This window comes from Desulfobacca acetoxidans DSM 11109, from assembly GCF_000195295.1.
In the GTDB taxonomy this organism is placed as follows: Bacteria; Desulfobacterota; Desulfobaccia; order Desulfobaccales; family Desulfobaccaceae; genus Desulfobacca; species Desulfobacca acetoxidans.
In genome coordinates this window covers 1095607-1210949 of the sequence record NC_015388.1, presented here as the reverse complement: position 1 = coordinate 1210949, position 115343 = coordinate 1095607, and the positions used below count along the sequence as shown (strand labels likewise).

Here is a 115343-nt window from a genome sequence, read left to right as displayed (position 1 = left end):
AGAGCGCATCTCCGGACCTAGGAGCGGGTCCACACCTGGAAAGCGGCGGAAAGGGAAGACCGCCTCTTTTACCGCAAAGTACGGCGGTTTTGCCTGGCGGGTGAAGCCGAGTTCATCTAAAGTAGCTCCAAGCATCACCTTCGTGGCCAGTTTGGCCAGCGGTACGCCGGTGGCCTTGCTGACAAAAGGAATGGTCCGGGAGGCCCGGGGGTTGACCTCCAGGATATAGACCTGGCCGTCTTTGACGGCAAACTGGATGTTCATCAAACCCACCACACCCAACTCCGCCGCCAGGGCTTGGGTCTGGCGGGTAATTTCTTTCAGGATGGCCGGAGGCAGGGAATACGGCGGCAAGACGCAGGCCGAGTCCCCTGAATGGATGCCGGCCTCTTCAATATGCTCCATGATGCCGCCGATGATGGTGGTCTTCCCGTCGGCGATGGCGTCTACGTCCACTTCAATAGCGTCTTCTAAAAACTTGTCGATCAGAATGGGATGCTCCGGCGACGCCTCGAGGGCCCAACTCATGAAGTTGGCCAGAACCCGATCATCGGCGACAATCTGCATGGCCCGTCCCCCCAAGACATACGACGGCCGCACCACCACCGGATAGCCGATCTGCTTGGCGATCTTTAAGGCCTGGGCCGTGCTGGCGGCGGTGCCGTTGTCCGGCTGCCGCAGTTTTAAACCGGACAACAGGCGCTTAAAACGCTCCCGATCCTCGGCGCGGTCAATGGCGTCCGGAGAGGTTCCCAAAATCTTCGCTCCGGCCTGGGCAAGCGGAACTGCCAGATTCAAGGGCGTCTGGCCGCCGAACTGGACAATGAGGCCCAGGGGCTTCTCGCTGGCGATGATGTTGAGGACGTCCTCCCGGGTCAGGGGTTCGAAAAACAGTTTATCGGAAGTGTCGTAATCGGTGCTCACCGTCTCGGGATTGGAGTTGACCATAATCGACTCAATCCCCATTTCTTTTAAGGCAAAGGAGGCGTGGCAGCAGCAATAGTCGAATTCGATACCCTGGCCGATACGGTTGGGACCACCGCCCAAGATCACCACCTTGGACCGCTCGCTCCGGCGGCTTTCATCTTCCACCTCATAGGTGGAATAATAATAAGGCGTATAGGCCTCAAACTCCGCGGCGCAGGTGTCGACCAATTTGTAGACCGGTCTGATATCGTAGTCCAACCGGAGTCGGCGGATTTTTTCTTCCGTTAATCCCCAAAGGTGGGCTAACTGGACGTCGGAAAAGCCAAATTCCTTGGCTCGCCGCAGCATCTCCGCCAGGTGCGGTCCCTCCCGCCCCTGTTGCAGCAGGATTCCATAGGAGGCCAGTTCATCGCTGAATTGCACCATGTCCCTGATCTGAGATAAAAACCAGGAATCGATCTTGGTCAGTTCATAGACCTCGGGAATAGACATCCCCTGCCGGAAGGCCTGGCGTAGATAGAACAGGCGCTGCGAATTCGGGGTGCGCAGTCTGTCAAGCATGATTTCCCAGGGCTGTTCCTTGATATCCTTGCCGTCGGCGCCTAAACCGAAGCGGGAGATCTCCAGGGAGCGCAATCCTTTCTGCAAGGCCTCCTTGAAGGTGCGGCCGATTGCCATGACCTCGCCCACCGACTTCATGGAGGTAGTCAGTAAATCTTCGGCGCCGGGGAACTTCTCAAAGGTCCAGCGGGGGATTTTAACTACACAATAATCGATGCTGGGCTCGAAGGAAGCGTAGGTCTCTTTGGTGATATCGTTGGGGATCTCATCCAGGGTAAATCCGACCGCCAGTTTGGCGGCTATCTTGGCGATAGGAAAGCCGGTGGCCTTGGAGGCCAGGGCCGAGGAACGGGAAACCCTCGGGTTCATCTCGATGACTACCATCTCTCCGGTCTGCGGCTGGACGGCGAACTGGATATTGGAACCGCCGGTCTCTACCCCGATCTCGCGGATGATGGCCAGAGAGGCATCCCGCATTCTCTGATATTCCCGATCGCTCAAAGTCTGGGCCGGCGCCACGGTAATGGAATCGCCGGTGTGGACGCCCATCGGATCCAGGTTCTCAATGGAGCAGATGATGACAACGTTATCTTTGACGTCCCGCATCACCTCCAACTCAAACTCCTTCCAACCCAATACCGACTCTTCCAACATGACCTCTTGAATCATGCTGGCCTCCAACCCATAGGCCGACAGTTCTTTCAGATCCTCCAGATTATAGGCGATGCCGCCGCCAGTGCCGCCCAGGGTGAAACTGGGCCGGACAATGATGGGATAGCTAAGAACTTCGGGAGCCTCAAGGACCTCAGCCATGGAGCGGACGATAACGCTGGTGGGGACCCTGAGATTGATGTTGGCCATGGCGTCCCGGAAAAGCTGCCGGTCTTCCGCTTTTTTGATCACTTCCGGGCTGGCCCCGATCATCTCTACACCCAACCGCTTGAGGATGCCGGTGTCGGCCACGGCCACGGCACAGTTGAGCCCGGTCTGGCCACCTAAGGTCGGCAGGATGGCGTCAGGCCGCTCCCGTTCGATGATCTTACAGACCATCTCCGGCGTTATCGGCTCGATATACGTGCGGTCGGCAATCTCCGGGTCGGTCATGATCGTAGCCGGGTTGGAATTAATCAGTACTACTTCAAAACCCTCTTCCTTGAGGGCCTTGCAGGCCTGGACGCCGGAGTAGTCGAATTCACACGCCTGAGAAATAATAATCGGCCCGGAGCCGATGATAAGAATTTTTTTAATGTCGGTACGTTTGGGCATAATGGGTTAACTTATTCCCTGGTTCAGGTAACGGCTCCGAACTGAAACTGTAAGCCGTTGAAACAATTATGGTCAATTTGGTTCACCTCCGGAAATAAAAATCTTTTCGTAGGTGCTGATCTCAGACTTGCCCCCTACAGCCGGGGGATTTTCACGTTCAAATATGTGGTCTATTTTAATCTTTTCAGGCTCCGGTTAACTGCCTCCAGATCAAAAGCCTCGGGATCGAAATGTTCTCCTAGCCATTCCCGCAACTCTTCATAATCGGGGTGGTCCGGGGTGCTGGTTATGTCCAGTAAGTCCTTATAGCCCCAGACGCCACCGCAATCTTCGGGAGGACAGGCTCGCTCTCCTGCCAAACAACAAGGATAATGTCTGCCTGCATCCAGCGGAGTAATTTTTTCAACTAAAATCTCATGTTCCCAATTATCACCGAAATCATAGATATAATGGAATTTCGATCTGGCACGTTTGAGCACGTCGCGCAAGGAGACCGCTGCCAACCTGCAAAAAAAATAAACAGGGCCAAAATTATCCCCAGGCGCCGGTGATATTTCCGGAGTGAGGCTTCAGTCATGGTTTTGACTCCAGGATACTTATCTGTGACTCTATCCAGGAACGTAGTTTAACAATCAGCCTGCGAGCTTCTTGCCGATCTAATCTCATTTCTTCCGATTGAGGGAAAAGCTCATATCGAAACTCAATCGCATATGGCGTTAAGTAATCAATATCATTAAGATATTCAGGTATATCATAACCACTGTCAATTAAGAGATCGACAAGTTCCAGTAAATCATGGGTCTTACGGAAACGGAGGCCCCAACAAGACAAGAGAGCCTTCACGAGCTTCTCAGCCGCTTGCTGGCAATGAAAACCAATGACTGAATCACTAATCCGAGGGGAATCGAGCACCTCGTCCAGCAACGCTTCATCCTCCTTGGCTTTTTTCAGATAAAGCCTTGCTTGCTCAAGCTGCTTCATAAAGCACTTGTCCTTCCTGAGCAGCTTCAAAAAATACATTTCCAGGGGTTCCGGACCATTCGCGAAAAATCGCTTCACTTACCACCAGAACATCAACCGGTATTCGGAGAGGACGTAAAACCCGGCGCAGGCGCACCATCTCTTCCCTTCGATCTTTGACCTCCGGGAGAACTACCAGAAGATCCACATCGCTATCTTCACGGGGTGTCCCGCGGCCATAAGAGCCGAAAAGGATTATGAAGCTCGGTTGAGCTGCCTGTTTGAGGAGCTTTATAGCTTCCTGAATCTTTGATTTTGAAATCATCTCCGGGTTACTCTGATATGCCGGTAAAGACTTGATAATTGCGGCCGTTAAACATTAAACCGAATCTCTACAATATCCCCATCTTCAATATGATAGTCCCGGTCCACGAGGTGCACCAGTTTTTTCGCCCGGGCTTCCTGCATGTTGAAAACATTGACAAAATCATCATACTTGACAATGTCGGCCTTGATGAAGCCCCGAGCCAGATCGGTATGAATCTTGCCAGCGCAGGTGACGATATCGGCATGATAGTGCACGGGCCAGGCATGGACCTCTTTCTTCCCGACCGTGTAGAAGAAGACCATTTTGGCCTTGGCCAGGACGCGGGTGATAATCTCGTTGACCGCAAGCAGCTCACCCATTACCAGCGTCGGCTTCAGACTCAGCGGCGCCAGAGTCTTGATCAGAGCCAGCTCTTCCGGCGCCAAAGCCAGGTCGCACAGAGGCACCTCCATTTCCAGTCCCTCCAGGCATCGACTCAGCAGGGCTTTTTCACCGGCGTCTTCAGTGCGGTCCCGCCGACCTTCCAGTTTCTCCATGTCCAGGATCAGCAGGTCCAACACTTTCTCGGCCGAGACCACAAAGGCGTCGGCATGCACCAAGTCATCCCGGATAAATTCCACATAAAAGGGCGTCACCTTCAACGGATCGCACTTCTTGACCAATTCCATAAACTTGTCGTCGTGATACTTGACCTTGCCCTCGGGCAGATCAAGTCCTACGGTACATACTTTCATTGACTTTTACCTCACTTGTACATGGGATATTTTGATTTGTATATTCTAACGAGACTTCGGCGACTTTAAAGAAATTTCAAAAAATCAGCAACGGTCATATCGGCCTGCTTAATTATCTTGGCCAACGTCGATCGTTTTAAAGGCCGATGAGCTGGAACCGTCAGTTTTTGCACTCTTCCACCAGAAATTTTTTAAATGGATGTGGCTGCCCCTTTGCTGGCTTATTATCTACCCGGCCCGTATCAACGCTGAGATGACTGCGGTGAACGACAGGCTTGGAATAACCGTCATGCAACGATTTCCATAACCGAAGCTTTTTCAGGCACCTGCAAGAGCTCGTCCTCTTCAAGATATAAGGAGATTGCCTCCCGGATATTGGCCAAGGCCTCTTCCAGGGTATCCCCTGCAGAGATGCATCCGGGCAAAGACGGCACATATACCGTATAGCCCCCTTCGCCGCTTGGCTCGAATACCACTTTGAATTTCATAATTCTTCCCTCAATACCAAGGGGTCTGCAATTAAAGCCCGAATACCATCCTTGGGGCCAAGGATTGTCTCTGACTTATTGATCAAGCATACATGAGCCGCGGCCCTTAGGCTCCGGAACTGGCCTGCCTAATTCCACAGCAGTTTCAATCCAATCCTGAATGATCGTCTCAATATTGGCCACCGCCTCCTGATAGGTTTGGCCATCAGCGGCGCAACCAGCGAGCTCGGGGACTTCGGCTATGAAGGCCTGATCTTCATCGCTCCAGTAAATAATTACCTCATAGCGGTATTTACTCATCTTGGTCTCCCAAATGATATTTCAGGATAATTTGGCAGACCTGTTTGACCTGATATACTTTAGCGTTACCTTCCTTGGGCTGCAGGTTTAAAATTTCCACAGCCCCCTCTTTCGTAAAAATGTAATGGCTGCCTCGTACACGCTCTTGAAACCCTAATTTTCTGAGTAAATGACAAATGCCATCAAAAGGAATATTGTTATCAGATGCTCCCCGTAATATTCGAAAAAGAAGTTTATTGATTTCGGTCATACTTTTTTTATTCGACTAAATTCAAAAACTCATCAAACAAATAATCCGCATCATGGGGCCCGGGGCTCGCCTCAGGATGGTACTGCACCGAGAAAGCCTTAAGCTTCGGATGGCGCAGGCCCTCCAGAGTGTTGTCGTTTAAATTGACGTGGGTCAGTTCCACCGCCGGGTCATTAATGGAATTCAAATCCACAGCAAACCCATGGTTCTGGGAGGTTATCTCCACTTTGCCGTTCAGAAGATTCTTCACCGGCTGGTTGCCTCCCCGGTGGCCGAACTTGAGTTTAAAGGTACGCCCCCCCAGGGCCAAACCCATGAGCTGATGCCCCAGACAGATGCCGAACATCGGCTTCTGGCCCAGGCACTGGCGAATATTTTCCACCGCATAGGTCACCGCCGCCGGATCGCCCGGGCCGTTGGAAAGGACAATGCCATCGGGGTTGAGGGCCAAAACCGCCGCCGCCGGGGTGGCCGCGGGGACCACCAGGACCTCCAGCCCTCGCGCTTTGAGGCTGCGGATGATGTTGAACTTGACGCCATAGTCATACAATACCACCTTTTTACCGGCGCGCTGCTGCCACAAGACCTGGAGGTTTTCGGTTGGAGAATACGGACCGGCATCAGTCTCATCCCACCAATAGGGTTCGGTGCAGGTCACTAAGTCCACCAGATTGGCGCCCTCCATGCTGGGCAGCTCCCGGGCCCGGCGCACCAGTGAGGCCGGGTCCAGATCCAGAGTGGAGATTATCCCCCGCATGGCGCCAGCCTCCCGCAGCCGTTTGGTAACCGCCCGGGTGTCGATGCCTTCCACCCCCAACCGGCCGCTGGCCTCGAGGTAGTCGGCTAGAGTACCCCGAGCCCGCCAGTTTGAGGGATAGGCATAGTATTCCTTGATGATAAAACCTTCCGCCTGCACCCCCCGGGACTCGACATCCTCCAGATTAACTCCGTAGTTGCCGATCATGGGATAGGTCATGGTAACGATCTGGCCCTTATAGGAAGGATCGGTAAGGATCTCCTGATAGCCGGTCATCGAGGTGTTAAAGACCACTTCTCCGACCGCCTCCCCCGATCCGGTAAACGAACGACCCGAAAGCACCAGGCCGTCTTCCAATGCGAGCAATGCCTTCATACTATAACCCATTTGGCGCGAAATCTGATTTGCCTAAGTATATCCTAAAAAACCGGTTTGCAAAATTACCTTCGGTATCAAGTCCCGACGGTAATTATATTCACATCGTATGCCAACATGATACCTTGAATCCATTCCTTGATCTATCTCTCCGATAGCTGAAGTATTACTTTTCTGTTAGCTCCGCATAATGCTGCCGCGCCTCACCGGGGCATATCTGTCGGATGCCACCTGAGTCCAGCAGACTCGCGCCGGTCGCTTCTGCTTCGGGAGCGGCGTTATATTACAAATGAGTAATATATTATTGCCTTTGATTTACAATAATGTAATTATCATTGCCGCAAAAATCTCTTGAAACCATAAAAATGGTTGTAACTCTTGAGTTGTTTGAGGCGAATACCAGATTCGCCCATACGGATGGACCTGTCGGTGCCGTCATCCTGTCGGATGGGCACTGCCCATCATTGCTTGCTCTATTCTCTCAGATAGCCGAGGTATTACAAATGCTTTATTGATCGCAGAAGCCCCGAACCAGATTCACCCCCCCTGTTAGGGCGAATCTTCTAATCCCCCCTCTCCGCTCTTTAAGGGTTCATAAACCATAGGATGTTTGCCTCTTTTCTGTTATGCTAGGCGGAAGGTTGGTCTATGGGTCTTGCAGAAATGTAGGGAAATATTACAATTACAATAATGTAACGCGCCTGCCCGCTAAATAATATATAACTAATTATAAATACATATTATTTTTTGATTGGCACAGGTGTTGCTTATCTACGCCTGCAAATGCTTGGCTTTGATTTTCATGAACGAAAAACCTGTGAGGTGAAGTATGAATTGCCAGACAGTGGAAGATGTCTTTCAAGCGGTTAAAGACCGGCAGATCAGTTTTATCCAAATCTGGTTTACCGACATTTTGGGGGTTTTGAAAAGCTTTGCGATCCGCCCTTCGGAACTGGAAGAGGCTATGACCGAGGGAATGGGGTTCGACGGCTCCTCTATCGAAGGCTTCTCCCGTATCGAAGAGAGCGATATGATCGCCAAGCCGGACCCCGCGACTTTCCAAATTCTGCCCTGGCGACCGGATGACCAACCGGTGGCCCGGATGTTCTGCGATATCCTGCTACCGGATGGCTCGCCCTATCCCGGCGACCCCCGCTATGTCTTGAAGCGGATGTTGGCCAAGGCCGCTGAGAAGGGTTATACTTACTATACCGGACCGGAATTGGAATACTTTTATTTTGCCAATAACGAAAATCCCATTATCATCGATAAGGCCGGTTATTTCGATACTACTCCATTGGACCGGGGCAATGACTACCGCCGTGAGACTATTTTCGCCCTTGAAAAGATGGGCATCCGGGTGGAATACTCCCACCATGAGGTGGCGGATTCCCAGCATGAAATCGACCTGCGCTACGACGAAGGCCTGAGAATGGCCGACAAGACTATGACCTACCGGTTGGCGGTCAAAGAAATCGCCCGACAGCACGGGGTTTATGCCACCTTTATGCCCAAGCCCATCTTCGGCATCAACGGCAGCGGCATGCATACCCATCAATCTCTCTTTACCGGCAGTAAAAACGCCTTTTATGATCCTAAGGATCAGTATCATCTCTCGGCCTTGGCCAAAAACTACATCGCCGGTATTCTGGCGCATGCCCGGGAGATTACTGCCATCTGCAATCAATGGGTAAATTCCTACAAGCGGTTGGTACCCGGCTATGAGGCCCCGGTGTATATTGCCTGGGCCCGGCGCAATCGCTCGGCCCTGGTGCGGGTGCCGATGTACAAACCCGGCAAAGAAGCGGCAACCCGGATTGAATACCGGGCTCCCGACCCGGCCTGCAACCCTTACCTGGCCTTTGCCGTCATGCTCGCCGCCGGGTTGAAGGGGGTGGAGAAGAACTACCCCTTAGCCGATCCCGTCGAGACCGACATCTACCATATGACCGAAGCTCAGCGTCAGGACCTGGGGATCCGCTCTCTGCCGGGCAGTTTATATGAGGCCATCGAAGAAGTCGAGAAGAGCGAAGTAGTGCGGGATGCCTTGGGAGACCACATATTCAATAAATTCCTGGAGAACAAGAAGATTGAATGGGATCGCTATCGCATGCATGTCACTAATTATGAGATCGAACGCTATCTGCCCATTCTTTAGGGGTGGGCTTTTTTGAGCGTGAAAGCTCGTGCAGTTCTTGGAGGGGCGGGTTCGAAACCCGCCCCTCCAAGCGTCAAGACCAGAGTTTATTCCGGGCTTTGAAAATGGAATTATTATGATTATGATTAAAGTGTCTGGAGTTATAAGTTCCACGTTTAGAGATAAAAAGGAAGATCAATGAAACCGATAACGGACCTGGTGATTCTCGCCTGCACGCAAGCGGTTCCGGATCCCGCAGCCTTAAACCAGGCTTTGGAACAGAGAGGGCTAAGGGGCCGCATTATTCAGGAACCGTGCAGCAGCAAAGTTGAAGCCTTTCAATTATTGCGCCTGTTGGCCAGTGGAGCCGATATGGTCTGGGTGATCGGTTGCCCGGTGGAACACTGCCTCTTGGTGGAAGGCAGCACCCGTATGGGTTTCAGAGTGGCTCACGCCCAGAGTTATCTCACCGAACTTGGTATCGAGTCCGAGCGTTTGGGGTTTTCCCGAGTGTCGGCTGGCGATCCGGACGGCTTGGCGGCGGCGGCCGGTGAGATATACGAGCAGGCTCAGGCCTTGGGCCCGAGCCCTGTCCGTCCCCAGTCAAAAGTCTAGAAGGAGTTGGCATGATCGTCGGAACAAGAAAATCTCTGGCCGAAATCCAGGAGATGTTATCTGGTTTTCATACAATCCTGTTGTCCGGCTGCGATACCTGTGTGGCGGAATGCGCCAGCGGCGGGCGGCGGGAGGTAGCAGAATTGGCCGCAGCCCTCAAGATGGGTTTCCGGCTGGCCGGCCGGGCGGTGGAACTGAAAGAATCTAGTGTAGACCGTCAGTGCATCCATGAATTTCTGCTGGATGTGGTTGAGATGGCTCAAGGCTGCGATGCCGTCTTATCACTCGCCTGCGGCGCCGGGGTGCAGGCCCTGGCTGCCAGATTAGAACATATCCCGGTATTTCCCGCCCTGAACACCCAGTTTATCGGCGAAACTGCCGAGCGGGGGGTCTGGCTGGAGAATTGCCGGGGCTGCGGCGACTGTCTTTTGGGCTACACCGGCGGCATCTGCCCCATTTCCCGCTGTGCCAAGCGGCTGTTGAACGGCCCCTGCGGCGGGGCCCGCAACGGCCTGTGCGAAATCAATCTGGTGCGGGAATACGATCCACCGATCCCCTGCGCCTGGGAGCAGATCTATAACCGAATGAAAACCTTAGGCACATTAGATCGGTTTTTTGAGGTAGCTCCCAGCCGGGATTGGTCCAACGCCCACAGTTCCGGTCCCCGGCGGGTGGTGCGGCCTGATCAAAAGTTATAGGAGGGCGGCCGTATGGCGGAAAAATATCATATCCCGGTCAAAGCCGTTCCTCCCCGTTTCAAGCCCATCGGCAAAAGCACGGTGTTGGATTGGGGTGAAGGTTGTCTGCGCTGTAGCCGCTGCGTTAAAGAGACCTGTCCCTATCAGGCCTTTCGGCATCGCACCTTTGACAACAGCAGTATGACTGATACCATCGACAGCCTGTGCAAGAATTGCTTCCGCTGCGTTCAGGGTTGTCCTCGCGAATTGGTCACCAAGGCTGCCAACCCGGAATACAAGCTCCTGGGCGACCCATATTGGACTAAAGAGATCATCAGCGTCACCTGGCAGCAGGCCGAAACCGGCCGCATCCCCGTCTCCGGAGCCGGCTACGGCGGCCCTTTCAAGGGTCCCGGTTTCGATTCCATCTGGACCGACATGTCAGAAATTGTCCGGCCTACCCGCGACGGCATCCATGGGCGGGAGTATATCAGCACTACCGTCGACCTGGGCCGCAAACCCCTGTTTCTGTCATTCAATGACCGGGGCGAAATGACTATGCCGGTCTTCCCGTTGGTGGAAATACCTCTCCCGATTATTCTTACCGAGCCGAGCCTTGGAGTCGGCAAGAGTCAGGTGCGGTTGATCATGGCCATGGCGGCCAAAACGCTCAATACCTTTGCGGTCATCCCGGCGGAGCACCTGAACGACCGGTTAAGACCCTATATTAGGCATCTAATACCGCAATACGCCCCGGGAATGCTCAATTCGGATGACCCCTTACTCCAGGAGGCGCGAGCCGTGGAGCTATGGGATCACCCCAATGTTACCACCGAAATCGATCGTCTCAAAAGCCGCTATCCCGAACTGCTGATCTCTATTATCCTGCCGGCCACCGGACAGGGGGCCGATCGCTGCCAGGCCCTGGCCGGCGCCGGTGCTGAGATTATCCACCTCAATGCCGACAATCACGCCCAGGGATACCATGATGCCCAGGAAAAGCATCTCAAAGATCTAACCCGCCAGGTGCACCTGCGTCTGGTGGAGGCCGTCCTGAGGGATGCGGTTACCTTGATTGTCAGCGGTGGCATCGCTATGGCCGAACATGTGGCCAAAGCCATCATCTGCGGTGCCGACGCCGTGGCTATCGATCTGCCGCTCCTGATCGCCCTCGAATGTCGCTTGTGCTCTCACTGTCAGGAAGGGGATGACTGTCCGGTGGATTTGGGTAAAATCCATGAGCGCCGCGGGACCCAGCGGGTGGTCAATCTCCTGGGCGCCTGGAATAATCAGTTATTGGAAGTTCTGGGCGCCATGGGGCTGAGAGAGGTCAGACGGCTGCGGGGTGAAGTGGGACGGGCCATGTTCTTTGAGGATCTGGAAAAAGAAATCTTTGCGCCCCTTTTCGCCAAACCGGCGGGATCTGAAGTGATGGATCGTGATCCCAACTAGCCCAAAGGTGGGAGGCGCTTTGTTTTCCTGCTCTGCAGCGTTAGCATGACAAACAGTGAGCAGGAAAATTCTTGCGAAGCTTCTGATATAAGGAAATAAAGAGAGTCATGACGCAGTCAGCGGAAAAAATCGATACGGAAAACGGCCCCCAATATATTGAGCCGGTCATCACCGGCTGCCGGTTTAAAAATCCTCTGAGCAAATACCGTGTGGTGCGCGACGAAAAGCGCTGCACCAGGTGCGGCCGTTGTGTTGAACTCTGCCCCTATGGGGTGCATACCTGGGCGGGGGAGTACCTGCGCCGCCCTCTAAGCTATCGCTGTCTCGGTTTCAAATGTAAGACCCAGTCATTTTATTGCATCGATCAGTGTCCGGAGAAGGCCCTGCGCCTGGTGCAAAATCCCAATTATCAATCTTTCGGGGACAAACGCTGGAGCAGCGATCTGTTGTTGAGCACCTGGTGGATGGCGGAATTCGGCACACTGCCTTACACAGACATCGAGTACCGTACCGGCGATTCCGGGGGCGGCTTTGATAAGATGCGGTTTATCTTCCCCCGGGAATTCAAGGATTCCAAGCTCAGCCATGAGGAAATCTCGCTCGAACTCGTTCTCAACCGGCGCGCCGATGGCCGGCCCCAGGTAAAACTGTCGGTCCCCTGGTACGGCGGCGGCATGTCCTTCGGTTCCATCAGCCTACACACCATGCTGGCCCGGGCCCGGGCCGTCGTCAAATGGAATACCATGACCTGTACGGGCGAAGGCGGCTATCCCGATGCCTTGATGCCTTACGATGATCATATCATTACCCAGGTGGCTACCGGTCTCTTCGGTGTTCGCGAAGATACCATTCAAAGAGTCCGGATAGTGGAATTCAAATATGCCCAAGGCGCCAAACCGGGGCTGGGCGGACACCTGCTGGGCGATAAAGTCACCCCGGAGGTGGCCCGCATGCGGGAGGCGGTCACCGGCAGCGCCCTATTTTCACCCTTCCCCTTTCACAGCGTCTATTCCGTGGAAGACCACAAAAAACACGTGGATTGGATCAAGGAAGTCAATCCCCGCTGCCTGGTCTCGGTTAAAGTTTCCACTCCCACTGACGTCGACATGGTGGCCGTGGGGAGCTACGACGCCGGGGCTCATATCATTCATCTGGACGGCAGCTACGGCGGCACCGGCGCCGCGCCGGATATCGCCAAGAAGAATATCGCTATGCCTATTGAGTATGCTATCCCTAAAGTGCATCAGTTCCTGCGCAATGAAGGCATCCGGGACCGCATCACCCTCATAGCCTCCGGGGGACTGCGGACGGCCTTTGATGTAGCCAAGGCCATTGCCCTGGGGGCCGATGGTGTGGTCATCGGCACTGCCGAGATGGTGGCCTTGGAATGTACCCGCTGTTATAACTGTGAGTCAGGTCGAGGCTGCCCCCGCGGCATCGCCACCACCGATCCCGAAATGACTCAGCTCATGCAGGTGGACTGGGGTTTAAACCGCATCAGCAATATGTATCATGCCTGGGCTTGGCAATTGAAGGAAATCCTGCGGCGGTTGGGGCTCAGAAGCATTACTGAACTGGTGGGCCGCACCGACCTGTTGGTACATCTGGACTATTATGACCGCCCGGTGGAAGATGATCTCCGCCGGGGCGCGCCGCTTAAAGGGTAACGATGAAGTCTAACGGCTGTATGTTCGATCAAGGCAACCGGTTACTGGCTAGCCGCCGTGACCTTTCTCCGACTTTTTTCCCCGGTCAGACCCTGAAGCCCGAGGCTGAGGGGGGGTGCGGCGTCACCGGCTTTGCAGCCAGCATCCCGGTATCCGGCCGCCATATTTTCCAGCCCTCGGTCCAGATGCATAACCGGGGCAACGGCAAAGGCGGCGGCATCGCGGCGGTCGGGCTGGACCCGGACAGTCTGGGAGTTAGCCGGGAAATCTTGGATGATGACTACCTGGTTCAAATTGCCTACCTGGACCCGGAGGTGCGGTCGCTGGTAGAGGAACAATTCATCAAGCCATTCCTCCGGATTGACCACGCCGGCCGCCTGTCGGCCATGGCTGACTGGCGTGATCTGCCCGGCCTGACAGTAGCGCCGCCCGAGGTCTGGCGCTATTTTGTTCGAGTGAAAACCGAGGTGCTGCAGCATTTCATCCAACGGCATCACCTGCATGGCATCTCCTGGCGGCGGGTGGAAGACGAATTTATCTCCCAGAATTGCTACCGCCTGAATCAGACCTTTTACGCTTCCCTGGGAGAAAAAAAGGCTTTCGTGCTGTCCCAGGGCCGCAACGTTATGATCCTGAAGATCGTGGGTTACGCCGAGGAAGCCGCCTTGTATTATAATCTCCTGGATTTCAAGGCCCACATCTGGATCGCACATCAGCGCTATCCCACCCGGGGCCGGGTCTGGCACCCCGGTGGGGCTCACCCTTTTGCCGCCCTGAACATGGCCCTGGTGCACAACGGCGATTTTGCCAACTATCACTCGGTCAGCGAATACTTGAGCCAACGTCAGACCTATCCCCTGTTTCTCACCGACACCGAGGTCGCCGTGCTCATGTTCGATCTGCTCCACCGGGTCTACGGCTACCCCCTGGAATATGTCATTGAGGCCCTGGCCCCTACCACCGAGCGGGATTTTGATCTCCTGCCGGCCAAGCGGCGAGAGATCTACCGGCTCATTCAGGCCAGTCATATTCATGGTTCTCCCGATGGCCCCTGGTTTTTCATCATTGCCCGCAACGACCCGGAGCATCAGCGGTATGAGTTGATCGGCATCACCGACACCTCCATGCTCCGTCCCCAGGTCTTTGCCCTTCAGGATGGTGAGGTGCAGATAGGCCTCCTCTGCTCTGAAAAACAGGCCATCGACGCCACCCTAAGCAGCCTGGCCCAGGAGGACCGGCGCTTCTGCCCGGTAGCGGATATCTATTGGAACGCCCGCGGCGGCAGCCACACCGACGGCGGGGCTTATATCTTTTCCCTGGAGCCCAAGGACGGCCGCCGGGTGTTGACCTGCGTCGACAAGTTCGGGGTTCTCAAGGCCGCGCCCTGGTACCAGAAACCGTGGGGCGGGGATATACCGGAGATATCCGCCGAGCGGGGCGATGAGCTCGCCGCCGACTTAATGCCACTTCTCGAGGATGAATCCGGTCAGGCTATGTACCAATACCTGCGCCAGCGCCTCTTTAAGTGGTATTATGCCACCTACCTGGAACACCTGCAGGTTCTGACCCGCCTGTCCCAGCAGAGCGATCAGCTCAAGAGCGCCATCATCAATGCCCTGACCCTGGTTATCGACCGACGGTTCGATCCGGGTGACAAAAAACGCAGTAACATCATAATGTTGACTATAAAAGCATTGCACGATATCTTTCAGGCGATTCCCCCCATGGGCGAATTACACCCCAGCCGCTACCGCCGCCTGGATTGGCAGACCCGGGAACAGATCACGGCTCCGCCCCAACCGGATGCCATCCTGGTGCTGGATGCCTCCGGTTTTCCGCCCGAAGGCGATGACTGCGACGCCCGTTATCAGGTACAGGCCTACCATTTAGGCTGGAAACGCTTTATTTTGTACAGTTATCGTGGCCAGCGTTTTACCGGCTGCGGCTTTGGTCTTAAAACCGACGGCGTCCGCCTCGACGTCTATGACAGCTCCGGCGATTATCTGGCTTCGGGCATCGACGGCATGGAGATTCATGTCCACGGCAACGCCCAGGATCAGCTCGGGCAGATCATGAAACGGGGCAAACTGGTAGTACACGGGGATGTGGGCCAGACCTTTATGTACGGGGCCAAAGGCGGGGAGGTTTACGTCCTGGGCAACGCCGCCGGTCGGCCCCTGATCAACGCCGTAGGTCGACCCAAGGTAGTAATTAATGGCACCGCCCTGGACTTTCTGGCCGAATCGTTTATGGCGGGAGATGTCTTTAAAGACGGCGGTTTCGTCATCGTTAACGGCATGGAGTTTGATGAGCGGGGGCGTTTCCGGCGGCTGCCGAGTCCCTATCCCGGCTCCAATCTCTTCTCCTTGGCCTCCGGCGGGGCCGTTTATATCCGGGACCCCTACGGTATGGTGTCCACGGATCAGCTTAACGGAGGAGAACTGGTTCCCTTCACCGAGGCCGACTGGCGGCTTATCAGACCGTATTTAGAGGAAAACGAACGGCTCTTCGACATCGGTATTGAACGGGATCTGCTTACCGTGGATAGCCGCCGGTGTCCTCCCGAGGAGGTCTACCGCAAAATCCAGCCGGTAAAAAAGACGGTTCTCAGCAAGCTCGAGGAGGCCTGGGAATAACGACCACGCCGATTAAGGTCGGTTCATAAGAGATTGTTGCAATACTCCCTCTAAAAAGACAGACGCCTTTTCTCTTCGCAAAAAAAGCGTCTGTCTTTTTCTTTCCTACTTTTCGGGCACTTCCACCACGACATACATGGTCTTGCCCCGGCGCTTGATGAGGATACGCACCGCATCACCGGCTTTTAGCTGGGAAATGCTGGCATGATAATCCTTCAGGCTTTGGATGGCAACGCTGTTGATTTCTTCGATAAGGTCGCCAGGCCGGATGCCGCTGTCAGACGCCGGGCTGCCCTGTTCTACCTGAACGACGATGACCCCGCTGGTTTCTTTGATCTGAAAGCGTTGGGCCATCTGGGGAGTCAATTCCTGGACGAGCAGTCCCAGACTGGATTTTTCGGTTTCCGGCTCCACCATCCCTGACCGGGCCAGGTGTTCCGGTTTCATCTCGGCAATGGTGAGACCGAAGTTCTTTTCTTTGCCCTGGCGCAGGACCTTTAGGTTCACCTTGGTACCGGGAGCGGTGTGAGCCACCAGCCGCGGAAGTTCGTGCATTTCTTTAATGACGTGGCCGTTATATTCAATGATGACATCACCGCGTTGGATTCCGGCTTTGGCTGCCGGGGTATTGGGATTTACTTCTGCCACCAGGGCACCGACCGGCTCTTTTAAGCCGAAGGATTTGGCCAGCTCCGGAGTCACCGTCTGGATCTGCACTCCCAGGATACCACGGGTAACCGAACCCTTCTGTTTTAATTGGGCAATGATTCCTTTGGCCATACTGCTGGGAATGGCGAAGCCGATGCCCTGACCGCTGGCCACAATGGCGGTGTTAATACCGATGACCTCGCCCTTCAGGTTGACCAAGGGACCGCCGCTATTGCCGGGATTGATGGAGGCATCGGTCTGGAGGAAGTCATCATAGGGTCCGGCCCCGATAACCCTCCCTTTAGCGCTGATAATACCCTGGGTAACGGTGTGGGACAGACCGAAGGGATTGCCCACCGCCAGCACCCAGTCACCCACCTGGACGGGGTCGGAGTCGCCCATCACCAGAACCGGCAGATCATGGGTAGGGGACTCGATTTTTATCAGGGCCATATCGGTCATGGCATCCCGGCCTTTGATGTTGGCCTTGAACTCCCGGCCATCCACCAGTTTGACCTTGATCTTATCGGCGCCTTCTACCACGTGGTTATTGGTGATTATAAAGCCTTCGCGGTCCAGAATGAATCCTGTCCCCAGGCTGCGGCTTTTAAATTCCTTAGGCATATCGCCGAAGAATTTTTCGAAAAAGTCCTTGAAGGGGTCGTCCGGGCCGAAGGGAGAGGGACCGGGCATACCAGGCATGCGCCGGGTTGGCGTCGAGCGTTTCATGACCTTTTCGGTACTGATGTTCACCACTGCCGGGGAAATCTGCTTGGCCAGCACGGCAAAGGAATCGGGGGCCAGAGTCCCCTGGGCGGCGGCTGGAACCGCCAGCAGAGTCGGTGTGGCGATAAAACCGCCAAATGCCAAAATTAAGATCAGGATGGCATGCAGTTGTCTTGTTAACATTTACCTTATTCTCCTTTTGTGGAGGTAATTTCTCGCTGTTGCCATTGTTCGGGCAAAGACAATTGAATTTCTTGTTGTTTCCCTACCACCACCAAAAGATATCTGTCCGGCACAAGATATTTCTGAGCTACTTGAAGGATATCTTCCCTGGTTATTTTAGTAATAATTTCCGGATAACGCCAGGGATAATCCAGGCCCAAACCGTAGAGTTCAAGGTATCCCAAGAGCGCTGCCCGTTTGGTATTCGAATCCATTTTCATCGGCAGGCTGCCGATCAGGTAGGATCTGGCATCGGCTAATTCTTTTTCTGTGACTAAATCTGTTCGAATACGAGCCAGTTCCTTCAAGACCTCGGCGACGGCCTCTCCCCCCGAGGCGTTTTTGGTTTCTAAACTGATCTCGAAGGGACCCGGCTCTATTCCAGGAGAGAAATTACTGCTTACACTATAAGCCAACCCCCGGTTATCCCGGATATTATCCATCAATCGAGAGGCAAACCCACCTCCTCCGAGGATATAGTTCATCAACTGAAAGGCATAAAAATCCGGGTCGGCCCGTTTCAGCCCGATCTGACCTAAGATGATGTTCGCCTGGGTGATTTCCTTATTGATTTTGACTACTGTAGGTTTATCCTGAGGCGCTGATGGAGGGGAGGGCATGGGCGGCAGTTCAGCTTTTTGCCAATTGCCAAAAAACTCCTCGACAATCTTTTCGGCCTCCTCTACCGTCAGGTCTCCTACCAAAGTAAGGATGGCATTGTTGGGACGATAATATCTCTGGTGAAAGTTGACAAGATCCCTCCGGGTAATTCTGTTTAAACTCTCAGGGGTTCCCAATACTGGAAAGCCATAAGGATAATCGCCGTAAAGAATCCGACGGAAGGCCCGTCCCGCCACGACACCGGGTTCATCCTCTTCACTGATCAACGTCGCCTTGACCCTCTGAACCATGGCAGTGATTTCCCGTGGCGCAAAGGTGGGATGAAAAAGGAGATCACTCCCGATCTCGAGGGCCGTCCGCAAATCCTTTTTAAGGACGCTAAGCCTCAAGCTCGCCACATCCCGCCCCGCGGCGGTGGCGAGAGAGGCCCCCAAAAAGTCAATTTCTTCGGCAATCTGATTGGCATTGCGGCTCTTCGTGCCATAACGCAGCAAAGAGGCAGTCAGATTCGCCAGACCCTGTTTCCCCTGAGGTTCAAAGAGCGCACCGGCCTTAAAAGTCAACTCCATGGTGACCATGGGGAGATCGGATTGCGCCGAAAAAAGCCAGACCAATCCGTTGGGCAGTTCAAAGCGTTGCCCCAATACTCTGTCATCCGAGGCATGGGCGATGGCCACCAGGCAGAGGAACAATACTGCGAATGTAAAAAAGAGAGTTTTTCTACCTGATCTGCTCATGCGGCTGGAACCTTTCCATGGTTGGGCGGGATGGTTTTATGGGATAGAGAATACCGGTTGTGCAGTTGGCTTTTACCAGATATTTTTTCGCCACCCGTTGAACGTCCTCTGCGGTCACGGCCCGGATAGCGGGAACGATTTCGTTTAATTTCCGCCAACTGCCGGTGGTCTGGTAGCGTCCCAAGAGCATGCCCCGATAAAAAAGAGAGTCCTGATTCATGATAAAAGAAGATTCGGTCTGATTTTTGGCTTTGGCCAATTCCTTTTCACTCACCGGCTTGGTTTTGAGGCTCTCTATCTCTGCGTTCATGGCAGCTTCCACGGTCGAGATAGGTTTTTTCGGCAGCGGTTGGGCATAGAAAACAAAGAGCGACGGGCTGGCAGTAGCGAATTCATACTCCGCGCCGGCGTCCAAGGCCAGTTTCTTTTCATAAACCAACCGCCGATGCAAACGCGAACTGCGCCCCTGGGAGAGGATTAAAGAGAGCACCTCCAGGGCATAGGCATCTGCCTGTTCCAGATTGGGGGTGTGATAGCCCATAAAGATTGCCGGCAACTGCGCCTCCCGGTTCAGCTCTGTCCGCCGTTCACCCTGCTGTGGAGGTTCCAGCGGCAGGAAAGGAGGCGGATCCGGCCCTTTCGGAATTGCCCCGAAGGTTGCCTTAATTTCGTTTAAGGCGGCGCTGGGATCGATATCGCCGACTACGACCAGGGTAGCGTTATTGGGTTGGTAATACGTATCGTAAAAAGTCCGCATGTCTTGTAAGGTAAGATTTTCTATATCGTGCATCCAACCGATGATGGGCCATTGATAAGGGTGGGCCTTAAAGGCGGTAGCCACTGTTTCTTCATACAAGGAATGCACCGGATCATCATCGGTGCGCAGGCGGCGTTCTTCGATGACCACTTTGCGCTCGGTCTGAAACAACTCTTCGTCGATTTTAAGATGGCGCATGCGATCTGCTTCCAACTCCAGGAAGAGTTTCAGGTTGGTCTTGGGACCGGTGGCGAAATAGGCGGTGTAATCCTTGGAAGTAAAGGCATTGTTATTGCCGCCAGCCTGCTGAATGAGGCGAGAAAACACCTTGGGACCATACTTCTCGGTTCCGCGAAACATCAGGTGTTCAGCCAGGTGCGAGAGGCCGGTCTTCCCCAGGACCTCGTTGCGGGAACCCACCCGATACCAGATCTGAACCGTAATGATCGGGGCGCGCCGTTCCGGCAACAGCAGAACGGTCAGACCGTTGTCTAATTTGTGTTCCTGCACTCGGGAGAAAATATCCGCGGTCTCGGAAAAGGATGGAACCGCCAATCCCAAAAAGATAAACGCCAAGGCTAACACACAGGCAATTTGTTTTCTCATAATTGTCATTTCTTATACATCACCCACGAACCATGAAAATCATTACTGGTAGCATAGGCTTTCTAGCCTGTGCAAAAGTAACTTTCCATGTAGCTCATTCAAAATCCTATTGAAATGCACAAACCTCCAAGTCTGTGCTCATTATGTGCTTCTCATGAAGCAGACCTGGAGGTCTGCGCTACCGGCCTTCCGGTATAGCAGCCGCTGCATGGCAAAACGATATGAGTTTCAAGCCCGCACCGAAGTTATTTTCTTGGTAATCATCTAGTAAACCGAAAAAAGATTTTCAGGGAGAATTATTGATCAACAGTTCTTCCGGCCACAAACTGGAAACCGGCTTTCACAATTCACTCTTCGGCTGATCCCGGCGACCCCGCCGCAAAATAGGATACATTACACCTGCCGCTGCCAGGGCGCCGCTCATGTCCAGGGCCACATCATGGGGACAACCACTCCGGGAGCGATGCAACGCCTGGCGGGCCTCATCCGCCGCCGAGACGGCCAGGCAGATCATCAAGGCCAATACAATTGCTGGCAGAGGTTTCATCCGGATATGCCAGCGCCAGGCCCGGGCATAGCCGATCAAGAGAAGGCCGTAAACCAGAAAATGGGCTACTTTCCGCAATATATCACTAATCCACACGATTTTCGACATCGAAAGTGAGGGCAGCAGAAACTGGAGGATAATAACCGGCAGCCGAAATTTGCTGGTAGAGCCTAAATCCCCTGCCAAAATAAAAATACCGGCAGTTAAGAGCAAGGGGGGCAGCCAAAAAAAGCAGAAATTTACCAGCCAGGGGCATCGCCACACCGAAAGCACTCCTGAAGTCATGGACATATATTAACTTCCACCGATACGGATGAGGCGTCGTCATTACAAACGCCAAGTCAGACGCCCGATTTTACCTAACCCAGAATAGCTTCGAGATACGCTTCCGGCTCAAATGGCCGCAGATCATCCATCTGTTCTCCAACGCCAATAAATTGCAGGGGCAGGCCGGTCTCCTGTACCACTCCCAGGGCTACACCACCCTTGGCGGTACCATCCAGCTTGGTCATGATGATGCCGGTAACGCCGATGGCCTCGTGAAACAGACGCGCCTGATTAATAGCATTCTGGCCGGTGGTGGCGTCCAGCACCAACAGGACCTCGTGCGGCGCCCCTTCAATCTGTTTGGCGGCAGTACGGGCAACTTTCTTCAGTTCTTCCATGAGATTGACCTTGGTATGGAGACGGCCGGCCGTATCAATATACACTTTATCCACCCTTCGGGCCAGGGCAGCGGCCAACCCATCGAAGACCACCGCAGCCGGGTCAGAGCCGGTCTTCTGTTTGATCACCGCAGCGCCGGCCCTCTGACCCCAAATCTCCAACTGTTCGATGGCGGCAGCGCGGAAGGTATCCGCCGCCACGAGAAGTACTTTTTCCCCCTGCTCAAGATCATGATGGGCTAGTTTGGCAATGGTGGTGGTTTTGCCGACGCCATTCACTCCGATAACCATCACCACATGCGGCTTGCCCGGATGTAGAGGAGGGACAGCCACCCCGGTCAAGAGAGTTAGCATTTCGGCTTTGAGATGGGTCTTCAGGCGGGCCGGATCGGTAAGCTCCTTCCGCTTGACCTTGTCGCGGACGGCCTCGATGAGCCCCAAACTGGTCTCTACGCCCATATCTGCGGTGATCAGCAGTTCTTCCAATTCCTCCAGCAGTTCGGCGTCGATGATTTTCTTACCCAGGAAAAGCCGATCCAACTTCGAGGTCAGGGCCTCCCTGGTACGGCTCAACCTGGCCCGCAAACGGCGAAAAAGCCCCGGCTTCCCCGGATGGCTGACCGACTCGTCACCGGTCTCGGACAATTTCCCTGCTTCATCTTCCAATTCCGCGGGAAGGCCAATTTCATCAGCAACGGCGGCTGCTAGTTCAGATACCGCGCTTTCTTGAATTTCCGCTACGTGCAGAGTTGATACTTCAGGTTCCGGTTCGACGACTAATTCCGATACCTCTACAATCGGTTCGATTGCCGCCGGAATTTCTTCCGGGACAACATCCCCGTCGAACTGCTCCTGGACCTGGTCGGAATCAACCTCGGGCCTGCCCTTTTTTTTCTTAAACCACCTGATCATAGAATATTTTTCCAACCGTGCGCCGATGGTTTGGTATTAAATAATAACCCGGCAAGCAACATCTTTCGGCGGTCACGAGCCTCTTACATAAATAATAAGTTCCGAGATAAGAATCGGAAATTAAAAAAACCTTGAGGTTGAGCACCAAGGGCGGGTATAGAACCCGCCCTGGCAATGTTGTTTAAACACCGCTTTCGGATTAAAAAGCAATACGGGAAAAGTCTGCCACTTTTAAAAACGTCTGGCTTATCCGGACCAGCAGCGCCAGACGGTTGGCCCGGATGTTAAGATCATCGGTCATGACCAATACTTCGTCAAAGAATCTATCCACTGGCGTTTTCAGGGCCGCCAAAGCCTTAAAAACTTCGGCATAATCCCTGGCCGGCAAGGCCCGGGCAACAACCTCCTCCATGGCGATGGTGGCCTGAAACAGCTCCTGTTCAGCGGTATTATCGAATAGTTCCGGTTTGATAACCGCCGCGGGGGCTTGCCGCGAGATATTGATAACGCGTTTGAAGGCGACGGCCAGGGAGGGGAAATCAAGGCCGCGGCGGACTTCCTCCAAAGCGCGCACCTTCTCCATCGCTTCGACAATATCAGTAAAAGAGGTGGTTAATACCGCTTCCACCACCTCGACGCTGAAGTTTTCCCCGGTCAGGAGGTGGTGCAGGCGGGTGCGGAAAAATTCAATAATCTCGGCATGGGTCTGGTCAACCGGGAGGGTGAGTTTGTCTTGCAGCAGCGATAAACTGTAGCTGACGGCGCTGCTGAGATCAAGATAGAATTTCTTCTCCCCGAGGATGCTGATGATAGCCAGGGCCTGCCGCCGCAGACCATAAGGATCGGCAGCACCGGTAGGAATCAAACCGACCCCAAAACAACCGCAGATGCTATCCAGGCGGTCGGCCATACCTACGATGGCCCCCACGGGATTGTCAGGGAGTTGATCTCCGGCGTGGCGCGGCAGGTAGTGGGTCCAGATGGCATCGGCAACTTCCGGAGCCTCGCCGGCCAGGAGGGCGTATTCCCGCCCCATAATGCCTTGCAGACTGGGAAATTCTCCCACCATGCCGCTGACCAGATCGGCCTTGCAGAGGGTGGCGGCCCGATGGACCGGGGTAATGCTATCGGGCAGCAGACGTTCGGCCAGGTATCTTGCCAGTGAGCGGAAGCGGGCCATTTTATCGTAGGAGGTTCCCAACAGGGAATGATAGACCACACCCCGCAGTGCCTCCACCCAATCGTCCAGATTAACCTTGCGGTCTTCCTGGAAGAAGAACATGGCGTCGCTCAACCTGGCCCGCAGGACGCGTTCGTGGCCCTGCCGAACAACGTCGGGATTGCGGGCCAACGTATTATTAACTGCGATGAAATGGGGCATCAACTTGCCGCTGCCGTCCCGCAGGGAGAAATACCGTTGGTGCTCCCGCATCGAGGTGATGAGCACGTCATCCGGCAGAGCCAGGAACTTTTCCTCGAAATTCCCCAAAGTGAGGTTTGGGTATTCGACGAGAAAGGTATTCTCCTGCAGCAGCTCCGGGTTGGGCACGATCTGCCCCTGAACCGAGGCCGCGGCCTGCTGCAACTGCTCCAGTAGTTTGGCCCGCCGCTCCTCCGGCGCTACCAGGACCTGGGCCTGGCGCAATGAATTGATATACGCCTCGGCATCCGCAGTAGCCAAGGTGATGGCCTGGGGGGCTTGAAAGCGATGGCCGTAGGTGAGGCGCCCGCTGGTGATGTCGCCGACGGCGAAAGGAATGACTTCTTCCCCGAATAAGGCCACGATCCAGTGGAGGGGACGGGCGAAGGTGACCGTAAGAGACCCCCAACGCATGGATTTGGGGAACGAAAGCCCCAGAATCCACTCCGGCAGGATTTCGGATAACCGTTCATGGGCAGGGCGGCCGGCGGCATGTTTTTTGACTGCCAAATACGGCCCTCTATCGGTTTGAACTACAATCAGATCTTTGACTTCAACCCCCTGAGCCCGGGCAAACCCGAAAGCCGCCTGGGTGGGTTGGCCGTCGGCGCCGAAGGCTACCGCCTGGGGAGGACCGATTATTTCGGCGGTGCTTTCCGCCTGTTGGGTTGCGACTTTCTGGGCAATCAGGGTCAGGCGGCGGGGCGTCCCCATAGTTTTCACGACCTCGACGGCGAGGCGCTCCTGCTCCAGACGTTTGGCCAGGGAGACCTTCATCTCCTCTAAAACCGGCGGGATGAATCTGGCCGGAATTTCTTCCGTCCCGATTTCAATTAAGAGATCAGCAACCATGGTATCCTCAGCGAATAGATCTTTAGCAGGCAGATTTTTTCAGGAGCGGAAAACCCATTGCCTCCCGCTGTTTGAGATAACCTTCGGCACAGAGGCGGGCCATCTGGCGCACTCGCCCGATAAGGCGGCTGCGTTCCGCCACACTGATGGCGCCTCGGGCATCCAACAGATTAAAGGTATGGGAGCACTTCAAACAGTAGTCGTAGGCCGGCAATATCAATCCCAGTCCACTGAGACGGTGCGATTCCCGTTCATATTGTTCGAAAAGGTTAAAGAGCATCGCCACATCGGCCTGTTCAAAATTATAGGTGGAGTATTCCACTTCTCCCCGATGATGGATATCACCATACTTGATGCCATCGGTCCAGACCAGATCATAGACATTGTCGATCCCCTGGAGATACATGGAGATGCGCTCCGGACCATAGGTCAGTTCAACGCTGATCGGGTGCAGGTCGATGCCCCCGGCCTGTTGGAAATACGTGAACTGGGTGATTTCCATGCCGTCCAACCAGACTTCCCAGCCCAATCCCCAGGCGCCCAAGGTAGGCGATTCCCAGTCGTCCTCGACAAAGCGGATATCGTGGGACAGGGGGTCGATACCGAGGGCTTTGAGGCTGTCCAGATAAAGCTCTTGAATATTCAGCGGCGACGGTTTTAAGATCACCTGGTATTGGTAATAATGCTGCAAACGGTTGGGATTTTCGCCGTAACGTCCATCGGTGGGACGACGGGAGGGCTCAACATAGGCGACGTTCCAGGGCTCCGGCCCGAGGACCCGCAGCATGGTGGCGGGGTTGAAGGTGCCCGCACCCACCTCGAGATCATAGGGCTGTTGAATGATGCAGCCTCGGTCGGCCCAGAAACGTTCCAGGGTCATGAGCACGTCTTGGAAATGCATGCCGGCTCTCCTGTCAGATCATCTCTACTAATAATTATAAATATTTATGAAGGTTAACATCTGCACAAGGTTCTGTCAAGACGATTTGTCAGCCGTCGGCGCCAGTTTTTCGAAAGGCCTACAGGTATTGCCTGGCCTCGCCGATGGTAAAAAGCGAACCGGTAACCACGATCAGATCATCCTGGTCAGCCAACCTCCGCGCCTGGGCAATGGCGGCGGCCAGATCATCGATAACATAGGTCTCCCGAGGGGCGTTTGCGGCTAACGATTTGAGCTTTTCGGGAGTAGCAGCCCTCTCATAGCGGGGACGGGAAAAAATTACTACCTGGGCTAAGGGCAATAGACGGCGCAGAATGCCTCGGATGTCTTTGTCGGCCATGATCCCCAAAACCAAAATCAATCGGCGATAGATCAGGTCGTGTTTAAGGGCCTGCATCAAGGTGGTGGCTGCAGCCGGATTGTGCGCCCCGTCCAGGATAATCTGCGGCCGGGTCGAAACGACCTCCAACCGTCCCGGCCAACGAACCTGCTGCAACCCTTGCCGGATAGACTCCTCCGGAAGGTGGAAGCCCTGCTCCTGCAATAGTTCCACCGCGGCCAAGGCCACCGCGGCGTTGCGGTATTGATGCCTGCCGACCAGATTTGTTTGCAGACCGGATAAGGTGAGGTGCCGCCCTTGATAGCGAAACCGGCCATTCCCCTGCCCTTTCACCTGAAAATCGCTGCCGCCATAGTACAGGGGTGATTTCAGCACTCCCGAGGCCGCCTGAATGGGAAGGCGGGCACTGGCCTGACTGACGTAGGTAACTACCGGGACCCCCGGTTTGATAATACCGGCCTTTTCCGCGGCAATCGCCCGGAGATCATTTCCCAAAAATTCCCGGTGATCCATGGCGATATTGGTAATAATCGTCAGCAGCGGCTGGATGATATTGGTGGCGTCCAACCTGCCCCCCATGCCGGTTTCCAAGATGACCGGATCGGCGGCCTTCTGGGAATAATATAAGAAGGCCATAGCGGTGACAAACTCAAAAAACGTCGGCAACTCGATATCCTGAACTACCTGCCGTACCTGATTGATCAGTTCCAGCACTTCATCGTCGGTGATGTCCTGATCCTGCAAACGGAATCTCTCATGGAAGCTGATCAGGTGAGGGGAACTGTAAAATCCGATCCGATAACCCGCCTGGGTGAAGATGGCCGACAGCATGGCCGCCACCGAACCCTTGCCATTAGTACCGGCAATGTGAATATAGCGGCATTTCTCCTGTGGATTGTTCAGGCCTGTCAGGAGTCGGGTAGTAGAGGACAGTCCGAATTTGATGCCGAATTTTTGGAGATCGTACACCCATTTGAGAGCGGTGGAAAGGGAATCAAAAGATTGAGGAAGGGAAGCTGTTGGTTCTCGTGTCTTTGGCATAAGGCTCAATCAGTAAAACCTAATCGGATAAACCTTGATCTAAGCAGGTTAAGTTATGATACGTTTAAATTTTCCATGGTCAGGTCCCTGGTTCCACACCAGAGGAAACCGATTGCTAAAAACCGCTGGTCGACCAGTCCGTCGAAATTTGCGGTGGTGTTGGGTCATAGATTCAGGTGTAGGGGACATTGCTGTGTAGCGGTATTGCGGTCATGCCCTCCTCAACAAAGGCGTACAGGGCCGCCAGTTTTTCCGAACGGTGGTGGAGCGGCTCGCTGGCTTCGACCCAGGTTTCGAGGAGACAGAGGGCAAAGGTAAGCGAAGCGGCCGCCGAGTATTGAATTGCCGGCATCAAGGCCAGAAACCGCCGATAGCGGTCAATAATATTGGCCTGCTCGGTATGGACCAAACACCAGGCCAGGTATTTGTAACGCATATAGTTATAGGGCCGCGAAGCTACCTGCCAACCGACGATGCCCCAGCGGTCCGGCGGGCAGACCAGCAGATGTTTGGGCGTAAAGTTCGTATGAGCCAGGTTCGACCCTTGCGGTGGCAGATGAATCGAAGTCACCGCCTCCACCCTGGCCTGGAGGGCTGACCACAGGCCGGTCGGGCAGGTGTCTGCCGCCAGCCACCGAGAGGCGCACCAAGATGGCAACTGCCGCGCCCAGGAATAACTCAATGAGGCTTCCTGGCGGCGAATGGCCAGACTATCTGATTGCTGATCGAGACGAGAACCGAGGAAGGCCAACCGTTGCGCCGCCCCGGAAGGTGTGTTTTGCGGCAATTCCGAGCCTTCCACCAGACCCTGAAACATCGAGGCGAGATTAAGACTGCGAAAGAGCGCCGTCAGACGGCCGCTTAATTCAAAGGCCGCAGCCAATGATTCTTCCGTTTCAAAATCCCTGCTACTGAGGGGGGCGCCGTCGATGAAGGAGTAGATTAGGAAAAAACCCGGTTCGGCAGCAATTATGCGCGGGAAAGCAAACGGCGGATGTAATTTAGGTAAGGTATTTAACAGGTCATGAATAGAATATTCCGCCCGCGCTCCGGTGAGCAGCACCACCGCTGCCCCGGATGGTTTATGACCGCGCCAGGCATGGCGGCCCAATTGTTCCCTTAGAGTGATATTAAGGCGGCGGGCCAGGGCGGCAAGGTCAAGGTGCTCTGCCTGGCACCTCTCAGAGACTGGAAGGTTCATTGCCGGAGTTTATTCTGCTCCCCTAAGTTTGTCAAGGCGCCGCAATCTGATCCCGTTCAGACGGAGGCCACTATTAGCGCCGTAAAAAGCGGGCTAATTGCTGGCCATAGAATTCTCTGGCGTCTTCATCTTCCGGTCGGCTGAAGGTGGTAGGCTGTTTACCCACTTTGGCCTTCTTGACGATGACGCCCTTTTCGCCAAAGAGTTTGAGAGCATTGCGAAAATTGGCATCGGAGAGCGCCTCCGCCCGCTCCACCTCCCCCACTTTATGGAGTTTGGCGCCGATGGATTGAATGCGTTTCAGGAAGTCCCGCTCATTGCGGGGCCGCTTCTTGAGATATTTGATCGAACGGAAAGCGACCCAGTAGGATTCCAGGTAATTGTGCAGGAGATTGGCAAAATAGGACAGCTCTTTCAGGCCAGAAGCCGACAGTAGATAGGAGTCGGCTTCCCGGCTGATGACCCCGATCACGCCTCTGGTGCAGAAATAGTCGAGCATGCGGTCGACATTGGCCTCCGATCCCTGGTCATCGTAAACAAATTCATATTTGAAAAAGTCTTTTAAAAAGCGATAGTCGGCAACGACCTGTTCGCGGGTGAACTCGAACCCCTGGGTTGCCAGTATGGACATGGCCACCAGCGACGCCGGAATGAAAAAATGGATGATATTATCTTTATAGTACTCCAGCAGCAGGCGCTTGCTTTCATCGATGCTATAAGCCCCCAGGCCGAGTTCATCGGCCAGCTCTTCCTCTTTCTCGATGGGGGTTATCAATTTGCGAGCCTCGCAGAGCGTCAGGGCCTCTTCGATAGCTTGAGTGAGGTGGCTTAAGGTCTCGGCCAGGTGAGCTTTGCGTTCCACCAGGTAATCGTAGAAGACGTTGATGATATTCAGCAGTTCGCGCCGGTAAACGCCTTTGCGGGGATAGGTCAAGAGCGCCGCACAGACCAGGGAGAAGGGGGTTACCACCGAGACTTCGTTGATATTCTGGATAATTGAAAAGGCCAGATCCCGGCCGATCGTCCGGCGCCGCTCCTCGGTCAGTTGATCGCTGTTTAACTGATAGCGATCCAAATATTCCGAGAAAAAGATGGGTTCGCTAAACCGGAGATAAACCCGGCCGTAGCGCTTTTTCAGGAGCTTACGAATTTTGAAAAGCTGCAACCAGGATTCGGTTTTTTTCTGCGAACCGGTGAGTTCCGTTAAGTAGGCTTTTTCCTCCATGACCTGATCGTAGCCGATGAAACAGGGGACAAAAATGAGATCCCGGGCCACGCCTTCATGATAAGCCCGTACTATCATGTTCAACAGGCCCAACTGGGGCAGAACCAGTTTACCCGTACGGCTGCGCCCCCCCTCAATAAAAAATTCAATATTGTAGCCTTCCTTAATCAGGGTCTTCAGGTAGCTGGCAAAGACTTCGGCATAGAGCTTGGCCCCGTGGAAACGGCGGCGGATGAAGAAGGCCCCGGCCTTGCGGAAAAGGGCGCCTACCGGCCAAAAAGCCAGATTCTTGCCGGCGGCAATCCGCGGTGGATGGATATTATTCTGGTAAATCATGTAGTTGAGAATTAAATAGTCAATGTGGCTCTTGTGGCAGGGGACATAAATCAACGTTCCCTGGGGTGAGACCTGGCGGATCCGCTCCATTCCCGCTTCATCCAGCGAGATACCTTCAAAAATATTCTGCCAGACCCAGGTGAGCGCCTTGTCCCAAAGGTGAACCAGCATGGCATTATAATCCGAAGCAATCTCCAGGAAATAACTCTGGGCTTTTTTCTTGATCCTGGAGATTTTCTGGTTCTCCACCTCCGCCATATGTTCCATAAAATCGGTGAGATTCGGATCGGTAAGGGTCAATTCCATGCACTCTTCCATAGACTTGATCACCGGTCCGGTAATCACCCGACGGGTGAGGTCGATGCGGTTGATCAGTTCCCGGCGGATGTTCTGGGCCACCTCTTCCAGCAGGTATTTTTCATTTCTGGGATCGGCCAGCAACTCTTGCAGATTGATCGGTTCGGCCAACTCCACCACGGCCTTTTTGCTCCGAAAGAAGAAAAGGGCCAATTTTCTGAGACGGCCTGGATTTTCACTGTCTCCGAAAAAGAGTTGGATAATACCTTTATCCTCCCGGGTAGGGTCTCGATCCATCACCATCTGCGGGACCAGAAAAATGGGGAACGACAATTCCTGCTGGATTTCCAGCAGGTGTCGCAGAGGATCTTCTTTCGGTTGGTAAAAGCGTTGTCGGAAGCCGACCTGATCTACCAGAAACAGCAACCCGGATTTCCGTTGCTCCAGCACCCAGCGGAAATAACCGTCCTGAAAGGGGTTGGGCCAGTGGTGTTTCCGGGTGAAGTAATGAATGGCGGCCGAGATGATCTGGATGAGATGGGAAAACGGCTGCCACATCCAGAGATTGAGGTCGAAGGCGAATTCCGGCTGTGGCGCCCCCGAACTGAGATAGCGGCGGTTAAAAAAGAGAAAATCCAGATGGCTGCGATACTTCAAGGCATAGACCACTACACCTTTTTCTCCCATCTGGCGCAATCGCTCCAAATGTCTGGGAGGGACATTGACCCGGGCGAAAAAGCGGTCCAGTGTGTAGCGCAGCAGAAAATTGGGTCGACTCGGGAGATAACCGTAATAATGATAATCCCGGCCGCTAAAGATCTTGAGGAACCAGTTTTTCCAGCGATTCCATAAGCCCCCCGGTTGCGGAGGCAGAGTCTTGGAAGCGTGCATGGAACGCATCCTTGTTCAGATAAGAAAGATATTCCAGTAAGGCGGCGATGCCTTGCAACCGAGATGAAGACAGCCGCCGAAAAAGGGACCCGCAACTAACAACATTTATATTGTAGTGCAACAAAAAGAGAATATCGATACCTCTGAGGGTTGTCAATCAGTTTAACTTTCAGCAACCGAGTAATTTGCGATAATCGGCGACAGGGGCTAATGGGCCGGGATACGCCCTCGCCCGCCATTTTTCCTTCGGAAAGCAAGGTAAAACCAACCGGTGAAGAACAGATTAATCAACGCCGCCAGAAAAAAGCTCGGTTCGAAACCGATCAGGTGAATCACCGGTCCCATACCGGCCGATCCCGTCATCATGCCTAAATAAATCGCCGTGTTATAGCCGCCCATGGCCAGCCCGCGGGCCTCCACCGGCACCACCTCCGGAATCAGAGCGCCCAGCGGGGTAAACCCCACCCCCTGCACGGCTCCCGAGGCCATAGCAAGAACGATAAAGGCGGTCAGGCTATGGCTAAAGCTGAAAGCTGCCAGAACAAGGCTCAGACCTAAGAAACCCCAGATCGCCAATCTGGTCTTATCCGTCTGGTCGCTCAAACGTCCCAAAGGGATACGGGAGAGGGCGTTGATAACGGCCTGGGCGGCGAACACCACCCCGATCTGACCGGCGTTCAAACCGTGGCGCAGGGCATACAGTGGAAAAAAAGTAAAGAAGACCCCCAGGGCAATGCAGGAACCCAGGGTCAGGGCCCAACAGCCGTGCAGCAGGTGATTGGACCAACCCAAGGAGATCACCTGCGACAGGTCTGGTAGCTGATGATCATCGGCTCTCGGGTTGCTGCGGGGTAAAAACCACGCTACCGGAATCAGGAGCAGAAACATGGCACCGGCCACGAACAGAAAGACCTGGCGGTACCCCAGGGCCTCTGCCAATAGACCTCCCGCGGCCGGCCCCAGACTCATGGCCGAATAAATGGAAGTGGTATACCAACCATAGGCCCGGCCGAGATGGGTGGCCGGTGAGATGTCGGCCACGATGGCCATCAGGCTCGGTCCGATCATGGCCAGACCCACGCCAAAGGCCAGATAAATCCAGATGATTTGAAGCGGCGTGCGGCTCCAGTAGAGCAGCAGAGATGAGCTGGAGGCGATCAACAGACCGAGAAGAATGATGCGTTTCCGCCCCCACCGGTCGCCTAATAATCCCAAGGGCAGCGCCAACAGACCGCACATCAGGAGAAAGCTGGAGTTAATAAACCCCACCTCGGAGGTGGAGGCACCCAGAGATACGGCAAACAACGGCACTACCGGCAGTCGCAGGCTGGTGGCAAAATAGCTCGCAAAGGCAATGCCGCAGACCACAGTCAGCAGGATTTTATATGAAGCGGGAGGGTTGGGATTCTTGGTTGCAGTCGGCAACTACCCGAAGTACCTTTCTCGTCAAATTTTGGGCCAACGGGAGAAAAAATCTCATCAATTTATTCGATAACAAGTATCGACTGATAATATAATTTATTTATTTGGGATAAATTAAGAAATTCCAGACCCTTGGTTGATTTTAGGTTATTAGATCAAGTGCAGCACTCCGGTTAACCGAAACTAAGCCGTGATTTATTAAGAATTTGAAGTTCTTTAATGTAGGGTGGACACCTCCCGCCATTCCTTGATCTATTCTCTCAGAAAGCTGAAGTATTACGATCAAGTATAGCCTATCTTGGTCCTCATATCAAAATCTTTAAATGAACCGGCTAAAGACGTAATTATTTGCGAGTTGCCTAAAGAAAACGAATATCCTGTTATCAAAGTTAAATTTCCAGGTATCCTGATATTGTTGTAACATTTGCATCGAGGCGTAGGTTCAAAATCTTTCCTGCCAGAGCAAACAAGCCAATCGGTTATTTTGCCAAAGGTTCTCAGGTATCGGAACCCGATAAGGTTCTTTGGTATTTTTGCAGGATATCATACAGGGACCTTTCAAAACCGGCAAAAAAGTGGCTGCAACCCGGCAGTACCCTGATCTTGGGTCGGCTGTCCAGGGGAGAGGTCTGGAACAGATATTCCAACTGAGACAGCGGGCAAAAGTCATCCCGGTCACCGACGATGATGAGGCGGAGTCGGGGCGTTTCGGGCAAATAATTGATCTCCATCAGGGCGATGGGCGGGGCAATCAGAATGAGGTCGTCAGCCGGCGTCCCCTGGATGAGCGCCCGGCTGGCCACGGCGGCGCCGAAGGAATAGCCGACTATGACCTGCGGTCTCGCAACGCGGGTGGCCAAAAAATGCATCGCGGCCTGAATATCAGCCACTTCCGCCTGCCCCCCGCCGTAGTCTCCGGTGCTCAACCCCACCCCCCGGAAATTAAACCGGAGTGTGGTCCAGTGGCGGTTCTGAAAGGCGCGGGCCGCCGTCCAGACCACGTTGTTATCCATATCGCCGCCGTACAAGGGATGAGGGGAAGTGAGCACCACCCCGCCCGATTCTCCGGCAGGGGCCAGGCGTCCTTCCAACGTAACGTCAGCCGCGGCAAAAATTACTTTTTCTTCTTGAATCTCCGGGTTCCCCTGAGCTATGGTCATGTTTTGCATCCTCTGATATAAAATGATAACTGAAGCGGGGCGAATACGAGATTTGCCCCTACACTGGATGGAATTAGGTTGCGGGCGAATACGAGATTCGGTCCTACGCTGAAGATAAGAGCTTTGCCCATCAATAAATGATTCTCATGGCTTGCGGGTGCTTTCGAAAAAATGACAATTAGTTCTGCAAGAGTCTCCATTATCTCATAAAAATAATGGCGGCGGCATTAGCAAACGAATTTGCCATTAAATTACGGCATTCTGGGCCATCGTGGTTTCGGAAATGAGTAACACTTCAGTTGTTTGGGGCGAATACGAGATTTGCCCCTACAGACGGGTCTGTCGATGCTGTGGTGCTGTAGGGTGGGCACCGCCAACCATGTTCCTGATCTATTATCCCAGATAGCTGAAGTATTACGGAAATGAATATGTCCAATTCTCTGATCGGCAATAGTCCCAGATGAACCTGATTGCGGCTCTATTTGCTAGCCTTTGCTTTTGCGCCCTGGTCTATCAGTTCAGTGCCATCATTGCCCTGATCTGTTTCCGACGGCGGCCTCTTCCTTCCTGTCAGAGTGGGGTCTGGCCGGGAATTTCTCTGTTGAAGCCGGTCAGAGGGCTGGAGCAGGACTCTTACGATTGTCTGGCCAGCTTCATCCGGCAGGATTACCCGGCCCGGCAGATTCTCTTTGGCGTTGCCGACCCTACCGATCCTATCCTGCCACTTTTAAGAGACTTGCAGGCCACCTTCGGTGAAGTTGACATTCGCGTCGTCATCTGTCCGCAGGAGCTCGGAATGAATCCCAAGGTCAGCACCCTGCGCCAGTTGCTACCCTTGGCGGTCTACGATTATATTCTCATTTCCGACAGCGACGTCCGGGTCAGGCCTGATGCCCTGCGCGTTCTGGCCGGAGCTCTCCAGGATCCGAAGGCGGGACTGGCCACCTGTTTGTATCGCCCGGGGCCGGTGGATACCAATGGCGCCGCCTTGGAGGCGATGACCATCAGCACCGATTTTATCCCCTCAGTGGCCATGGCGTATTACGTGGAAGACATCCGGTTTGCCCTGGGGGCGGTGATGGCTTTATCCCAGGAAACATTGGAACGCATCGGCGGTTTCGAGGGGATCGCGGACCATCTGGCCGACGACTACCAGTTGGGGCTTCGCGTATCTGAAGCCGGCTTGCAGGTGCAGCTTTTGCCTTATGTAGAAGATAGGGTGATAATTTCAAAGATTTATTGAATTCTGCAATGGCGGAGATTAATTTGCCTTGTTTTATGCCTTCGAGGCCTCGCCGGTTATGCTCGCCGGCCTTGCTCTTGTCTTGCTGGCTAATTGGATAGTTGGGTGGCAAGAGCTTGGAGTTGGTTCTCAATCCCATGGATTTCAGAAATCTTCTTCTATGCAAAAGCTCCTTATTGCTACTAGCGATTGCGTAGGCTTCTCCATAGTCCGATATGGCTTGATCCTGTAAGCCTATTATGGCCGCAGCGTCACCCCGACGAATCCAGGCTTGAACATTTTTCGGATTCAATTCCAAAACCCTGTTAAAGTCAGAAATGGCACGGAAAGGTCTTCCCGCGTCCAAATGTGTCCGGCCTCTCAAGAGAATAACACTCTCATCATTAGGATACATTTCAATCGCCACTTCCAAGTCGGCAAGTGCTTCCTTAAACATCTCCTTTCGCCGGTAGGCAATGCTCCGGTTAATCAGGGCAGTGCAGTACTTTGGAAAAATATTAAGGGATTTGGAATAGTCTTTTATTGCATCATCATATTTTCCCATTGCCCGGTAGGTAATGGCTCGACTGTTATAAGCCTGATAATATCTTGAATTTATGGAGATCGCTGTTGTGTAATCAGAAACTGCCGCTTGGTACATGCGTAGTTCAAAATAGACCCTGGCGCGGTAGAAATAGGCTGGCGCAAATTTAGGACATAATTTAATGGCCTGAGTCAAGCTTAGCAGTGATTCGTTATATGATTTCTCGTCAAATTGCCTTATTCCTTTTGAATAAATATCTTTAATATTTAGACAAATGCGTCGAGCTTTCATATCATATAAACATAACGGAGCAAGAAAGATAATTAGTAGCATGCAGATAAAGAATATTGTATCTCTTGGTTTTATAAACTTTAATATGTTCAAAAAAAATGTCTTCATAGTATAATTTCTATTGAAAGACCTCTGTTATCTCTTTTTAATAGTAAAACTAAACCGACCCAAACTAATACGGTTAACACATGTCGTATGATAACTTTGGAAACGAGAGTAAACCATTCAATAATTACCGCAGTGGCTCTATCATACTCAATGATCTCAACAATCTTCTGCTTTTCACTTGTTGACCATACCGGATAGTGTACATATAACCAATTGTACATGCTAAGATAAACGCAGATGATTTGAAATATAAAAAGTATGAAGGTGCCAATAATAATCATCTCTAGCCGGATTTTCCAAGGTATTCCCGAAGTCGATAGGCAAAGGGTGATCATCATGATGTTGCAAATGGTGTACCATGCCATATTGGGAAAGAAATATATGCCACCGATGTCACAATACGGCTTATTTTGGAGATTAAGTTCTGGCAGGCCTAATGGGAGGTTTGTCGCAATGTAACCGATTCTTATCGAAACTTGCCACAGAAACGCTTCATAATATAAATAAAAATAGTGCCATAGAAGGAGTATAATTATATAAAATAAGATAAGTCTACAAACAAAAGGTAGTATTTTAGTTATCGGAGGTTTCTTGCTCTGGTTTTGATGAGGCCCAGAATATCCATAAAATAACCACAAAAAAAATGAAAAGCCCTTGAGAAACATGATCGTGCACCATTTTGAAAAGGCTGCGATGGTATACGCCAATCAAGAAGAGACTCACGACACGCACCATATTGAGAGCATAAATAACCGAGGAACCGCCAGCGATTCCAAGAAATTTGTGTCTTAGCGTGGACGGATAGGCGAAAACGGCGCATACAAAAATTCCAATCTCATAGATAGCGTTACACCCATCTTTTACATCCACGCTGAATCCAGCTCCCCAAAGAGCGGTGTGATGGCTGTGGGCGTCCACACCCCCAAGCCTGATAAGCCACGCCGCCTGTCCGCAGATAGTCGCCGTAAAGGGTTCAATTACGATTTGCCTGATCCGAACGGGGTGCAGGACCAGACAAATTGCTATCAAAAGCAATATGAAAAACAAACCTCTTTTCAAAATAGAATTTTTCAATACGGAAGAGTGAACGCCCTTCTTTTCCATTTTTATCTATTCCTGATGAAGCGATTCCGTAAGAACTCGATTCAGGTTTTTACCGCCCCTCAGGCAAAGACAATAAAACCAGGTGGAGTATATAAGCTGCCAAGGGCGCGCAGATAAGTGTCCCGACTATATCCGGCATCGACACATACCCAAAAACCGCTGTTGCCCCAGCAAGCCCCAATGCTGCGGCCGAATAGACCCATCTGATGGCCTTATAAAAAAGCTTTCGGTTGTAAGCCATCCGATATGCATTTGATGCTATACATAAGCTGCCGCACGCTGAAGGGAGTACTGGGGATTGGCCGCGTACGAAACCTAACACCAAAGACAGCATCACCATAGTAAAAAAAATACGCTTCCATTCCGAGAGGGTGGGAATCGCGGTAGGGATTGTGATGTGGATGAAGCGGACTGCCACATGATCAACACTGGTCCAATGCTCGCTAAGCCTTGAAATTGAGTGCGCACAAATGTTTTCACTTCCAACGTAAACGACACTATGTTTCCACCCGGTGCCATCGCGGTCATACTGAATCACATCGCCCGGCTGAAGTGCATTAACCGAGTCTACAAGTTCTCCCCGGCCGCTGAGGAGCCAGCCTCCCAATGCCACAACGCCGACATAACCATACACATATGGGCTGTAGGGATGGTCGACGTCAAGCCCGCCGCCGGGTTCGCCGATGGCGCAGGATACGAAGTGGGAGCAGTCACAGCCATGGGGATTGGCATACTTGTCCTCATCGGTCATAACACCACCTCCTGTAACGCTCACAGGATCTCCTGAACAGGTCCTGAAAATCCAGCCGTCAGTGCAGTACTTTTCGGCATAGGCCTGGGCGTATGTAACCGCTCCCTGCCGGTGGTATTGTTGTTGCGCCTGCACCATGTACGGAATCATTAATAAAAGAGAAAAGATCATGACACATTCGATAAACGCCATCCTTTTCCGAGATCTTTCCGGAGCCTGCATCACTTGCCTCCCGTAGCCGGGAGTGTGGAGTCTTCTCTTTTGATAAACAGAAAGGAAGACAGGACCCGTTCGAACGCTTCTCTGTCCAAACGAAAATTAGAAAACCGAAAACGTAGATCGTCTTTCCGGACCATGGTCGCGGGAAATCTTCGGGAATCGCAGCCTTTCCAGGGAGGGCCGTTGGCCTGCACCGCCGCTTCGCCCCCCACAAGTGGATAGCTCCAATCAATGGTCTGCATGAATTCAGAATACGATATTCCGGGGCGACAGAGTTCATATAGGTTAATTGTCATTATTTCCTGAAGGGTTAAGTCATCGAGTTTTCTCCCAGCAACGCGCGCTTTGGGATTTGGTTTAAACGCTGTGATTTTCATCGCTATTTTGTCATTTTCATACATTTCTATAATCAATCCGTTATACTGTACCTGCACGATCAGGCCGGCCGGTGGCTCGAATTGATAGCCGTAGGGCTTATTGACGACTATTTTCGAATCCTCACCCCATGCCTGCGGCAGAAAGAAAGCTACAGTGAAACAGAGGCTCACAATGACAATCAGCGTTGCAGTTTTTCTATTCATTAAACACCTCCTTTTTTTGCCATCTTTTGTTCTTGAATGCCGCTTCCATATGATCAAGATCGCCACGGTCAAATGGTTCCGAAACGCCGCTTATTATTGGCTTCACTGACCATCTTATCAGCCCCCCATATTTTTATTGTTGTTGCGCCTGCACCATGCACGGAATCATTAATAAAAGAGGAAAGATCATGACACATTCGATAAACGCCATCCTTTTCCGAGATATTTCTGGAGCCTGCATCACTTACCTCCCGTAGCCGGCAGTGTGGAGTCTTCTCTTTTGATAAACAGAAAGGAAGACAGGACCCGTTCGAATGCTTCTCTGTCCAAGCGAAAATTATTAAACCGAAAACGCAGATCACCTTTCCGGACCATGGTCACGGGAAATCTTCGGGAATCGCAGCCTTTCCAGGAAGTGCCGTTGGCCTGTACCGCCGCTTCGCCCCCGACAAGTGGATAGCTCCAATCAATGGCTTGCAAGAATTCAGGGTCCGATGTTCCATACGGGGGTCTACAGACTTGATATAGTTCAACCGCAATTCTTTCCTGAAGGGTCAAATCATCGCTTCTTTTGATTTCGCCGCCGTAAGCAATACTTCCCTTGGGATTTGGGCCAAACGCTGTGATTCTCATTGCAATCTTGTCATTTTCATACATTTCTATAATCTCTCCGTTATACTGTACCTTCACTATCAGGCCGGCCGGTGCCTCGAATTGATAGCCGTAAGGCTTATTGACGACTATTTTCGGATCCTCACCCCATGCCTGCGGCAGAAAGAGAGCTACAGTGAAACAGCGGCTCACAATGACAATCAGCGTTGCAGTTTTTCTATTCATTAAACACCTCCTTTTTCTTGCTCTAACCATCTTGTGTTCTTGAATGCCGCTTCCATATGATCAAGATCGCCACGGGCAAATGGTTCCGAAACGCCGCTTATTATAATAGCGCCTGGAGCGCACCAGGCTATCTGGAGTGACAGAAGAAATAAAATCGTGGTCAATATTGATATCCTACAGGCAGTCGATACGACTTTCATGTACGCACCTCCGTGCTCGATGAATGCACTGTTCTTTAACGGTTAGGAGGAGAAGGAGGGTTGCCATACACAAGGTCGGGAGACACGTACGGCCCACCCTCATAGATCTCGACACCGTTGATTTTCGGCCACCATCCTTGCGTCTCGACGATTATGCCATCGCCTACTATCGGATTGGCGCGGGTTGCATCGATGTAAATGAATCGGCAGGCGTGGACGAATCGGTACTCCGGTTCGTCATTTATCCAGAAGAACCATGTCGGGGTCTGAATCGTCCTGGAAGATCCCGGATACGGTGGTGTGTTGAGCATGGAAGGTTCCACCACAGTTCCCGGCTGGAGCATGTTTTGAGGGCCGAAGGCCATCAGGGTGTCTTTGTTGGGACTCGGGTTTATTACCTGTGCAATGAGGACTGAGATCGCCTGGTCTCTCGTGAGCGCATCGGCCCGTGCGAAACCGGGCATGCAGGCGCACAACACAACTGCGCTAAACAGCCAAAGAACTCTTGACATGGATTTGCCTCCAAGGCTTGGTTTGAGTGATCGTTGGGCGCTCATTTACCGGATCGTTAAGGGGGTCTCTAAGGATGGGAGAAGCGCCGGACGTGGTTGTCACCTGCACATCTCCAGGGAGGGCTTCGTTATCTGCCTTAACAGACTTACCTCCTTGGCTTCATTTTTCCAGAGCAGGGATGACCAAATCCAAATACTTTTTTACGTCAGTCATTTTTTGCTCTCTCGAAAAACGTACCCCAGCAAGGTCTGGAATAATAGCGTAATAATTTTGAGGGTTAGTCCGTTGTTGAAGCATTAATGCCACTCGTGCCACAGAAAACGGTTCCCTGTAGAACGGAATTTTCATCATAGATCCAGTTGGATGGTAGTTCTCAATAAAGCTTTTGAATCTTTTTAAAGCTTCCAAGTTTGCTTCAAGAAATATCTCTTCCCTGCCATAAAGCTGCTCCTTAAATGGAGGGAAAAAGTATAAATGTGTAAGTGAATCTAATGTAGTAGTTGTATTAATAATATCTATCTTCGCCATTTTAGGATCAAGATTTTTAACCAGCATTTTATAAACTGAAAGTATTCCTTTCCACATATCACTTCTAGAGAATAATTCGGCAAAGCCATCATGAAAAACTCGCAGTCGTATAAAGGCAACATCTTCATGGGTAGCATATACACCCATAATATTCGCGAAATAACTACCAGAAAAACATTCCCGTGCGAGAGTTTCTGTATCAAGCGAAGCATAATGACCTGATGGTTTTATAAGGTTAGCTGGTATCGAGATTTCTCCTCTGTCTTTCATATCTATAAAATGCGATCTAATTTTCTCATACTCTTGTTCCCTTTCCGGGCTTACTGTTTTTTGATTAAATTTCTTAATCATCTGATCAATGCCATATGCCGGCGCTACTAAAATAATCTTATTAGAAGCATATACAGGATAAATAACCAGGAAAAATATAGCCAATACCAGGATTGATTTCTTGCAATTCAATAATTTCATTGTGAACTCTCCCTTTGAGAATATACAAGAATACCTTCTACTGCTGAGATCAAATCACAGACGTTAGTTTTTTGGTCATTCATTTAATATGTTCATTCACCACAGGGGGGCGCGACCGCATACCATCTCCTTCCCGATACCATGCCTGAAATGATCCATCAGACCAACCCATAACTTGAGCGCAACAAATCCGGCCTAACCCGCTTTATTCATGATATTTTGAAAAAGATAGCTAACTCATTTTAATGCCATAGATTAACAGGCTTACCTGAAATACAGACTGTTTTTTTGCACAGGCTGGAAAGCCTGTGCCACCGGGTATATGGGATTTTGATGAATTATCCGGGCTAAGGCATCCGGCAGCATGCCGCAGCCTTTTGAGGGACTGGATTTAGCAACTTCCCAATAATATTATTGAAATCACCTTTGCGGATAGTATCCGTAACATACTTTAAAGATTATTGCTTGGACGCTATTGTTATTTACTCGTATTTTATTGCTATTTTTTGTGTTGGGCCGCTCTGCAGGATTGAGAATATGACCCCGCTTTATTCATGATATTTTGAAAAAGATAGCTAACTCATTTTAATGAAATGGATTAACAGGCTTACCTGAAATACAGACTGTTTTTTTGCACAGGCTGGAAAGCCTGTGCCACCGGGTATATGGGATTTTGGTGAATTATCCGGGTGACGAGTTGTCAAGCTGTTGGGACCTGAATTTCGGATGAATAGTCATATTTAAGGGGTAGAGAGAATATAGAGTCCAGGATTCATGCGGGTTTTATGATTTTGAGGGGATGATTTTGGCCAAAATACATAGGCACATGTTTTATAATTTTTATCTTTATAACTCGAGATAGTATATGCTTACATAATAGGCATGTATTTGCGGACCACAAAACGGAAAAATAAAGACGGCTCCATCGTGGAATATTTCCAATTGGCCCATAATGTCTGGAACCAGCAAAGCAGTCAAGCGGTGGCCAAGATCATCCACAATTTCAGCCGGGCCGATGAATTGGATCGGGGGAGTCTTATACGCTTGTGCAAATCCATTGCCCGGGTTTGCGGAGCGGAAGTTAATGAGATCACTGTTCCCCAGGAAAAAAGTCTAGCTGGCCGGGATCAAGATTTACTTCCCGACGAGGTCAAGCTAATCCAAACCCGGGAACTTGGCACGGCAATGGTCTTGGAAGTGCTTTGGGAACGGTTAGGGATAGCGTCGGCGCTCAAAAATATAATTAAACAGAAGGGTTATAACGAGGCCTATGAACGGGCGCTTTTGGCCATGACCGCCAACCGTTTGTGTGAACCGGAATCGAAGCTGGGCTTCTGGAATCGCTGGTTAAGCAAGGTACATTTACCTTCCTGTCAAGACCTCAAATTAGATCAGATGTATGAGGCCATGGATTTTTTGCAGGCTCATAGCGCCACTGTGGAGGAGGCAGTATTTTTTCGCACGGCCCATCTCTTCAATCTGGATGTTGATCTCATTTTTTACGATACCACCACGGCGGCGTTTCCCCTTGAAGAAGCAGAACGACACTGTCAACTCCCTTGGGAGCGGATCAAAGACGATCTAAGTTCCCTTCAGGCCACCGAATTTCAGACCCCGCAATTTCAATTCTTTCAGCGGCATGAACCTTCCCGAAATCTGCTTTCGACTCTCAAATCTCTTGATATTCCAATGCCTAGAGTTGTTTTAAACATCAATCCTATCACTACTGAAACATAGGCACACGACTGATTTTTGCTAGTCTCCCAATTAACTGAGATTACATTGATTATAGCTCAGCGCGTGCCTATGCGTCCGAAATGCAGGCCAGAGCAAACAAGCCAATCGGTTATTTTGCCAAAGGTTCTCAGGTATCGGAACCCGATAAGGTTCTTTGGTATTTTTGCAGGATATCATACAGGGACCTTTCAAAACCGGCAAAAAAGTGGCTGCAACCCGGCAGTACCCTGATCTTGGGTCGGCTGTCCAGGGGAGAGGTCTGGAACAGATATTCCAACTGAGACAGCGGGCAAAAGTCATCCCGGTCACCGACGATGATGAGGCGGAGTCGGGGCGTTTCGGGCAAATAATTGATCTCCATCAGGGCGATGGGCGGGGCAATCAGAATGAGGTCGTCAGCCGGCGTCCCCTGGATGAGCGCCCGGCTGGCCACGGCGGCGCCGAAGGAATAGCCGACTATGACCTGCGGTCTCGCAACGCGGGTGGCCAAAAAATGCATCGCGGCCTGAATATCAGCCACTTCCGCCTGCCCCCCGCCGTAGTCTCCGGTGCTCAACCCCACCCCCCGGAAATTAAACCGGAGTGTGGTCCAGTGGCGGTTCTGAAAGGCGCGGGCCGCCGTCCAGACCACGTTGTTATCCATATCGCCGCCGTACAAGGGATGAGGGGAAGTGAGCACCACCCCGCCCGATTCTCCGGCAGGGGCCAGGCGTCCTTCCAACGTAACGTCAGCCGCGGCAAAAATTACTTTTTCTTCTTGAATCTCCGGGTTCCCCTGAGCTATGGTCATGTTTTGCATCCTCTGATATAAAATGATAACTGAAGCGGGGCGAATACGAGATTTGCCCCTACACTGGATGGAATTAGGTTGCGGGCGAATACGAGATTTGCCCCTACACTGGATGGAATTAGGTTGGGGGTGGATACCAGATTTGCCCCTACGCTGGTTGGACTTAGGTTGGGGGCGAATACGAGATTCGGTCCTACGCTGAAGATAAGAGCTTTGCCCATCAATAAATGATTCTCATGGCTTGCGGGTGCTTTCGAAAAAATGACAATTAGTTCTGCAAGAGTCTCCATTATCTCATAAAAATAATGGCCGCGGCATTAGCAAGCAAACCTGACATTAAATTATGGCATTCTGGACCATCGAGGTTTCGGAAATGAGTAACACTTCAGTTGTTTGGGGCGAATACCAGATTTGCCCCTACAGACGGGTCTGTCGATGCTGTGGTGCTGTAGGGTGGGCACCGCCAACCATGTTCCTGATCTATTATCTCAGATAGCTGAAGTATTACGGAAATGAATATGTCCAATTCTCTGATCGGCAATAGTCCCAGATGAACCTGATTGCGGCTCTATTTGCTAGCCTTTGCTTGTGCGCCCTGGTCTATCAGTTCAGTGCCATCATTGCCCTGATCTGTTTCCGACGGCGGCCTCTTCCTTCCTGTCAGAGTGGGGTCTGGCCGGGAATTTCTCTGTTGAAGCCGGTCAGAGGGCTGGAGCAGGACTCTTACGATTGTCTGGCCAGCTTCATCCGGCAGGATTACCCGGCCCGGCAGATTCTCTTTGGCGTTGCCGACCCTACCGATCCTATCCTGCCACTTTTAAGAGACTTGCAGGCCACCTTCGGTGAAGTTGACATTCGCGTCGTCATCTGTCCGCAGGAGCTCGGAATGAATCCCAAGGTCAGCACCCTGCGCCAGTTGCTACCCTTGGCGGTCTACGATTATATTCTCATTTCCGACAGCGACGTCCGGGTCAGGCCTGATGCCCTGCGCGTTCTGGCCGGAGCTCTCCAGGATCCGAAGGCGGGACTGGCCACCTGTTTGTATCGCCCGGGGCCGGTGGATACCAATGGCGCCGCCTTGGAGGCGATGACCATCAGCACCGATTTTATCCCCTCAGTGGCCATGGCGTATTACGTGGAAGACATCCGGTTTGCCCTGGGGGCGGTGATGGCTTTATCCCAGGAAACATTGGAACGCATCGGCGGTTTCGAGGGGATCGCGGACCATCTGGCCGACGACTACCAGTTGGGGCTTCGCGTATCTGAAGCCGGCTTGCAGGTGCAGCTTTTGCCTTATGTAGTGGAAACGAACAACCGGCGGGAGACGGTAATGGGCTACCTCGCCCACCAACTGCGATGGGCCCGCACCTACCGGGTCTGCCGCCCCAAGAGTTATTTGGCTTACGGCATTACTTTGGCTTTTCCTTGGGGGGTGCTGGCCTGGTCGGCATCGGCCTTTGCCCCTTGGGCGGGTTGCTTGGCCCTGGGCTGTCTCCTAGTCCGTTTCTGGGCAGGTCTGGTGGCTCATTATTATTGCCTGGCCAGCCCGCTCCCCTGGCGCTACTGGCTCTTGTTTCCGATAAAGGAGATATGCGCTTTCGCGCTGTGGGTTTTAAGCTTTCTGGGAAATGAGATTAGCTGGCGAGGTCAGCGGTATCGGGTGGCTCCGGACGGGCGGCTGAAAAAAGTAAAGGAGTCTTAGACTCATGGATACAATAGATCTGCAACAGATTCTTCTCCAGGTGCAATCAGGCCGCCTCGGGATTGACGAGGCCCTGCAGCGGTTGCAACACCTGCCCTATGAAAACCTGGGTTTTGCCCACGTGGACCACCACCGTCAACTGCGCCAGGGTTTTCCCGAGGTCATCTTGGCAGCCGGCAAAAGCATTGAGCAGATAAGCGCTATCCTGAGATCATTATTGCAGGGCGCTTCCCAAATCCTGATCACCAGGCTGGCCCCGCAGCAGGCTGTTACTCTACAGGAATCCTTTCCGGCTGCCGAATATCACCCGGTCTCCCAAATCATGACCTTCGGTTTGCAGGAGGCCCCTGACCGGGGTCGGGGTCTGATCCTGGTGATGTCGGCCGGGACCTCGGATATCCCCGTAGCCGAAGAGGCCTTGCTCACCGCCAGAATCATGGGCAACCGGGTGGAGCCGATCTATGACGTAGGGGTGGCCGGTTTACACCGTCTGTTGGCTTATCAGGAAAAACTTCAGGAAGCCTCCGTCTTCATCGTCGTTGCCGGTATGGAGGGAGCCCTCCCCAGTGTGGTCGGGGGTCTGGTCAAGCGGCCGGTCATCGCCGTCCCTACCTCTGTCGGCTACGGCGCCAGTTTTGGAGGCATTGCCGCTCTGCTGGGGATGCTCAATTCCTGCGCCTCCGGAGTTGCGGTGGTCAATATCGACAACGGTTTCGGCGCCGGTTACGTAGCGGCGCTCATCAACCGTCGGGAGTGACCTCAGACTCCGGACTGGGATGGAGTCTATGCCTCCCGGCATCCGTGCCGGGAAACCATAGTCGGGGGGTTGGACCCTGCCAACGGTCATAGATGAGGACAGTCGGACAAGGAGGCGTTCCCCTCGTTAATCTGCACCGCCAGGATCAGGCAGGTAGCATAACCGCAATCGCCGCAGTTGGTTCGAGGCAGCATTTTTAAGATCTCAACCATGCGTGACGGCTGCACCACCTCAAACCGGGGCTGAATCTCCTGCCGTTTTTCCCAGGTATCATTGATGATATCCCGCAGCCAACGGATGATCTGCTCGGCCTCGGTTTCGTCCGTAAGGATGTTGATAGCAATCTGCCGGGGGTAGAAAGTAATGAGTTTGGCCTGATATTTGATGGTCAAAGACGGCGGCTCCGGGAAGTATAAATGCCCGCGCAGGACGCGGTTCAGTTGCGGCAAAATAGCAGTGATATCACCATCCAGATGCGCCACCCCCCGCAGATGCCCCGCCCCTGGGTTCGGCGGCCGGCAGAATTCCCAACGATAGCTATGGATCAACATCATTGCCCCTCCTCGGAAACGGCCCGGGAATCTTTAGCGGGCCTTGCTGGCGGCCTTGATCCGAAAGCGGTCGGCGTCGATAATAAATCTTTCGTGCACCCCCTGAGAAATCAGTTCGCTCTCATCGGCAGCCTGAACCATAAAAGTGAGTTTGCGGCCTTCCACCTGGCTCAGTTCCACCCTGATGGTCACGGTATGCCCGGGCGGCGTCGGGGCTGAGTGGGATAACTGAAAGCCGATGCCGACGGTCTGCTCCCGGGGCCAGTCCAGGAATGGCTTGATGGCCTGGATACAGGCCCATTCAATCAGGCCCACCATGAAGCCGGAGGCCAGAACCTTGGGCATCTGCTGGAATTCCTCGGATTCGGGCAGGAGATGCGGGACGGTGCGCTCCAAGGGAACCTGATAACGAAACTCGTAGGCCAAACCAGGCTTAAGAGCATCTTTCATACAACCCTCCGATCTTGTCAAAAAATATAGTCTCCGGTTGTTGGACAATAATTAAATTTTCTACAGGCCAGAAAGCCTGTTCCACCAGGAAACCAGTTCATGATTCGCGGGTGACCGACAGGTAATGGCAATTAATCGTTGACTTCATTGTAGATCGGGTTAAACTATTAGTAAAATTAATTATAATAATTATAATAATAAGATAATTTAATTATGGAATGGCAGCAGCTTTTGGGTTTCTACCAGGTTGCCAAGTTGGGGAGCTTTACCAGGGCTGGCGAGGCAACCTATCGCAGTCAATCAGCCTTAAGTCAACAGGTTAAGGCCTTGGAAGAAGAATTGGCCTGCCCATTACTAGAGCGGATCGGCAGACAGAGATTACGTCTGACGCCGGTCGGAGAATTGGTTTTTCGGTTTGCCGAAACTATTTTCGCGCTCTCAGAACAGCTCCAAGCGGAGCTCAAAGCCAGGCAAGGGGGGCAGATCGGCAGGCTTACGCTCGCGGCGCCTTTTACTACCATTTACCATCTGTTCCCCAAGGTATTACGCTTCTACCGGGAGCAGTTCCCCCAGGTGCAGTTGACCATTTTAGACCGTTCCCAATCGGAGGTTATCACTCTGGTAAGGTCTGGAGAAGTCGATATGGGGATCGTCTCGGCGTCCCAGGCCCCCCCGGATTTGACAGCCCGTCGCTGGCTCGAAGTGGAAACTTTTCTGCTCACCCCTGTGGGCCACCCCTTGACCAGGGAGCCGGAGGTGACAATGGCCGAAATCGCCCGTTATCCCTTGATTTTGCCGCCTAAGACACCGACTTATCCCCGGCGGAGTAAAATGGAGGAGGAACTCAAAAGGTTGGGGCTGGAATACCACATTATTATGGAATCTTCGAATGTGGAGTTGAGTTCCTTGTACGTGGAGATGGGATTGGGAATTACCTTGGCGACCCTGGTTAAAAAAGAATTACCGGAGTTGCATGCCAGACAGTTGGCCTTCCTGCCGCTGACGCATTATTTTCCCCCAGATTGGATTACCGTCCTGATGAGAAAGAATAAGCTCTTGACTTCCTATCAGAGTGCTTTTCTAAATATCCTGCTGGGAAAAATACAGGGCTGCCCGAGCGATGGCGTTGTCGGCTTAAACAGATAATACGGTCGGTGGTGGTCCGGCTTTGGCTGCCGAGATGAAAAAAAACCAAAATTTCTGGTATGATACAGCCTTGGTTTTTGATATACTATATCATGGGATAACACTTTAATTGTTTGGGACGAATACCAGATTCGCCCCTACAGACGGGTCTGTCGATGCTGTGGTGCTGTAGGGTGGGCACCGCCAACCATGTTCCTGATCTATTATCTCAGATAGCTGAAGTATTACTATTAAGGGATAACATTACAATTGTTTGGGACGAATACCAGATTCGCCCCTCCGGGTGGGCCTGTCGGTGCTGCAGTGTTGTAAGGTGGACGCCGCCCACCATTCCTTGATCTATTCTCTCAGATGGCGGAAGGATTACATTGCGGTTTTTATAAGTCCTATACCTTTTTGATCCTGAGGAATTTTTTATGCAACCGTCCGACATTAAGCTGTATGCCCTCAGTACCTGTTCACATTGCCGGAACTGTAAGGAATTTCTGGCACAATGTGGCTTCGAGTATGACTGTGTCGATGTAGACCGGTTAGAACCGGGAGAACGCCGACAGGTCCTCGAAGAAATAAAAAATATCAATCCCAACCTCTCTTTTCCCACCCTGGTCATTGGCGACAAGGTAGTGATCGGGTTTAAAAAAGAGGAAATTCAGGAGATCCTTAATTCCCGATGAAGGTAGCCGAACTCTACGAGATGTTGAAGCAGACCCAGGAACCGAAAGGCTATTACTTTAACCAGGATCAGAACCTTGTCCAGGCTCTATTGGCGGCACTCCTGGAAAATAAAGCCCGCTACGGCTATATGAGCTGTCCTTGCCGTTTGGCCTCCGGAGACCGCAATTGGGATCAGGATATTCTCTGTCCCTGTATCTACCGGGAGGCTGACGTCAAAGAATACGGGAGCTGTTACTGCGCCCTGTATGTTTCCCGGGCATGGAACGAAGGCACAATCAGCCGGAAATATGTCCCGGAACGTCGGCCGATGGAAAAGACCTTAGGCCCCGGAGTGTGACGGGTCTTTCAAAAAATGGCAGGATAAGGTCACGGCTAGGTTTTCTGGCTTTTTCGAAGTTAGGTTTGCAGTTGGTAGCCGCATATTAATTGCTGCGATGAGGAAAACTGCGCCATGTATAACCAGGCAGGTCTTGTCTCCGGAGACCGTACCTGAAAGGTGGAGCTAATCCTCCAGGACTAACTCTACGGCATCTACCCCGCGACCTCCGGTGATACTGGCAATGGTACCGCACTGAGGACATTCGGTACAAGGCAGGGGGTCGTGTACATCCACCCCCTCCTGGCAGGGACCGGCATAACCGCAGCGCGGGCAGGCTATGGCGCCGGGAATGACATTGAGCTTCAGGACAGAGTGTGCCAAAGCGGTTTCTTGCACCAGTACCTCGAAAGCCTGACGGAATGACTCGGGGGAATGAATATCGAGGGCGCCGATCTGCAATATTACTTCTTTCACCTCTCTACCTTGAAAATCAGCACCTTCTTCTAAATTTTTTAAAATTGTTTCGACGATCCTTTGCATAAGTGAGTATTCGTGCATTTGGCCCATCCTCAGGGAAATATTTCTCATTTAAAGGCGTTCTGCAGTTCAGTGCCCTGTCTCACCCCTGCCTGCGGTTCCATCCTCTGCATTTTTCTATCGGTTTGTGAGAAATTATAGTTTCCGGTTTCTGTTTTATGGCTGTTAGTTAAGAAATTAAGTTCCGCACAGGCTGGAAGCCGGTCCCCCGGAAACCATTTTTATGGTTCGTGGGTGTTTTTGAAAGAATGGCAATCAGTTTTCCCGTCACATCACCAGCACTCTTTCCAAACTGCGAGAACACGCCTATATCCTACTTCGATGAGCTCAACGAGCTTTTGTGGTTTAGATCATAATTTTCCACCGTTACCCCTGAATCGGCTAGGATGGCGACCAGGCGTTGGCAGGCAGTCTCGACCGCGGCAGCTAAAAGTGGTGAAAGACCTAAAGACACCTCCTTGGGCAGAGATTGTACCTGGGCCGCCAGCAGACGGATATCCATACCTGTCTGTTTCTGTAGGTCTTTCAAAATATTTACCGCCGGGAATTGGTGCAGAGAAAAGGCCAGCATTTTTTTTGCCGGAATTTCATCCACCGAGAGTTCGAACACCTCACCCGGCTGCCTCCCTGATTCATCCACGGCATCGACAATGATCAACCGGTGCGGTTTTTTTTCGCTCACGGCCAGGTTAACTAACATTTCCCAGATAGTGGCCCCGACCTCGATCAGACCCGCTCCGGCAGGAAGGTGGCAATGATTTCTTAAATAACTGATAACCTCCGGTCCAAAGCCATCATCACCGAACAGAGTATTCCCACAACCGCAGATTAATACTTTATTATCGAAAATGTCTTTTCCGGCCACGGCAATTATTCATGTCAACCGACAATTTTTGACCTGGAAACAGATTTTCCCGCACCAGGTGCAGAAGTTATTTCCCATACAGGCGTTTCGTAGAATCTTCATTCGTAGGATTTAGTGTCGGTAGGTTAAAATGTGCAATACCTATGCCACGAATATAGCCCGTAAGTGGTGAATATCTCAATGGATAAAAATAACACCCGTCAATTCTTGAAACATTTCTCCCCATCCCCAGGGGGAGATCTTCCCACGATGCCATTTCTAACTTTTCAGAGCCAATGGTTGGAGCTTTAGGGTCATTATGGTTGTTTGGCCTGCATCTCAAAGAAAAGAATTTTCTTATCCCCCTCTTTCGACCCTAGTTTTTTCTCCTGATAGCGGACGGAGTAGTTGCTGCGCATCATTTCAAAAAATATTTTAGGTCCCAATCCTCTGATGCCCTGGGTAATATAGATCTTGCCCTGCGGTTTGAGATAGGTGGCAAAGATGTTTCCCAAGGAGGCGAAGGTCTTTTCCTCATAGAGGATATCCGAGCCGACAATCCAATCATACCTGCCGGTCAGGGTCGGCTTGGTCCAATCCAGAAATTCCACCGCGACATTGGTCAGGTTGTTGTGATAGACGCTTAGCCGGGCAAAATTGAGGGCATCCGGCATGTTGTCGGTTAAAGTGATCCGATGGCCCCGCCTCCCGGCACAGAGACCGACAAAACCCAGGCCAGCACCGATTTCTAAGATTTCTCTTGCCGGCTGCGGTTCTTGTCGAACCAAAAAGTCCGCCAACACGAGAGCGGCATCCCAGACCATAGCCCAATAGGGAAAATTTCCCATAGACAGTGCATTGGCCTCAATGTTGCTTACTAGATAGCCCTCCAAATTCTGAAGCTGGAGTATTTTGAGCTTTACGGAGCCAACCTGGATATCGGCCCATTCCAACTGGTAGCGTTGGGAGAGTTCTTCCCACAATGTTTTTGAGACTGCTGCGCTTATCATAATTTAACTCTGGTAGAGCAGGCCGGGCTGCTTATTCGTCGCCTTTCTTGCCCTCTTCCTCTTTCATCAACTTACGGGCGGTTTCCATCATGAATCGCAGTTTTTGGTCCACCCGAGCATTCAGGGTATCCGGCGGAAAACCACCTTCTGGCAGGGGTGCTCCGGCCGGCAAACCGGTAAGGATTTCTAGAGCTTCGTCCACGGAACTCACAGCCCAGACGTGAAACAGACCGGCGCGTACTGAATCTACAACCTCTTGCCGCAGCATCAGTTCCTGGACGTTGGACTTGGGAATGATGACCCCCTGCCCACCGTCCAACCCTCTAGCCTTGCATACTTTATAGAACCCCTCCACTTTCCAGTTGACGCCGCCGATGGGCTGAAATTCCCCTCGCTGGCTCACCGAACCCGTCATGGCGATGTTTTGCGCCAACGGGGCCTCGGCCAGGCAGGATAGCAGGGCGATGAGCTCTGCAGCCGAGGCACTGTCTCCATCCACCATACCGTAACTCTGTTCAAAGGTCAGGTGGGCCGACAGCGTCAAGGGCTTATCCTTGGCAAAACGGCTGCGCAGAAAGCTGGAGAGAATCATCACCCCTTTGGTGTGGATGTTCCCTGAAAGCTTCGACTCCCTTTCGATGGCCACCACCCCCTCTTTGCCCAAAGAAACGGTGGCGGTAATGCGGCTCGGCCGGGCAAAGGCGTAATCTCCCAGCATATAGACCGAGAGGCCGTTGATCTGGCCGACCACGGAGCCGCTGGTCTCGATAAACAACATGCCTTCCTGGATGTAGTCCTGCATCTTCTCTTCGAACAGGTCGGAGCGGAAGATTTTTTCGCTGACGGCCTTTTCCATGTCGTCGCCGTGGATTATGGTATGTCCGTTCTTGCTGGCCCAGAAATTGGCTTCTTTGATGATGTCAGCCAGTTCTTGTACTTGCAGGGTCAGTTTATATTTATGACCCACCATCTCACTGGCATACTCTACCAGGCGTGCCACCGCGGTGTTGTGCAAAGGCGGCAGTCCTTCTTTATGAGTATAGCTGCGGACAAATGAGATCAGACGCTCCAGATGATGGGGTGTGCGTTTCATGATCCAGTCAAAATCGGCCTTAATCTTGAAATGTTTATGAAAATCCTCATCATAATTATAGAGCAGTTGATAAATCCAGGGACTGCCGATGAGAATCACTTTCAGGTGCAGGGGTATGGGTTCCGGTCTCAGAGACTTGGTAGTAATGAGGCCCAACTGTTCGCCCAGGTCTTCAATTTTAATAACCCTCTCCTTCAGGGTCCTTTTCAAGGCCTCATAGGAGTAATACCATTTCAAGAGGTCGAGGGCATTGATGATCAGATAACCGCCGTTGGCCCGATGCAGGGCCCCGGGGTGAATGAGCGTGAAGTCGGTGAGCAGTGCGCCGAATTGCGCCCTACGTTCGATGCTACCGAAAAGATTGGGATACGTAGGATTGTGTTCTACTATGACCGGCGCCCCCTTAGTCTCGGAATTGTCCACAAAGACATTCACCTGATACTGGACAAAGCTCGGCTCCGGGGCAGGAAAGGGAAAGGGTTGCGGGGCGCCCGGACGGCGCTTTAAGTCGTCAACATTCTTGAGAATATCTTCTTCCAACTGCTTCAGGTAGTCGGTCACAGCCGGATGCTGTTGATATTTTTCGATGAGTTCCTCAATCAAATGCCCAACTACGAAGAGAGCCACATCCTGGTCCAACTTCTTTTCCGACAGTTGGAACTCCTTTTCCATCTTGCGGATTTTTCTCAAAGCCTCATTCATTTCAGTGTGCAAAGCGGTGGATTTCTGCCGCAGTTCTTCCCGCTCTGCATCCGACAGTGCCTTGATCTCCTCCTCAGTCAAAGGCTTGCCCTCGCGACCGGGAAAGATCATCATACCGGCCTGCGAAATATTCAGGATAAACCCCTCGGCTGTCGCCTGTTCATCTAAGTCTTTGAGAATATTATTGCGCTCCCGGGTGAATTGGTTAACCAGGGCTTCCCGCCGATTGCTGTAGTCTTCACTCTCAAAGACTTCCGGAAGCTGCACCTTCAGGGTGTTAATCAACTCATCCACATCATTGCGCAGAGTCTTGCCCATCCCGGTGGGCAGGCGCAAGGCTCGGGGTTTTTCCGGTTCTTTAAAATTAAAGACATAGACGTAATCCGGAGGAGTTTCCTCCTGTGCGGCCAACCGTTCCACATGGGCCTTAATCATCTCCGTCCGGCCCGAGCGCGCCAGACCGGAGACAAAGAGATTAAAATCCGGGTCTTTCATCCCCAGACCGATCTCCAAAGCGTGCATGGCCCGGTATTGAGCCATCACCGGTTCAGGACGGATTTCTAAATCATCTGTTGTTTCAAATCCCATCTGAGCGGCTGAACATACTTCGCGCAATTCTTCCGGCTTCAGCTCCCATTCATGTATTGGCATGAATCCTCCTCAGGATCACTCGAGAGATCAGGATCAAGACGTTCCTGCTCGGTAACCGTTCATCGGCCAATCAGGACTATTAGCAGCCCGCCATCTGGATCTCCAACACCTGATACCAGCGTGGTCCGCCGGGCGGGTTGAAGCCGATCCTCTCACCCACTTTTTTCCCTAATAAGGCCTGTCCTAACGGGGACTCGATCGACAGATGACCCTGGCGGACATCGGCCTCGATGCTGCTCACGAGATGAAAAATCGAAATCTCTTGAGTAATAACATTGCAGATCTTAACCCGGCAGTTAAATCTAACCTGCGAGGCAGTAAGATTACTTCCTACTAAGACTTCTGACTGGGCAATGATCTCCTGCAAATGGTGAATCTGTCGGTCCACCTGAACCTGGCGGCTGCGGGCCTCCCAGTATTGGTCATTTTTTTCCAGGCGGCCGTCCGCCGCGGCCTCCATAACGTCCTCCAAGATGCGGGGCCGGACGATGCGCCGCAGGTGTTTCAATTCTCTGAGCAGCTTCCGATATCCTTCCTGGGTCAATATTACCTTTGGCATCAGTCCACTCATTAGCCTTGATAATCTCTGAACATCCCCTACTACCCTGTTGTAGTTTATTAATCTATATCCAAAAACCCGATGAGGGTCAAGCAAACTCCAAAACCCCGAGAATTGAGAAGTCGATTATGTTCTATCTTCAAGCCTCCGGCGTGACCACGGATTTTAAGGACCTAAGGAAAAATACTTTCTTGCCTATCGCTGGTTAGGCAGGTATATTCCCCTCAATAACCTGTTCAAGGAGAAAATGGCATGGGTTTAGATGAAATTATCATTAGCCGAGCGATTATAGAACGATTTATGGAAAAATTTCTGGATAATCTGGAGTTGGACGTGGCTATTGTAGGCGGCGGCGTCTCCGGATTGGTAGCCGGCTGGCGTCTGGCCCAAAAAGGTCGCAAGGCGGCTATTTTTGAACGCAAGCTCTCGGTCGGCGGCGGCATGTGGGGCGGCGGCATGATGTTTAACGAGATCGTCGTCCAAGAGGAGGCCAAACATCTATTAGACGAGTTGGGCATCACCTCGCGTCCCTATGACCGGGGTTATTATACCGCCGATGCCATCGAATCCACCACCACCCTGGCCTCCCAGGCCATGAAAGCCGGCGTCAAGATTTTTAATCTGATCCATGTGGAAGACGTCATGGTCCGGGAAAATCGGATCGACGGCCTGGTCATCCTCTGGACTGCGGTCAATATGGCCGGGCTGCATGTTGACCCACTGACCATCCGGGCCAAACACGTTATCGACTGCACCGGTCACGACGTCGAAGTCATCAAAATCTTCCTGCGGAAAAATCAGCCTGCCTCCCTTAAAACCGAAACCGGCGGCATCATGGGGGAGCGCTCCATGTGGGCCGAAGTCGGCGAAGCGAAGACGGTGGAATATACCTCGGAAGTCTATCCGGGCCTGTGGGTGGCTGGCATGACTGCAACCGGCACCCTGGGAACTTTTCGGATGGGGCCGATTTTTGGCGGGATGATGCTCTCGGGTGAAAAGGCGGCCAACCTGATCGATGAGCGATTAAAGAAAGGGTAGCGCCCGGCTAGGGGCGCCTACAAGTTTTCATATTCTGGGGAACCCAACGAAGCCTGAGAATGCTGATTAAGGCGGGATGCGCTTTGCTTTCCCGCCCTACTGGAGAACACAAGGAAGCATGAAAATCCGCAAGTCCCGAGTAATCAGTTCGCAATGTCGGCTTACGGTTTAAGGCTTACGGTTTTCATTTAAGTAACCAGGGGGCGAATACGAGATTCGCCCCTAGGCGGGTTGGAATAGGAACAGCCTGGTTATATGGAAAAGTAATATGGAATATGAGGTAGTTATCGGTTTAGAAGTTCACGCCCAGCTCTTGACTCAAAGTAAAATCTTCTGCGGCTGCGCCACGACCTTCGGGGCTACACCTAATAGCCAAACCTGCCCGATCTGTCTGGGTATGCCCGGCGTTTTGCCGGTGCTTAATAGAAAAGTGGTTGAATATGGGCTGAAAATGGCCCTGGCCACCCATTGCCTGATCGCTTCTTACAGCAGGTTTGCCCGGAAAAATTATTTTTATCCCGACCTTCCTAAAGGTTATCAGATTTCCCAGTATGAGCTTCCACTGGCGGAGCATGGCCGGGTGGATATTGAAGTGGACGGGGTCAAAAAGCAGATCGGCCTGACCCGGATACACATGGAGGAAGATGCCGGCAAACTCATCCACGATGAACAACTTCCCATCAGCTATGTGGATTTCAACCGCACCGGCGTCCCCCTGCTGGAAATCGTCAGCGAACCAGACCTGCGCACGCCCGATGAAGCAGCAGCCTACCTCAAAGCCATCCGCAACATCCTTCTCTATTTAGAGATCTGCGACGGCAATATGGAAGAAGGCTCTCTGCGCTGCGACGCCAACATTTCGCTGCGACCGCAAGGCGCCACGGAATTCGGCGTCCGAACGGAATTGAAAAATATGAATTCCTTCCGCAATGTCCAGCGGGCCCTGGAATACGAAATCCGGCGGCAACGCAGCCTTCTGGATGCTGGCGGCGAGGTCATCCAGGAGACCCGCCTCTGGGACGCCAACCAGGGAAAGACCTACTCCATGCGCGGCAAAGAAGAGGCCCATGACTATCGTTACTTCCCTGACCCGGATCTAATCCCTCTGGTCATTTCCCCCGAGTGGCTCAAGGAGGTCCAGGCCACCCTGCCGGAGTTGCCCGATGCAAAGAAAGAACGATTCATTTCCCAGTATGACCTGCCGGAGTATGACGCCGGCGTCTTAACTCAGGAGAAAGCTTTGGCCGATTATTTCGAAGACTGCGTCCGAGACTTTCCGCAACCCAAGAAAGTCAGCAATTGGATCATGTCCGAACTCATGCGGGAACTTAAAAAAGAAGACCAGGACATCCAGACCTGCCCGGTAGCGCCTACCGGTCTGGCCCGCCTCCTGACCCTGGTAGAGGAGGAAGTCATTAGCGGAAAGATTGCCAAGAGCGTCTTTATGGAGATGATCGCCAGCGGCAACGACCCGGACGCCATCGTTAAAGCAAAAGGTCTGATTCAGATCAGCGACACCGGTTCGCTGGAAACCCTGGCCCGAGAGATCCTGGCCGCCAATCCCAAGGAGGTGGCGGATTTTAAGGCTGGCAAAACCAAGGTCATGGGTTTTTTCGTGGGAGAGATGATGAAAAAGACCAAGGGCCAGGCCAACCCCAAGTTGGCGAACCAGCTTTTGAGTCGCCTGCTCAAGGAATAAAGGACCCATGCCGGAATCGAGCCCGAACCGAGACCAACCCATTGTTGGACCCTCCCGGAAAGAACATCTCCGCCGAACCTTGGCCTTATGGGAAAAATCATTGGCCGCGGAACTGCAGCTAACGGAAACAGGCCCGACAGCTTTTACTGGCACGGGCCGAACGGGAATTGCCAGCTTTTTTTCAGAAAAAACGGGTAAAAAAGTCTACTTAACCGGATCGCTGCTCCGGGCAGAATACTTCTACCCCTTTTCGGACATCGATCTGGCGGTGGAAGGGCTTCAGGAAGATTATTTGTAACACTTCAGTTGCTTGGGGCGAATACAAGATTCGCCCCTACAGACGGGTCTGTTGATGCTGTGGTGCTGTAGGGTGGGCACCGCCAACCATGCTCCTGATCTATTATCTCAGATAGCTGAAGTATTACGATTATTTTAAGCTGCTGGTGGACCTGGAGGAATTCATGGGCCGTTGGGTGGATGTCATTGAGTTGGAGAAATGCAGCTTTCGGGAACAGATAGAGCGCTGGGGAATCAGAATAAGTGGACTGTGATCGAAAAAGATCTTGATACCTTCAGCACTTTTTTGCAGGAGGCTTTAGAGCTGGAATAAAACGTTCGATTGGCCGACCTTAGCCAACCCCATTTAGTCGCCTGATATTTAGACAAATCGCAGTTTCATAATATAAAAGGCGTCATTCTCGTAATCGCTATCGATATTAACTACTTTCAAAGTCTTAAAGCCAAACTTTTCGTAGAGCCGCTTAACGTCGGTCTTAGTGATTTCCACATCCAATTCTACGCAGGTTACCTTCCTTTCACGGAGAATATTCAACGCCTTTTGCATTAATTGAGAGGCAATACCTCGACCTTGAGCCTCCGGATGAACCGCCACCCTCATAATCACGCCTTTTTTGGCGATTTCGCAACAGCAGGCAATAATAAAACCGAGGACTTGGTCTTCTTCATAGACAAAAAAAATATCCCGGAGAGCAGGGCGAAACTCGCTTTCCTGCCATTGTTTGTCAAAACAGAGGCGTTCGACGGCAAGAATCTGGGGAAGGTCCTCCGGTACGGCCAGCCTGATTTGGGATCGAACACCTTCCTGACTGTAACCCATGGGACCTCCCCTCTGGTAGTTTCTTGATCGGCTCTAGAGCCTGCACTTACTGGGACGACTTGGCGGTGATGCCTTTCACCAGTTCGCCAAAGGCCTTTAAAAACGGACTTTCCTCAGGCTGCAATTGGGTTATGCGACCCATATCGGCCAATTCCACCAGATGCGGATCGAAGGGCAGAGATCCCAATAGGGGGACATGCGCCGCGGCGGCCAGGCGTTGACCGCCGCCGGAAGAAAAGAGCCGGATCTCCTTGCCACAACCCGGACAGATGAGGCGGCTCATATTTTCCACTAAACCGACGATGGCCATATTCGTCTTCCGGCAGAAATCGATTGACTTGCGGACATCGGCAAGAGAAATTTCCTGAGGCGTAGTGACAATAATGGCCTCGGCTTCCGGTATGGTTTGTATTACCGATAAAGGTTCGTCTCCCGTCCCGGGCGGTGCGTCAATGATCAGGTAATCCAGTTCACCCCAATCCACATCACTGATAAATTGTTGTATGGCTTGATGTTTCAGAGGACCACGCCAGATTACGGCGCTCTCCCGGTCCGGCATAAAAGCCTCGACCGAAACTACTTTTAAATTCTCCAGGCCTTCGACCGTAAAGAAAAGATGTGTCGTGGTGGGATCGAGAGGCTTGTTCAGACCCAGCATACGTAGAACATTCGGTCCGTGTAAATCTACATCCATGAGTCCGACCCGGTATCCCTGCCTGGCCAGAGTCATCGCCAAGGCTACGGCAACACTGCTTTTGCCCACCCCACCCTTGCCGCTCATGACCAAAAATTTATGTTGGATGCGATTCAGGGTTGAACGTGCCAGGGCCTTCTCGAAATGTTCAGGATGCTTGTCATGACTGTGTTCGCAACCGGAACCTTTAGAACCGCATTGAGAACAGGAAGGTTCGTGAGATTTATCGCTCGATTTTGACATGTGTTATGTCACCTCAACTTACATCGGATTTTTAATTATCTGCGTTTTTAGATAACACCTGAGTAACGTGCTTAATCTTGACGACCGAGTTACCTTACACCACCGCCGAAAAAATACGGTGAACTTATGTTCAATATGGTATACTAATCATTATTATTGCATTTGTCAACCTCAATAAACTCCTATTCACATTTAACCTGCTGATTATTCATTATCTTTTTATACCAACGGATGCAAGCCAGAAGCGGGTGGTTGTATTTTTCGCCTATAATCAAAACTTCAAAAATGGTATAGTAGATATCTATAACAATGGAAAACGTTTGTCTTGCACCAGTTTTTCCCTGGACGGGCTGTCTGGCTGCCCCTACAGAAACAGGGGGCGTGCCTGGCCGAAGATGACAACCGACAGAGTTGAACAGCGGCGCTGCTGGAGTTTATCATGAATCCTGGCAAACAGTCATACAATATTGCCTTGGTGGGAGCCGGCCGGCAGGGAATGGCCATCCTGGAGGCCCTGGCGCCCAGTCGGAGAGTTGATCAACCCTTACGAGTAGTAGGGGTGGCCGATCAGAACCTTGAGGCTCCCGGCATCCTCTATGCCCGCCGGCAAAACCTCCCCGTATTTCCTTGCGCCCTTGATTTAACGCAATTGCCGGAACTAGACATCCTGGTCGACGCCACCGGGATGGTCTCGGTTTACGAGGAACTCATGGCGCATTGTCCGGCAGGGGTCATGGTTCTTCAATGCAATCGACCCCATGACTGGGAGAATTTCTGGGACCTCATTACCAAGGACTTATCTTTTAGTGAGAGATACCACCCGTTAAAGATCGCCATTATGGGGGGAGGCGGGCTCTGTCAACAGGTCTTGCAGCAGATCACCGGTGGATTGTCCAGCCTCCGGCGGATCAGTATCCTGGGAGTGGCCGATCCCGATCCCGAGGCCCCCGGCATACAGGAGGCAGCGGTTCTAGGTATCCCCACGGTTCGGGATTATCCAACGCTTTTGGCGCAGGAGCCCGATCTGGTCCTTGAACTCACCGGAGACCCAGAGGTTCGGAAAAGCATTATCCAAAAGAAGTCGGCCCAGACTCAGGTTATTGATCATATCCAATCGCGGCTCTTCTGGGAGTTGTTCCAGAAGGAAGAAGACCGGCTGCGCCTGCGGGTGGAAAGCGAAATCAAATTAGCCAACCAACGTAATCAGTTTCAAAAAATATTCGACTATCTGCCTGATTCAGTGCTGGTATTAAACCAGGATTATCTGGTGGAAGAGGTTAACCAGACCTTTCTGACTAATTTTCAGAAGAACGCTGAAGAGGTTGTGGGGGAACATTGTTATAAGGTTTTGCACCAGTTATCTGAGCCCTGCGACCGTCACGGGATGGTCTGTCCTTTACCGCAGGTCCTACAGGAATGCAAGCCGGCCCAGGTCTTACAGTATTATACCGATTCGGACGGCGTTGAGCATTACTATGAAATAACCATCTCTCCCCTGTGTCCGCCGGAAATTGCCGGCCGGCGGGTAATTGAGGTCATAAAAGATATCACCACCCGCCAGCAGCTGGAAGAGGCCCTGAAAAAATCGGAGGAACAGACCCGGCAGCTTTTCAAACAGGCCGCCAAAGAGAAGGCCTTCCTGGAAACGATTGTCAACAGCATTGAAGACCACATGATGGTGATCGAGCCGGATTACCGCGTCGTCGAAGTCAACCGGGCTTTGCTGAAGATGGTAGGATTGAGGCGGAGAGATACGGTAGGCAAATACTGTTATGAAATTTCCCATCACCTGGATAAGCCCTGCTCCGGTCCCGACCTCCCGTGTCCACTCCGAGATGCGGTGGTTTTGGGGAAGGCGTGCTCCGGCACCCATGTTCATTTTGACAAGGATGGCCGGGAGCATTACATGCACGTGGTCTGCCATCCTCTCTTTGACGAGGCGGGAAAAGTTACCCTGGTTATTAATGTGGCGCGGGACGTTACCAAGGAGATCGCCTCCCGGGCCCGAATGCTGCACGATGATAAAATGACCTCATTGGGAAAACTGTCTGCCAGCGTGGTGCACGAGATCAACAATCCGATGACCGGCATCATGAATCTGGTCAAATTGATGCAGCGTATTATGGGAAAAGGATTGCTGAGCGAGACCGAATCGGCCAAAATGCACGAATACCTTGATCTGATTTACGGAGAGACCTCCCGGGTCAGTAAGACGGTCTCCAATCTTTTGGCCTTTTCCCGCAAGACCAGTCCGGAATTTAAACCGGTGGGGTTGAATGCGCTGCTGACGGAGACGCTGACGTTAACCGAATATCAGTTGCGGCTGCAGGGGATCACTGTTAATTGCCAGTTTGACCCAGACCTGATGCCGGTTTTGGCTGACCCGGAACAGATGAAGCAGGTTTTTTTAAATCTCATCCTCAATGCCCGCGATGCCATGCCGGATGGAGGGGTATTGACCCTGAAGACTAAAAATTACCGGCGCCCCGGGGTCATGGTCCAGATCGCCGATACCGGCATCGGTATCCCCAAGGAAAAGTATTCCAGTATCTTTGAGCCATTTTATACTACCAAGAAGGCCGGTTCCGGGGCAGGATTGGGGTTGTCCGTGGTGTACGGCATCATCCAGGAACACAAAGGCACCATCAAAGTGGACAGCATCGTCGGACAGGGGACAACCTTTACGATTCGTCTACCCGCTTATAAACAGGGGACTTAGAGTGTTGCCGCAGAAAAAAATTAGTATCCTGGTAGTGGACGATGAGTTGAGCATCCGCGAGTCTCTGAGCGGTTGGCTGCAGCAGGATGGCTATGAGGTAGCCACCGCCGCCGACGGGATAGCGGCTTGGGCCATGATCCAGGAGAACCGCTATGACATTATGCTGATCGACGTCAAGATGCCCAGAATGGATGGACTGTCGCTGCTTAAAAAGCTGCGGGAGAACGATCATACCGAGGCTGTCGTGATGATGACCGCTTACGGCTCCATCCGGGATGCAGTGGAGTCGATGCGCCTGGGGGCTTATGATTATCTGCTCAAGCCTTTTGAATTGGAAGAACTGAGCCTTACCATAGAAAAACTGGCCGGCATTCAGACCCTGGCCATGGAGAGTATGATCCTGAGGGATCGCAAACCGAAGGTAAATCACTTGGATAATCTGGTGGGCCAGTCGCCGCCGATGCAGCGGCTATTCGATACCATCCGGGATGTGGCCCAGAGCGACGCCACAGTATTGATTACCGGTGAGACTGGTGTCGGCAAGGAACTGGTAGCCAGGGCCATCCATGTTCACAGTCCGCGTTGTTATGGCGCTTTCATTGCCATCAATTGCGGCGCCTTTACGGAGCACCTGTTGGAGAGTGAACTCTTCGGCCATGAGCGAGGCGCTTTCACGGACGCCAAATTTGCCAAGAAGGGTCGACTCGAACTGGCGAATGCCGGAACGCTTTTTCTCGATGAAGTAGGCGACCTTTCCATGAAAATGCAGATTGATCTGCTCCGAGTCTTGGAGACCCATGAGTTTACCAGAGTGGGGGGGACAGAGCCGCTGCACAGCGATTTTCGGGTGATCGCCGCCACTCATCGTGATCTCCAGGAAGCCATTCGGGAAAAGGCCTTTCGGCAGGATTTATTCTATCGTCTGAACGTCGTTCACCTGCATGTGCCGCCGCTGCGCGAACGGCGTGAGGATATCCCCTTGCTGGCCCAATATTTTCTGCGGCGGTATGCCACCGAAACCAATAAAAAGATCGATGCCATCCATCCAGCGGCCATGGAGGCTCTGCTGCACTATTCGTGGCCGGGGAATGTCCGGGAACTGGAAAATGCTGTAGAGCGGGCAGTGGTGGTGGGGAAAAGTCGGCAGATCAAACTAAGCGATCTGCCATTTACCACTCCAACGGGAGAGTCGTTGGAAACAGGGGGGTTATCTTTACTAGAAATGGAACGACAACATATCGCCCGGATACTGGCGCTGCATAGTGGCAATATTTCCAGTGCCGCCAAGGTCCTAGGCATCAATCGCACCACGCTCTACCAGAAGATCAAAAAATACGGTCTGACGCCTTAGCCAGGGCAGTCCTGGGGCCTTGCGATTCATGATGCGTCATCCGTTTTTAGGTTTAGTGGCTCTAGGTCCGGTAGACCCGGAGCTCCTGCGGTATTTAGGGGCCGTTGTCAAAAAATTTCTGCATCTCCCGGTGAAGGTGTTGTCACCGCAACCCTTGCCTTTGCGGACATATAACGTTACCCGCCAGCAGCACAACTCCACCCAGATCCTCGAAGAGTTGCTCTCTCGGACTGAATCGCCGGCGCTGCGGATTGTCGGAGTAACACCGGTTGACCTCTATATCCCGATTTTAACCTTTGTCTTCGGCGAAGCTCAGTTGAACGGCAGGGCGGCGGTCGTGTCGCTGTTTCGACTACGAGGCGACCCCGAGGGCATTCAGCTACCGCTATCCCTGGTCTTAACCCGCCTCACCAAATTAACCCTGCACGAAGTGGGGCACACCTTTGGCCTGGGGCACTGCCAGCAGAAAGGCTGTCTTATGGGTTTTGCCGCCAACCTGGAAAAATTAGACCAGAAGAACCTGGCATTCTGTAGCTATTGTCAGATTCTCCTGGCCGACTATTTCCGTGACCATGGATTACTGCGCCGTCTCAGACGCTATGAAGAAACTCATGGACCAGACGCTGCCAATCAAGTTCTGGAAAGTGTCCATAGACATCGTCAATGATCGACCCACCTGAGGGGAGGGTAACGCCCGCCGAGGATTCCAGCATATTCAACAGCTTGTGGGCCTCGCCTTCTATCCAGGCAACGTTGCTCGGACCGAAGAGCATATGCTCCAGGTTCGGCTTCAGGTTGGTGGGGGTAACAACAAAGAGCCAGCCTTCCCCGTAAGGATCATCATGGGCCAAAGCCGGCCTCTGCCGAACTTTGGGATTTACCGCCTCAATGATACCGTCTACCGGCGCCAGGACAGCAGCCTTTTTACCCTGGCGGGCCAAGGCCAAGCCGACGGCGTCATGGTGGAATTCCTCACCTAATTTGGGCAGCTTCATCTCATCGGCGGGACCCAAAACCTTCTGGGAGAAATCGTCCAGACCGAGACGGACGCGACCGCCACTCTCCAGGACTGCCCAGGTATGTCCGCGATGGAGATAGTTGGTCGTAGGCACAGCAAAGCCGAAAACATCTTCGAGTTTAGGCCTTTCCGGTTCCAGGAAAAACTCCACCTGATCTTCCAGGAGCTGGTCAAATTCACATCTGTGACAGAGGTAGTTGTTGCCACAGAAATGGGCCGGCACCCTGCCGGTTAGCATATGCCGGCACTGCTGCTGCAATCCGGAACGCTGCCGCATCTTATCCGGCCACGGGACAATGGCACCCAGCTTGCCGGTGGGAGTTTGGCCAGCCCGGCGCAGGGCGAGATTATGATTAGCATTTTCAGTCATGGCCCGATCAAATTCACAGTGGGAACAATCAAAATTATTATGACAGATTTTGTAGTCGATCACGCCAGCCTCCATCCAGATACAGGGCTTCTTGCCCTCAGCAAGTTTCTTTTTCATGGCGCCGTTTCCTTTGTGCAATGGGTTGTCCCGACGGGAGAAGATGCAACCGCGACTTCCTTCGGGATCTTGAGGTTTTTGATCTTTCTCTCAGACAGAAACATTCTCGAAGAGAAACATCCTTACCAGACCTCGCCATTACATCTCTTCACTTCCACCTATTTCAGCAGCGATGGCACCGCCGCTCTTCATCATGGCGCCCACAAGGTCTTAGCAAGGACTAGCCATCAGCCACATGCCTAAAATTCATGCCTCAATCCTCTGTTAGAAGGTTGGGAGAAGGTGTACTTCTGACCGGTCTCAAACTTTTAATAAGCAAAGAATATGCCAAATTGTGATCTGGTGTAACCTAACGGATATACGAGCGATTAAAAATTTTAGGTCTTCTTGACCCCTTGAGTTCATTAAATAAATAGCAGATGTGTTGTATATTACTACAGAGCGTTGACGGAAATAATATAACTGTCCAATATATTAAATAAAATAGGTGTTGCATTATTAAACAGGAAAAGGATAGGCGTTTATTTTATAAACAATGAATCATTAAGGTTTTTCGGGGGGGGGGTGATGATCTGTACCGGACATGAAAACAGAACCGTGGCGGCTGCTTACAATAATGCTTTTTCTGCCCGCCGCATACTGCCCACTGTTTTCACATAATGGTGATCTGCTAGCCGGGCGCAAGGAGTATTGGTGCCATTGTTTGCGGTTGATAAATAACCCTGACCAATCTTTATGACCTGTAAGTTACCTACAAACCATAAAAATTAGTCTCCAACCTTTTACTGGCCCTCGATCTTTTCAACTCAAAATTTGAAACTTATTTTCTCGGTAACAGTTCAAAATTGATTGTTAGTAATCAAATCTCTACGATTTTTCTTCCCAGCCTCCCCCCAAGGCCTTATAGAGAGTGATAAGATTGACGGTCAGGCGTTGGGTGCTCTGCACCAGGGCCTCTTCATTGACATACAGAGAGCGTTGGGCAGTGAGCACGTTTAAAAAATCCGTTTTGCCGGCAACGTATAATTTCATGGCCAGATCCACCGCCTGGCGGTTGTTATCGACCGCCGTTGCCAGGGACTGCCGATGTTCCTGTTCTTTGGCGTAGGCTACCAGGGCGGTCTCGACTTCTTTGAGGGCAGTAAGCACCGTCTTCTGGTACGTCAGGAAGGCCTGTTCCTGGAGGGCGTTTTGCATCTCGATGTTCCAGCGGATGCGGCCGGAGGCGAAGATCGGCCAGGTAACGGTGGGGCTGAACGACCAATACCTGCTGTTGGAGATGCCCAGCCGGTTCAGATCCCGAGCCGAGACGCCAAAACCACCGGTAAGGAAAAATCGGGGGAAAAGATCGGCCGTGGCCACGCCGATGCGCGCGGTGGCGGCATGCAGTTGAGCTTCGGCGCGCCGGATGTCCGGCCGGCGGCGGACTAGATCAGACGGCAGACCGATAGGAATCTTCGGCGGGGTGGGAGGAAGTGGGTTCGGTCGCACCAGGGTAGTCTCCAGGGCAGCAGGATTTTGACCTAACAGCACCCCCAAGCTGTAGATGGCCGCTTGCGCCGAAGATTCCAATACGGGTATTTGGGCTTCAGTGGCGGCTGCCTGGGCGTCGGCATTGGCCACGTCCAGGCGGCTGACAAAACCGGTCTCAAAACGGCGGTGCACAATGGCAGCGGTTTTCCTCTGAACTTCCAGGTTCTTATGGGCAATAGCAAGCTGTTGTTGCAGTCCCCGCAGATTCAGGTAGTTGCTGCCGACGTCCCCTATCAGGGTGATCAACACATCCCGGCGATCTTCCATGGCGGCCCGCAGGTCGGCGGTGGCCGCTTCCAGATTGCGTCTGGTCCCACCGAAGAAATCCAGCTCCCAGGAGGAATCCAACCCGACCTGAAATAATTCCCTGAAAGCCCCGGTGGCGGCAACCGTCGGACTTCCGCCGGACCCCACGGTTTCGCTCGAGCTCTTGCTGCGCTGGTAGATGACCGAGGCATCCACTGTAGGACCAAGTCCGGCGCCTGCCACTCCACGGGCTGCTCGTGCCTGGCGAATCCGGGCCTCCACCTGCTTGAGATCAAGGTTGGCAGTGATAGCCAGTTCCACCAAAGAATTGAGGGTCCGGTCATTAAAAATCCCCCACCATTGGGCTAAAGTGACCGGCTCGGTGGTGGTCTTGCTGGCCTGCCCCTGGGTAACAAAGGCCTGGCCGTTCCATTCTGCCGGGACCTCGGTCTTGGGCGCCTGGTAATCCGGACCAACGGCGCAGCCGATTGCCAAGATTAGAGAGGACACCGTCCAGAAGAGGGATATGAGGTATCTCACAAACTTACTCGTATCGTAGAGCATTGATGGGATCCAAGCGCGAGGCCTTCCAGGCCGGGTAATAGCCGAAGGTGACCCCCACGGTCACCGAGACCGCGAAAGCTGCCAGGATGGCTAGGGGAGATATTCCGGTAGGCCAGCCAAACACGGTCGTTATCACCATAGAGGCGCCGCGGCCGAACAAAATCCCGACGATACCTCCACAGAAACATAGCAGGACCGCCTCGGTCAGGAACTGTTTCAGGATGTCTCGGCTGCGAGCTCCCACGGCCAACCGCAGGCCGATTTCCCGGGTGCGCTCAGTTACCGATACCAACATGATATTCATGATGCCTACCCCGCCGACCACGAGGGAGATCAAGGCGACGGCCAACAGCAGCTTGGTCATGAGCGTGGCGGTTGAAGACAAGGCTCGGGACGGCTCGGTCATATCCCGGATGTTGAAGTCCTCGGGTTCGCCGGGACGGATGCGGTGCCGCTCCCGCAAGAGTTGGGTTATCTGTTGTATAGCCCTGGGGATGTCTTGGGTAGAGTGGGCCGCCACCATGATCTGGTCCACGTTGGCAAACCGGACTGGCATCGGGTTGTTGGCCTCCTGGCTGGTGGAACGGGCCGGATACAGGCTGAGTTGGGTGCTGGGATACAGCTCGTTCAGGGTGTTAACCTTTTCAGATGTACTAGAAGTAGAGGTTGTCTGTTTGGCGCTCTGATTGACATTGGTCAGCGAACTACGCGTCACCCGGTATCTAATGGTTGTCCAGGGGGCGACCAGGATATCATCCTGATCCATCCCGATCATGTTGGCCCCTTTGGAACTGAGGACGCCCACGACTTTGAAAATGATATTATTAACCCGTATTTCCTTGTTGAGGGGATCTTCTCCTCCGAAAAGCTCCCGCACCAGTCGTTTGCCCAGGAGGCAGACCTTACTGACGTTGCGCACATCCTGTTCCGTCAGAGGCTCACCGGCTTCCAGGGGCCACTCCCGTACGTCGAGGAAGGCCGGGGTGGTTCCAAAGATATAGATTGGGACCCAGTTGCGGTTTCCGTAGACGATCTGGATGCGCGCCCGTACTATGGGCGCGGCAGCCTTCACGGCCGGACATTCCCGTAAGATGGCCTCAACATCCTGGGGAGTGAGGGTCATTGCGGCTCCCATGCCGAAGGTGACCCCACCGCTTGATGCGGTACCGGGAAAGATGATCAAGTTGTTGGCCCCCATGCTGGCTATGGTCCGCTGAATAGCGTCGGCCGAACCCCGGCCGATCTCCATCATAGCGATGACCGCCGCAACCCCGATAATGATACCCAAAGCAGTGAGGGCAGCCCTTAAGATATTGCGGCGCAGACCGTTGAGCGCGGTACGCAGCATCCACCGCAGACGGGGCAGAGAAGTATGAGAATGAGGTTGGCTTTTTTCCGCCCTGGGACCATAAGAATCCTTGGCATCCGGCTCCGCTGCCAATTCAACGGTTTCCGCCACGCCGTCATTGATGCGGATAATCCTCCCGGCATGGCGGGCGACGTTTTCGTCATGCGTAACGAGGATAATAGTCACGCCTTCGGCGTTAAGCCTCTGGAAAAGGACCAGGACTTCTTCGCTGGTCTGCGAATCCAGATTGCCAGTCGGTTCATCTGCCAGGAGCACCGGGGGAGAATTAACCAGGGCGCGGGCGATGGCTACCCGTTGTTGCTGTCCTCCGGAAAGCTGCGAAGGCTCATAATCCACCCGGGTCGACAATCCCATCCGCTCAAGCAAATCCTGAGCCCGCTGATGTGCCTGTCGGTCTGAAATATCAAACCCGTTGTAAGACAACGGCACGATCACATTTTCCAGGGCGCTGGTGCGGGGCAGCAGATTAAAGATCTGAAACACAAACCCGAGTTTCCGGTTGCGCAGGTAAGCCCGTTCGTCAGGGGTAAGGGCAGTGACATCGAGGCCATCAAGCCAATATTGACCAGAGGTCGGCCGGTCCAAACACCCGAGTATGTTCATCAGCGTCGTTTTTCCCGACCCTGACGTCCCCATGAGGGCTACAAACTCTCCTTGGGAAATGGTGAGGGAGACGCCCTTGAGCACCGGGACCTCGATCTCCCCTAATTGATAGGTCTTATAAACATTATGCAGTTCTATGAGCTTCATGCCACTAACGGTCGCACATTATCATGGATTATTTTGATTGCGGCAGAACCTTTCCGTTACCCTAGTGAGGTCGGGGTGCTTTACCGCCAAAGAGTTTGGGTGTGAAGGGACTGGGAGAACCAGAGGAATTCTCTTCATCTGCCAATCGTTTTTCACCTGCCACAACCTTTAAACCCTCCTGCAGTCCCGGACCCTGAACTTCGGTGAACGTTCCGTCGCTCGGACCCAACCGAACTTCCATTGGCTGAATATAGGCGCCTTTTGGCACCCATAACGTCCCCACGCCCCACTCCTCTTTCTTGGCTTTTGCCGAGGCGGTCCTCAAAACCCCGGTGCTCTCATCCTTTTGATACTGCTGTCGAAAATCAGGCGCTATCTGCGCCAGTTGGGGACGCCAACGCAAGGCGGCGTTGGGGACCAACAGAACATTTTGGCGCTTTGCCACCAGAAACCTAACATTCGCCGTCAGGTAGGGAATCAACTTCTGTTCGGCGTTATCGGTGTTAACTTCCACGGTATAGGTCACGACGTTCTGGGTCATGGTGGCATTTAACCGGACTTTGCCCACTACGCCCTTAAAGGTGTCCCGCGGGTAGGCATCGACGACAAAGGTGACGGGCTGGCCGGGGTGGATATTGCCGATGTCAGCCTCATTTACCGGCGCCCAGATCTGTAAACGGGTCAGGTCCTTGGCAATCAGGAAGAGACTAGGAGCATTGAGGCTGGCCACCACCGTCTGACCGATATTTACCCGCCGGTCGATGATCACACCGTTGACCGGGGCTTTAATAGTGCAATAATCCAAGTTTTGAGAGGCCCTGCTTAAGGCGGCTTCGGATTGTGCCACACCTTCTTTGGCCTGCAACAGAGTGGCCCGCCCGACGTCGACGTTGGCCTTGGCAACTTCAAAGGCCGACTGAGCCGCATCATAATCGCTTTCGGACAAGGCATCGGACGGCCCTAGTTTCCGGGCGCGCACCCAATCCCGCTCGGCCTGGAGGAACTTGGCCCGCAATTGCCCCAGTTCGGCCTCAGCCCGCTGTACATTGGCTTTGGCCTGGGCCAACTGCGCTTTGGCTTGGGCTGCTTCGGCAGCGTAAATGGCATCGTCAATCTTGGCCAAAATGGCCCCGGCCTCCACGACAGAACCGTAATCGACCGTTTTGCCACTTTTGTCTTTCCCAAAAACGGTGATCTTCCCCGCCACCTGGGCGCCCACATCTACCAGCTCCTCCGGCTCCACCGTACCCGTAGCGGTAATGGTAGCCTGCAGATCGCCTCGGTTGACTACTGCGAAACTATACGAGAGGGAGTCTTGTTTATCGGCGCGCCAGACCCAGATTGACGTCAACAGGATAATGACAGCCACCACAGCGATCGCAATAAATTTATTTTTCCAAAGAGCCTTACCAGACGGGAGCAATTTCCACATAATTATTGCATACCTGAGCTAAAGTTGATAGTTTCCGGTTTCCGGTTGTTGGTTGCTGGCCAAAAAATAAGTTCTGTCCAGGCGAGAAAGCCTGTCCCTCCAAGAACCCATTCTTATGGTTCGGGGTTGGCGGATCGGCATACGACGACTGATATTCCTTCGGCAGATTGCCGTTAAGAGGCCTCACCTGGTTAAAAAACCTATACCTGATAACATGTAACACGCCAGACGGTCTTATCCGGCGGCCAAGAATACTTTCTCAGATATTATCTTTTAGATATCTTCTAATTTATCATGAAAAACCTTTCAATCCCCCTTTAAAAAAAGTCACAGCCTAATGACTTTGATATTAGCCTGTTTTTCTCTCAGGGCTTTCGGTTCTCAAAAAAAAGCTTGACATCCAGGTTCGTTTTTTCTATTGTTTTATCAGCAAAACATTTGTTATAAAGCCAAACACATTTATAACTATAAAACTTAATTATATAATTCAAACTTAAGAACTAGTGTTCATCCGGAAACTGCGGCGGTGCTCTTTGCAGCACCAAGGGAAAAGCGGAAATCTTGATTGTAGAGACGGGGATATCCCGCCCCTGTAGGGGATAATCTTAAAAATGAAGGACTTTCCGGATGAAGACAAACTAACCACGGGAGAAACGAGCTTAAACGCCAGGATGGAAGATTATCTGGAGGCGATTTATCACCTGGAGCGAGAAAATCAGGTAGCTCGGGTCAAGGATATTGCCGGCTATTTGAATTTACACAAGTCAACAGTAAGCGGAGCTCTCAAGACGTTAGCGGAGCGTCGGCTCATTAATTACACTCCCTACGGCCTGATCACACTGACCCCGGAAGGCATCATTCTTGCCAAGGGGGTGGTGCGCTGTCATGAAGTCCTCCAGGGATTTTTCGTCAAGATACTCGGAATTGACCAGAAAATCGCAGAAGAAGCCGCCTACCTGATGGAACGTGCGATACCGGGGGTTATTGTGGACCGGCTCATCCAGTTTGGGGAATTTCTCGATATCTGCCCTCGCAGTGGCAGAGAGTGGCTTCAGGATTTTCAACGTTTCTGCCAGGATGCCGCGCAAAGGAGACAATGTGAGCAGTGCATTTTTCAATGCCTGGAAAACTTTGAGGAACGGCAACAACAAGAAAAGCCGCGGACTTTACTGCTTCATGAGCTTAAGCCTGGCGAAAAAGGAATAATTCTCTCCGTAGACACCTCCAGTAGTCCAGGCCAACGGGTCCAAGAGCTCGGTTTCATTCCAGGAATCGTTGCAGAAGTTGAGAGACTGGGGCCTTATGGTGATCCAGTGGAGGTGAAGGTCCTGGGTTATCATTTCTCTCTGCGCCGCGAAGAGGCGGTTGCCATTACAGTGGAGTTGCCCTAAGACACAGGAAAGCGTTCAGCTACACTTGATCTGGGAAAAATAAATGCTCTAAAAGGGAGAAGACCGATGGTGAAGTCAATGCGGCACATGGATTTAAACGAGCGCGCGGTTATCAAAACGGTGGCCGCCAACAAAGAATTGGGCCGGCGAATCAGGGACATGGGGCTGTTGCCCGGCACGGAAGTCTTGATTGTCGGCCGGGCGCCACTCCTGGACCCGGTGGCCTTGCGGTTGAAAGGTTTCACCATGGCCCTGCGCAATAGTGAAGCCGACCACATCACGGTGGAGACGGAGGGTTAATCGTGGCGGAAAATATCACGGTAGCCCTGGCCGGCAATCCTAATTGCGGAAAAACCACCATGTTCAATGCCATAACCGGGGCCCATCAGCGAGTCGGCAATTATCCCGGCATAACCGTGGAGCGTAAAGAAGGTTCGTACCGTCATAACGGCAAGGAGGTACACCTCATCGATATCCCGGGAACCTATTCTCTGACCGCCTATTCTCTGGAAGAGGTGGTGGCCCGTGAGGTTCTGGTGGATGAGAAGGTGGACGTGGTAGTGGACATCATAGACGCCACCGCCTTGGAACGCAGCCTCTATCTGGCAGTGCAGTTCATGGAACTGGGAATTCCCTTAGTCCTGGCCTTGAACATGATGGATGAAGTAAAAAAGAAGGGCATCCGGATAAATAGTAAGAGTTTAGGTGAGTTATTGCAGGTTCCAGTAGTGGAAACCGTGGCCCGCAAAGGCGATGGCAAAGAGGATATTGTCCGGGAGGCAGTCGCCGTTGCCCGAAAATCCGGCCATGAATGGAAACCCTTGGAAATCTCTTACGGACCGGACATTGATCCCATCCTGGCGGGCATGACCCACATGATTGAGGCGGCCAACTTTATGACCGAGCGCTATCCCGCCCGTTGGATCGCCCTGAAGTATTTGGAAGGAGATGAAAAGATTATGGCCGCCGGCCGACAGACCGGTTCCATCTCCCGTAAATTAGAGGAAATGGTCATCACGGTGGAAGAGCTCTGTCAGAAAAACTTCAACTCTTACCCCGAGGCCATTATCGCCGACCACCGGTATGGTTTTATCAACTCTGTGCTCCGGCAGCCCAACGTTTTGGTCACCGCCTCCCACGAGCGTTTTGACCAGTCTGACCGTCTGGATAAGGTGCTGGCCCACAAACTGCTGGGGCCGGCGATCATGATTGCCGTACTGTATGCCATTTTCCATATTACTTTTACCGTGGGAGAATACCCCAAAGGGTGGCTGGATGTCTTCTTCGGCTGGCTGGGGGATACCTTTACCAGTCTGATACCCGAAGGGTTAGTGCAATCGCTGATTGTTTCCGGCATCATTGGCGGTGTCGGCAGTGTCCTGAGCTTTGTGCCGCTCATCCTGATCATGTTTGCCCTGGTCACCTTTCTCGAAGACCTGGGATATATGGCCCGGGTGGCGTACATGATGGACCGGGTGGTGCGCGTCTTCGGTCTGCACGGCGCCTCGGTCATGCCCCTGATTATCTCCGGCGGCTTGCCCGGGGGCTGCGCCGTGCCCGGGGTCATGGCGGCCAGAACCCTGAGGAGCCCCAAAGAACGGCTGGCCACCATCATCACGGCCCCCTTTCAGGTCTGCGGCGCTAAGATCCCGGTCTTTGTCCTAATGGTAGGGGCCTTTTTTGAGCAGAGCCAGGCCAAGATCATGTTTTTCATTACCCTGGGCGCCTGGGCCGCCTCCCTGGTAGTTTCCAGAATCTTGCGCTGGACGGTGATCAAAGGGGAATCCACTCCGTTTATCATGGAACTGCCTCCTTACCGGCTCCCCACCCTGCGTGGCGTGCTGACCCACACCTGGGACCGCACCTGGCAATATCTCAAGAAGGCCGGCACCGTCATCCTGGCCATTGCCATCCTGCTCTGGGCGGCCATGACCTTCCCCCAGCTCCCTGCCAACCAGGTCGAAAATTACGAACAGCAAAAGGCAGTTGCGGAGCAGGAGGTGGCGGCAACAGCCACCCGGGAGAACCTGTCGGACGAGGATAAAGATAAGCTGCTCAAGGAGAAACTATCTGAAATCGCCGATAAACAGAGCGAAGCGGCATTGGAGTATTCGGTGGCCGGGCGCCTGGGGCACGCCATCGAACCGGTGATGAGTCTGGCCGGCTTCAACTGGCAGACCAATATCGCTCTCATCGGCGGGTTTGCCGCCAAGGAGGTGATTGTCGCCACTCTGGGCACTGCCTATTCCCTAGGAACGGTGGACCCGGAAGAACCCGAAAGCCTGACCCAAAAGATTGCCGCTGACCCCCACTGGACCATTCCGGCGGTGCTATCCCTGATTATCTTTGTGTTGCTCTATGCCCCTTGTTTTGTGACCGTGGTGGCCATGGCCCGAGAATCCTCCTGGAACTGGGCCTTGTTTGCCGTGGCTTTTAACACCGTGCTGGCATATGTCATTGCGGTTATGGTTTACCAGGTGGGAAGCGGGATTTAATGTTCAGAGGGGGAGAGAGTCCAAATCTTTCTCCTCCCCTTGACCCTCCAACTCTCCCTTAAAAAAACAATCTCAGGCGGTGGTCTGACAATTGCCGCACCGGATGAGCCAACTTGTATAAAAACAGTGAGCCGTGAGCCGTGAGCCGTGAGCAGCAAAAACATTATTGTGAGCAGCCGCCACGATTCTGTTTTTATGCTTCGTTGTGTTCGGCAGAACATGAGCACTTGTATAAAAACAGTGAGCCGTGAGCCGTGGGCAGGGCAGTGAGCGGTGAGCGGTGAGCCGAAAAAGCATTATTGTGAGCAGCTGCCACGATTCTGTTTTCATACTTCGTTGTGATTCTGGGAAGATGATGACTCGTTGGAAAATCTATTGATATTGAGTCTTAGTTTCTAAAAATACCTTTGCATCCGGGGACACGTCACATCCCGATAGCTGCTTATCCCCAGCGAGCAGGAGAATTATGGTTTACGAAGTCTGCCATGCCATTCCAGGGCGCCTGCGCCTAAAAATATCCCTTCGGCGGGAAGAAGGTAGTCTGCTTAGAGACCTGCAACAGTATCTCTTAGAGCAGAAGGCTATCTTTTCGGTAGAACGGCGAGTAAAAAGCAACAGTCTGGTCATCCGCTACTATCCGAAGAAAATCACGCAGCCGGCGGTGCTGTCCGAGGTCAAGGGATTTTTCAAAGTGAAAGGTCTTACTATTCCTGCCCGGCGTGGGAGCCCCAAGAGCCTGAGAGGTTCTATGGCCCGCTTTCTCGGGCTCACAGCCTGCATGGGATACGTGTTCATCAAAAAAGTTCTGTTGAAGCAGGCCATTGCCCAGGGACCTTTTAGTGTCTTAGGCCTGGTGGCGGGCCTTTCTTCACTGTCAACTTTGAAATCCGGCCTGACGGAAAGGAAAGACAAGCCGGGAATTTCATTAGAGACTTTTATCGGAGGGGCGGCTCTGGCCGCGGTGGGGGCCGGCGAGGCGCTGGCGGCTTTACAAGTGCTGTGGATAGAAGAAGGTTCCCATCTGCTCACAGATTATTTGGCAGACAAGTCCCAGAGAAAGATCAGAGAACTGTTTTCTCTGGCCGGGGAAAAGGTCTTTATTCTTCAAGAAGGCGTAGAAATCGAAATACCTTTTGACGCCCTGCAGGTTAAGGATGAGGTCGTTCTGCACAGCGGCGAGCGGGTGCCGGTAGATGGTGAGATAATCCATGGAACGGCTTTGGTGGATACCGCCCATATCACCGGCCAACTCCAGCCCGAAAAAAAGGCCGCGGGTGAATTTGTCTTTGCCGGCAGCTATATCCGGGAAGGAGTCATCACGGTCAGAGCCCAGAGGGTGGGAGAGGATCTCTATCTGCGGCAGGTCTTAAAACTGGCTGAAGAGGCCCTGTCCAATCGCGCCGAGGTGCAAAGGGTGGCAGACAAGCTGGGGGAACGGATGTTGCGCGCCGGTCTTATCGCCACCGGGGCCACCTACCTGATCACAGCCAACTTTGCCAAAACTTTTGCCGTTATGCTGACCATGGCGTGCCCCTGTGCTACGGCTCTGGCTGCCGGCAGCGCCATCAGTAGCGGCCTTTATGCGGCCATGCGCAAGGGAATTTTGATCAAGGGCGGTCGTTATCTGGAAGAAGTCGGAACTGCCGATACTTACTGCTTCGATAAAACCGGCACCATTACCCCCCGTCAGCCCCAGGTGAGCCTGATTCTGGGGGCCAATGGTACAAAACCTGAAACCCTGCTGGAGTGGGCGGTGTCAGCCGAACAACACAACAAACACCCCATAGCCAGTGCGATCAAACAAGAGGCCCAACGGCAAGGGGTTCGACCTCTCCCCCATGCTCTGTGCGATTATATCCTGGGATCAGGGGTGCGAGCCGAGGTTCAGGGCAAACAGGTACTGGTGGGCAATGAACGATTTTTAGAGAAGGAGCACATTCATCTGGTTCCTGTCCTGACGAGGGAAGCTCAAAAAGCCGAGGCGCGGGGACAGACAATAGTATACGTGGCCGTGGAGGATACCACTTTAGGCCTGATTGGCATCGATAACCACCTGCAAAGGGGCGCCGCCGGGTTGCTAGAGGCCCTCCAGGCCCGCGGGGTGAAAAAAACCGTGATGATCACGGGGGATAAGGCCGAAGTGGCGCGCCAGGTGTTACGACATCTGCCTTTCGACGTCCACTACAGCTTACTACTGCCGGAGGATAAAGCCCGGGTCGTTAATGAGCTCAAGGGAAACGGGCATAAGGTGGTGGTAGTGGGAGACGGGGTAAACGACGCCCTGGCCCTGGCGGAGGCGGATATCGGCATTGCCGTAGGCGGCGGAGGCTCGGAGATCGCCCTGGCCACCGCCGATGTCGTGCTTACCAACGGAGATCTGGCAAAAGTACTGTATCTCCGGGAATTGAGCCAGCAAACCCTGAAAATCGTCTACCAGAACTTTTGGCTGGCAACCAGCACCGATCTTATCGGAGCCGGCTTAGGTATTCTGGGGTTTCTCCCTCCGGTGTTGGCCGGTCTTTTTCACGTGGCCCACAGTCTCGGGATTATGGCCAACTCCAGCCGATTGCTGACTTTTGCCCCACAATCCAATGAGACTTATGCCGACTCCCAGGCAGAAACGCAACTGCCGGATTCCCGACGGTTAGACACTCTGGCGATTCATTAAAGTTACAAATAGTTGTGTCCTACCAAACGCCCCTTTCGGTTCAGAGTGAAGGGCGGCCCGGTAAAAACTTTATTTATTCTTTCCGCTTCTGGAAGGAAAAGGATGGCTCAGTGGATCTAAATAGTCTGTTGGAACTTCGTTCTCTGGTTACAGTGGCCCACCATATCCCCGGCCGGATACGATTGCGATTATCAGCAAATGTCTTTGATAAGATTGAAGATATCGGCAATATCGATCTTTCCCGTCTGAAAAGCCTGGCAGGGTGTCAGGGAAATGGAATTAAGAGCATAGATATAAACACCTTAGCACTTTCCGCAGTTATTACTTATGACCCGAAAAAATTGTCCCCCGGACAATGGGAGGAATTTCTGAACACGGAAGCTTCAGCAGTGCGCTTTATTAATCGCTTACTTTCTCACCAGCAGAAGACGGAGGTGGAAGAGGATGGAAAAAGATTGGGCTAATATCTGCCAACAGGCGGATTCGGGACCGGGAGGCGGGCCAGAAATGCCCCCTCAGGGTCAGAACCCCGGTATGCATCCCGGACCGGCGCCGATGGCGGGCGGCATGGGGGATGGAGCCGGGATGGGCGGCCCTCAGATGATGGGGCCGGAAGCAGGAGGCGGCAATGGTATGGGGGGTCCACAGATGATGGGGCCAGCTCACGGTCAGGCAGGCTGCTCGTGTGAAGGGTCCTCAGGAATGCCCGGTCCGCACCCCGGTGGCATGATGTCGGGACCTGGGATGGGCGGCCCTCAGATGATGGGACCCGGTCAGGCCGGTCCCTCTCATGGAGGCACTCCGCCTTATGGACACGGGATCACACCACCGTATGGGCACGGCGCCGCTCCCCCGTATGGACATGGAGTCGCTCCGCCTTACGGGCACGGCAGCACGCCGCCTTATGGGCATGGCGCCGCTCCCCCGTATGGACATGGTGGCACACCGCCTTATGGGCCTCCTGTAACGCCTCCTTATGGCTATGGCGATATGGGCCCGATGGCCCAGGCCGGTTGCAGTTGTGGCGGATATAGCCCAGGCCATCCCGGCGGGATGATGGGGGGTCATCCCAAATTTCAGGAGCATCGCTACGGGATCACTAACATGCTCAGTGATCTGGCCAACGGGAATCCTAATTGGGACGGTATGGCCTCGTGGCTGGACAGCGGCTCTGGGGATTTCTGGAAAGGCGCTTTGCTTGGCGCCGTGGTGGCGGTGGTGTTGACCAGCGATACCGTCAAAGAGTCCCTCGGCAACATGTGGACCCATTTCTTCGGTGGCAAAGAAGAGAAAAAATAGTGGAGGAACAATAATGAAGCATTCTCATACGGGCTACTATCAATATCCGACCCGGCCGGTTACTCCCCTGGTGCCCCGAATGGCGTTAGTCTCCGGAGTCGTGGGGGCTGTGGCGGTGGGAGCCGGCGCTGCGGCCAGAGGCATTCGTCTGGTCAAAGCCGGCGAGATGACCCGGGAAGAAGCAATAAGAAATACCTTTAAAGAGGCCGCCGGAGGTGGAATTGCTTCTGCCGCGGCGGCGGCGGTCGCGGGTACCTTGGGGGCCACGGGAATTCTGGGTTTTTTGGCCCTCGTGGCTACTGCCACCGGAACCAAGTATCTCTGGGATACTGCCGTTGCCTCTGAAAAAAAGTAAAACATCACGGAGGGATCAATGTCATTTACACCACATCATCATATGCCGGCACCACAGGTTTATCCTCCTCAGTATCAACAATACCAGCAGTACCAGGACCAAACGGCAAATCCGGTTCCGTTAGGTTATTTTGATGGCTGGATAAATTTCGGCGAAGCTCGCTATGTCAAGGGCTTTGTCATTGGCGCTTTGCTGGGGTTCCTGGTCGCCAATCCCACGGTGCAGAGGGCGGTCGTCAGGGGGGCGGCCTCGCTCTGGTACTCTATTATGGGAGGAGTGGAGGAATTAAAGGAGCAGGCCCGGGATGTCCGAGCGGAAATGCAGGCTGCCGCAGAAGAAACCTAACCATCAGGGGGTCAGTGGATGGTTGTCAGTTGGCGGTAAGAAGTTGGCAAACACTGAGTTACCCGAGCACCTGCTTCGAAAAACTATTTGCGGACTTAGGTGCAGTGACTAAGCTGCACCTATGGTTCGCAGATCGGAAAAATAACCAGCAGTAGCCAGGGTTACCTGATTTGCCCAGGAGAAGAATATGTTGCAGGCATCCTTAAAGGAAAAACGCAGTGCCGCAAAAACTGCCATGCTTTGCTCCATGGGAGCTTTGGCGGTTACCGGTTTTATGAGAGGCCGGGGGGCCAGGACTCTCCACCTGTGGGCGGCAGCCGCTCTGATTGGCTTTTCGATCTGGCACCATAATCTCTATCGTTAGGGAAGAGTAATGGTATTTCAGATAGTCCATGAAACCCGAAGTCGCCTCCGTTTAAGAGCTCATTTTCTGTGTGATCCGGCTTTTGATGAGACCTATCTGGAGGACTACCTGGGGGCAATGGAGGATGTGACCGCGGTCCGGGTCAATGCCATGGCGTGTTCGCTGTCGGTTCATTTCACCGGCGGGGAACCTGCAAAAATTAGGATTCTCCAGGCCTTGGAGTCTCTACCGATGGAAGTCCTGGGCGAGGAAATAGAGCCGGCACAACAGACAGATATGGGGGATGTCTACCGCGGCGGCGCCATGGTGCTGTTAACCTTTCTCCTTCCCCATCGACTGGTGCCGGTGCTGAGTTGGATTTCCTGCTTCCCGCTGGTCTGGGGAGGGATCTCTACACTTGTCAAACAGGGGCTGAAGGTAGAAGTTCTTGATGCCACGGCTGTTACCCTGTCTTTGCTGCGCCGGGATTATCTTACTGCCAATGCCATCAATTTCTTGCTCACCCTAGGGGAGTACTTGCAGGACAGCACCGAAAGAAAGTCTCACCGGCTGTTGCGCCAGCTCTTGAAGCCGCCGGTAGACAAAACCTGGATTAATCTGGATGGCCAGGAAGTGGAGGTAGAGGTCAAATCGCTTCGGGTCGGTGACCTGATCATTGGGCATACCGGAGAACTCATGCCCGTGGATGGGACTGTGGTGTCAGGAGACGCCTTGGCCAACCAGTCTGCCATTACCGGCGAATATGTTCCGGTGCACCTGCAGCCGGGCAGCCAGGTCCTGGCCGGCAGCGTGCTCGAGGAAGGCCATATTACCTATCAGGCCGAAAGGGTCGGAGCCGAGACCACCATGGCCAGAATAGGGAAATTTATCACCACCGCCATCCAGCGGCCAGCCCCGTATCAACGGGAGAGCGAGGCCTTGGCCGATCAATTGGTACCTCTCACCTTCGGCCTCGGGACGGGGGTTTTTGCCCTTACCCGAAATGTGCAGAAAACTGCCGGGGTATTTTGTGTAGATTATTCCTGTGCCTTGAAACTCTCTGCTCCTATTGCCCTGCGGGCCAGTATGTATCGCGCTGCGACCGAGGGGATACTGGTCCGGGATGGCCGCTCCTGGGAGAAGCTCTCTAAAGTTACTACCTTCGTCTTTGATAAGACCGGCACCCTGACCGAGCGTTCCCTGCAGTTGAGTGAAATTATCCCCCTCGACGGGGCGTCTTCCGAAGAAAGAATATTAAGTCTGGCAGCCACCGCCGAAGCACCTTACAACCATCCTCTCTCTCAGGCCTTAAGCCAGGAAGCCGCCAGGAGAGGGGTCCCACTTCTTCCCCGGAGCCTGGCCGAATATATTGTCGCTCATGGGGTCAGCTCGATCATTGCAGGAAAGAAAATCCTGGTGGGCAGCCGACATTTTTTAGAGGATGATGAGGGTATCAATTGTCTCCCGGCTGACGTCCCGGAACAGGAATTATATAAATCCGGCAATAACATCCTCTATATCGCCGAGGAGGGCAAGCTCATCGGCCTCTTGGCCTTGAACGAAACCGTGAGACCTGAAGCCAAAGACACCATAAAAAACCTGAAAGACCTTGGCGCCCGGAGAATTATTATGCTCACCGGTGACAACCGCCAAGCCGCTCAGGCCATTGGCCAAAAATTAGGGATCGATGAAGTAAAATGGGAATTCTTGCCGGAAGAGAAGGGTGGGTTTATCAACTCTCTGAAAAAAGAGGGCGAAACCGTGGCATTTATCGGAGACGGAGCCAACGATGCCCCCGGCCTCATATGCGCTGATGTGGGGATCTGCCTGAGGGAGGGATCTTCCCTGGCCCGGGAAACCGCTTCGGTCCTGCTGCAAAAGGATGACCTGCGCCCCCTGCCGTGGGCTTATTCCTTCTCCAAACAGACCATAAGCTATACCCGGGAGAACTTTTACCTGGCCACGGGTTTGAATTCAGCAATATTGGTTTTGGCGCTTTTGGGTCGGATCTCTCCCCTGGTCACTTCGATTTTCCATAATTCCATTACCGTGGGGATTCTCATGCGCTCCTTAAGCCTAAGCGGAGAGGAGAAAAAATGAGTACGCTTTGGGAGGCTTCTTTTGATACACCCTTGCGAGTAGTCGGATTGGGGAAGGGACTCGAAGATTTGCGCGACCTGGGCATTACAATAGGCCAGGTAATTTCAAAAATAAAAGAAGAGAACCGCTATCCCATATTGTTCCTCCTGACCTCCAAGGGGCACGTCCTCCTGCCCAGCGGTATGAGCGAAAAGGTTATCGTCACACAAGATAAAAAGGAGATACCGCTGGCAAAGCTGGCAGTCGGAGAACGGGCCGCGATTGTCAACTTTCGGGGAGGACGGCAGCTCCGGGAGTCCTTAACTATTCTGGGACTTGTCATTGGCGAAGAAATTCAACTCAAAACCCTGTTGCCGGTCATGCGCTATCTTTGTCTGGTTGATGATAAAAGGCATATAGCCCTCCTGAGCGGTTTGGCGACAAAAATTTGGGGACGTCCGGCTAGTGGCAGGGAATCCTGTCAGCTACCTCTCTCTCCCATGGGAGAGCCTTTCCAGGTCGAGAAACTTTTAGGAAGCAAACGGGCTCATATGAACTTAGGAACAATCGGTATCAGGCCTCAAACTCTCCTGCGCTTAAAGGGAATAGAACCCCTACCCCCATTGTGCATGGGCGAAGAATGCGCCATAATTATTGAAACCGCCCTGGGACTGAGACTTTGTCTGGATAAAAACCAGGCTGAAAATATCTGGGTGGAATAGTGCCCGTGAGTACTCCTCTATTTTTTACTCCACAAAGGTCACACCTTAGCGCCTTTAATATGCTCCCGGGGCAGGGAAAACTTCTTGTAGTATTCAAATAAAATCTATGATATTATTTATAATAAGATGCGTTAAAAGCAGTTCCCCGCGTGACCATTTTCCAGCTTGGTAACCCTGATTAACTGTGATGTCTCAGGTCCGCCCCCCTACTTTTTCCCTCTTGCGGAAAGGATATGCAGGTTGAAGAGATAGGACAGAGGTTTGAGGGGACACAGGCAACCATCTTGACTGCAGCCGGCTAGCCTGCCAGACGTTATAACTGACATTATTTATGAGGAGATGTATATGTTAATAAACCCTGCTGATCTGAAAAATCGTTTGTCAACCCTTTCTCAACGCTATTCCCAACTGCGAGGTCGTCTTTGATTTAGAAAAGAAAAAAGCCCGCCTGGCGGAGATAGAAGTCCTAGCCGCCAAACCCGATTTTTGGCAAAATTCCTCTCAAAGTTCACAGATTCTCAAAGAACGCGGCGCCCTGACTCACCTCTTGACCGTGTGGCAAGAGCAGGGCAAAAAGATTGAAGACCTGGAAGTACTTCTGGAGTTAGCCCAGGAGGAGACTGATGAGCAGGCCTTTGTCGATGTTCTCACTGATCTCAAGGTGCAGGAAAGAGCCCTGCAGCAGTTGGAGTTGGAAATGCTCTTGGGAGGCGAGGACGATGACAAGGATGCGATCATAACCATACATGCCGGTGCTGGCGGGACTGAAGCCCAGGATTGGGCCGAAATGCTCCTGCGGATGTATCTCAGGTTTGCAGAGCGCCAGGGGTTTAGGACCGAGATATATGATCTGTTGCCGGGTGACGAAGCAGGCGTCAAAAGCTCCACCTTTGCGGTCAGCGGCCCTCATGCTTATGGCTATCTGAAGTCCGAGAGCGGCATCCATCGACTGGTGCGCATCTCACCGTTCGATGCCAGCGGCCGCCGTCACACCTCGTTTGCTGCGGTATTTGTCTATCCGGAAGCGGATGAGGACATCCAGATCGACCTCCAGGAGAAGGATCTGCGGATCGATACCTTCCGGGCCAGCGGCGCTGGCGGCCAACATGTCAATAAGACCAGTTCGGCGGTGCGCCTCACCCATATTCCTACCGGTATCGTGGTTTCCATGCAGAACGAGCGCTCCCAACACCGCAACCGGGAATTGGCCATGAGAGTGCTGAAATCCAGGTTGTATGAGTTGGAGAAGAGCAAGCGTCAGGAAAAGGCCCAAGTTGTGCTCGATGCCCAGAAAGATATTGCCTGGGGCAGCCAGATCCGCTCTTATGTCCTTCAGCCTTATCGTCTGATCAAGGATCACCGGACCAAACATGAGGAAGGCAATGTTGAAGCTGTCCTGGACGGCGATCTAGATGCTTTCATCGAAGCCTATCTGCTCAGTACGGCCGTTTCCTAATATAGGCAGTAGCTTAGGATGATAATTGGGGCGGGAAAGCAAAGCTCTCCCGCCTTCGGGCCTAGATACTAACCGTCCGCCATCTCGAACAGTGGTGCCGCCTTCTTCGCCGCCCGTTCCACCGGCGTCGGCTCGGGAAAATCTTTAGCAACAAATAACCTATCCGCCACAATGGCATCCAATACCTTTCCCAACTCCGGCCACATCGCCACTGTATGTTCCAACACCCAGAGCAGATCCAGCAACTCCTCATCGAACTCCCACCGTTCCGGCCGGATGTCATCTAGGGGAGAAGATTTTTTCCCGGCCCCCTTCTTCATCCGATAGGCCAGCCAGGATTTGACTACCTCGAACCCCGAAACGCTGAACTCCCATACTTCCGAGCCCACCGGCGCAAAAACCCCGTGGCCCACGTGCAGCTTGCGCCCTGCCGCATCATAAGAAAACGTTTCCGGGTAGTTCTTGGGATCGGCCGGAGTCCCCACCATACATTTGGTCTGGCCCGGTGGCACCCGACCGGGTTTCTGGCCGGGGGGAACGAGACGCTCCCCATAGGTGTGCAGCCAGATCAGGCGACGGCCCAGCTCCACGGCCCTATTGAACCAAGAGGCGTCCTTTGTAATAGGCAGCCGCGGCCCCGGAATGGTCAATTCATCCCAAAACCGGCGCACATATTCCGGCGAGGCCAGGAGGGCGTAGGTATAGGCCAGGAGGTCCTCCGGCGTGACGTCCCACCTGTAGGTGTCGGTGAGAACCTCTAATACTCCGTGGGTGATGTTGGGCTCCGTGGCTTCGGCGTCCCGCCAGAGGGGAATGATATGGGCACCGCCGAAAGAACCTCGAAAATGATGCAAGTCAGGGATCAGATCGGTTGCCAATGCTCCAGATCCATTACCCAAAACCTCTGTTAACAGGCTGGTAAGGTAAATCTGGCGGTTGCTGTGTGCTCTCAACAGATTCGGCCTCGGCCTGTCGCAGAGACGTACGTCTAGTAAAGCCCACCTTCTATCGAGGCTCCGATATCCGTAAGGAACTATTTCTGGAGCTTTCGTCTCTAAATCAATATTATTCAGCGATAATAAATTATTACCGTTAACTGGATCATGAATTGTGCTTGTTGTCTTACGGGCTTCTGTTTCTCGCAGCAGTAGACCTTTTTTCCCCGGAATTTCTCTGACTAGTTTTTCCCAGCGATTTTTCAAAACTTCCCAAGTCTCGCCAATAGGCCAGGTTCTTTTGAATTGAATCCCGTTTTCCTGCCATGGGAAAATATCGGTCACCAGCGGCCAGTTCCAGTATGGTTTATCGCTCGTGGGTAAAAACAGGTCGGTCCATCCGGGCAGACACTCCCGCCAGGGCAGGTCGCTGAACTGTTCAACCTGTGCCAGGGCTTTTAGCTTTTCCTGCCTGGTCCCGCTGATCCTCGTATAGTGCACCGTGGCCGCGCTTTCCGGCTGCGGCTCGCCGTGGCGTACCCCGATGGCGATGGCCACTGGCGTGCGGATGGCAAAGACGTTTTCGGTTTTGCGCGCCCCCAGACTGCCGCCCTCCAGGTCTATGATCCACATTTCGTCAAACATCTGGCGCATCACCTGGCGCATTCCGGCAAAGCCCGGCCCCCGCAGATACGAAGACGCGGTGATGAAGCTGACAATGCCGGGGCCGCCCTTGTTTTCAAAGACCTTCCACAAGGCCCAGCGCCAGAAATAGACATAATCGTTGTAGAGGTTTTTGGCGTGCACCATCCAACCCAGCTCTTCTAAAGGCTTGAGGAAATCTGCCAGGAGCGGGCGGTCGCCGATTAGGTTATCGCCATAGCGCACCCAGCCGCCTTTCCGTTTAATCGACTTCTGGTTCTCCAGGTCTATCTGCTGGCGGTCATACGGCGGATTGCCCAGACAGACCAGCACCGGGGCCGCGGCCTTCACCTGCTGGGCCCGCTGGTGTTCTGCCGCCAGTTCTTTGTACATAAAAGGGAAGTGGGGCAAGGGCTTGAGGGGCGATTCCAGGGTGTCCGTCAGATAGACGTGGACGCCGTCCTCGGGCAGTTGCCCGCCCTCGGCCAGGATTTCTTGAGTCAGACGCAGGTGGGCCACGGCATAGGGTCCCACCAGGATTTCAAAGGCATGAATATTCCGGGCGGCTTGCGCAGCGGCCTTGGCCCTCATACCCGGCCCTTTGGCCTCCTCTATCTGCTGCAACCCGTGTTGCAGCGCCGCCAGGATATAGGTGCCGGTGCCGGCCCCGGGGTCCAGGGTGACTACGTCGGGGCTGACAAAGGAGTAATCCGCCTCAAAACGCTCGGTGAGCAATTCCGCCACGAGGCGCACCTGGGCCTGTACCACCTCTACCGGCGTGTAATATACGCCCCGTTCCTTGCGCATCTTTGGATCATAGGCCGCCAGAAAATCTTCATAAAAATAGAGCCAGGGTTCGCCCTTACTCTTTTTTAGGAAGGCGGCCGGGTCAATGGCCCCGATGACCCGCTCCAGCAGATCCACCGGGGTTTTGATCTCGTCCCTGGCCTTGGGATCGCCAAGGATGTTCAGGGTATCGGCCAGTAGGCGGTGGCCGGTGCGGATGGTGGTGACAGCGTCATGGACGGATAATCCCTCGCCTTTCCCAGTCAGGCGGGCCAGAAGGAGGGCATAGGTGAGGGTTTGGGCATAGGCGTCGGCAAATTGCAGATCATCGGCATCGGGAAAAAGATAACGCCGCCAGTCGGCGGCTAGTAGATTCAGGTTGGAATCCGGCTTTTGTAATGCTATCAAGACATCACTGCGTAACAGGCGGCATAAAGGGGCCAGCATCTGGGCCAAGGCCGCCGGCAGTGCGGGGACGATGGGCTGCCAGGTGAAAAAATCCCGCAGCAATACCTCCAAAGCGGCTGCATCGTTGCCGCCCACAGCCTTTCGCCCGTCTCGGGTCACATCTCCGGAGAGGCGCACCACGCCCCCCTGCCGGGCGCCGCTGCGATACAAGGCCCAATCATTGCCGTCGGTGTATATGAGATTCGGCAGGTTGCGGAACCTTTCCCATTGGCCTCGGTCTCCGCCTTTGAACTTTTCGGGGTTGGCCCCTTTTCCCGGAGCCTTTAATTCCACATGGCCGTTCAACAGGCCCTCGACCACTACCCCCATATCCGGCCGCCCCAATTCCTTGGCGTGGATTTCGGTCACCACCTCGATGGCCACCCCCATCACTGCCCCCGAGCGTCTAAGCAGGCCGGCCACGGGGGTTTTCAATTGATCTTCTGGATTGAAGGTTATGGGCAGGCTGAAGGTAGCAGATATCTCTTCGGCATATTTATTAAGTTCCTCTTCCATTATATTTGATAGGACCATGTTGAGATCCCCATTTTTGGCGCTATCAGAAACCTACCGCCAACCTCGATTATTTCAGGCTCAAGGAAGCGGGATGTCTTTCACTTTCCCGCCCTTATTTTTTAACGGCTTCTCCAGATAAATTGTCCCGTTTCCTATCCCCGGACTTACGGCGTCAGGCGGTCCATCAGGCGCGGAAATGGTATTGCCTCCCGGACATGGTGCAAACCACAAAACCAGGTCACCAGACGTTCGATGCCCAGACCGAAGCCGCTGTGGGGCACACTGCCGTAACGGCGCAGGTCTAAGTACCATTCCAGAGGCTCCTGGGGAAGATGATGCTCCTTGATACGGGTAAGTAAGGCCTCCAAATCGTCTTCCCGCTGCGAGCCGCCGATAATCTCGCCTACACCCTCCGGCGCCAGGACATCGACACAGAGGACGGTGCGGGGGTCGACTGTATCCGGCTTCATGTAAAAGGCCTTACATTCTTTGGGATAGTGGTGGATCAGCACCGGACGGTCGTACATCTGGGAGAGCGCGGTTTCCTCCGGAGCGCCGAGATCCTCGCCCCAGGCGAGCTGATGACCCGCAGCCGTTAGGCGTTTTAAGGACTCGGTATAGCTCAGGCGCGGGAAAGGGGGGCGGATAGCCTGGAGGGGGGCGAGAGGGCGCTCCAGGAAGGTTAATTCGGCGATGCGGTTTTCCAACACCCGGACGGCAACGGCACAGAGCAGGGCCTCCGCCAGGGCCATGATATCTTCCAGGTCGGCAAAGGCGACTTCGGTTTCCAGCATCCAGAATTCGGTCAGATGGCGCCGAGTCTTGGATTTCTCGGCCCGGAAGGTCGGTCCGAAGCAGTAGACGCGTCCCAGAGCGAGGGCGGCGGCCTCAAGATAGAGTTGACCGCTCTGGGTCAGATAGGCCTTGCGGTCGCCGAAATAGTCGGTCTCAAACAGGGTGGTGGTACCTTCGCAGGCAGTAGGGGTAAAGATCGGCGTATCCACCAGGACAAACCGGCGGTCAGCGAAGAAATCCCGACAGGCTCGGATAATTTCATCCCGTACCCGCAGGACGGCCTGCTGGCGAGGGCTGCGGAGCCACAGATGGCGGTGGTTCAAGAGAAAATCAACCCCATGCTCCTTGTGGGAGATGGGATACTCCGAGGCAACATGCAAGGGATGAACCGCAGTAACCTCCAACTCATAGCCACCGGGAGCCCGAGGCTCGACCCGTACTACTCCCTCCAGGCTCAGCGATGATTCCTGGGTTAAGCGGTCGAAGGCGGTAAAATCCGTTTCGGGCAGCTTTCCTTTAACCATGACGCCCTGCACCAGGCCGGTCCCATCCCGCAGGATGAGGAACCGCACTTTGCCGCTCGAGCGTTTGTTATACAGCCAACCTCGAAGCGAGACCTCCTGCCCAACTTTGTCGGGCAGGTCGGCGATATAAACAGAACCATTAATGGTATCAGACATAATGCGTTAACTCGAATGCCGTCGTTGTTGCAGGGAACCAGGTCTTATAGATTTCTTCCCAAGACCTCATAGATTTATCAGGTCTAGAGCAATATCTTGATATGGGCCTTCTGGCGGATGGACTGGAGATATTCTGAAAAGAGTTTGGCCATCTGTTCGCGTATTAGAATCTGTTCGATTTCCCCTCTGGCCTCTGACAGGCTCTTCGCCTTTCCCACCTTAGCATCAACCATTTTGATGATCTGGAACCCGAAAGGCGCCCGCAGGGGCACGATCTCTCCCGGTCGCAGGTTGGACAGAAACTCAAAAAAACGCGGGTCTATATCGGATTGGCGGATATAGCCCAGGTCCCCTCCCGGAACGTTCGGGGTAGATTTGGAGTAGGTCTCCATGAGCTTATCGAAGCTCTCGCCCCGGCGCGCCTGAATTAATATCCTTTCCGCCAAAGCCCGGACTTCTTCCTGTTCTTCGGCACTGCTACCCGCCGCCACCGGCAGATTAATAATCTTAATATGAACCCGGTTGTCTGCCTGACGATAACGTTGCTCATAAAATTGTTGTATTTCTGCGTCCGAGACTTTAACTTTGCTGCGCACTGTCGAGAGCATCAGACGATCCTGCTGAATCTGCTCAATTAACTGCTGCCGCAGTTGCTCCATGGTCATTCCGTCTTTGGCCAGGGCCTTGGAGAGTGTCTCATCGTCGGTAAAACCGTACTTCTGTTTGATATCATCGACGGTCTTTTTGATTTCTTTTTCGGGTACCGTAATGCCATAGCGTTTAGCCTCTTCTTTGGCTAACTTGCGGTCGATGAGCATCTCAAGCGCCTGTCGTCGGAAGGCCTGATTATTTTTGACCTTGGCGCCGGCTGCCGGGTTGGCTTGAATGTACTTCATGGCCTGTTCTAGTTCAGATAAAGTAATAACTTCATCATTTACCTGTGCCACGATCTCATCAACAATCTTGGCAGCAGCCATACCGTCGGGCAGGATTGCCAGACAGGCACAGAAAAGAAGGGATGCAATAAGTCTCATGGAGATAGTTCCTTGTGAACTGCACGAGAATCTACGATTCTCTTTTTTTCTTCCCCAATAACAAAAAATTCAATTTCTTTCAAGCAGTTTTTCAGCCGATCGAGGGGGGCGCCGTCGTCTTGTTGATGCACCCGCAATTGGTTATTCGGCGTCAGGCGGTAAAGTCGGGGCTGTTTCAGAACCTGGGCGATGAGCCGATCCAGGTCAATCTGGGGCATATCGGCAAACGTAATGGTAATCAGCCCATTATTCATCTCCAACCGCTTGATGCCGATTTCTCGCAAGCGCCCTTTAGCCCGAACCACCTCTAGCAGATTTACCGCCTCCGGCATCAATGGGCCATAGCAGTCCAGTAATTCTTCAGCAATGCCATCGATCTCTCCATCGGTTAAGCGACCACTTAAACGCCGATAGAACATCAGGCGCTGGTCGATGTCCGGAATATAGGATTCCGGCAGGTAAGCCGCCAGGGGGAGGTGAAGTTCTGGATCGGGGGTCTCATCCCTCGGTTCGCCTTTCAGACGGTTAATCTCCTCCTCCAGCAATTGCAGGTAGAGTTCATAGCCGACTTCAGCGATGTGGCCGGACTGGGCAGCGCCCAGAATATTGCCCGCCCCCCTGATCTGCAAATCATGAAGGGCGATTTTAAAGCCGGACCCGAGTTCGGTGAATTCCATCAGCGCCTTCAATCTTTTCTGGGCCTCGGGATTCAGGTGTTCCTCCTCGGGAACCAATAAATAGGCATAAGCCTGTTCCCTCCCTCTGCCAACCCGCCCTCGCAACTGGTAAATCTGGGCCAATCCCAGGGCGTGGGCCCGGTTGATAATGATGGTATTGGCCGCCGGGATATCCAGGCCGGATTCAATAATGGCAGTACAGACCAGGACGTCAATCTCTCGACGCCAAAACTGCCACATGACATGTTCCAGGTCTTTTTCCGGCATCTGCCCGTGAGCCATGCCTATCCGGGCTTTCGGAACCAGCCGCTTCAGATAGGCAACGTAAGAAGGAAGATTGTGCACCCGGTTATGGACGAAGAACACCTGTCCGCCCCGCTCAAGTTCTCTCCGAACAGCCTCGCAGATAATGCTGTCATTCGGCCGAACCAGATAGGTCTTAATCGACTGGCGCTCTGCCGGGGCAGTGTTGATAATGCTCATCTCCCGGATGCCGGTCATGGCCATCTGCAAGGTCCTGGGGATGGGGGTGGCGCTGAGAGTCAGAACATCAACCGTCTGGCGGAATTTCTTTAATTTTTCTTTATGACTGACGCCAAAACGCTGCTCCTCATCCACAATAATCAGACCCAATTCCTTAAAATGGACGTCTTTCTGTAGCAGCCGGTGTGTACCGATGATGATGTCAACCTTGCCAGCGCTCAGGTCGGCCAAAATCCGTTTCTGTTCTTTAAACGCTCGAAACCGACTGAGGGCTCTGATTTCGAGTGGATAGGAGCGAAACCGCCTTTTAAAAGTCTCCAGGTGCTGTTCCGCCAGGACTGTGGTAGGAACTAAAAAAGCTACCTGTTTGCCGTCCATAGCAGCTTTAAAGGCAGCCCGCAGAGCCACCTCGGTCTTGCCATAGCCCACGTCACCACAGATCAACCGGTCCATCACCCGGTCGCTGGCCATGTCTTCCAAGACATCCTGGATAGCCTCTAATTGGTCGGGGGTTTCTTCAAAATCAAAGGTGGCTTCAAATTCCCGCAGGGCCGGGTCAGGCGGAGAAAAGTGATGGCCTGGCAGGACCCGCCGGGCGGCATACAGCTCCACGAGTTCCCTGGCTATCTTCTCTACAGCCTGACGAACCCGTTTTTTGGTCTTTTCCCATGACTTGCCGCCTAATTTTTCTAGGGGGGGAATCTTATCATCCACCCCCATGTATTTCTGGACCAGATGCAATCGGTCCACCGGCAGGTAGAGCCGGTCGCCGCCCAAATATTCGAGTTGGAGAAAGTCGTTTATTTCGCTACCCACCGCCAACTTGACCAGACCACGATATAACCCGACCCCATGGTCAAGGTGAACGATCGGGTCGCCAACTTTAAGGTCGGTGAGAGAGGTTAAGAACTGCAGGGGGCGAGTGGTCTTGCGTTTCGATGGCTCCCGGGAGGCTCCCAGAACCTCTTCTTCGGTGAGGACGATGAGGGCCTCAGACAGCCACTGAAATCCGGCCGAAAGTCCGTTCCAGGTCAATTGCAGGGCGCCAACGCAATCCCATTGAAAACTTGGGGTAAGATCAGTCGGAACCTGACGATCGGCTAACAGCAGGCTCAACCGTTCTGCCTGAGAGCGGCTGCGGCAGACTAGAATCACCTGAAAACCGCTCTCTCGCCATTGCTGCAACCGGTTTGCCAGCGGTCCGATTAAACGTCCGGGCTCTGTGGCCGAAGCTGCCAGGGAAGCCGCCAGCTCCTGATTTCCTGCAACTGAAAAATGAAAAACCTTTGGCGTCGGAATGGAATGATCACTGAAAGGGACGGTGTGGAAATGGAGCGTTTGAAACTTCTCCTCAAATTTTTGCCAGTCATCCTGAGATAGTTCCAGTCCGGGCCGCTCCTGGCTCTCAATTGCCAGATACCGTTTTAACTCCTGGGAGATATTAAGCGGGTCCCAGAGCCCTACGAGGCAGTTTTCCGGGAGATAGTCCCCTAGATATTCGATTTTATCATAGAAGTACGGCAGGTATCGCTCAATTTGGGGAAAATGTTCCCGGCGCTGGAGGTATTCCAGAATCAAAGGGTCTTTAACTGACCGCAGGCGGCGGCTGGCGGCTTTTTGGGTCTCGGAATCGAGGAAGACCTCGCTTACCGGTAAGACGATGGCATCTTCGAAATGGCGCAGAGAGCGCTGCGTGGCAGGGTTGAAATGCCGCAGAGAATCGATGGTATCTCCCCAAAACTCCGCCCTGACAGGATACGAGCTCAGTGGTGGAAAGAAATCTATTACTCCGCCACGCACGCTGTAATCGCCTCTCTCCTCCACTAAGGGACGCCTGGTATAGCCGCCGGCCTGAAGATGGGCCAAAAATCGGTCACGATCAATCTCCTCTCCCACCACCAGATATTCGATTATTGTCGATAGCTTGTCCCGTGGGGGAAGGGGCTGTAACAAAGCCGCCGGGGTTGCGGTGATGATTGGCATATTGATTCGGGCTGACAGAGCATAAGCGGCTGCTAGACGGTGACTGGCAGTTTTGCAATCCGGCGTCAGTTCGACAAACGGCAAGTTTTCATGTTCCGGGAAGATATAGAGCGGCGAGGTGCTGGCGTCGGAGGAAACAACCTCCTGACAGCCGGACAGAAAGAACTTCAAGTCACCATAGAAACTGACCTGTTGTCCGGTCGAAGGAGTTACCAGCAAGATCGGGCGATGAAGTTCGCGCCAGAGCCGGACCAGTGTCAGGCTTGCGGCCGCCGGGGACAGGCCATAAAGCTCCAGCGGCGTCTGCCGTGGTTCAACCGCCATCAGCAGTTGATATAATCGTACCGTATTATCGGGCATGAAAAAGAAAATAACGGTTTTCCGGGGAGGGCTACTTATCCGGGCCGCTTTTTAATGCTGAAACCTTACAACCAAATGTGTATAATTTCATCGCAGGTTGGCAGTCAGAGACAGACCTCGCCCAAACAACCGAACATAACTCATTTTACCACAAAAAGTATTACAAAGGTGAAAAAAAATAGGTATTTGGGCAATAGTTGGAAGTTTTTGGCCGAAATCATGCTAGCCTAAAAACTTGAACTACACCTGGCGACTTCAAGAATAGCCTGAGGGACAGGGAATCCCACCTTTCCCCTAAACGCACAAACCGAGAACTTAAACTTTTAACGGAGGATTGGACTCATGAAAATTAAATGTATCTCCCATCTGGGCATCGCGGTCAAAGAACTGGAGCCGGTTAAGAAGCTTTACGGAGAAAACCTGCAATTAGAAGGTCACCATGAGGAGGTGGTAGAATCTCAGAAGGTGAAAGTCAGCTTCTTTAAAGTCGGAGAGACCAATATTGAGTTGTTGCTGGCTACCAGCCCCGAGAGTGCGGTAGCCAAATACATTGAGAAAAACGGTGAGGGAATCCATCACGTCGCTTTTGAGGTAGAGGATTTAGAATCAGCCTTGGAGGAACTCAAGGCCGCCGGCGTCAAATTGATCGACGAGAAACCCCGGGAGGGCGCCCATGGGGCCAAAATCGCTTTCATTCATCCTAAGGCCACGCACGGGGTGCTGATAGAACTCTGTCAACATGCCCACTAGGGCGGGTCTAGCGGGCAAGGTGCAGAGATGATTGGGATAGTCAAAGCCCAGGTGCAGGTAAACGCTCCTTTCAGCATGTTATGGGAGCGCTATCTACCTCTGTTTCTCGAGCAGGGTCTGAATCCGGAAATCGGTCTGGACGCCAGCAGCCTGGACTGTTTTTCTCAACGGGATTTTGCCAAGGTTGCGGATATGTTTCATAAGGCCGGTTTGAGCATCACCTTGCACGCCCCGTTTCAGGATCTGGTACCGGGGGCGCTCGATGCCAAGATTCTGGCTGCCAGCCGTTCCCGGCTCCAGGATGCTTTCGATCAACTGGATATATTTCAGGCACGCAGCATTGTCTGTCATATCGGTTATGAGAGCCGTCATTATCAAGGGCTGGAAGACCGCTGGCTGGACCACAGTATTGGCACGTGGGCGCCTCTGGCCGATCAGGCGGCTCGCCAGGGAACGCTTTTGACCCTAGAGAATGTCTATGAAACGGAACCGCAGCTTATCAAGGAGTTGCTAACGCGGCTCCGGGGAGTCAAGGTCGGATTCTGTTTGGATGTAGGGCACCTGCAGGCCTTTGGCGGGGGGGACTTCCAGGGGTGGTTAGAAACCCTGGGACCGCTGGTAGGACAGCTTCACCTGCATGACAATCATGGCGTTAACGATGACCACCTGGCCTTAGGAGCGGGGATCGTTCCGTTTCCCGGTATCCTGGCATATTTTACCAATGCCCGGCAACGGCCGATTATTACACTGGAGCCGCATCACGAAAACAGCCTGCAGCCATCGCTCACCTATCTTGCCGCTCACTGGCCCTGGTAAGCGGCCGACAAAAAAAGGGCGCCGGCCAGCGCCCTTTTCCGCAAGACAAATGTTAGCAGTTACAATTTAACAACATTAATTGCCTGTGGCCCTTTGGCACCTTCGCTTAGTTCAAACTCGACCTCTTCATTTTCCTTCAGCGTGCGAAATCCTTTGGATTGAATGTTGGAGTAGTGTACAAAGACCTCCGGCCCATCGTCCTGTTTGATAAACCCCCAGCCTTTGCTTTCGTTAAAAAACTTAACTTTGCCTCTGTACTTCATTGCTCCTCCTTATAACACCAATACCAGGTTAAAACGTTTGGCTAGGGGCAAGGATAAGGGCCATCGGCTGAAAAAAAGGGAAAGACGCTGCCGCCTTTCCCTTTTCACCAGTTTATATTGCATCTTACCACCACGAACTAGCCAAGATTAATGATCGTAAGGCGTTAAGGTATCAGTTGTGTGTGTGATCCGAGAATTGGGGGGGGTTATTTCTAGCATGGCAGCATGTTCTCTGGACTCACCAGTCACAATTAATCATCAGCAAACGGCCGGGAACTGATGACCCAACGCTTACAAATTGCCTTCCCATACCATAATTGCACCGAATTGTCAAATATAATCAGCAGACATCTTGGAACCGCAGATACCGGCATTACCGGGCCTCAGCAAAAAAACCTTGAAAAACCAGAGATTCTTGCTATATTCCTTTTAGTCATGGATATTATTGCCGCCTTGCGAGATCCAGGGGTTTATCCGGACGCAGCATCCCGGGTGGAGTTCCTCCAAACCTATATTTCTTATATATTTCTCACCGAACGTCATGCCTACAAAATAAAAAAACCGGTTAATTTCGGTTTTCTAGATTTTTCGACTCTCAAGAAACGGCATTATTTTCTGGAGCAGGAATTACACCTGAACCGCCGCCTGGCCCCGGAGATCTATCTGGCGGTGTTGCCGTTGGTCGTTCATCAGGGAAGGCTGCAGGTGGGAGGCTCGGGTCGGGCGGTGGAATACGCTCTCCAAATGGTGCGCCTGCCCCAGGATAAGATGATGGATGAGTTGGCCGCCCGCAGGGCATTGACGACCGTCATGATTGACAACCTGATAGAGCGATTGGCGGCGTTTTATCCGCAGGCTGCTACCGGCCCCCGGGTGAACAAATTTGGCGATCTAACGGTTATCCGTTATAATCATATGGAGAACTTCTCTCAGATACGGTCATTCGTAGGCACCGCCTTGTCAGCCGCCGCATTTCAGGATATGGTAAACTTCTCGGAAAATTTTATGCAGCGGTATGCCAGTCTGTTTACTCAGCGGATTAAGGCGGGCAAGATCAGGGATTGCCACGGCGATCTGCATATGAAAAATATCTGTATCACTAATGGGGTGTATGTCTTTGATTGTATCGAGTTCAATCCGCGCTTCCGCTACGGTGATGTGGCCGCGGATATCAGTTTTCTGGCAATGGACCTTGATTTCCATAACTACTCTGATTTAAGCGACTACTTCATCAACAGATTTGCATCGGTTTCTCATGACTCCGAAATCTTTCGACTGGTCACTTTCTATAAATGTTACCGAGCAGTAGTGCGCGGGAAAATAAACGCCCTGGCATCGGTCGAACCCGAACTGGCACCCGAGGCTCAGCAACAGGCCCGGCAAACGGCTCAGGCTTATTTTGACCTGGCCTGGAGCTATAGTCGGAAAGAGGCAGCATGAAACGGACTCTCCTGATAGTTATTTTTGGACTGATTGCCTCGGGAAAAACCACTCTGGCCAAGGCTCTCGGCCAGAGGTGGGGATGGCCGGTGATTCACAGCGATTTGGTGCGGAAAACTCTCGCCGGCATTTCCCCCACCAGGCGAGTGGAGACATCCTATGGTCAGGGTATTTACGCCGCTGAGTTCTCCGGCCACACCTACCAGGAGATGTTTCGTCAGGCCCAAGAACGGTTGCAGACCGGCGGCAGCGTCATCCTGGAGGGTTCTTTTATGCGGTCTGTGGACCGCCAGCAGGCCCGGAGATTGGCGGCGGCTAGTAAGGCAGAAGTCTTCTTTATTTTATGCACCTGCCCGGTTGAAGAAACCTTGCGCCGTCTGGCCCGCCGCGCCGCGGACGCGCAGGCCATCTCCGACGGTCGCCAGGAAATTCTGGTGGAGCAGCAGAAAGTCTTCGAGCCGATAACCGACCTCGAGGAGACGCCGGTATTGATCCTGGATACAACCCGGCCCCTGGAGGAGATTGCGGGGGAAACCGAAGATTTCTTAACCTTGGCCACTGAATGATCCAATCTGGGGGTTGCGTATGCAGCAAGAAGAGATCATCGCTCGCGTCAGACAGCGGGCGGTAGATAATTTCAAAAGCGGTCTAAACTGTGCCGAAAGTGTCTTTACTGCGGTATTGGCCGAACTCGAAGGTGATCTGTCACCGGAAGTAATGTGCGTGGTTACCGGCTTCGGGTCTGGGGGAGGGTTGTTCGGCGGTACCTGCGGCTCTCTCAACGGTGCCATCGCCGCCCTCGGACTGGTGTATGGACGCCGTCAACCTCCCGACGGCACGCTGGAGGAAAAGCGGGCTCAGCTTTATGGTAATCCCGGCCTCTATCGTATCTATAATCGGCTGTCCAATGTGTTCCAGGAGCGATTCGGGACCACCTTGTGCCGGGAGATCACCCAACCCTGGCGCGGCCAATGGTTTACCAGGGACCGTCTCAAACAGTGTCTCAAAACTGTGAGTTTTATGGCGGAAAAAGCCGCGGAAATGGTCTTTCCGCGCGACCGCGATTTCTGGGGCTCGCAGCCTTTGGGGGAGAATGTCTTAGGAGAGTGACAAGAATCAGGCCGGTTCTATGATGAGACTATTCTTGGGAATAACTGGCTGCTGCAGGCTGTAAGTCTGTCTAAGTTCTACCGTTAATCGAGGATTTTTTTATATGGAGAAGAAGCGCATCTTAAGCGGTATGCGTCCCACTGGCAGGTTGCACATGGGCAATCTGCACGGGGCCTTACTGAATTGGGTCAAACTGCAGGATGAATACCAGTGTTTCTATTTTGTAGCCGACTGGCATGCCCTGACTACGGACTACGAGCAGACCGAAGGTATCCGGGAAAATATCTGGTTCATGTTTATAGATTGGCTGAGTGTCGGCCTTGATCCGCAAAAATCGACTCTTTTTGTCCAATCAGCCCTTCCAGAACATGCTGAGCTCTTTTTATTGTTTAGCATGATTACCCCTATTACCTGGCTGGAACGCAACCCCACGTACAAGGAACAGTTGCAGGAGCTGTCTCATAAGGACCTGCGTACCTTTGGTTTCTTGGGCTACCCGGTGCTGCAGGCAGCGGATATCCTGATGTATAAAGCCAACGGCGTGCCGGTGGGGGTCGATCAACTGCCTCATGTGGAGTTGACCAGGGAGATTGCCCGGCGCTGCAACTTTCTTTACGGTAAAATTTTTCCAGAACCTGAGGCCCTGTTGACCGAAATTCCCAAGTTGTGCGGCACCGATGGCCGCAAGATGAGCAAGAGTTATCAGAACTGCATCTATCTCAGCGACACACCCGAGGCCATCCGGAAGCAGGTGAGCGGCATGATAACGGACACGCAGCGTCCGCGGCGCAAAGATCCGGGCGACCCCGATCGCTGTCTGGCCTTCCCCTATCATAAGCTCTACCTTTCTACGGATATCTTGGCGCAGATCGTGGTTGATTGTCGGGCGGCCAGATTGGGATGTGTGGAGTGCAAAAAGATGTTGGCCGACGCCCTGGTGCAGGCCCTGGAGCCGATTCAAGCAAGGCAGCACTATTATCTGGATCATCCGGAGGAAGTTCGGGCTATCATCGCTGATGGCAATGAGCGGGCCAGAACCGTGGCTCGGGCCACCATGGCCGAAGTGCGCGAGGCAATCAAAATTTGAGAAAATGATTCTGGGTCCAGGTCTCAGATATTTCCCACGACTCGGGCCAGCGGGTTAGCTTGGACTGCTTATCAATCTTGCTGCGGCCTAAAGATCAAACGTCGGGGTTTAGGTGATTATCGTTTCATGTCACCTGTCGCGGTCCTCAAAAATGCAATTATATCTGCATCATCCGCTGGACGCCTGGCAGGAAGTTCGCAGAGCGGCATGACTAAAGAGCGGCTGCAAAAATATCTGGCGCGAGCGGGGGTTGCTTCCCGGCGGCAGGGGGAGGAACTGATCCGCGCCGGAAGAGTGAGCGTCGACGGCAGGATTGTCACTACCCTGGGTCAGCTCATCGATTCGGAAAAAGCCGAAGTTATGGTCGATGGCCGCAAAGTTCTGCCTCCACCGCATTGCCGGACGATCGTGCTCAATAAACCTTACGGTTGTGTAACCACCATGGCCGACCCGCAGGGCCGCAGGAAAGTCATCGATCTATTGCCGGATCAGGAGGAACGCCTCTATCCGGTCGGTCGGTTGGACTATGATGCCACCGGCTTGCTCCTGCTCACCAATGACGGTGAACTGGCCCATCGGCTGATGCACCCTCGCTATAAAGTAGCCAAAACCTATAGGGCGACGGTGGCCGGCCAATTCTCGCCTGCAGCCAGGCGGCGCCTTCGGGAAGGCATAACCCTGGATGGCCGCTTAACCATTCCCGAACAGGTGCGCCTGGTCAAGACCTCATCGGAACGGAGCGTCCTCGAGTTGACTATCCGGGAAGGAAGATACCATCTGGTGAAAAGATTGTGCGCCGCAGTCGGCTGTCCGGTATTGAAATTAAAACGCATCGCCTACGGTCCATTGCGCTTGGGACGCCTCGCCCTTGGAACCTGGCGGGAATTGACTCAGGAAGAGGTTCGACGATTGAAAGAGGCCGTTAACTGTGGTTGAGGGACAGAGGTCAGGGGTCGGAGGTCAGGGGTTGGGGTACATGGAACAGTTGCCGGAGGAGCCTTGCCAGCAGGATGACTTTCCGCATCGTATTCCCCGGATCCATATCATTCTGTTTTTGGCTACTGTTCTGACGACGCTCACGGCTGGCGCCATGCAGCAGGGGGTCATCCCCTGGGAAGCGCCCTGGCAGCTTTACAAAGGATTACCTTTCTCGTTGACGCTGCTTTTAATCCTCTTGTGTCATGAGATGGGCCATTACCTGATGGCGCGTTACCACCAATTGGACGTCTCTCTGCCATATTTTCTGCCGGCTCCGCCGATTCCCTTTCTGATCGGGACATTGGGGGCCTTTATCCGCATCCGATCTCCTATCCTCCATAAACCGGCCCTCATGGACATTGGGGCGTCCGGGCCACTCAGTGGGATAGTGATAACCCTGCCGTTGTTGATTTTCGGTTTGCAGCTATCGGATATCAAGATAGCTCCGGAATTGGCGATGGATGTGGACGGCATTATTCTGGGTGAACCATTACTATTCAAATTTATCTGTTGGCTGACGCTCGGGTCTCTGCCGGACAACCACCACATTATTATGCACCCGATGGCGTTTGCCGGTTGGATCGGTTTGTTTGTAACCAACTTAAACCTCTTGCCTATCGGGCAATTGGATGGCGGTCATGTTTCATACGCCCTGTTTGGCGAACACTCTGAGCAGATCGCCAAGATCTTTTTTATCTTTCTTATTGTGTGCGGCCTGGCCGCCTGGTATGGTTGGCTGCTCTGGGCGGTGATCGTATATTTTATGGGGTTCAGGCATCCGACACCGCTACAGTATTGGATTCCCCTGGACCATAAGCGCCGTAACATCGGTATTCTTACTATAGCCGTATTTATACTGACCTTTATGCCAGCGCCGTTCCAGGTTCAATGGTGATATCGGTTATGCCATTTAGAAACGAACTCTATAAATTCTGTCCTCAATGCGGGGGACGCCTGGAAAAGAAGATCGTTCACCCAAAAGAGCCGCCGCGGCTGGTATGTGGCGATTGTGGGTTTGTCTTTTATCTGGACCCCAAACTGGCCGGTATCGCCATCATTCCCTGGGAGGGTGGTCTGGTCCTGGCCCGCCGTGGTATCGAGCCCGGCTACGGTCTGTGGGTGGCGCCCGGCGGATTTGTGGATGTGGGAGAAAGGGTAGAGGACGCAATAGTCCGAGAAGTGCAGGAAGAGGTTTGGCTGAACGTTCGGATCACCCGGCTGCTCAATGTCTATTCGTATACCGGCCGCACCACCGTTATTGTCGCCTACGTCGCTGAGGTTATATCGGGGCAGCCTGGAGGTGGTGACGAGACATTGGAGGCCAGGGTCTTCCAGCCGGCAGAGATCCCCTGGGAAAAGATTGCTTTTACGAGTACCCGGGACGCCTTGAGGGATTATCTGGCGCTGAGGTAGGTGACCGGCAGTCAGTGGGCAGTGATCAATGGTCAGCGGTCAACCTACCGATCCCACTCTCCTGCCAGAGATCGAAATAGTCTGTCAAATACCAATCCGGCCTGCTAGGGTCTTGGTTTGCCGGGTTGAGATGCAACAGGCCAGGAGGCCTATGCTACCGATTACTATGCACAGGCCAGGAGGCCTATGCTACCAATAATTCTTTCAAGTTTCGTTGTGTTCTTGAGAACATGAGGACTTATATAAACATCTCGATCCCAAGCTCCGGCTTGGGATCGCATGAAGTTATCGGATACCATCGTGTCAGGCTGAGATTATCAGCCTGTCAAAGATCTGGTTCATAGCTTTAATTGAAACGGAATCCGGGGGCAACTCAATGGTCGGACGCCCCAGGCCGTCGAATTCGGCCACTAAGGGGTCCTCAGGAACGGTTCCGGCCAGGGGCAGGCCCCAACTGTCGATCTCCTGCTGGCTGCGCGGCGGAATGCCGTTGGTCAAACGGTTGATGATCAAAGCAGCCTGGCCGACGACGATCTTCAGACTTTTGGCCACCTCAAAGACCCTGCGGGCGGCCTGTACGCCCCGGAACGAGGGATCGCTGACAATCAGCAGGAGATCCACGTCCTTGGTGGTCAACCGACTCAGGTGCTCCATCCCGGCTTCGTTATCCATGACAATATAGGGATAGTTTTTAGACAAGACATCCATATAATAGGTGATCAGATGGTTGGCGGCGCAGTAGCAGCCGGCACCCTCCGGTTGGCCCATGCAGATCAGATCGAAGCCGGTTGATTCCACCAGACATTGATTGATGCGGAATTCCACCAGTTGGTCTTTAGTCATATCGACTCTGCCGCCGCCCTTCTTCACTTCCTCGCGGGCCTGCCCGACGGTGGTTTCGACGGTAACGCCCAGAACTTCGTTGAAATTGCTGTTAGCGTCGGCGTCAACCGCCAAAATGGGTTTTTTGCCATGCTCTATCAGGTACCGAACTGCCAATCCGGCCAGGGTGGTCTTGCCGGTACCGCCTTTCCCGGCCATTGCAATGAGAAAAGACAAGATGTTTACCCCCCCAAATACTTTTTTAGATTATGTTGCTGCACATCTGCTGACCGATGGTTTCGAGTTTCGAGTTTTTAGTTTCGAGATTATAATCAAAAACCAGCATGGCCGATCTTGGCCACCCCCGGAAATGAAATTATATCGTCAGGGCGCACTACACCATACCCCTGTCAACCGGGAGATTTTCACAGTAAGGAGATTTTAAAGACCCTGGCAAAATAATTGTTCTTACTTTCCCGGATACCGTGTAGTGATCTTAACGTCCTCATCGAATAAGATTCTTTGTCAGGCTAAGGTATGGATAATATTATCTCTTATCAAAACTCGGTATTCAAAACTCTCTGATTCTACTCCTTGAAATATAAGCTAACAATTGCATTTCGTCAATCTTGTGATTGTTAATGACTGATTAGGAGCCATGATCTCGCTTCTTTACACTGAACGCTGGTTACCGTATTGGAGGCACTATGCAGGTAAAAATCAATCGGGGCATGTTGGAACTTGTGGAGGGTGATATTACCCGGCAGGACACCGAGGCCATCGTCAACGCCGCTAATGAGCAACTCCGAGTAGGCGGCGGGGTGGACGGCGCCATCAACCGGGCTGGTGGACCCAAGATTCAGGAAGAGGCGCGAAAGATCGGTTATTGCCCTACTGGGCAGGCGGTGATCACTACCGGTGGCGATTTGAAGGCCACGAATGTTATTCATACCGTAGGTCCGATTTATAAAAACGGTCTGGCGGGAGAGCCCGAACTGCTGGCCTCCTGCTACCGCGAGTGTCTGAAGCTGGCCTCGGCCAGAGGCATTAAGAGCCTGGCCTTTCCGTCGATTTCCACAGGTGTCTATGGGTATCCGCTAGGCAAGGCCGCTCAGGTTGCCCTGGGCGCCGTAAAGGCCTTTATGGAGGAGCATCCGGAGATTGAGTTAGTGCGGTTCGTGCTTTTCGGACAGCAGGCCTTTGAGGCGTATGCCGCAGTATTGCAGGAATTATTTCCGGTCTCTGGTTAGCATAATCTGCATTCCGGACTTGTAGTTATCCTGCTCTTATCTCAGTGATAACTGCCAGTTTTCAGACTGATGGCCGGCTGACCTTATTGCGGTCTGGCGTATTTTCGGTAAATGAACGAGCGGAGCGAACGGCCACACCCACACCGGGAAAATGATCCAGATCGCCGCCAGCAAGACGGTGAAGTTTAAACCGGGTAAGCCGCGGGAGGAGGCGGTGCAGAAAGGGCGTTGCCAATTTGTCAACGGGTTTTTTGGCCCAAACGTATAAAATAAACGATCATTTTATTGGAACGTTAAGCTTGATGAATTAGTATGTATTTCATATTTTGTCATAGTATAATTTAAGTGTTTTTTTTGGTTTTCATCAAACCAGCGCTCCGAAGGCCTAAAAACACAACCAATAGTAAAAAAGACTGGCCAGCGCGTCATTACCCCGGAACCAGGACAACAAGGAACTAAGGCTATGGCAAAAAACGTGAACATCGAAGTAAAAGGTTCCACACTAATTATTACTTGCAAACTGGATGAGGAACATGGTCCCAGCAAGAGCGGCAAGACTACCATTATTGCCTCAACCGAAGGCAACATGCCCATTCCGGGGCATGACGGCATCAAGCTGGGATTGAACCTCTATAAAAACCGGAAGTGATATGGCCGGCCATCCCAAAGTCATCGGCTACCTGCGAGTCAGCGCTCAGGACCAAGACCTGGAAAAGAACAAGGCCGCCATCTTGAGTTTCGCCAACAACCGGAAACTCGGGCCGGTGGAATGGCTGGAAGAAAAGGTCAGCGGCGTCAAACTGGGCCGCCCCAAGGGGCCGGGCCAAAGCAAACCGGATCAATTCCAACCGGAGATCGAGGCGTTGTTGAAAAATGGTTCCCGGCTGAAATTCATTGCAATGCGCTATAATGTTTCCAACGCTACCCTGATTAATTGGCTCAAGAAAAATAATATTGACAAGGCCCCCGACCGTAGCCGCTGCGCGGCAGAAAATAGCATGATAGGGGGCGAACGCCACCGCCAGTCATGACAAACGCCTCTTTCAAAGCAGCCTATCCCGGCCACCTGTGGCGGGCAACCTGCAAAGCCATGATCGACAAGGCGCAGCCGCGAAGGCGGATTTTGTCGAGGCCCGGGCCAGAACCGCCGCCGTAGGGGTTTTTCTAACACCTCAGGATTTGGAACGAGCACCGACTGGCAGGGTTTGTCAGGAGTGGCCACCTTCTCCTTGCGGGATGTCATCATCTTTGGTGATCCGGTTTCTTTCATTCTTTTCCCTCTATGCCCTACAGTCATTTAATACTATCAGGCTCCAGCTACTCAAGATCGGCGCCCGCATGCGGGAAACCTGCCGACGCATCTGGGTGCACTTGGCCTCAGGGTGTCCCTTCCGTCATCTCTTGGAGACAGCTCTCCAAAATTGACAATCAAGCCCAGGTTAACGACGTATCTCAAATCAAGGTAGCCGGAGACAAAAGGGAGTAGTACGTCCAAAATTACCCCCCAGCCTGAAATTAATTACCACATAAGGAAAGGATAATGCAGAAAAATATGACCTGCTCGGGCGCAGTTTGAGACTAGGGCTGCATCTGGTCCGAAGACCAAATCAGGCGATCGTGACCTTCCCTGTTTTGGCAGATTACCTCGGTAACGCCCCCCTTGAACATCTGTGGACGTATTTTCAATCTCTACCGAGGCATCTGCCGTTGGGGCGGCTATCCGGAGTTTATACTGCTGGGCACAATAAATATCTTCACGATGGCATTGACATCGAGCGGGTTATCGAATAAATGCCGGGCCCAGGCCTCTTCTTTGGTCTCCCCCGGTTGGACGTGCACGATAGCTTCGCGAAATTCACTATTTTTATTGTCCCCCAACATCTGGACAAATCTGTCTCCGTACAGTTCCAACTTGATTTTGGCGATTTTTTTCCCCACTGCGAAACTCCTTTTTCTGAGATAAGGCATCCTGTTCATCGGCCGGAAGGTCCAGCCATGATCCGAATCATATCTGCCAGTAGTAGAAATGAAACCGAAGCCAGAGGGGTAAAAAAAAACCACTCAGGCCCTTCTCCCTCTCGGAGAGGATTAGAAGCCTTCATGGCTATTTTCGAACAACCGAAAAGACTTTTTAAGGTAGGTATATTTACATCAATTGCAAGTTATTAAAACAGATAATATCTACTGTGTCAAGTTGAAATTCCCTATCCTGCTGCCTGTCCTGCCGAGGGCGGCAGGGGAGTATCAGGCGGCGCCTCCGTCTGTCTGCTCCTCGAACCGCCGCAGAATCGGATCACCAGAATGCTTATTTCATACATACCGTAGAGAGGCAGGGCCACCATGGCCATGGTGATGACATCCGCATGAAAGGCAGCGACGATCAGGCTCAGCAGAACGGCCAGACGCCGCTGTTTGAGCAGAAACTCCAACCGGACTACCCCGAGTCGGGCCAGTATCAAGAGGATAAGCGGCAGTTCAAAGATCAGGCCAAAGAGCACGAGCAGACGCAGGCAGAAGTTGACATACTGGGTCAGGTTGAGCAGGGGATACAGTGTCGCGCTCTCGTAGCCCAGGGAAAAGGCCACAATGAGGGGCCAGACGATGTAAAGGAAGAAAATATCCCCTGAAATGAAGGCCAGGGTGCCTACGGGAACGAAGAGGTAAACGTATTTTTTCTCGTGGGCGTAAAGTCCTGGCGCAATAAACAGCCAGGTCTGGTAGAGGATCACCGGCAAGGCCAGAATGAGGCCCAAGATCAGAGAAAGCTTCATCTGGACAAAAAACGGCTCGAGGGGAGCCATATAATTGAGTTTACGGGGGGAGCTGGCCAGGTCTGGCAGCTCTAAGTGAAACTGTTCCGCCAGAGACGGAAAATCCTGCTGAATGCGGATCACCAGATTATAGTGGAGCCGCTTGATCAGAGAGGGTTGAGCCAGCGGCCGTTGGACCACGGTGAGGGCCGACAGGGAGAAGGACCAGCCCAGGGCAGTGCCGATAAATAGAGCAATGAGGGAAACGATCAGTCGGCGCCGTAGTTCCTGGAGGTGATCCAGGAATGGCATCTCAGGTTCACTCACGTCTGTTCCCGGCTGACACAAGAGATGCCCTGGCCGGTAAGCAGATAATGTTCCCGGCGGGCGCATTCCAGGCAGAGCGGCTGCTCCACCGGACCTACTGTGCGGGTAGCCATCACTGATTCGCCACAGACGGAGCAGATCAGGGAATCAACGAGGCGGGCGTACTCCGGCAGGGTAATGCTCAGAGATTGAATGACAAATTGTTCTTCCAGAGGCGTCTTCAGCTCCCGGCGGGCAATAGCCTCCCACATGTGTTCAAAGCGGTGCCGCTCCTCCGCAGACCCCTGGCGCTGCCCGATGATTTTTTGAAACAGCGGCTTAGTGTTCGGATATCGGGCAAACATCTTCTCCCGGTAGTCGGGTCGGACCAGAAGGCGCACCGCCCGGCCATCATCCCGGCGAGCAACAGTTACCGCAGTCTTCCCCAGGTCTTTGAAAATCAAGGCATTATTGCCAAAGGTGCAGCCGGTAACCACCTGTATGCCATCGGTGAAACAGTTATTACATTCTACTATGGCGACAATCTCTTCCATGCCGGTATTGGGACGGTCCAATTCGCTCATAGCGTATTGCCCGGCCTTAACCCCTAAAGAAATAAAGGGGCACAGATGGCCGTGAAAAGTCTCGACCAGGCGCAGCAACCCTCCCAAGTCCTGGCTGCGGATCATAGTCTCGATGGCCCTGCGGCCATGGGCGTGTTCGTGCATAAGTCCTCCCTAAAATCTGCTGCGGCTCTGGCACTGCCAGGTAGTCAACAAAAAGGCCATCAACGGGGTCCCGGTGGCGTTCCGGACACCTTCATGGCCTCATTGTACGCAGTTGCGGTTACATCCATACTTAAGGAAATTCATTTCCCTTATTATAATGTGTACCCCAAATCCCGGGGTTGGTCAAATGAAATTAATCCGGGGTGGGGAAAGGCGACACCCTTTACCGCTCTCCAGATCTGCAGTTCCCGTCTGCCGGACACGTAAGCACAGGCAAGAAATGCTGCGCCAGCGATAAAAAGCCATTGTCTGCAGCCAGGGAAGGCTTGAGAAACCGGAGAAAATCAAGCAGACTATCTGTGGCCCCAAACCCGATCACATGTAATGTGGTATTTTGCTTGAATCACTCCTCTCCTTTGAGTTATACAGTAGGGTAAAGCTCAAATAAATCTTCAAATTCTCTGGTCGGCTTTTCTCAGTTATGTCCCAATTCCGGCAATTATATTTCCGTCTGTTACAGCAGGTGAAACCATTCTGGTGGCGGCTGCTTATCGCCATGTTGGCAATGTTGGGCGTCTCCGGGATCACCGCCCTGATTGCCTTTCTGATCAAACCGGCGATGGATGACATCTTTTTCGGCAAACGTCTCGACATGGTAATCTGGCTTTCCGGTGGGGTAATTATCCTGTATTTCCTCAAGGGTCTGTTCTCCTACACCCACGAATACCTGATGAGTTATGTCGGCGGTATGATTATTACCAACCTGCGCGACGCCCTCTACCGGCAATATATGGCCCTGCCGCAGCTCTTTTTTGATCGCACCGCTACCGGCCTGTTGGTTTCCCGGGTAACCTTTGACGTCAACCTGTTGCAGAGCTCAGTTTCCCGGGTGGTCACTAATTTCCTCAAAGACGTCTTTACCATCATAGGTCTGGTAGGAGTGATTTTTTATCGGGAGTGGAGGCTGGCCTTGATCGCCATGATAGTCTTTCCGGCTGCAGTTCTGCCCATCATCAAATTCGGCAGACGTCTGCGGCGAATCTCCACTTCGAGTCAGGTCTCGATGAGTCGCCTGAACACCCACCTGCAAGAAACCCTCGTGGGCAGCAATATTGTCAAGGCTTTCGGTCGCGAGGACTATGAAATTGAGCGATTCTATCAGGAAAATCTAAAATTCTTCCGTCTGCTGATGAAAAATGTCTCCACCAAGGCCATTTCGTCGCCGGTGATGGAGCTTTTGGGAGGATTTGGCATCGCCGCCATCATGGCCTATGGCGGCTATCAGGTAATCCAGGGAACTTCCACTCCAGGTACTTTTTTTTCCTTTCTGGCGGCCCTGCTGATGTTGTATCAACCCATCAAGAGTTTGAGCAACATCAATAATTCTTTGCAGGAGGGCATGGCGGCGGCCAGAAGGGTGTATGAGATCTTGGACCTGGAACCGGAGATTCGAGATCGCCCGAACGCCGTGACCCTGCCCCCGATAGCCAGGGAAATCCGCTTCGCGCAGGTTGATTTCACTTACGAAGACCGACTCGCTCTACAGAATATCAATCTGACCGTAAAAAAAGGTGAGGTGGTAGCCCTGGTGGGTCCCAGCGGGGCTGGCAAGACTACCTTGGTAAATCTGGTACCGCGCTTTTACGAAGTCACCCGGGGAGCTATCACCATTGATAATCATGACATCCGAGAGGTGACTCTAAGATCGCTGCGGGGTCAGATCGGTGTTGTAACGCAGCAGACGTTTCTCTTTAATGACACCGTACGCAACAATATCGCCTATGGTCGTCCCGAGGCAGGCGAGGCGGAAATCATTCAGGCGGCCCAGGCGGCCTTTGCCTGGGACTTTATTCAAAACCTGCCCCAGAGGCTGGACACGATCATCGGCGAACAGGGGGTAATGCTCTCCGGCGGTGAACGTCAGCGGGTGGCCATCGCCCGCGCCTTGCTTAAAGACCCCCCCATTCTTATTCTAGATGAAGCGACTTCGGCCCTGGATTCCGAAGCCGAGCGGGAGGTCCAAAAGGCCCTGGACAACCTGATTCAAGGCCGGACAACTCTGGTCATTGCCCACCGACTGTCAACCATCCGGGATGCGGATCGCATTGTGGTGTTGGACAACGGTAGGATCGTCGAAGCCGGGCGGCATGCCGAGCTGTTGGCCAAGGGCGGGGTATACGCCAAATTATACTTCCTGCAATTCGGGTCCGAGGAGGAGGAACCCGCCACCGGGGTTCCCGAGTTACAGGCCAGCGGTTTGGTGTAATCCGGTATGTACCATTGGTGGCAGAGCGCCTTTCAGAGCCTGCAGGAGGAGCCGGGTAAAGCAGCGCCGGGTTGGGCGTTGCGCACCGGCGCTGCGGCCTTGTCATGGCTGTATGGCCTGGGCGCTGGCGGACGACGCCTGATCTATGACCGCGGCTGGCTCAAGGTTAAACGCCTGCCGTGCCCGGTGTTGAGCATCGGCAATCTGGTGGCGGGCGGCGTCGGCAAAACGCCGGTCACGGCCTTTATGGCCGAAAGATTGCGAGCCGCAGGCTGCCGGGTGGCAATCGTCTGCCGGGGCTACGGAGGCCAGGAAACCGCTCCGAAAGTGATCAGCGATGGGAATCAAGTATTCCTGCAGCCGCCCCAAACCGGCGACGAAGCCTATATGCTTGCCCGCAAGCTCAAGGAAGTAGCAGTCGTAACCGGGGTGGACCGTTTTCAGGCCGGCATGCTAGCCTGGGAGGCGTTTCATCCCGACCTCATTGTTTTGGATGACGGCTTCCAACATTTCCAACTGCATCGCGACCTGGATGTAGTGCTGTTGGACGCCGAACGCCCTTTTGGTAACGGCTGGTTATTGCCGCGCGGGCCTCTGCGGGAACCGCGAGACGTCCTGAATCGACGCCTGATCCTGCTGTTGACCCGATACCAGGTTGATCGCCATCAGCGTTTCTGGGAAGAGTTGAAAACCGCCTTCCCTCAGGCGGACGTTTTGCGGGCGGTGTTTCGGCCCGCCGCCGCTGTCCGTTATCCCGGGGCCGTAGAATTACCTCTCGCTGAATTGGCGACCTGGCATTTGGCTGCGTTTGCAGGCCTGGCCCGCCCCGAAAGTTTTGCGGCCAGTCTGCAGGAATTAGGTGTCCATCTGCATCGTTATTTTATCTATCCGGACCACCATGTTTTTTCAACCAAGGAACTGGCGTCGTTGATCGAAGCAGCCCGCCGCTTGAAAGTTCAGGCTCTGATCACCACTGAAAAAGACTGGGCCCGGTTGGCCGAACGCTGGTCTGCGTCGCTGCCGTTAATCGTGGTGTCCCTGCGGGTGGAACTATTAGATCCCTGGCCGGAGGCCTTGATGCCCCCGGGGTGTGCCGTCGATAGTCTCAAGTTTCAAGCATACAAAATTATTTTTTAGAGTTATCGAATAGATGTGAATATAATGATCTTTTCTCGAAACTCTAAGATTTGGCAAGTATGAAAAAAATTTTGGTTAAACAACCCGTTTCCGTCGGCAACCACCACTCGCCGCTGCCTCTGGCGGTGCGATCCGCCCTGAGCCGGTTGACTGTGAAAACTCGACGGCCATACCATCGGCATCAGATAAAAAATATCCTGGTGCGCGCCGTCAACTGGGTCGGCGACGCTATTTTAACCCTCCCGGCTCTCAACAATATCAAGAACTTTTTCCCTGCGGCGCGGGTCACAGTCTGGGCCCTGCCACGCGTCGCCCCGGTTTTCTACCAGCAGCCGGTAGTGGATGAGCTTATCCCCTATCTTCCCAAGCCACCCGGCGCCAATCTGACGGACTGGCTGAAATCGCTGTTTCGGCTCCGCCAGCAGCGCTTCGACCTGTCGATCATCTTTCCCAACTCGGTTGAATCCGCCCTGACGGCCTGGGCAACAGGAACGCCGCAACGGGCGGGCTACGATACCGATGGTCGGGGTTTTCTCCTCACCCAAGCGGTTCAAGGGCCTAACCTCATGGATGGATTTCATCAGGTGTACCGGCACCACGGCATCCTGCGAGCCTTCAATCAGATCAACTACGATGGCTTTCCGAAGCTAATCCTGAGTCCGGATGAGATGGAGGCGGGTCTCCAGCAGTTAACGGTTTACGGTTGGCGCCCCCGGCAGAAAATCGTCGCCCTCAGCCCTGGAGCAGCTTATGGTCCTGCGAAACAATGGCGACCGGAGCGCTTTGCTGCGGTGGCAGACCGGTTGCAGCAGGAACTTGGCGCCTTCATCGTGCTCCTCGGCAGTACCGGTGATCAGGCCGCAGCAGCCAAGGTGGCCGAGGCCATGGATTTGCCTCCGGTTAATCTGGTCGGCAGGACTGATCTGCGCACTGCCTTCGCTCTCATCAGTCAGTCTGATCTTTTGATCAGCAATGATTCCGGCCTGATGCACGCCGCGGCCGCGCTCTGGACGCCTCTGGTAGCCCTGTTCGGCTCCACCGATCCGGTGGCCACCGGCCCCTTTACTCCTCTGGCCTCGGTAGTACACCACTACCTTCCCTGCAGTCCCTGTCGGCAGCGCCAGTGTCCCGAGGGCGGCCAGTGCTGGGATTTGATCACTGTGGATGAGGTGTTGGAGCAGGCCCGGTTCTGGTTGACGAGGTATTAGATGCAGCGGGCGGTTTTTCTTGATCGAGACGGCGTGATTAATGAGGAAATGGGCTATATTAACCATTTAAGCCGGTTCCGGCTCCTGCCGGGCAGCGCCGCCGCCATCTCCCGGCTGAATCAGCAGGGTTTAAAAGTAGTAGTAGCAACAAACCAATCCGGTGTAGCTCGAAAATATTTCCCCGCCTCCCTGATTGACCAGGTTCATGACCTGATGATCGAACTCCTGAGACAACAGGGAGCGGCGGTAGACGCTATCTACGTCTGCCAGCACGCCCCCGACGAAGGCTGTCCTTGCCGTAAACCCCGGCCGGGTCTGCTCCTCCAGGCAGCTCAGGAATTAGGTATTGATCTCGGGCGATCCTATGTGGTGGGCGACCGGTATAATGATATCCAGTTAGCGGCCAACGTCGGGGCCCAGGGGATTCTGGTCCTCACCGGCTATGGCCGGGGAGAGCTGGAAAACTACCAGGGTGAGCGGCGGGCCGAACCGGATTATATCGCCGCCGATCTGACGGAGGCGGTAGAATGGATCTTGCGGGACGCGGCCCGACATGGCTAGCTTGTGTGGGCGAACACAAGGTTCGCCCCTACCATGTAATATCTTTTTGCTTGGCAATTGGTATGAGGACCTCGCTTGGCTGAGCGAATTCTGCTGATAAAATTGAGCGCCCTGGGAGATGTCATCCAGACGCTGCCCACGCTGGAGGCCATCCGGGAGGCTCATCCGCAAGCCGAGATCACCTGGCTGGTAGAAGAGGCGGCCGCGCCGGTGCTGGCGGGGCATCCGGCTTTAGATAATATCCTAGTATCGCGTCGGCGCACCTGGGTGGCCGCCAGGCGAAGCGGCGACCTAGCACAGGCAGGACGGGAATTTGGGAGTCTGGTCGCCGCCATTCGGCAACATCCCTTTGACCTGGTGCTCGATTTGCAAGGCCTGTTTAAAAGTGCCATGTGGACCACCCTGGCCCGCAGCTCCCGGAAGATCGGTTTTGATCGCACCCGGGAATTCAGTTACCTGGCGCTGACCGAACGGCTCCCTCCCTATGACCCTGACGAACACGCCGTTCAACGCTATCTAAGGACGGCGCATTATCTGGGCGCCCCTCAAGGACCGGCTACATTTCGCCTGGCCCTGCCGCTAGGGGGCGGCGGGCTGAGAGAACCGCCCTGGCGAACGCTTTCCCACCCACTGGTGATTCTGCACCCCGGCGCCCGCTGGGAGACCAAGCTCTGGCCGGAAGAATCTTTTGCCCGACTGGCGGATGAACTTGCCCGAAAAACCGGCGCCCAAATAGTCTTTACCGGCAGCAGCAACGACCGCCCTCTTATCGGTCGCATCCGGTCGCGCCTGCACCGCGCCGTCCTCGACCTGAGCGGACGGACAACGGTAAAAGAACTCGCCCGGCTCATGTATCAAGCAGATGCGGTCGTGACCACCGATACCGGCCCCATGCACCTGGCTGCCGCAGTGGGCGCCCCGCTCGTGGCGCTCTTTGGCCCGACGGCCCCCTGGCGCACCGGCCCTTTTGGACCTCACCAGGTGATTCGTACCGGCATACGCTGCTCTCCCTGTTTTCGCCGCCGCTGCCCGCAGCCCGAGTGTATGAATGGCATTGCTGTGGCAGACGTACTGCCGGTAGTGGAGCAGGTTTTAGAGACCGCAGGAAGGCAGACCCACAGGCGATTACCACCTCACAGGACTGGGGACGGGCAATTTGAGATCATCGTTCAGCGTATTTGAAAAGGTTTCTGGTTTCCGGTTATAAGATGTAAGGCAACCTCCCACCACGGTTGCTCCGATGGATTTAGAAACTAGAAACCCGAAACCTTAGTTATATGTCAACCGTATAATGCTAACGGAGTGATTATGTCTATCAGTAAAGAGCTCTTAGAAATCCTGGCCTGTCCGCAATGCAAGGGTGAAGTGCAGTTGACTCCTCAAGGCGATGGGTTGATCTGCCCGCGTTGCAAGCTCCTATATGAAATCAAAGATGACATTCCCATTATGATCATTGAGAAGGCGAAAAGACTCGAGTAGGCGTCCATGAAGTCTCGCCTGTCAGTGACCGTAATCACCCATAACGAGGAGGCCAACATCGTTGACTGCCTGGAGTCGGCGAGTTGGGCGAATGAGATCGTGGTACTGGATTCCGATAGCACCGACCGAACGGTCCTCTGGGCCAAACAGTTTACCGACCGGGTCTACTCCGTACCCTGGCACGGGTTTGGCAAAAACAAGAATCAGGCCATTGATGAGGCCCGAATGGAATGGATTTTTGTCCTGGACGCCGACGAAAGGATTACCCCGGCCCTGCGCCGGGAGATTCAGGAGATCTTGAAGGGTGACGGCCCGGCCGATGGCTATCGGGTCCCACGCCGAAACCATTTCTGCGGACGTTTTATCCGACATCTGGGCTGGTATCCGGACTATTCCATCCGCTTGTTTCGCAAGGCCAACGGCCGTTTTATCGAACGCGAGGTCCACGAGAGCGTAGAGATTAACGGTTCCGTGGGGACCCTGCGGGAACCGATGCTGCACTACACCTATCGGACCATCAGCGATTTTGTCCTGCGCATGGACCGTTACTCCACCCTGGCGGCCCAGGAGCTGCTCAAGCAGGATAAAAAGCCCCACTTCGGGGAGCTTGTCTGGCGGCCTTTTTTCACCTTTCTAAGTCTCTATGCCCTTAAGAAAGGATTTTTGGAAGGCAGGGCCGGCTATACCCTGGCTTTTCTCTACAGCACTTATAATTTCCTGAAATATTATAAATTTCGAGAGCTGCACGAACAGCGGGCTAAAGACGGAGGTCAGCCCCTTGAAGATTGATCCCACGGCAAGAATCGCCGATGACGTTGAACTGGGCTCGGAGGTCAACATCGGCCCCGGCGTCATTATCGAAGGGCCTTCAAGCATCGGGTCAGGGTGTACAATTCAAGCCCACGCCTATATCGGCCCCTACACCACCATCGGCAACCATAACACCATCTCCTTTGGCGCCATCATCGGCCATGAACCCCAGGACTATGCCTTCCAAGGAGAAAAAAGCTACACAATCATCGGCAATCACAATATCATCCGGGAGTATGCCACCATCCACCGGGGTACCAAACCGGGCAGCGCCACCCGAGTCGGAGACCATAACTTCATCATGGCCTTGTCCCATATGGCCCATAACTCTTCCCTGGGCAATAATGTCGTTGTCATCAACGGGGCTTTGATCGGCGGCTATGTGGAGGTGGGTGACCGGGCCCTTATCTCCGGCAACTGCGTCATCCACCAATTCTGCCGAGTAGGTCGACTGGCCATGATGCGGGGCGGGGCGCGGGCTTCCCGGGACGTGCCGCCGTTCTGCATCGTTGACTGGGAACACACCGTACGAGCCCTAAATTTAGTGGGTCTGCGACGGGCCGGCTTCAACCAGGAACAGATTCGGACCTTAAAGGCTGCTTTTAACCTCCTCTTCCGCCAACGGGTCAACCTCCAGATGGCAATGCAGCAGGTAGAGGCTGAGGTCCCGCTGACGCCGGAGGTCGCCCATCTTCTGGAATTTATCCGCCAATCCAAACGCGGCGTGGCCATGGGCGTTCGGTCGCGAGGCAGCGAAATGGCCTGAACCCGACAGCCCGGTTTCTCTAATAAAAATAATAATATCAATATAATACCTGCAAACAAAAACT

The 115343-nt window shown here is 53.2% G+C and carries 103 protein-coding genes and 1 pseudogene (1 of these 104 running past the window's edge); 53 read left to right on the top strand and 51 right to left on the bottom strand.

Going from position 1 to position 115343, the window contains the following annotated elements; genetic code table 11:
• The 9 genes from carB to carA all read right to left on the bottom strand — a co-directional run.
• Positions 1 to 2754, bottom strand: the 5' portion of a protein-coding gene (gene carB, locus DESAC_RS05195) for a carbamoyl-phosphate synthase large subunit (RefSeq protein WP_013706026.1). The gene continues 489 nt to the left of window position 1, outside the view; only the first 2754 of its 3243 coding nucleotides appear in the window; its start codon is at positions 2752 to 2754; its stop codon lies off the left edge, out of view.
• A gap of 170 nt (positions 2755 to 2924) precedes the next feature.
• On the bottom strand, positions 2925 to 3242 hold the full coding sequence (locus DESAC_RS05190; RefSeq protein ID WP_218915711.1) for a plasmid pRiA4b ORF-3 family protein: 318 nt from the start codon (positions 3240 to 3242) through the stop codon (positions 2925 to 2927).
• An 85-nt stretch (positions 3243 to 3327) separates the two neighbouring features.
• On the bottom strand, positions 3328 to 3735 hold the full coding sequence (locus DESAC_RS15090; protein WP_013706025.1) for a HEPN domain-containing protein: 408 nt from the start codon (positions 3733 to 3735) through the stop codon (positions 3328 to 3330).
• Complete coding sequence (locus DESAC_RS05180) at positions 3722 to 4039, bottom strand: nucleotidyltransferase domain-containing protein (protein ID WP_013706024.1); 318 nt, start codon at positions 4037 to 4039, stop codon at positions 3722 to 3724. The genes DESAC_RS15090 and DESAC_RS05180 overlap by 14 nt, the downstream gene beginning before the upstream one ends.
• A 47-nt stretch (positions 4040 to 4086) precedes the next feature.
• Positions 4087 to 4776: a DUF933 domain-containing protein gene (locus DESAC_RS05175; RefSeq protein ID WP_013706023.1), complete on the bottom strand. Its 690-nt coding sequence runs from the start codon at positions 4774 to 4776 to the stop codon at positions 4087 to 4089.
• Positions 4777 to 5063: 287 nt separating this feature from the next.
• A complete protein-coding gene (locus tag DESAC_RS05170; RefSeq protein WP_013706022.1) occupies positions 5064 to 5264 on the bottom strand; it encodes a type II toxin-antitoxin system HicB family antitoxin in 201 nt (66 codons plus the stop codon).
• A 75-nt stretch (positions 5265 to 5339) separates the two neighbouring features.
• On the bottom strand, positions 5340 to 5564 hold the full coding sequence (locus tag DESAC_RS05165; protein ID WP_013706021.1) for a type II toxin-antitoxin system HicB family antitoxin: 225 nt from the start codon (positions 5562 to 5564) through the stop codon (positions 5340 to 5342).
• A complete protein-coding gene (locus DESAC_RS05160) occupies positions 5557 to 5814 on the bottom strand; it encodes a type II toxin-antitoxin system HicA family toxin (protein WP_013706020.1) in 258 nt (85 codons plus the stop codon). The genes DESAC_RS05165 and DESAC_RS05160 overlap by 8 nt, the downstream gene beginning before the upstream one ends.
• A 7-nt stretch (positions 5815 to 5821) precedes the next feature.
• On the bottom strand, positions 5822 to 6946 hold the full coding sequence (gene carA, locus DESAC_RS05155) for a glutamine-hydrolyzing carbamoyl-phosphate synthase small subunit (RefSeq protein WP_041283816.1): 1125 nt from the start codon (positions 6944 to 6946) through the stop codon (positions 5822 to 5824).
• Between the two features lie 829 nt (positions 6947 to 7775).
• Here carA and DESAC_RS05150 point away from each other — a divergent pair.
• The 6 genes from DESAC_RS05150 (at position 7776) to DESAC_RS05125 (ending at position 16130) form a co-directional block, all read left to right on the top strand.
• Complete coding sequence (locus DESAC_RS05150) at positions 7776 to 9104, top strand: glutamine synthetase family protein (RefSeq protein WP_013706018.1); 1329 nt, start codon at positions 7776 to 7778, stop codon at positions 9102 to 9104.
• Between the two features lie 177 nt (positions 9105 to 9281).
• Positions 9282 to 9698 carry a hydrogenase iron-sulfur subunit gene (locus tag DESAC_RS05145; RefSeq protein ID WP_013706017.1) on the top strand — a complete coding sequence of 139 codons (417 nt, stop codon included), beginning with the start codon at positions 9282 to 9284 and terminating at the stop codon, positions 9696 to 9698.
• 11 nt (positions 9699 to 9709) lie between these two features.
• Positions 9710 to 10396 carry a methylenetetrahydrofolate reductase C-terminal domain-containing protein gene (locus DESAC_RS05140; protein ID WP_013706016.1) on the top strand — a complete coding sequence of 229 codons (687 nt, stop codon included), beginning with the start codon at positions 9710 to 9712 and terminating at the stop codon, positions 10394 to 10396.
• A 12-nt stretch (positions 10397 to 10408) separates the two neighbouring features.
• A complete protein-coding gene (locus tag DESAC_RS05135) occupies positions 10409 to 11827 on the top strand; it encodes a glutamate synthase-related protein (protein WP_013706015.1) in 1419 nt (472 codons plus the stop codon).
• Positions 11828 to 11934: 107 nt separating this feature from the next.
• The gene (locus DESAC_RS05130; protein WP_013706014.1) at positions 11935 to 13494 is read left to right on the top strand and encodes a glutamate synthase-related protein; all 1560 of its coding nucleotides are present in this window, start codon (positions 11935 to 11937) and stop codon (positions 13492 to 13494) included.
• A 2-nt stretch (positions 13495 to 13496) separates the two neighbouring features.
• Positions 13497 to 16130, top strand: a complete 2634-nt coding sequence (locus DESAC_RS05125; RefSeq protein WP_013706013.1) for a GltB/FmdC/FwdC-like GXGXG domain-containing protein — start codon at positions 13497 to 13499, stop codon at positions 16128 to 16130.
• A gap of 105 nt (positions 16131 to 16235) precedes the next feature.
• Here DESAC_RS05125 and DESAC_RS05120 read toward each other — a convergent pair whose 3' ends face one another.
• The 12 genes from DESAC_RS05120 to DESAC_RS05065 all read right to left on the bottom strand — a co-directional run bounded on the left by DESAC_RS05120 (position 16236) and on the right by DESAC_RS05065 (position 33696).
• Positions 16236 to 17687, bottom strand: a complete 1452-nt coding sequence (locus tag DESAC_RS05120) for a DegQ family serine endoprotease (RefSeq protein ID WP_013706012.1) — start codon at positions 17685 to 17687, stop codon at positions 16236 to 16238.
• Between the two features lie 5 nt (positions 17688 to 17692).
• A complete protein-coding gene (locus DESAC_RS05115; protein ID WP_013706011.1) occupies positions 17693 to 19084 on the bottom strand; it encodes a M16 family metallopeptidase in 1392 nt (463 codons plus the stop codon).
• Positions 19068 to 20447, bottom strand: a complete 1380-nt coding sequence (locus DESAC_RS05110) for a M16 family metallopeptidase (protein ID WP_013706010.1) — start codon at positions 20445 to 20447, stop codon at positions 19068 to 19070. Before DESAC_RS05110 ends, DESAC_RS05115 begins: the two co-directional genes overlap by 17 nt.
• 340 nt (positions 20448 to 20787) lie before the next feature.
• Positions 20788 to 21285, bottom strand: a complete 498-nt coding sequence (locus DESAC_RS05105; protein WP_083800209.1) for a VanZ family protein — start codon at positions 21283 to 21285, stop codon at positions 20788 to 20790.
• A gap of 68 nt (positions 21286 to 21353) precedes the next feature.
• The gene (ftsY, locus tag DESAC_RS05100) at positions 21354 to 22571 is read right to left on the bottom strand and encodes a signal recognition particle-docking protein FtsY (RefSeq protein ID WP_013706008.1); all 1218 of its coding nucleotides are present in this window, start codon (positions 22569 to 22571) and stop codon (positions 21354 to 21356) included.
• 199 nt (positions 22572 to 22770) lie between these two features.
• Positions 22771 to 24843 (bottom strand): glycine--tRNA ligase subunit beta, encoded by a 2073-nt coding sequence (glyS, locus tag DESAC_RS05095; protein ID WP_013706007.1) that lies wholly within the window; start codon positions 24841 to 24843, stop codon positions 22771 to 22773.
• A 22-nt stretch (positions 24844 to 24865) separates the two neighbouring features.
• Positions 24866 to 25744: a glycine--tRNA ligase subunit alpha gene (gene glyQ, locus DESAC_RS05090; RefSeq protein WP_013706006.1), complete on the bottom strand. Its 879-nt coding sequence runs from the start codon at positions 25742 to 25744 to the stop codon at positions 24866 to 24868.
• 118 nt (positions 25745 to 25862) lie between these two features.
• Positions 25863 to 27164 (bottom strand): bifunctional folylpolyglutamate synthase/dihydrofolate synthase, encoded by a 1302-nt coding sequence (locus tag DESAC_RS05085; protein WP_013706005.1) that lies wholly within the window; start codon positions 27162 to 27164, stop codon positions 25863 to 25865.
• 172 nt (positions 27165 to 27336) lie between these two features.
• A complete protein-coding gene (locus tag DESAC_RS05080; RefSeq protein WP_013706004.1) occupies positions 27337 to 28365 on the bottom strand; it encodes a hypothetical protein in 1029 nt (342 codons plus the stop codon).
• Positions 28366 to 28438: 73 nt separating this feature from the next.
• Positions 28439 to 31114 (bottom strand): 1-acyl-sn-glycerol-3-phosphate acyltransferase, encoded by a 2676-nt coding sequence (locus DESAC_RS05075; RefSeq protein WP_013706003.1) that lies wholly within the window; start codon positions 31112 to 31114, stop codon positions 28439 to 28441.
• Between the two features lie 207 nt (positions 31115 to 31321).
• Positions 31322 to 32539, bottom strand: a complete 1218-nt coding sequence (locus DESAC_RS05070) for an MFS transporter (protein ID WP_013706002.1) — start codon at positions 32537 to 32539, stop codon at positions 31322 to 31324.
• A 494-nt stretch (positions 32540 to 33033) separates the two neighbouring features.
• Positions 33034 to 33696 carry an alpha/beta hydrolase gene (locus tag DESAC_RS05065; protein ID WP_013705991.1) on the bottom strand — a complete coding sequence of 221 codons (663 nt, stop codon included), beginning with the start codon at positions 33694 to 33696 and terminating at the stop codon, positions 33034 to 33036.
• A gap of 460 nt (positions 33697 to 34156) precedes the next feature.
• Here DESAC_RS05065 and DESAC_RS16585 point away from each other — a divergent pair, with 460 nt between their 5' ends.
• Complete coding sequence (locus DESAC_RS16585; protein ID WP_013706001.1) at positions 34157 to 34939, top strand: glycosyltransferase; 783 nt, start codon at positions 34157 to 34159, stop codon at positions 34937 to 34939.
• 190 nt (positions 34940 to 35129) lie between these two features.
• Here the strand turns inward: DESAC_RS16585 and DESAC_RS16960 are convergent.
• The 7 genes and pseudogenes from DESAC_RS16960 to DESAC_RS05015 form a co-directional block, all read right to left on the bottom strand.
• Positions 35130 to 35579: pseudogene (locus DESAC_RS16960) on the bottom strand (tetratricopeptide repeat protein); the annotation flags it as partial.
• 855 nt (positions 35580 to 36434) lie between these two features.
• Positions 36435 to 36965, bottom strand: coding sequence for an exosortase H (gene xrtH, locus DESAC_RS15085; protein ID WP_013705999.1), 531 nt, complete (start codon positions 36963 to 36965; stop codon positions 36435 to 36437).
• Between the two features lie 49 nt (positions 36966 to 37014).
• Positions 37015 to 37938 (bottom strand): amidase domain-containing protein, encoded by a 924-nt coding sequence (locus DESAC_RS05040; protein ID WP_013705998.1) that lies wholly within the window; start codon positions 37936 to 37938, stop codon positions 37015 to 37017.
• Entirely contained in the window at positions 37938 to 38516 is a 579-nt protein-coding gene (locus DESAC_RS05035) for a hypothetical protein (protein ID WP_013705997.1), read from the bottom strand. Before DESAC_RS05035 ends, DESAC_RS05040 begins: the two co-directional genes overlap by 1 nt.
• A gap of 240 nt (positions 38517 to 38756) precedes the next feature.
• Complete coding sequence (locus DESAC_RS05030; protein ID WP_013705996.1) at positions 38757 to 39353, bottom strand: hypothetical protein; 597 nt, start codon at positions 39351 to 39353, stop codon at positions 38757 to 38759.
• A gap of 235 nt (positions 39354 to 39588) precedes the next feature.
• Positions 39589 to 40065 carry a hypothetical protein gene (locus tag DESAC_RS05020; protein WP_013705994.1) on the bottom strand — a complete coding sequence of 159 codons (477 nt, stop codon included), beginning with the start codon at positions 40063 to 40065 and terminating at the stop codon, positions 39589 to 39591.
• Positions 40066 to 40225: 160 nt separating this feature from the next.
• Positions 40226 to 41065 (bottom strand): hypothetical protein, encoded by an 840-nt coding sequence (locus DESAC_RS05015; protein ID WP_013705993.1) that lies wholly within the window; start codon positions 41063 to 41065, stop codon positions 40226 to 40228.
• Between the two features lie 888 nt (positions 41066 to 41953).
• On the opposite strand from DESAC_RS05015, the gene DESAC_RS05010 reads away from it, so the two are divergent.
• The gene (locus tag DESAC_RS05010) at positions 41954 to 42802 is read left to right on the top strand and encodes an IS1634 family transposase N-terminal domain-related protein (RefSeq protein ID WP_148231191.1); all 849 of its coding nucleotides are present in this window, start codon (positions 41954 to 41956) and stop codon (positions 42800 to 42802) included.
• 127 nt (positions 42803 to 42929) lie between these two features.
• Here the strand turns inward: DESAC_RS05010 and DESAC_RS05005 are convergent, their stop codons facing one another.
• Entirely contained in the window at positions 42930 to 43592 is a 663-nt protein-coding gene (locus DESAC_RS05005; protein WP_013705991.1) for an alpha/beta hydrolase, read from the bottom strand.
• A 550-nt stretch (positions 43593 to 44142) separates the two neighbouring features.
• Here DESAC_RS05005 and hpnI point away from each other — a divergent pair.
• Positions 44143 to 45294, top strand: a complete 1152-nt coding sequence (gene hpnI, locus DESAC_RS05000; RefSeq protein WP_013705990.1) for a bacteriohopanetetrol glucosamine biosynthesis glycosyltransferase HpnI — start codon at positions 44143 to 44145, stop codon at positions 45292 to 45294.
• Positions 45295 to 45298: 4 nt separating this feature from the next.
• Complete coding sequence (gene larB / locus DESAC_RS04995; RefSeq protein WP_013705989.1) at positions 45299 to 46051, top strand: nickel pincer cofactor biosynthesis protein LarB; 753 nt, start codon at positions 45299 to 45301, stop codon at positions 46049 to 46051.
• Positions 46052 to 46137: 86 nt separating this feature from the next.
• Here larB and DESAC_RS04990 read toward each other — a convergent pair whose 3' ends face one another.
• Together DESAC_RS04990 and DESAC_RS04985 are read right to left on the bottom strand one after the other, a co-directional pair.
• Positions 46138 to 46605, bottom strand: a complete 468-nt coding sequence (locus DESAC_RS04990; protein ID WP_013705988.1) for a (Fe-S)-binding protein — start codon at positions 46603 to 46605, stop codon at positions 46138 to 46140.
• A gap of 30 nt (positions 46606 to 46635) precedes the next feature.
• Positions 46636 to 47052, bottom strand: a complete 417-nt coding sequence (locus DESAC_RS04985; RefSeq protein WP_013705987.1) for a thioesterase family protein — start codon at positions 47050 to 47052, stop codon at positions 46636 to 46638.
• A gap of 213 nt (positions 47053 to 47265) precedes the next feature.
• Here DESAC_RS04985 and DESAC_RS04980 point away from each other — a divergent pair, with 213 nt between their 5' ends.
• The 3 genes from DESAC_RS04980 (at position 47266) to DESAC_RS04970 (ending at position 49210) form a co-directional block, all read left to right on the top strand.
• Complete coding sequence (locus DESAC_RS04980; RefSeq protein WP_013705986.1) at positions 47266 to 48198, top strand: LysR family transcriptional regulator; 933 nt, start codon at positions 47266 to 47268, stop codon at positions 48196 to 48198.
• A 416-nt stretch (positions 48199 to 48614) separates the two neighbouring features.
• Positions 48615 to 48872 carry a glutaredoxin family protein gene (locus tag DESAC_RS04975; protein ID WP_013705985.1) on the top strand — a complete coding sequence of 86 codons (258 nt, stop codon included), beginning with the start codon at positions 48615 to 48617 and terminating at the stop codon, positions 48870 to 48872.
• Positions 48869 to 49210 (top strand): ferredoxin-thioredoxin reductase catalytic domain-containing protein, encoded by a 342-nt coding sequence (locus DESAC_RS04970; protein WP_013705984.1) that lies wholly within the window; start codon positions 48869 to 48871, stop codon positions 49208 to 49210. The genes DESAC_RS04975 and DESAC_RS04970 overlap by 4 nt, the downstream gene beginning before the upstream one ends.
• 165 nt (positions 49211 to 49375) lie before the next feature.
• Here DESAC_RS04970 and DESAC_RS04965 read toward each other — a convergent pair whose 3' ends face one another.
• The 5 genes from DESAC_RS04965 to DESAC_RS04945 all read right to left on the bottom strand — a co-directional run bounded on the left by DESAC_RS04965 (position 49376) and on the right by DESAC_RS04945 (position 54588).
• A complete protein-coding gene (locus tag DESAC_RS04965; RefSeq protein ID WP_013705983.1) occupies positions 49376 to 49750 on the bottom strand; it encodes a hydrogenase maturation nickel metallochaperone HypA/HybF in 375 nt (124 codons plus the stop codon).
• Between the two features lie 292 nt (positions 49751 to 50042).
• The gene (locus DESAC_RS04960; RefSeq protein WP_013705982.1) at positions 50043 to 50594 is read right to left on the bottom strand and encodes a hydrogenase maturation protease; all 552 of its coding nucleotides are present in this window, start codon (positions 50592 to 50594) and stop codon (positions 50043 to 50045) included.
• Between the two features lie 296 nt (positions 50595 to 50890).
• On the bottom strand, positions 50891 to 51583 hold the full coding sequence (locus DESAC_RS04955; protein WP_013705981.1) for a class I SAM-dependent methyltransferase: 693 nt from the start codon (positions 51581 to 51583) through the stop codon (positions 50891 to 50893).
• 31 nt (positions 51584 to 51614) lie between these two features.
• Positions 51615 to 54029, bottom strand: a complete 2415-nt coding sequence (locus DESAC_RS04950; protein WP_013705980.1) for a Lon protease family protein — start codon at positions 54027 to 54029, stop codon at positions 51615 to 51617.
• A 79-nt stretch (positions 54030 to 54108) separates the two neighbouring features.
• Positions 54109 to 54588: a GreA/GreB family elongation factor gene (locus tag DESAC_RS04945; protein ID WP_013705979.1), complete on the bottom strand. Its 480-nt coding sequence runs from the start codon at positions 54586 to 54588 to the stop codon at positions 54109 to 54111.
• A gap of 252 nt (positions 54589 to 54840) precedes the next feature.
• Between DESAC_RS04945 and DESAC_RS04940 the strand changes: the two genes are divergently transcribed.
• The 3 genes from DESAC_RS04940 to DESAC_RS04930 all read left to right on the top strand — a co-directional run bounded on the left by DESAC_RS04940 (position 54841) and on the right by DESAC_RS04930 (position 57623).
• Positions 54841 to 55626: a sulfide-dependent adenosine diphosphate thiazole synthase gene (locus DESAC_RS04940; RefSeq protein WP_013705978.1), complete on the top strand. Its 786-nt coding sequence runs from the start codon at positions 54841 to 54843 to the stop codon at positions 55624 to 55626.
• A gap of 253 nt (positions 55627 to 55879) precedes the next feature.
• Positions 55880 to 57325 carry an Asp-tRNA(Asn)/Glu-tRNA(Gln) amidotransferase subunit GatB gene (gene gatB / locus DESAC_RS04935; protein ID WP_258164936.1) on the top strand — a complete coding sequence of 482 codons (1446 nt, stop codon included), beginning with the start codon at positions 55880 to 55882 and terminating at the stop codon, positions 57323 to 57325.
• 100 nt (positions 57326 to 57425) lie between these two features.
• On the top strand, positions 57426 to 57623 hold the full coding sequence (locus DESAC_RS04930) for a nucleotidyltransferase domain-containing protein (RefSeq protein ID WP_148231189.1): 198 nt from the start codon (positions 57426 to 57428) through the stop codon (positions 57621 to 57623).
• 360 nt (positions 57624 to 57983) lie between these two features.
• Here the strand turns inward: DESAC_RS04930 and DESAC_RS04925 are convergent, their stop codons facing one another.
• Positions 57984 to 58442, bottom strand: coding sequence for a GNAT family N-acetyltransferase (locus DESAC_RS04925; protein ID WP_013705975.1), 459 nt, complete (start codon positions 58440 to 58442; stop codon positions 57984 to 57986).
• A gap of 46 nt (positions 58443 to 58488) precedes the next feature.
• A complete protein-coding gene (locus DESAC_RS04920) occupies positions 58489 to 59379 on the bottom strand; it encodes an Mrp/NBP35 family ATP-binding protein (RefSeq protein ID WP_013705974.1) in 891 nt (296 codons plus the stop codon).
• Positions 59380 to 59818: 439 nt separating this feature from the next.
• Here DESAC_RS04920 and DESAC_RS04915 point away from each other — a divergent pair, with 439 nt between their 5' ends.
• Genes DESAC_RS04915 through DESAC_RS15080 form a run of 3 tightly spaced genes read left to right on the top strand, consistent with a single transcriptional unit; the run spans position 59819 to position 64116 of the window.
• On the top strand, positions 59819 to 62098 hold the full coding sequence (locus tag DESAC_RS04915; protein ID WP_013705973.1) for a PAS domain-containing protein: 2280 nt from the start codon (positions 59819 to 59821) through the stop codon (positions 62096 to 62098).
• 1 nt (position 62099) lies between these two features.
• Entirely contained in the window at positions 62100 to 63449 is a 1350-nt protein-coding gene (locus DESAC_RS04910) for a sigma-54-dependent transcriptional regulator (protein ID WP_013705972.1), read from the top strand.
• Between the two features lie 28 nt (positions 63450 to 63477).
• Positions 63478 to 64116 carry an archaemetzincin gene (locus tag DESAC_RS15080; RefSeq protein ID WP_013705971.1) on the top strand — a complete coding sequence of 213 codons (639 nt, stop codon included), beginning with the start codon at positions 63478 to 63480 and terminating at the stop codon, positions 64114 to 64116.
• Here the strand turns inward: DESAC_RS15080 and DESAC_RS15075 are convergent.
• The 4 genes from DESAC_RS15075 to DESAC_RS04885 form a co-directional block, all read right to left on the bottom strand.
• Complete coding sequence (locus DESAC_RS15075) at positions 64040 to 64954, bottom strand: glycine cleavage system protein H (protein ID WP_013705970.1); 915 nt, start codon at positions 64952 to 64954, stop codon at positions 64040 to 64042. The genes DESAC_RS15080 and DESAC_RS15075 overlap by 77 nt on opposite strands.
• Before the next feature lie 867 nt (positions 64955 to 65821).
• Complete coding sequence (locus DESAC_RS04895; RefSeq protein ID WP_237671372.1) at positions 65822 to 67273, bottom strand: efflux transporter outer membrane subunit; 1452 nt, start codon at positions 67271 to 67273, stop codon at positions 65822 to 65824.
• Positions 67274 to 67277: 4 nt separating this feature from the next.
• Entirely contained in the window at positions 67278 to 69416 is a 2139-nt protein-coding gene (locus DESAC_RS04890; protein WP_013705968.1) for an ABC transporter permease, read from the bottom strand.
• Between the two features lie 61 nt (positions 69417 to 69477).
• A complete protein-coding gene (locus DESAC_RS04885) occupies positions 69478 to 70848 on the bottom strand; it encodes an efflux RND transporter periplasmic adaptor subunit (protein ID WP_013705967.1) in 1371 nt (456 codons plus the stop codon).
• Between the two features lie 611 nt (positions 70849 to 71459).
• On the opposite strand from DESAC_RS04885, the gene DESAC_RS04880 reads away from it, so the two are divergent.
• From DESAC_RS04880 to prfB, 12 genes are all read left to right on the top strand, one after another.
• Positions 71460 to 72239, top strand: coding sequence for a metal-dependent transcriptional regulator (locus DESAC_RS04880; RefSeq protein WP_013705966.1), 780 nt, complete (start codon positions 71460 to 71462; stop codon positions 72237 to 72239).
• 66 nt (positions 72240 to 72305) lie between these two features.
• Positions 72306 to 72539 (top strand): FeoA family protein, encoded by a 234-nt coding sequence (locus tag DESAC_RS04875; protein ID WP_013705965.1) that lies wholly within the window; start codon positions 72306 to 72308, stop codon positions 72537 to 72539.
• A 2-nt stretch (positions 72540 to 72541) separates the two neighbouring features.
• Positions 72542 to 74734 carry a ferrous iron transport protein B gene (gene feoB, locus DESAC_RS04870; protein ID WP_013705964.1) on the top strand — a complete coding sequence of 731 codons (2193 nt, stop codon included), beginning with the start codon at positions 72542 to 72544 and terminating at the stop codon, positions 74732 to 74734.
• A gap of 466 nt (positions 74735 to 75200) precedes the next feature.
• Complete coding sequence (locus DESAC_RS04865; RefSeq protein WP_013705963.1) at positions 75201 to 77402, top strand: heavy metal translocating P-type ATPase; 2202 nt, start codon at positions 75201 to 75203, stop codon at positions 77400 to 77402.
• Between the two features lie 182 nt (positions 77403 to 77584).
• Positions 77585 to 77866, top strand: a complete 282-nt coding sequence (locus DESAC_RS04860) for a hypothetical protein (RefSeq protein ID WP_148231187.1) — start codon at positions 77585 to 77587, stop codon at positions 77864 to 77866.
• Positions 77847 to 78701 carry a hypothetical protein gene (locus DESAC_RS04855; protein WP_013705961.1) on the top strand — a complete coding sequence of 285 codons (855 nt, stop codon included), beginning with the start codon at positions 77847 to 77849 and terminating at the stop codon, positions 78699 to 78701. Before DESAC_RS04860 ends, DESAC_RS04855 begins: the two co-directional genes overlap by 20 nt.
• Positions 78702 to 78714: 13 nt before the next feature.
• Complete coding sequence (locus DESAC_RS15070) at positions 78715 to 79056, top strand: magnetosome protein MamC family protein (RefSeq protein ID WP_013705960.1); 342 nt, start codon at positions 78715 to 78717, stop codon at positions 79054 to 79056.
• Positions 79057 to 79074: 18 nt separating this feature from the next.
• Positions 79075 to 79401 (top strand): hypothetical protein, encoded by a 327-nt coding sequence (locus DESAC_RS15065; RefSeq protein WP_013705959.1) that lies wholly within the window; start codon positions 79075 to 79077, stop codon positions 79399 to 79401.
• 187 nt (positions 79402 to 79588) lie between these two features.
• On the top strand, positions 79589 to 79765 hold the full coding sequence (locus tag DESAC_RS16235) for a hypothetical protein (RefSeq protein ID WP_013705957.1): 177 nt from the start codon (positions 79589 to 79591) through the stop codon (positions 79763 to 79765).
• 9 nt (positions 79766 to 79774) lie between these two features.
• The gene (locus DESAC_RS04840) at positions 79775 to 81844 is read left to right on the top strand and encodes a heavy metal translocating P-type ATPase (protein WP_013705956.1); all 2070 of its coding nucleotides are present in this window, start codon (positions 79775 to 79777) and stop codon (positions 81842 to 81844) included.
• Positions 81841 to 82545, top strand: coding sequence for a ferrous iron transport protein A (locus DESAC_RS15060; protein ID WP_013705955.1), 705 nt, complete (start codon positions 81841 to 81843; stop codon positions 82543 to 82545). The genes DESAC_RS04840 and DESAC_RS15060 overlap by 4 nt, the downstream gene beginning before the upstream one ends.
• Positions 82546 to 82890: 345 nt before the next feature.
• Positions 82891 to 84001 (top strand): peptide chain release factor 2 gene (prfB, locus tag DESAC_RS04830; RefSeq protein ID WP_013705954.1). Its coding sequence is split into 2 segments (ribosomal slippage): positions 82891 to 82968 and positions 82970 to 84001, totalling 1110 coding nucleotides; the frame shifts between segments, so codons are not numbered across the junction.
• Between the two features lie 68 nt (positions 84002 to 84069).
• On the opposite strand, the gene DESAC_RS04825 is transcribed toward prfB, so the two are convergent.
• The 4 genes from DESAC_RS04825 to mfd form a co-directional block, all read right to left on the bottom strand.
• Positions 84070 to 87345 carry a type ISP restriction/modification enzyme gene (locus tag DESAC_RS04825; RefSeq protein ID WP_013705953.1) on the bottom strand — a complete coding sequence of 1092 codons (3276 nt, stop codon included), beginning with the start codon at positions 87343 to 87345 and terminating at the stop codon, positions 84070 to 84072.
• A 146-nt stretch (positions 87346 to 87491) separates the two neighbouring features.
• Positions 87492 to 88802 (bottom strand): asparagine--tRNA ligase, encoded by a 1311-nt coding sequence (gene asnS, locus DESAC_RS04820; protein WP_013705952.1) that lies wholly within the window; start codon positions 88800 to 88802, stop codon positions 87492 to 87494.
• Between the two features lie 83 nt (positions 88803 to 88885).
• Complete coding sequence (locus DESAC_RS04815) at positions 88886 to 89836, bottom strand: peptidylprolyl isomerase (protein ID WP_013705951.1); 951 nt, start codon at positions 89834 to 89836, stop codon at positions 88886 to 88888.
• Positions 89833 to 93303, bottom strand: coding sequence for a transcription-repair coupling factor (gene mfd, locus DESAC_RS04810; RefSeq protein ID WP_169311508.1), 3471 nt, complete (start codon positions 93301 to 93303; stop codon positions 89833 to 89835). The genes DESAC_RS04815 and mfd overlap by 4 nt, the downstream gene beginning before the upstream one ends.
• 378 nt (positions 93304 to 93681) lie before the next feature.
• On the opposite strand from mfd, the gene mce reads away from it, so the two are divergent.
• Positions 93682 to 94089, top strand: a complete 408-nt coding sequence (gene mce, locus DESAC_RS04805; protein WP_013705949.1) for a methylmalonyl-CoA epimerase — start codon at positions 93682 to 93684, stop codon at positions 94087 to 94089.
• 27 nt (positions 94090 to 94116) lie between these two features.
• Positions 94117 to 94905, top strand: a complete 789-nt coding sequence (locus DESAC_RS04800) for a sugar phosphate isomerase/epimerase family protein (protein WP_013705948.1) — start codon at positions 94117 to 94119, stop codon at positions 94903 to 94905.
• A 59-nt stretch (positions 94906 to 94964) separates the two neighbouring features.
• Here the strand turns inward: DESAC_RS04800 and DESAC_RS04795 are convergent, their stop codons facing one another.
• On the bottom strand, positions 94965 to 95168 hold the full coding sequence (locus DESAC_RS04795; protein ID WP_013705947.1) for a cold-shock protein: 204 nt from the start codon (positions 95166 to 95168) through the stop codon (positions 94965 to 94967).
• Between the two features lie 435 nt (positions 95169 to 95603).
• Here DESAC_RS04795 and DESAC_RS04790 point away from each other — a divergent pair, with 435 nt between their 5' ends.
• From DESAC_RS04790 to DESAC_RS04765, 7 genes are all read left to right on the top strand, one after another.
• Entirely contained in the window at positions 95604 to 96608 is a 1005-nt protein-coding gene (locus DESAC_RS04790; protein WP_148231186.1) for a hypothetical protein, read from the top strand.
• Positions 96605 to 97174: a P-loop nucleotide/nucleoside kinase family protein gene (locus DESAC_RS15055; protein WP_052301896.1), complete on the top strand. Its 570-nt coding sequence runs from the start codon at positions 96605 to 96607 to the stop codon at positions 97172 to 97174. Before DESAC_RS04790 ends, DESAC_RS15055 begins: the two co-directional genes overlap by 4 nt.
• 19 nt (positions 97175 to 97193) lie before the next feature.
• Positions 97194 to 97718 carry a C-GCAxxG-C-C family protein gene (locus tag DESAC_RS04785; RefSeq protein WP_013705946.1) on the top strand — a complete coding sequence of 175 codons (525 nt, stop codon included), beginning with the start codon at positions 97194 to 97196 and terminating at the stop codon, positions 97716 to 97718.
• A 103-nt stretch (positions 97719 to 97821) separates the two neighbouring features.
• The gene (gene trpS, locus DESAC_RS04780) at positions 97822 to 98805 is read left to right on the top strand and encodes a tryptophan--tRNA ligase (RefSeq protein ID WP_013705945.1); all 984 of its coding nucleotides are present in this window, start codon (positions 97822 to 97824) and stop codon (positions 98803 to 98805) included.
• A gap of 207 nt (positions 98806 to 99012) precedes the next feature.
• Positions 99013 to 99741 carry a pseudouridine synthase gene (locus DESAC_RS04775; protein WP_013705944.1) on the top strand — a complete coding sequence of 243 codons (729 nt, stop codon included), beginning with the start codon at positions 99013 to 99015 and terminating at the stop codon, positions 99739 to 99741.
• 40 nt (positions 99742 to 99781) lie between these two features.
• Positions 99782 to 100678 (top strand): site-2 protease family protein, encoded by an 897-nt coding sequence (locus DESAC_RS04770; protein ID WP_041283812.1) that lies wholly within the window; start codon positions 99782 to 99784, stop codon positions 100676 to 100678.
• An 8-nt stretch (positions 100679 to 100686) separates the two neighbouring features.
• Positions 100687 to 101196 carry an NUDIX hydrolase gene (locus DESAC_RS04765; protein WP_148231185.1) on the top strand — a complete coding sequence of 170 codons (510 nt, stop codon included), beginning with the start codon at positions 100687 to 100689 and terminating at the stop codon, positions 101194 to 101196.
• A 303-nt stretch (positions 101197 to 101499) separates the two neighbouring features.
• On the opposite strand, the gene DESAC_RS04760 is transcribed toward DESAC_RS04765, so the two are convergent.
• Entirely contained in the window at positions 101500 to 102255 is a 756-nt protein-coding gene (locus tag DESAC_RS04760; protein ID WP_041283811.1) for an ATP-binding protein, read from the bottom strand.
• A gap of 470 nt (positions 102256 to 102725) precedes the next feature.
• Between DESAC_RS04760 and DESAC_RS04755 the strand changes: the two genes are divergently transcribed.
• The 5 genes from DESAC_RS04755 to DESAC_RS16950 all read left to right on the top strand — a co-directional run bounded on the left by DESAC_RS04755 (position 102726) and on the right by DESAC_RS16950 (position 104693).
• The gene (locus DESAC_RS04755; protein ID WP_013705940.1) at positions 102726 to 103268 is read left to right on the top strand and encodes an O-acetyl-ADP-ribose deacetylase; all 543 of its coding nucleotides are present in this window, start codon (positions 102726 to 102728) and stop codon (positions 103266 to 103268) included.
• Between the two features lie 151 nt (positions 103269 to 103419).
• The gene (locus DESAC_RS16955) at positions 103420 to 103536 is read left to right on the top strand and encodes a hypothetical protein (protein ID WP_148231184.1); all 117 of its coding nucleotides are present in this window, start codon (positions 103420 to 103422) and stop codon (positions 103534 to 103536) included.
• 195 nt (positions 103537 to 103731) lie between these two features.
• Complete coding sequence (locus DESAC_RS04750; protein ID WP_013705939.1) at positions 103732 to 103917, top strand: hypothetical protein; 186 nt, start codon at positions 103732 to 103734, stop codon at positions 103915 to 103917.
• Position 103918: 1 nt separating this feature from the next.
• Entirely contained in the window at positions 103919 to 104299 is a 381-nt protein-coding gene (locus tag DESAC_RS04745; RefSeq protein WP_052301895.1) for a recombinase family protein, read from the top strand.
• A gap of 205 nt (positions 104300 to 104504) precedes the next feature.
• Positions 104505 to 104693 (top strand): transposase, encoded by a 189-nt coding sequence (locus DESAC_RS16950; protein WP_041283810.1) that lies wholly within the window; start codon positions 104505 to 104507, stop codon positions 104691 to 104693.
• Between the two features lie 291 nt (positions 104694 to 104984).
• Here DESAC_RS16950 and DESAC_RS04735 read toward each other — a convergent pair whose 3' ends face one another.
• From DESAC_RS04735 to DESAC_RS04725, 3 genes are all read right to left on the bottom strand, one after another.
• Positions 104985 to 105206 carry a hypothetical protein gene (locus DESAC_RS04735; RefSeq protein WP_013705938.1) on the bottom strand — a complete coding sequence of 74 codons (222 nt, stop codon included), beginning with the start codon at positions 105204 to 105206 and terminating at the stop codon, positions 104985 to 104987.
• Positions 105207 to 105472: 266 nt separating this feature from the next.
• Positions 105473 to 106345: a twin-arginine translocase subunit TatC gene (gene tatC / locus DESAC_RS04730; RefSeq protein WP_013705937.1), complete on the bottom strand. Its 873-nt coding sequence runs from the start codon at positions 106343 to 106345 to the stop codon at positions 105473 to 105475.
• Positions 106342 to 107052, bottom strand: a complete 711-nt coding sequence (locus DESAC_RS04725; RefSeq protein ID WP_013705936.1) for an FmdE family protein — start codon at positions 107050 to 107052, stop codon at positions 106342 to 106344. The genes tatC and DESAC_RS04725 overlap by 4 nt, the downstream gene beginning before the upstream one ends.
• A gap of 481 nt (positions 107053 to 107533) precedes the next feature.
• On the opposite strand from DESAC_RS04725, the gene msbA reads away from it, so the two are divergent.
• The 8 genes from msbA (at position 107534) to lpxA (ending at position 115279) form a co-directional block, all read left to right on the top strand.
• Positions 107534 to 109318, top strand: a complete 1785-nt coding sequence (gene msbA, locus DESAC_RS04720) for a lipid A export permease/ATP-binding protein MsbA (RefSeq protein ID WP_013705935.1) — start codon at positions 107534 to 107536, stop codon at positions 109316 to 109318.
• 6 nt (positions 109319 to 109324) lie between these two features.
• Positions 109325 to 110455, top strand: a complete 1131-nt coding sequence (lpxK, locus tag DESAC_RS04715; protein WP_013705934.1) for a tetraacyldisaccharide 4'-kinase — start codon at positions 109325 to 109327, stop codon at positions 110453 to 110455.
• Between the two features lie 59 nt (positions 110456 to 110514).
• Positions 110515 to 111663, top strand: a complete 1149-nt coding sequence (gene waaF, locus DESAC_RS04710; protein WP_013705933.1) for a lipopolysaccharide heptosyltransferase II — start codon at positions 110515 to 110517, stop codon at positions 111661 to 111663.
• Entirely contained in the window at positions 111664 to 112224 is a 561-nt protein-coding gene (gene gmhB, locus DESAC_RS04705; protein ID WP_013705932.1) for a D-glycero-beta-D-manno-heptose 1,7-bisphosphate 7-phosphatase, read from the top strand. It abuts the gene before it with no gap.
• A 75-nt stretch (positions 112225 to 112299) separates the two neighbouring features.
• Positions 112300 to 113406, top strand: a complete 1107-nt coding sequence (gene waaC / locus DESAC_RS04700) for a lipopolysaccharide heptosyltransferase I (protein ID WP_013705931.1) — start codon at positions 112300 to 112302, stop codon at positions 113404 to 113406.
• 126 nt (positions 113407 to 113532) lie between these two features.
• Complete coding sequence (locus DESAC_RS15675) at positions 113533 to 113703, top strand: Trm112 family protein (protein ID WP_013705930.1); 171 nt, start codon at positions 113533 to 113535, stop codon at positions 113701 to 113703.
• A 6-nt stretch (positions 113704 to 113709) separates the two neighbouring features.
• Positions 113710 to 114492 (top strand): glycosyltransferase family 2 protein, encoded by a 783-nt coding sequence (locus tag DESAC_RS04695; RefSeq protein WP_013705929.1) that lies wholly within the window; start codon positions 113710 to 113712, stop codon positions 114490 to 114492.
• A complete protein-coding gene (lpxA, locus tag DESAC_RS04690) occupies positions 114482 to 115279 on the top strand; it encodes an acyl-ACP--UDP-N-acetylglucosamine O-acyltransferase (protein WP_013705928.1) in 798 nt (265 codons plus the stop codon). The genes DESAC_RS04695 and lpxA overlap by 11 nt, the downstream gene beginning before the upstream one ends.
• Positions 115280 to 115343 lie beyond the last annotated feature (64 nt).

Excerpts from the sequence above, each read along its gene's own strand:
- DESAC_RS05075 (WP_013706003.1), bottom strand. The coding sequence starts at position 31,114 with ATGCACGCTTCCAAGACTCTGCCTCCGCAACCGGGGGGCTTATGGAAT.
- DESAC_RS15675 (WP_013705930.1), top strand. The coding sequence starts at position 113,533 with ATGTCTATCAGTAAAGAGCTCTTAGAAATCCTGGCCTGTCCGCAATGC.
- DESAC_RS04695 (WP_013705929.1), top strand. The coding sequence starts at position 113,710 with ATGAAGTCTCGCCTGTCAGTGACCGTAATCACCCATAACGAGGAGGCC.
- DESAC_RS04965 (WP_013705983.1), bottom strand. The coding sequence starts at position 49,750 with ATGCACGAATACTCACTTATGCAAAGGATCGTCGAAACAATTTTAAAA.
- mfd (WP_169311508.1), bottom strand. The coding sequence starts at position 93,303 with ATGGCGGTTGAACCACGGCAGACGCCGCTGGAGCTTTATGGCCTGTCC.
- DESAC_RS04765 (WP_148231185.1), top strand. The coding sequence starts at position 100,687 with ATGCCATTTAGAAACGAACTCTATAAATTCTGTCCTCAATGCGGGGGA.
- DESAC_RS04925 (WP_013705975.1), bottom strand. The coding sequence starts at position 58,442 with ATGGGTTACAGTCAGGAAGGTGTTCGATCCCAAATCAGGCTGGCCGTA.
- DESAC_RS04970 (WP_013705984.1), top strand. The coding sequence starts at position 48,869 with ATGAAGGTAGCCGAACTCTACGAGATGTTGAAGCAGACCCAGGAACCG.
- DESAC_RS15080 (WP_013705971.1), top strand. The coding sequence starts at position 63,478 with ATGATGCGTCATCCGTTTTTAGGTTTAGTGGCTCTAGGTCCGGTAGAC.
- msbA (WP_013705935.1), top strand. The coding sequence starts at position 107,534 with ATGTCCCAATTCCGGCAATTATATTTCCGTCTGTTACAGCAGGTGAAA.
- DESAC_RS05175 (WP_013706023.1), bottom strand. The coding sequence starts at position 4,776 with ATGAAAGTATGTACCGTAGGACTTGATCTGCCCGAGGGCAAGGTCAAG.
- DESAC_RS04755 (WP_013705940.1), top strand. The coding sequence starts at position 102,726 with ATGCAGGTAAAAATCAATCGGGGCATGTTGGAACTTGTGGAGGGTGAT.
- DESAC_RS05035 (WP_013705997.1), bottom strand. The coding sequence starts at position 38,516 with ATGAATAGAAAAACTGCAACGCTGATTGTCATTGTGAGCCTCTGTTTC.
- DESAC_RS04945 (WP_013705979.1), bottom strand. The coding sequence starts at position 54,588 with ATGCCAAAGGTAATATTGACCCAGGAAGGATATCGGAAGCTGCTCAGA.
- DESAC_RS04980 (WP_013705986.1), top strand. The coding sequence starts at position 47,266 with ATGGAATGGCAGCAGCTTTTGGGTTTCTACCAGGTTGCCAAGTTGGGG.
- DESAC_RS04785 (WP_013705946.1), top strand. The coding sequence starts at position 97,194 with ATGCAGCAAGAAGAGATCATCGCTCGCGTCAGACAGCGGGCGGTAGAT.
- DESAC_RS04955 (WP_013705981.1), bottom strand. The coding sequence starts at position 51,583 with ATGATAAGCGCAGCAGTCTCAAAAACATTGTGGGAAGAACTCTCCCAA.
- lpxK (WP_013705934.1), top strand. The coding sequence starts at position 109,325 with ATGTACCATTGGTGGCAGAGCGCCTTTCAGAGCCTGCAGGAGGAGCCG.
- DESAC_RS04800 (WP_013705948.1), top strand. The coding sequence starts at position 94,117 with ATGATTGGGATAGTCAAAGCCCAGGTGCAGGTAAACGCTCCTTTCAGC.
- DESAC_RS04920 (WP_013705974.1), bottom strand. The coding sequence starts at position 59,379 with ATGTCAAAATCGAGCGATAAATCTCACGAACCTTCCTGTTCTCAATGC.
- DESAC_RS04880 (WP_013705966.1), top strand. The coding sequence starts at position 71,460 with ATGAAGGACTTTCCGGATGAAGACAAACTAACCACGGGAGAAACGAGC.
- DESAC_RS05020 (WP_013705994.1), bottom strand. The coding sequence starts at position 40,065 with ATGTCAAGAGTTCTTTGGCTGTTTAGCGCAGTTGTGTTGTGCGCCTGC.
- DESAC_RS05015 (WP_013705993.1), bottom strand. The coding sequence starts at position 41,065 with ATGAAATTATTGAATTGCAAGAAATCAATCCTGGTATTGGCTATATTT.
- glyQ (WP_013706006.1), bottom strand. The coding sequence starts at position 25,744 with ATGCATTTCCAAGACGTGCTCATGACCCTGGAACGTTTCTGGGCCGAC.
- DESAC_RS04985 (WP_013705987.1), bottom strand. The coding sequence starts at position 47,052 with ATGAAAGATGCTCTTAAGCCTGGTTTGGCCTACGAGTTTCGTTATCAG.
- DESAC_RS04775 (WP_013705944.1), top strand. The coding sequence starts at position 99,013 with ATGACTAAAGAGCGGCTGCAAAAATATCTGGCGCGAGCGGGGGTTGCT.
- hpnI (WP_013705990.1), top strand. The coding sequence starts at position 44,143 with ATGAACCTGATTGCGGCTCTATTTGCTAGCCTTTGCTTGTGCGCCCTG.
- xrtH (WP_013705999.1), bottom strand. The coding sequence starts at position 36,965 with ATGGAAAAGAAGGGCGTTCACTCTTCCGTATTGAAAAATTCTATTTTG.
- DESAC_RS05130 (WP_013706014.1), top strand. The coding sequence starts at position 11,935 with ATGACGCAGTCAGCGGAAAAAATCGATACGGAAAACGGCCCCCAATAT.
- DESAC_RS04750 (WP_013705939.1), top strand. The coding sequence starts at position 103,732 with ATGGCAAAAAACGTGAACATCGAAGTAAAAGGTTCCACACTAATTATT.
- DESAC_RS05110 (WP_013706010.1), bottom strand. The coding sequence starts at position 20,447 with ATGAGAAAACAAATTGCCTGTGTGTTAGCCTTGGCGTTTATCTTTTTG.
- DESAC_RS04840 (WP_013705956.1), top strand. The coding sequence starts at position 79,775 with ATGGTATTTCAGATAGTCCATGAAACCCGAAGTCGCCTCCGTTTAAGA.
- DESAC_RS16585 (WP_013706001.1), top strand. The coding sequence starts at position 34,157 with ATGAACCTGATTGCGGCTCTATTTGCTAGCCTTTGCTTTTGCGCCCTG.
- DESAC_RS05135 (WP_013706015.1), top strand. The coding sequence starts at position 10,409 with ATGGCGGAAAAATATCATATCCCGGTCAAAGCCGTTCCTCCCCGTTTC.
- DESAC_RS05145 (WP_013706017.1), top strand. The coding sequence starts at position 9,282 with ATGAAACCGATAACGGACCTGGTGATTCTCGCCTGCACGCAAGCGGTT.
- DESAC_RS05080 (WP_013706004.1), bottom strand. The coding sequence starts at position 28,365 with ATGAACCTTCCAGTCTCTGAGAGGTGCCAGGCAGAGCACCTTGACCTT.
- DESAC_RS04990 (WP_013705988.1), bottom strand. The coding sequence starts at position 46,605 with ATGATGTTGATCCATAGCTATCGTTGGGAATTCTGCCGGCCGCCGAAC.
- DESAC_RS16950 (WP_041283810.1), top strand. The coding sequence starts at position 104,505 with ATGTCATCATCTTTGGTGATCCGGTTTCTTTCATTCTTTTCCCTCTAT.
- DESAC_RS04790 (WP_148231186.1), top strand. The coding sequence starts at position 95,604 with ATGGATATTATTGCCGCCTTGCGAGATCCAGGGGTTTATCCGGACGCA.
- DESAC_RS05105 (WP_083800209.1), bottom strand. The coding sequence starts at position 21,285 with ATGTCCATGACTTCAGGAGTGCTTTCGGTGTGGCGATGCCCCTGGCTG.
- DESAC_RS04885 (WP_013705967.1), bottom strand. The coding sequence starts at position 70,848 with ATGTGGAAATTGCTCCCGTCTGGTAAGGCTCTTTGGAAAAATAAATTT.
- DESAC_RS04915 (WP_013705973.1), top strand. The coding sequence starts at position 59,819 with ATGAATCCTGGCAAACAGTCATACAATATTGCCTTGGTGGGAGCCGGC.
- carA (WP_041283816.1), bottom strand. The coding sequence starts at position 6,946 with ATGAAGGCATTGCTCGCATTGGAAGACGGCCTGGTGCTTTCGGGTCGT.
- DESAC_RS04975 (WP_013705985.1), top strand. The coding sequence starts at position 48,615 with ATGCAACCGTCCGACATTAAGCTGTATGCCCTCAGTACCTGTTCACAT.
- DESAC_RS05115 (WP_013706011.1), bottom strand. The coding sequence starts at position 19,084 with ATGAGCAGATCAGGTAGAAAAACTCTCTTTTTTACATTCGCAGTATTG.
- DESAC_RS04725 (WP_013705936.1), bottom strand. The coding sequence starts at position 107,052 with ATGCACGAACACGCCCATGGCCGCAGGGCCATCGAGACTATGATCCGC.
- DESAC_RS15060 (WP_013705955.1), top strand. The coding sequence starts at position 81,841 with ATGAGTACGCTTTGGGAGGCTTCTTTTGATACACCCTTGCGAGTAGTC.
- DESAC_RS15075 (WP_013705970.1), bottom strand. The coding sequence starts at position 64,954 with ATGAAAAAGAAACTTGCTGAGGGCAAGAAGCCCTGTATCTGGATGGAG.
- mce (WP_013705949.1), top strand. The coding sequence starts at position 93,682 with ATGAAAATTAAATGTATCTCCCATCTGGGCATCGCGGTCAAAGAACTG.
- DESAC_RS04865 (WP_013705963.1), top strand. The coding sequence starts at position 75,201 with ATGGTTTACGAAGTCTGCCATGCCATTCCAGGGCGCCTGCGCCTAAAA.
- DESAC_RS15090 (WP_013706025.1), bottom strand. The coding sequence starts at position 3,735 with ATGAAGCAGCTTGAGCAAGCAAGGCTTTATCTGAAAAAAGCCAAGGAG.
- glyS (WP_013706007.1), bottom strand. The coding sequence starts at position 24,843 with ATGGTTGCTGATCTCTTAATTGAAATCGGGACGGAAGAAATTCCGGCC.
- asnS (WP_013705952.1), bottom strand. The coding sequence starts at position 88,802 with ATGTCTGATACCATTAATGGTTCTGTTTATATCGCCGACCTGCCCGAC.
- larB (WP_013705989.1), top strand. The coding sequence starts at position 45,299 with ATGGATACAATAGATCTGCAACAGATTCTTCTCCAGGTGCAATCAGGC.
- DESAC_RS15070 (WP_013705960.1), top strand. The coding sequence starts at position 78,715 with ATGAAGCATTCTCATACGGGCTACTATCAATATCCGACCCGGCCGGTT.
- DESAC_RS05160 (WP_013706020.1), bottom strand. The coding sequence starts at position 5,814 with ATGACCGAAATCAATAAACTTCTTTTTCGAATATTACGGGGAGCATCT.
- DESAC_RS05150 (WP_013706018.1), top strand. The coding sequence starts at position 7,776 with ATGAATTGCCAGACAGTGGAAGATGTCTTTCAAGCGGTTAAAGACCGG.
- DESAC_RS05125 (WP_013706013.1), top strand. The coding sequence starts at position 13,497 with ATGAAGTCTAACGGCTGTATGTTCGATCAAGGCAACCGGTTACTGGCT.
- DESAC_RS04855 (WP_013705961.1), top strand. The coding sequence starts at position 77,847 with ATGGAAAAAGATTGGGCTAATATCTGCCAACAGGCGGATTCGGGACCG.
- DESAC_RS04815 (WP_013705951.1), bottom strand. The coding sequence starts at position 89,836 with ATGAGACTTATTGCATCCCTTCTTTTCTGTGCCTGTCTGGCAATCCTG.
- waaF (WP_013705933.1), top strand. The coding sequence starts at position 110,515 with ATGAAAAAAATTTTGGTTAAACAACCCGTTTCCGTCGGCAACCACCAC.
- DESAC_RS05040 (WP_013705998.1), bottom strand. The coding sequence starts at position 37,938 with ATGCAGGCTCCGGAAAGATCTCGGAAAAGGATGGCGTTTATCGAATGT.
- DESAC_RS05170 (WP_013706022.1), bottom strand. The coding sequence starts at position 5,264 with ATGAAATTCAAAGTGGTATTCGAGCCAAGCGGCGAAGGGGGCTATACG.
- DESAC_RS16235 (WP_013705957.1), top strand. The coding sequence starts at position 79,589 with ATGTTGCAGGCATCCTTAAAGGAAAAACGCAGTGCCGCAAAAACTGCC.
- DESAC_RS05165 (WP_013706021.1), bottom strand. The coding sequence starts at position 5,564 with ATGAGTAAATACCGCTATGAGGTAATTATTTACTGGAGCGATGAAGAT.
- DESAC_RS04795 (WP_013705947.1), bottom strand. The coding sequence starts at position 95,168 with ATGAAGTACAGAGGCAAAGTTAAGTTTTTTAACGAAAGCAAAGGCTGG.
- gmhB (WP_013705932.1), top strand. The coding sequence starts at position 111,664 with ATGCAGCGGGCGGTTTTTCTTGATCGAGACGGCGTGATTAATGAGGAA.
- DESAC_RS05030 (WP_013705996.1), bottom strand. The coding sequence starts at position 39,353 with ATGAATAGAAAAACTGCAACGCTGATTGTCATTGTGAGCCGCTGTTTC.
- trpS (WP_013705945.1), top strand. The coding sequence starts at position 97,822 with ATGGAGAAGAAGCGCATCTTAAGCGGTATGCGTCCCACTGGCAGGTTG.
- DESAC_RS05065 (WP_013705991.1), bottom strand. The coding sequence starts at position 33,696 with ATGACCATAGCTCAGGGGAACCCGGAGATTCAAGAAGAAAAAGTAATT.
- DESAC_RS15055 (WP_052301896.1), top strand. The coding sequence starts at position 96,605 with ATGAAACGGACTCTCCTGATAGTTATTTTTGGACTGATTGCCTCGGGA.
- DESAC_RS15065 (WP_013705959.1), top strand. The coding sequence starts at position 79,075 with ATGTCATTTACACCACATCATCATATGCCGGCACCACAGGTTTATCCT.
- DESAC_RS04770 (WP_041283812.1), top strand. The coding sequence starts at position 99,782 with ATGGAACAGTTGCCGGAGGAGCCTTGCCAGCAGGATGACTTTCCGCAT.
- ftsY (WP_013706008.1), bottom strand. The coding sequence starts at position 22,571 with ATGATCAGGTGGTTTAAGAAAAAAAAGGGCAGGCCCGAGGTTGATTCC.
- DESAC_RS16955 (WP_148231184.1), top strand. The coding sequence starts at position 103,420 with ATGATCCAGATCGCCGCCAGCAAGACGGTGAAGTTTAAACCGGGTAAG.
- DESAC_RS04950 (WP_013705980.1), bottom strand. The coding sequence starts at position 54,029 with ATGCCAATACATGAATGGGAGCTGAAGCCGGAAGAATTGCGCGAAGTA.
- DESAC_RS05140 (WP_013706016.1), top strand. The coding sequence starts at position 9,710 with ATGATCGTCGGAACAAGAAAATCTCTGGCCGAAATCCAGGAGATGTTA.
- DESAC_RS04825 (WP_013705953.1), bottom strand. The coding sequence starts at position 87,345 with ATGGTCCTATCAAATATAATGGAAGAGGAACTTAATAAATATGCCGAA.
- DESAC_RS04890 (WP_013705968.1), bottom strand. The coding sequence starts at position 69,416 with ATGAAGCTCATAGAACTGCATAATGTTTATAAGACCTATCAATTAGGG.
- DESAC_RS04875 (WP_013705965.1), top strand. The coding sequence starts at position 72,306 with ATGGTGAAGTCAATGCGGCACATGGATTTAAACGAGCGCGCGGTTATC.
- DESAC_RS05180 (WP_013706024.1), bottom strand. The coding sequence starts at position 4,039 with ATGATTTCAAAATCAAAGATTCAGGAAGCTATAAAGCTCCTCAAACAG.
- DESAC_RS04745 (WP_052301895.1), top strand. The coding sequence starts at position 103,919 with ATGGCCGGCCATCCCAAAGTCATCGGCTACCTGCGAGTCAGCGCTCAG.
- DESAC_RS05120 (WP_013706012.1), bottom strand. The coding sequence starts at position 17,687 with ATGTTAACAAGACAACTGCATGCCATCCTGATCTTAATTTTGGCATTT.
- DESAC_RS04940 (WP_013705978.1), top strand. The coding sequence starts at position 54,841 with ATGGGTTTAGATGAAATTATCATTAGCCGAGCGATTATAGAACGATTT.
- DESAC_RS05005 (WP_013705991.1), bottom strand. The coding sequence starts at position 43,592 with ATGACCATAGCTCAGGGGAACCCGGAGATTCAAGAAGAAAAAGTAATT.
- DESAC_RS05085 (WP_013706005.1), bottom strand. The coding sequence starts at position 27,164 with ATGCCAAAGACACGAGAACCAACAGCTTCCCTTCCTCAATCTTTTGAT.